Annotated in this window: 106 protein-coding genes and 1 tRNA gene (2 of these 107 only partly in view); 51 read left to right on the top strand and 56 right to left on the bottom strand. The window is 71.7% G+C overall.

Annotation, left to right across the window (positions count from 1 at the left end; genetic code table 11):
• The 9 genes from ABEB12_RS33225 to ABEB12_RS33185 form a co-directional block, all read left to right on the top strand.
• Nucleotides 1-157: the final stretch of a DUF2334 domain-containing protein gene (locus tag ABEB12_RS33225; protein ID WP_185063610.1), read on the top strand. It extends 596 nt beyond the left edge of the window; 157 of the gene's 753 nt are visible here — the last part of the coding sequence; its start codon lies off the left edge, out of view; the stop codon is at nt 155-157.
• 43 nt (nt 158-200) lie between these two features.
• Nucleotides 201-950, top strand: coding sequence for an MBL fold metallo-hydrolase (locus ABEB12_RS33220; protein WP_185063609.1), 750 nt, complete (start codon nt 201-203; stop codon nt 948-950).
• 10 nt (nt 951-960) lie between these two features.
• A complete protein-coding gene (purS, locus tag ABEB12_RS33215) occupies nt 961-1200 on the top strand; it encodes a phosphoribosylformylglycinamidine synthase subunit PurS (protein WP_185063608.1) in 240 nt (79 codons plus the stop codon).
• Complete coding sequence (purQ, locus tag ABEB12_RS33210; protein ID WP_185063607.1) at nt 1197-1874, top strand: phosphoribosylformylglycinamidine synthase subunit PurQ; 678 nt, start codon at nt 1197-1199, stop codon at nt 1872-1874. The genes purS and purQ overlap by 4 nt, the downstream gene beginning before the upstream one ends.
• A gap of 196 nt (nt 1875-2070) precedes the next feature.
• Nucleotides 2071-3228, top strand: a complete 1158-nt coding sequence (locus ABEB12_RS33205) for an ABC transporter permease (RefSeq protein WP_345703349.1) — start codon at nt 2071-2073, stop codon at nt 3226-3228.
• 195 nt (nt 3229-3423) lie between these two features.
• On the top strand, nt 3424-5703 hold the full coding sequence (gene purL / locus ABEB12_RS33200; RefSeq protein ID WP_185063605.1) for a phosphoribosylformylglycinamidine synthase subunit PurL: 2280 nt from the start codon (nt 3424-3426) through the stop codon (nt 5701-5703).
• Between the two features lie 176 nt (nt 5704-5879).
• Nucleotides 5880-6569, top strand: coding sequence for an ABC transporter ATP-binding protein (locus ABEB12_RS33195; protein ID WP_185064613.1), 690 nt, complete (start codon nt 5880-5882; stop codon nt 6567-6569).
• Entirely contained in the window at nt 6570-7787 is a 1218-nt protein-coding gene (locus ABEB12_RS33190; protein WP_185063604.1) for an ABC transporter permease, read from the top strand. It abuts the gene before it with no gap.
• A gap of 277 nt (nt 7788-8064) precedes the next feature.
• Entirely contained in the window at nt 8065-9531 is a 1467-nt protein-coding gene (locus tag ABEB12_RS33185; protein ID WP_185063603.1) for an HlyD family efflux transporter periplasmic adaptor subunit, read from the top strand.
• An 85-nt stretch (nt 9532-9616) separates the two neighbouring features.
• Here ABEB12_RS33185 and ABEB12_RS33180 read toward each other — a convergent pair whose 3' ends face one another.
• Nucleotides 9617-10315, bottom strand: a complete 699-nt coding sequence (locus ABEB12_RS33180; RefSeq protein ID WP_185063602.1) for a GDSL-type esterase/lipase family protein — start codon at nt 10313-10315, stop codon at nt 9617-9619.
• A 71-nt stretch (nt 10316-10386) separates the two neighbouring features.
• Between ABEB12_RS33180 and ABEB12_RS33175 the strand changes: the two genes are divergently transcribed.
• The 4 genes from ABEB12_RS33175 to purM all read left to right on the top strand — a co-directional run bounded on the left by ABEB12_RS33175 (nt 10387) and on the right by purM (nt 16022).
• Complete coding sequence (locus ABEB12_RS33175) at nt 10387-10788, top strand: sterol carrier family protein (protein ID WP_185063601.1); 402 nt, start codon at nt 10387-10389, stop codon at nt 10786-10788.
• 148 nt (nt 10789-10936) lie between these two features.
• Nucleotides 10937-13081, top strand: coding sequence for an EAL domain-containing protein (locus ABEB12_RS33170; RefSeq protein ID WP_185063600.1), 2145 nt, complete (start codon nt 10937-10939; stop codon nt 13079-13081).
• A 252-nt stretch (nt 13082-13333) separates the two neighbouring features.
• Complete coding sequence (purF, locus tag ABEB12_RS33165) at nt 13334-14830, top strand: amidophosphoribosyltransferase (RefSeq protein ID WP_185063599.1); 1497 nt, start codon at nt 13334-13336, stop codon at nt 14828-14830.
• A 61-nt stretch (nt 14831-14891) separates the two neighbouring features.
• Complete coding sequence (gene purM, locus ABEB12_RS33160) at nt 14892-16022, top strand: phosphoribosylformylglycinamidine cyclo-ligase (RefSeq protein WP_185063598.1); 1131 nt, start codon at nt 14892-14894, stop codon at nt 16020-16022.
• 364 nt (nt 16023-16386) lie between these two features.
• Here purM and ABEB12_RS33155 read toward each other — a convergent pair whose 3' ends face one another.
• The 3 genes from ABEB12_RS33155 to ABEB12_RS33145 form a co-directional block, all read right to left on the bottom strand.
• On the bottom strand, nt 16387-16566 hold the full coding sequence (locus tag ABEB12_RS33155) for a DUF3073 family protein (RefSeq protein WP_185063597.1): 180 nt from the start codon (nt 16564-16566) through the stop codon (nt 16387-16389).
• A 146-nt stretch (nt 16567-16712) separates the two neighbouring features.
• Entirely contained in the window at nt 16713-17813 is a 1101-nt protein-coding gene (ygfZ, locus tag ABEB12_RS33150) for a CAF17-like 4Fe-4S cluster assembly/insertion protein YgfZ (protein WP_185063596.1), read from the bottom strand.
• Nucleotides 17810-18268, bottom strand: coding sequence for a Fur family transcriptional regulator (locus tag ABEB12_RS33145; protein ID WP_345703348.1), 459 nt, complete (start codon nt 18266-18268; stop codon nt 17810-17812). The genes ygfZ and ABEB12_RS33145 overlap by 4 nt, the downstream gene beginning before the upstream one ends.
• Nucleotides 18269-18411: 143 nt before the next feature.
• On the opposite strand from ABEB12_RS33145, the gene ABEB12_RS33140 reads away from it, so the two are divergent.
• Together ABEB12_RS33140 and ABEB12_RS33135 are read left to right on the top strand one after the other, a co-directional pair.
• The gene (locus ABEB12_RS33140) at nt 18412-19938 is read left to right on the top strand and encodes a collagen-like domain-containing protein (RefSeq protein WP_345703347.1); all 1527 of its coding nucleotides are present in this window, start codon (nt 18412-18414) and stop codon (nt 19936-19938) included.
• 55 nt (nt 19939-19993) lie between these two features.
• Nucleotides 19994-21718 carry a hypothetical protein gene (locus ABEB12_RS33135; RefSeq protein WP_185063595.1) on the top strand — a complete coding sequence of 575 codons (1725 nt, stop codon included), beginning with the start codon at nt 19994-19996 and terminating at the stop codon, nt 21716-21718.
• Between the two features lie 21 nt (nt 21719-21739).
• Here the strand turns inward: ABEB12_RS33135 and ABEB12_RS33130 are convergent, their stop codons facing one another.
• Complete coding sequence (locus tag ABEB12_RS33130; protein ID WP_345703346.1) at nt 21740-22642, bottom strand: 5-oxoprolinase subunit C family protein; 903 nt, start codon at nt 22640-22642, stop codon at nt 21740-21742.
• Nucleotides 22643-22823: 181 nt separating this feature from the next.
• On the opposite strand from ABEB12_RS33130, the gene ABEB12_RS33125 reads away from it, so the two are divergent.
• Both ABEB12_RS33125 and ABEB12_RS33120 read left to right on the top strand, forming a co-directional pair.
• Nucleotides 22824-23471 carry a heme-binding beta-barrel domain-containing protein gene (locus ABEB12_RS33125; protein WP_185063594.1) on the top strand — a complete coding sequence of 216 codons (648 nt, stop codon included), beginning with the start codon at nt 22824-22826 and terminating at the stop codon, nt 23469-23471.
• 78 nt (nt 23472-23549) lie between these two features.
• The gene (locus ABEB12_RS33120; RefSeq protein ID WP_185063593.1) at nt 23550-24857 is read left to right on the top strand and encodes a cytochrome P450; all 1308 of its coding nucleotides are present in this window, start codon (nt 23550-23552) and stop codon (nt 24855-24857) included.
• Here the strand turns inward: ABEB12_RS33120 and ABEB12_RS33115 are convergent.
• Nucleotides 24826-26181, bottom strand: a complete 1356-nt coding sequence (locus ABEB12_RS33115; RefSeq protein ID WP_185063592.1) for a cytochrome P450 — start codon at nt 26179-26181, stop codon at nt 24826-24828. The genes ABEB12_RS33120 and ABEB12_RS33115 overlap by 32 nt on opposite strands.
• A 59-nt stretch (nt 26182-26240) precedes the next feature.
• On the opposite strand from ABEB12_RS33115, the gene ABEB12_RS33110 reads away from it, so the two are divergent.
• A complete protein-coding gene (locus ABEB12_RS33110) occupies nt 26241-26822 on the top strand; it encodes a TetR family transcriptional regulator (RefSeq protein WP_185063591.1) in 582 nt (193 codons plus the stop codon).
• Here ABEB12_RS33110 and ABEB12_RS33105 read toward each other — a convergent pair.
• A complete protein-coding gene (locus tag ABEB12_RS33105; RefSeq protein WP_185063590.1) occupies nt 26788-27198 on the bottom strand; it encodes a winged helix-turn-helix transcriptional regulator in 411 nt (136 codons plus the stop codon). The two genes, ABEB12_RS33110 and ABEB12_RS33105, sit on opposite strands and share 35 nt — an antisense overlap.
• Nucleotides 27199-27262: 64 nt before the next feature.
• Here ABEB12_RS33105 and ABEB12_RS33100 point away from each other — a divergent pair, with 64 nt between their 5' ends.
• Nucleotides 27263-28165, top strand: coding sequence for an NAD(P)H-binding protein (locus ABEB12_RS33100; RefSeq protein ID WP_185063589.1), 903 nt, complete (start codon nt 27263-27265; stop codon nt 28163-28165).
• 2 nt (nt 28166-28167) lie between these two features.
• Here the strand turns inward: ABEB12_RS33100 and ABEB12_RS33095 are convergent, their stop codons facing one another.
• The 5 genes from ABEB12_RS33095 to ABEB12_RS33080 form a co-directional block, all read right to left on the bottom strand.
• On the bottom strand, nt 28168-29376 hold the full coding sequence (locus ABEB12_RS33095) for an FAD-dependent monooxygenase (protein WP_345703345.1): 1209 nt from the start codon (nt 29374-29376) through the stop codon (nt 28168-28170).
• A 283-nt stretch (nt 29377-29659) separates the two neighbouring features.
• The gene (locus ABEB12_RS33090; protein ID WP_185063587.1) at nt 29660-29959 is read right to left on the bottom strand and encodes a DUF1416 domain-containing protein; all 300 of its coding nucleotides are present in this window, start codon (nt 29957-29959) and stop codon (nt 29660-29662) included.
• Nucleotides 29959-30798: a rhodanese-like domain-containing protein gene (locus ABEB12_RS33085; RefSeq protein WP_185063586.1), complete on the bottom strand. Its 840-nt coding sequence runs from the start codon at nt 30796-30798 to the stop codon at nt 29959-29961. Before ABEB12_RS33085 ends, ABEB12_RS33090 begins: the two co-directional genes overlap by 1 nt.
• Nucleotides 30799-30930: 132 nt before the next feature.
• On the bottom strand, nt 30931-31005 hold the full coding sequence (locus ABEB12_RS42280) for a putative leader peptide (protein WP_425572299.1): 75 nt from the start codon (nt 31003-31005) through the stop codon (nt 30931-30933).
• Nucleotides 31006-31082: 77 nt separating this feature from the next.
• A complete protein-coding gene (locus ABEB12_RS33080; protein ID WP_185063585.1) occupies nt 31083-31889 on the bottom strand; it encodes an LmeA family phospholipid-binding protein in 807 nt (268 codons plus the stop codon).
• Between the two features lie 156 nt (nt 31890-32045).
• Here ABEB12_RS33080 and ABEB12_RS33075 point away from each other — a divergent pair, with 156 nt between their 5' ends.
• The 7 genes from ABEB12_RS33075 to ABEB12_RS33045 all read left to right on the top strand — a co-directional run bounded on the left by ABEB12_RS33075 (nt 32046) and on the right by ABEB12_RS33045 (nt 39796).
• Nucleotides 32046-32789, top strand: coding sequence for a winged helix-turn-helix domain-containing protein (locus tag ABEB12_RS33075; protein ID WP_185063584.1), 744 nt, complete (start codon nt 32046-32048; stop codon nt 32787-32789).
• Nucleotides 32790-33254: 465 nt separating this feature from the next.
• Nucleotides 33255-34166, top strand: a complete 912-nt coding sequence (mshD, locus tag ABEB12_RS33070) for a mycothiol synthase (RefSeq protein ID WP_345703344.1) — start codon at nt 33255-33257, stop codon at nt 34164-34166.
• A gap of 233 nt (nt 34167-34399) precedes the next feature.
• Nucleotides 34400-35524, top strand: a complete 1125-nt coding sequence (gene pstS / locus ABEB12_RS33065; protein ID WP_185063582.1) for a phosphate ABC transporter substrate-binding protein PstS — start codon at nt 34400-34402, stop codon at nt 35522-35524.
• A gap of 136 nt (nt 35525-35660) precedes the next feature.
• Complete coding sequence (pstC, locus tag ABEB12_RS33060) at nt 35661-36593, top strand: phosphate ABC transporter permease subunit PstC (protein WP_425572298.1); 933 nt, start codon at nt 35661-35663, stop codon at nt 36591-36593.
• A complete protein-coding gene (pstA, locus tag ABEB12_RS33055) occupies nt 36590-37516 on the top strand; it encodes a phosphate ABC transporter permease PstA (RefSeq protein WP_185063580.1) in 927 nt (308 codons plus the stop codon). The genes pstC and pstA overlap by 4 nt, the downstream gene beginning before the upstream one ends.
• A 16-nt stretch (nt 37517-37532) precedes the next feature.
• On the top strand, nt 37533-38309 hold the full coding sequence (gene pstB, locus ABEB12_RS33050; protein WP_185063579.1) for a phosphate ABC transporter ATP-binding protein PstB: 777 nt from the start codon (nt 37533-37535) through the stop codon (nt 38307-38309).
• A gap of 320 nt (nt 38310-38629) precedes the next feature.
• Nucleotides 38630-39796 (top strand): ABC transporter permease, encoded by a 1167-nt coding sequence (locus tag ABEB12_RS33045; protein WP_185063578.1) that lies wholly within the window; start codon nt 38630-38632, stop codon nt 39794-39796.
• Nucleotides 39797-39915: 119 nt separating this feature from the next.
• Here ABEB12_RS33045 and phoU read toward each other — a convergent pair whose 3' ends face one another.
• On the bottom strand, nt 39916-40572 hold the full coding sequence (gene phoU, locus ABEB12_RS33040) for a phosphate signaling complex protein PhoU (protein ID WP_185063577.1): 657 nt from the start codon (nt 40570-40572) through the stop codon (nt 39916-39918).
• Nucleotides 40573-40692: 120 nt separating this feature from the next.
• Nucleotides 40693-42363, bottom strand: coding sequence for a DHA2 family efflux MFS transporter permease subunit (locus tag ABEB12_RS33035; protein ID WP_185063576.1), 1671 nt, complete (start codon nt 42361-42363; stop codon nt 40693-40695).
• A gap of 108 nt (nt 42364-42471) precedes the next feature.
• Between ABEB12_RS33035 and ABEB12_RS33030 the strand changes: the two genes are divergently transcribed.
• Nucleotides 42472-43137: a TetR family transcriptional regulator gene (locus ABEB12_RS33030; RefSeq protein ID WP_185063575.1), complete on the top strand. Its 666-nt coding sequence runs from the start codon at nt 42472-42474 to the stop codon at nt 43135-43137.
• Between the two features lie 11 nt (nt 43138-43148).
• Here ABEB12_RS33030 and ABEB12_RS33025 read toward each other — a convergent pair whose 3' ends face one another.
• The 3 genes from ABEB12_RS33025 to dusB all read right to left on the bottom strand — a co-directional run bounded on the left by ABEB12_RS33025 (nt 43149) and on the right by dusB (nt 48739).
• Entirely contained in the window at nt 43149-46475 is a 3327-nt protein-coding gene (locus tag ABEB12_RS33025; RefSeq protein ID WP_185063574.1) for an LCP family glycopolymer transferase, read from the bottom strand.
• A gap of 25 nt (nt 46476-46500) precedes the next feature.
• Complete coding sequence (locus ABEB12_RS33020) at nt 46501-47427, bottom strand: GGDEF domain-containing protein (protein ID WP_345703342.1); 927 nt, start codon at nt 47425-47427, stop codon at nt 46501-46503.
• Nucleotides 47428-47563: 136 nt separating this feature from the next.
• Nucleotides 47564-48739: a tRNA dihydrouridine synthase DusB gene (dusB, locus tag ABEB12_RS33015; protein ID WP_425572296.1), complete on the bottom strand. Its 1176-nt coding sequence runs from the start codon at nt 48737-48739 to the stop codon at nt 47564-47566.
• 299 nt (nt 48740-49038) lie between these two features.
• Between dusB and ABEB12_RS33010 the strand changes: the two genes are divergently transcribed.
• The gene (locus tag ABEB12_RS33010; protein ID WP_185063573.1) at nt 49039-50283 is read left to right on the top strand and encodes a glycosyltransferase family protein; all 1245 of its coding nucleotides are present in this window, start codon (nt 49039-49041) and stop codon (nt 50281-50283) included.
• 256 nt (nt 50284-50539) lie between these two features.
• On the opposite strand, the gene purD is transcribed toward ABEB12_RS33010, so the two are convergent.
• Nucleotides 50540-51805 carry a phosphoribosylamine--glycine ligase gene (gene purD / locus ABEB12_RS33005; RefSeq protein ID WP_185063572.1) on the bottom strand — a complete coding sequence of 422 codons (1266 nt, stop codon included), beginning with the start codon at nt 51803-51805 and terminating at the stop codon, nt 50540-50542.
• Nucleotides 51806-51827: 22 nt separating this feature from the next.
• Nucleotides 51828-52100 carry a UBP-type zinc finger domain-containing protein gene (locus ABEB12_RS33000; protein WP_185063571.1) on the bottom strand — a complete coding sequence of 91 codons (273 nt, stop codon included), beginning with the start codon at nt 52098-52100 and terminating at the stop codon, nt 51828-51830.
• A 19-nt stretch (nt 52101-52119) separates the two neighbouring features.
• Between ABEB12_RS33000 and ABEB12_RS32995 the strand changes: the two genes are divergently transcribed.
• Together ABEB12_RS32995 and ABEB12_RS32990 are read left to right on the top strand one after the other, a co-directional pair.
• Nucleotides 52120-53700 (top strand): Na+/H+ antiporter, encoded by a 1581-nt coding sequence (locus tag ABEB12_RS32995; protein WP_185063570.1) that lies wholly within the window; start codon nt 52120-52122, stop codon nt 53698-53700.
• 49 nt (nt 53701-53749) lie between these two features.
• Nucleotides 53750-54880, top strand: a complete 1131-nt coding sequence (locus ABEB12_RS32990; RefSeq protein WP_185063569.1) for a glycerophosphodiester phosphodiesterase family protein — start codon at nt 53750-53752, stop codon at nt 54878-54880.
• 142 nt (nt 54881-55022) lie between these two features.
• Here the strand turns inward: ABEB12_RS32990 and ABEB12_RS32985 are convergent, their stop codons facing one another.
• Nucleotides 55023-56297, bottom strand: coding sequence for an adenylosuccinate synthase (locus tag ABEB12_RS32985; protein ID WP_185063568.1), 1275 nt, complete (start codon nt 56295-56297; stop codon nt 55023-55025).
• Between the two features lie 107 nt (nt 56298-56404).
• Here ABEB12_RS32985 and ABEB12_RS32980 point away from each other — a divergent pair, with 107 nt between their 5' ends.
• Nucleotides 56405-57079: a hypothetical protein gene (locus ABEB12_RS32980; protein WP_345703341.1), complete on the top strand. Its 675-nt coding sequence runs from the start codon at nt 56405-56407 to the stop codon at nt 57077-57079.
• Here ABEB12_RS32980 and ABEB12_RS32975 read toward each other — a convergent pair.
• The 3 genes from ABEB12_RS32975 to ABEB12_RS32965 form a co-directional block, all read right to left on the bottom strand.
• Entirely contained in the window at nt 57076-57618 is a 543-nt protein-coding gene (locus ABEB12_RS32975) for a carbonic anhydrase (RefSeq protein WP_185063567.1), read from the bottom strand. The genes ABEB12_RS32980 and ABEB12_RS32975 overlap by 4 nt on opposite strands.
• Nucleotides 57619-57714: 96 nt before the next feature.
• Nucleotides 57715-58770, bottom strand: a complete 1056-nt coding sequence (locus ABEB12_RS32970; RefSeq protein ID WP_185063566.1) for an aspartate-semialdehyde dehydrogenase — start codon at nt 58768-58770, stop codon at nt 57715-57717.
• Nucleotides 58767-60032 carry an aspartate kinase gene (locus ABEB12_RS32965; RefSeq protein WP_185063565.1) on the bottom strand — a complete coding sequence of 422 codons (1266 nt, stop codon included), beginning with the start codon at nt 60030-60032 and terminating at the stop codon, nt 58767-58769. The genes ABEB12_RS32970 and ABEB12_RS32965 overlap by 4 nt, the downstream gene beginning before the upstream one ends.
• A 637-nt stretch (nt 60033-60669) precedes the next feature.
• On the opposite strand from ABEB12_RS32965, the gene ABEB12_RS32960 reads away from it, so the two are divergent.
• Nucleotides 60670-62007: a hypothetical protein gene (locus ABEB12_RS32960; protein ID WP_345703340.1), complete on the top strand. Its 1338-nt coding sequence runs from the start codon at nt 60670-60672 to the stop codon at nt 62005-62007.
• A 6-nt stretch (nt 62008-62013) separates the two neighbouring features.
• On the opposite strand, the gene ABEB12_RS32955 is transcribed toward ABEB12_RS32960, so the two are convergent.
• The gene (locus tag ABEB12_RS32955) at nt 62014-62313 is read right to left on the bottom strand and encodes a hypothetical protein (protein ID WP_185063564.1); all 300 of its coding nucleotides are present in this window, start codon (nt 62311-62313) and stop codon (nt 62014-62016) included.
• A 272-nt stretch (nt 62314-62585) separates the two neighbouring features.
• Between ABEB12_RS32955 and leuA the strand changes: the two genes are divergently transcribed.
• Together leuA and ABEB12_RS32945 are read left to right on the top strand one after the other, a co-directional pair.
• Nucleotides 62586-64382 (top strand): 2-isopropylmalate synthase, encoded by a 1797-nt coding sequence (gene leuA, locus ABEB12_RS32950; RefSeq protein ID WP_185063563.1) that lies wholly within the window; start codon nt 62586-62588, stop codon nt 64380-64382.
• A 182-nt stretch (nt 64383-64564) separates the two neighbouring features.
• Nucleotides 64565-65530, top strand: a complete 966-nt coding sequence (locus ABEB12_RS32945) for an EamA family transporter (RefSeq protein ID WP_345703339.1) — start codon at nt 64565-64567, stop codon at nt 65528-65530.
• A 1-nt stretch (nt 65531) separates the two neighbouring features.
• On the opposite strand, the gene ABEB12_RS32940 is transcribed toward ABEB12_RS32945, so the two are convergent.
• The 3 genes from ABEB12_RS32940 to ABEB12_RS32930 all read right to left on the bottom strand — a co-directional run bounded on the left by ABEB12_RS32940 (nt 65532) and on the right by ABEB12_RS32930 (nt 68388).
• Nucleotides 65532-67142, bottom strand: coding sequence for a DUF885 family protein (locus ABEB12_RS32940; RefSeq protein WP_185063562.1), 1611 nt, complete (start codon nt 67140-67142; stop codon nt 65532-65534).
• 317 nt (nt 67143-67459) lie between these two features.
• On the bottom strand, nt 67460-67936 hold the full coding sequence (locus ABEB12_RS32935; protein ID WP_185063561.1) for a DUF3237 family protein: 477 nt from the start codon (nt 67934-67936) through the stop codon (nt 67460-67462).
• Complete coding sequence (locus tag ABEB12_RS32930) at nt 67933-68388, bottom strand: ester cyclase (protein WP_185063560.1); 456 nt, start codon at nt 68386-68388, stop codon at nt 67933-67935. The genes ABEB12_RS32935 and ABEB12_RS32930 overlap by 4 nt, the downstream gene beginning before the upstream one ends.
• Nucleotides 68389-68447: 59 nt before the next feature.
• Here ABEB12_RS32930 and ABEB12_RS32925 point away from each other — a divergent pair, with 59 nt between their 5' ends.
• Nucleotides 68448-69044 (top strand): TetR/AcrR family transcriptional regulator, encoded by a 597-nt coding sequence (locus ABEB12_RS32925; RefSeq protein ID WP_185063559.1) that lies wholly within the window; start codon nt 68448-68450, stop codon nt 69042-69044.
• Between the two features lie 10 nt (nt 69045-69054).
• On the opposite strand, the gene ABEB12_RS32920 is transcribed toward ABEB12_RS32925, so the two are convergent.
• Nucleotides 69055-69129 (bottom strand) — tRNA-Thr (locus ABEB12_RS32920).
• 43 nt (nt 69130-69172) lie between these two features.
• Here ABEB12_RS32920 and ABEB12_RS32915 point away from each other — a divergent pair.
• Genes ABEB12_RS32915 through ABEB12_RS32905 form a run of 3 tightly spaced genes read left to right on the top strand, consistent with a single transcriptional unit; the run spans nt 69173 to nt 72706 of the window.
• Nucleotides 69173-69832, top strand: coding sequence for a GPP34 family phosphoprotein (locus ABEB12_RS32915; RefSeq protein ID WP_185063558.1), 660 nt, complete (start codon nt 69173-69175; stop codon nt 69830-69832).
• Nucleotides 69833-69840: 8 nt separating this feature from the next.
• Entirely contained in the window at nt 69841-71271 is a 1431-nt protein-coding gene (locus ABEB12_RS32910) for a threonine/serine exporter family protein (RefSeq protein ID WP_185063557.1), read from the top strand.
• Nucleotides 71272-71281: 10 nt separating this feature from the next.
• Complete coding sequence (locus tag ABEB12_RS32905; RefSeq protein ID WP_185063556.1) at nt 71282-72706, top strand: trehalose-6-phosphate synthase; 1425 nt, start codon at nt 71282-71284, stop codon at nt 72704-72706.
• A gap of 176 nt (nt 72707-72882) precedes the next feature.
• On the opposite strand, the gene ABEB12_RS32900 is transcribed toward ABEB12_RS32905, so the two are convergent.
• Nucleotides 72883-73986, bottom strand: a complete 1104-nt coding sequence (locus ABEB12_RS32900; RefSeq protein ID WP_185063555.1) for a substrate-binding domain-containing protein — start codon at nt 73984-73986, stop codon at nt 72883-72885.
• A 130-nt stretch (nt 73987-74116) separates the two neighbouring features.
• Between ABEB12_RS32900 and ABEB12_RS32895 the strand changes: the two genes are divergently transcribed.
• The 3 genes from ABEB12_RS32895 (at nt 74117) to ABEB12_RS32885 (ending at nt 76856) form a co-directional block, all read left to right on the top strand.
• Nucleotides 74117-75085: a metal ABC transporter solute-binding protein, Zn/Mn family gene (locus ABEB12_RS32895; RefSeq protein ID WP_185063554.1), complete on the top strand. Its 969-nt coding sequence runs from the start codon at nt 74117-74119 to the stop codon at nt 75083-75085.
• An 83-nt stretch (nt 75086-75168) separates the two neighbouring features.
• Nucleotides 75169-76002 carry a metal ABC transporter ATP-binding protein gene (locus tag ABEB12_RS32890; protein ID WP_221498560.1) on the top strand — a complete coding sequence of 278 codons (834 nt, stop codon included), beginning with the start codon at nt 75169-75171 and terminating at the stop codon, nt 76000-76002.
• Nucleotides 75999-76856 (top strand): metal ABC transporter permease, encoded by an 858-nt coding sequence (locus ABEB12_RS32885; protein WP_185063553.1) that lies wholly within the window; start codon nt 75999-76001, stop codon nt 76854-76856. The genes ABEB12_RS32890 and ABEB12_RS32885 overlap by 4 nt, the downstream gene beginning before the upstream one ends.
• Here ABEB12_RS32885 and ABEB12_RS32880 read toward each other — a convergent pair.
• The 6 genes from ABEB12_RS32880 to ABEB12_RS32855 all read right to left on the bottom strand — a co-directional run bounded on the left by ABEB12_RS32880 (nt 76849) and on the right by ABEB12_RS32855 (nt 82855).
• Entirely contained in the window at nt 76849-78075 is a 1227-nt protein-coding gene (locus tag ABEB12_RS32880; RefSeq protein WP_185063552.1) for a hypothetical protein, read from the bottom strand. The two genes, ABEB12_RS32885 and ABEB12_RS32880, sit on opposite strands and share 8 nt — an antisense overlap.
• A 78-nt stretch (nt 78076-78153) precedes the next feature.
• The gene (gene rlmB / locus ABEB12_RS32875; RefSeq protein WP_185063551.1) at nt 78154-79107 is read right to left on the bottom strand and encodes a 23S rRNA (guanosine(2251)-2'-O)-methyltransferase RlmB; all 954 of its coding nucleotides are present in this window, start codon (nt 79105-79107) and stop codon (nt 78154-78156) included.
• An 8-nt stretch (nt 79108-79115) separates the two neighbouring features.
• On the bottom strand, nt 79116-80534 hold the full coding sequence (cysS, locus tag ABEB12_RS32870; RefSeq protein ID WP_185063550.1) for a cysteine--tRNA ligase: 1419 nt from the start codon (nt 80532-80534) through the stop codon (nt 79116-79118).
• Between the two features lie 462 nt (nt 80535-80996).
• Nucleotides 80997-81461, bottom strand: a complete 465-nt coding sequence (gene ispF, locus ABEB12_RS32865) for a 2-C-methyl-D-erythritol 2,4-cyclodiphosphate synthase (protein ID WP_185063549.1) — start codon at nt 81459-81461, stop codon at nt 80997-80999.
• Entirely contained in the window at nt 81458-82282 is an 825-nt protein-coding gene (locus ABEB12_RS32860; protein WP_345703338.1) for an IspD/TarI family cytidylyltransferase, read from the bottom strand. The genes ispF and ABEB12_RS32860 overlap by 4 nt, the downstream gene beginning before the upstream one ends.
• A gap of 84 nt (nt 82283-82366) precedes the next feature.
• A complete protein-coding gene (locus ABEB12_RS32855) occupies nt 82367-82855 on the bottom strand; it encodes a CarD family transcriptional regulator (protein WP_185063547.1) in 489 nt (162 codons plus the stop codon).
• 292 nt (nt 82856-83147) lie between these two features.
• Between ABEB12_RS32855 and ABEB12_RS32850 the strand changes: the two genes are divergently transcribed.
• On the top strand, nt 83148-83666 hold the full coding sequence (locus ABEB12_RS32850) for a copper chaperone PCu(A)C (RefSeq protein ID WP_185063546.1): 519 nt from the start codon (nt 83148-83150) through the stop codon (nt 83664-83666).
• Between the two features lie 7 nt (nt 83667-83673).
• Nucleotides 83674-85071, top strand: coding sequence for a DNA repair protein RadA (gene radA / locus ABEB12_RS32845; RefSeq protein WP_185064597.1), 1398 nt, complete (start codon nt 83674-83676; stop codon nt 85069-85071).
• Here radA and ABEB12_RS32840 read toward each other — a convergent pair.
• A complete protein-coding gene (locus tag ABEB12_RS32840; RefSeq protein WP_185063545.1) occupies nt 85004-86710 on the bottom strand; it encodes a hypothetical protein in 1707 nt (568 codons plus the stop codon). The two genes, radA and ABEB12_RS32840, sit on opposite strands and share 68 nt — an antisense overlap.
• A gap of 139 nt (nt 86711-86849) precedes the next feature.
• Here ABEB12_RS32840 and ABEB12_RS32835 point away from each other — a divergent pair, with 139 nt between their 5' ends.
• Together ABEB12_RS32835 and ABEB12_RS32830 are read left to right on the top strand one after the other, a co-directional pair.
• The gene (locus ABEB12_RS32835) at nt 86850-87743 is read left to right on the top strand and encodes an A/G-specific adenine glycosylase (protein ID WP_345703337.1); all 894 of its coding nucleotides are present in this window, start codon (nt 86850-86852) and stop codon (nt 87741-87743) included.
• 23 nt (nt 87744-87766) lie between these two features.
• Nucleotides 87767-88270 (top strand): 2'-5' RNA ligase family protein, encoded by a 504-nt coding sequence (locus tag ABEB12_RS32830; protein WP_185063544.1) that lies wholly within the window; start codon nt 87767-87769, stop codon nt 88268-88270.
• Here ABEB12_RS32830 and ABEB12_RS32825 read toward each other — a convergent pair.
• Nucleotides 88254-89057 (bottom strand): alpha/beta fold hydrolase, encoded by an 804-nt coding sequence (locus ABEB12_RS32825; RefSeq protein ID WP_345703336.1) that lies wholly within the window; start codon nt 89055-89057, stop codon nt 88254-88256. The genes ABEB12_RS32830 and ABEB12_RS32825 overlap by 17 nt on opposite strands.
• Before the next feature lie 18 nt (nt 89058-89075).
• On the opposite strand from ABEB12_RS32825, the gene ABEB12_RS32820 reads away from it, so the two are divergent.
• Together ABEB12_RS32820 and ABEB12_RS32815 are read left to right on the top strand one after the other, a co-directional pair.
• Nucleotides 89076-89405, top strand: a complete 330-nt coding sequence (locus ABEB12_RS32820; protein ID WP_185063543.1) for an antibiotic biosynthesis monooxygenase — start codon at nt 89076-89078, stop codon at nt 89403-89405.
• Nucleotides 89398-90312 (top strand): Sir2 family NAD-dependent protein deacetylase, encoded by a 915-nt coding sequence (locus ABEB12_RS32815; RefSeq protein WP_185064591.1) that lies wholly within the window; start codon nt 89398-89400, stop codon nt 90310-90312. Before ABEB12_RS32820 ends, ABEB12_RS32815 begins: the two co-directional genes overlap by 8 nt.
• Here the strand turns inward: ABEB12_RS32815 and ABEB12_RS32810 are convergent.
• The 4 genes from ABEB12_RS32810 to ABEB12_RS32795 all read right to left on the bottom strand — a co-directional run bounded on the left by ABEB12_RS32810 (nt 90309) and on the right by ABEB12_RS32795 (nt 93548).
• The gene (locus tag ABEB12_RS32810) at nt 90309-90461 is read right to left on the bottom strand and encodes a hypothetical protein (protein ID WP_185063542.1); all 153 of its coding nucleotides are present in this window, start codon (nt 90459-90461) and stop codon (nt 90309-90311) included. The genes ABEB12_RS32815 and ABEB12_RS32810 overlap by 4 nt on opposite strands.
• A gap of 130 nt (nt 90462-90591) precedes the next feature.
• Complete coding sequence (locus ABEB12_RS32805; RefSeq protein WP_185063541.1) at nt 90592-91695, bottom strand: aKG-HExxH-type peptide beta-hydroxylase; 1104 nt, start codon at nt 91693-91695, stop codon at nt 90592-90594.
• On the bottom strand, nt 91676-92716 hold the full coding sequence (locus ABEB12_RS32800; protein WP_185063540.1) for a hypothetical protein: 1041 nt from the start codon (nt 92714-92716) through the stop codon (nt 91676-91678). The genes ABEB12_RS32805 and ABEB12_RS32800 overlap by 20 nt, the downstream gene beginning before the upstream one ends.
• Nucleotides 92717-92786: 70 nt before the next feature.
• Complete coding sequence (locus tag ABEB12_RS32795) at nt 92787-93548, bottom strand: FCD domain-containing protein (RefSeq protein ID WP_185063539.1); 762 nt, start codon at nt 93546-93548, stop codon at nt 92787-92789.
• Nucleotides 93549-93767: 219 nt separating this feature from the next.
• Between ABEB12_RS32795 and ABEB12_RS32790 the strand changes: the two genes are divergently transcribed.
• From ABEB12_RS32790 to ABEB12_RS32780, 3 genes are all read left to right on the top strand, one after another.
• Nucleotides 93768-93956 carry a hypothetical protein gene (locus ABEB12_RS32790; RefSeq protein ID WP_185063538.1) on the top strand — a complete coding sequence of 63 codons (189 nt, stop codon included), beginning with the start codon at nt 93768-93770 and terminating at the stop codon, nt 93954-93956.
• Between the two features lie 9 nt (nt 93957-93965).
• Nucleotides 93966-94466: a cupin domain-containing protein gene (locus ABEB12_RS32785; protein WP_185063537.1), complete on the top strand. Its 501-nt coding sequence runs from the start codon at nt 93966-93968 to the stop codon at nt 94464-94466.
• A 72-nt stretch (nt 94467-94538) separates the two neighbouring features.
• On the top strand, nt 94539-96143 hold the full coding sequence (locus ABEB12_RS32780) for a helix-turn-helix domain-containing protein (RefSeq protein ID WP_345703335.1): 1605 nt from the start codon (nt 94539-94541) through the stop codon (nt 96141-96143).
• 48 nt (nt 96144-96191) lie between these two features.
• On the opposite strand, the gene ABEB12_RS32775 is transcribed toward ABEB12_RS32780, so the two are convergent.
• The 4 genes from ABEB12_RS32775 to lysS form a co-directional block, all read right to left on the bottom strand.
• Nucleotides 96192-97682: an aldehyde dehydrogenase family protein gene (locus ABEB12_RS32775; RefSeq protein ID WP_185063536.1), complete on the bottom strand. Its 1491-nt coding sequence runs from the start codon at nt 97680-97682 to the stop codon at nt 96192-96194.
• 557 nt (nt 97683-98239) lie between these two features.
• Nucleotides 98240-100771: an AAA family ATPase gene (locus tag ABEB12_RS32770; RefSeq protein WP_185063535.1), complete on the bottom strand. Its 2532-nt coding sequence runs from the start codon at nt 100769-100771 to the stop codon at nt 98240-98242.
• A gap of 256 nt (nt 100772-101027) precedes the next feature.
• Nucleotides 101028-101378: an Lsr2 dimerization domain-containing protein gene (locus ABEB12_RS32765; protein ID WP_185063534.1), complete on the bottom strand. Its 351-nt coding sequence runs from the start codon at nt 101376-101378 to the stop codon at nt 101028-101030.
• A 144-nt stretch (nt 101379-101522) separates the two neighbouring features.
• Complete coding sequence (gene lysS / locus ABEB12_RS32760) at nt 101523-103031, bottom strand: lysine--tRNA ligase (RefSeq protein WP_185063533.1); 1509 nt, start codon at nt 103029-103031, stop codon at nt 101523-101525.
• Nucleotides 103032-103432: 401 nt separating this feature from the next.
• On the opposite strand from lysS, the gene ABEB12_RS32755 reads away from it, so the two are divergent.
• Nucleotides 103433-104197 (top strand): methyltransferase domain-containing protein, encoded by a 765-nt coding sequence (locus tag ABEB12_RS32755; protein ID WP_185063532.1) that lies wholly within the window; start codon nt 103433-103435, stop codon nt 104195-104197.
• Here the strand turns inward: ABEB12_RS32755 and ABEB12_RS32750 are convergent.
• The 11 genes from ABEB12_RS32750 to ftsH form a co-directional block, all read right to left on the bottom strand.
• Entirely contained in the window at nt 104116-104982 is an 867-nt protein-coding gene (locus tag ABEB12_RS32750) for a type III pantothenate kinase (RefSeq protein ID WP_185063531.1), read from the bottom strand. The two genes, ABEB12_RS32755 and ABEB12_RS32750, sit on opposite strands and share 82 nt — an antisense overlap.
• Complete coding sequence (panD, locus tag ABEB12_RS32745; RefSeq protein WP_185063530.1) at nt 104967-105392, bottom strand: aspartate 1-decarboxylase; 426 nt, start codon at nt 105390-105392, stop codon at nt 104967-104969. Before panD ends, ABEB12_RS32750 begins: the two co-directional genes overlap by 16 nt.
• On the bottom strand, nt 105392-106288 hold the full coding sequence (gene panC / locus ABEB12_RS32740; protein ID WP_185063529.1) for a pantoate--beta-alanine ligase: 897 nt from the start codon (nt 106286-106288) through the stop codon (nt 105392-105394). The genes panD and panC overlap by 1 nt, the downstream gene beginning before the upstream one ends.
• A gap of 4 nt (nt 106289-106292) precedes the next feature.
• A complete protein-coding gene (locus ABEB12_RS32735; protein WP_185063528.1) occupies nt 106293-107189 on the bottom strand; it encodes a DUF2520 domain-containing protein in 897 nt (298 codons plus the stop codon).
• A 286-nt stretch (nt 107190-107475) separates the two neighbouring features.
• Complete coding sequence (locus ABEB12_RS32730; RefSeq protein ID WP_185063527.1) at nt 107476-109074, bottom strand: PrsW family glutamic-type intramembrane protease; 1599 nt, start codon at nt 109072-109074, stop codon at nt 107476-107478.
• Nucleotides 109075-109102: 28 nt separating this feature from the next.
• Complete coding sequence (locus ABEB12_RS32725) at nt 109103-109576, bottom strand: DUF3180 family protein (protein WP_185063526.1); 474 nt, start codon at nt 109574-109576, stop codon at nt 109103-109105.
• A complete protein-coding gene (folK, locus tag ABEB12_RS32720) occupies nt 109573-110073 on the bottom strand; it encodes a 2-amino-4-hydroxy-6-hydroxymethyldihydropteridine diphosphokinase (protein WP_185063525.1) in 501 nt (166 codons plus the stop codon). The genes ABEB12_RS32725 and folK overlap by 4 nt, the downstream gene beginning before the upstream one ends.
• On the bottom strand, nt 110066-110431 hold the full coding sequence (gene folB, locus ABEB12_RS32715) for a dihydroneopterin aldolase (protein ID WP_185063524.1): 366 nt from the start codon (nt 110429-110431) through the stop codon (nt 110066-110068). The genes folK and folB overlap by 8 nt, the downstream gene beginning before the upstream one ends.
• On the bottom strand, nt 110428-111279 hold the full coding sequence (gene folP, locus ABEB12_RS32710) for a dihydropteroate synthase (protein ID WP_185063523.1): 852 nt from the start codon (nt 111277-111279) through the stop codon (nt 110428-110430). The genes folB and folP overlap by 4 nt, the downstream gene beginning before the upstream one ends.
• On the bottom strand, nt 111279-111935 hold the full coding sequence (gene folE, locus ABEB12_RS32705; RefSeq protein ID WP_185063522.1) for a GTP cyclohydrolase I FolE: 657 nt from the start codon (nt 111933-111935) through the stop codon (nt 111279-111281). The genes folP and folE overlap by 1 nt, the downstream gene beginning before the upstream one ends.
• A gap of 10 nt (nt 111936-111945) precedes the next feature.
• Nucleotides 111946-113741 carry the 3' portion of an ATP-dependent zinc metalloprotease FtsH gene (gene ftsH, locus ABEB12_RS32700; RefSeq protein ID WP_185063521.1) on the bottom strand. Its footprint extends 478 nt past the window's final position, so the window shows 1796 of its 2274 coding nt (coding positions 479-2274); its start codon lies beyond the right edge, outside the window; the stop codon is at nt 111946-111948.

Genomic DNA, 113741 nt, shown 5'->3' with positions numbered 1-113741 from the left:
GCGGCGCGGCGGCCTGGTGCGCATCGACGTGGACGCGACGGAGCTGCACCGCGCCAGCACCCGCCAGGTGCTGCTGGACGCGATCGACGCCGCACTGGACGCCGGCGCCACCCCGGCCACCTACCGGCTGCCGCTGCCCACCCCGCTGGCCGCCTGAGAACCGCCGGAATACCGCGCACGGCGGAGCGGTTCGCCGGGAGATGAGCATCACCTACCTGGGCGGCCCGACCGCCGTGCTGGAGCTGGCCGGGTTGCGCCTGCTCACCGATCCGACCTTCGACCCGCCGGGCGAGTACCCGGTGGGCAACCGCAAGCTGGTCAAGCTCACCGACCGGGTGGTCGACCCGGCCGAGCTGGGCCGGGTGGACGCGGTGCTGCTCTCCCACGACCAGCACGTCGACAACCTGGACCGCGCCGGCCGGGAGTACCTCGGCAAGGCGCCACGCGCATACTCCACGCCGGCCGCCGCCGAGCGCCTCGGCGAGCCGGTGCGCGGCCTGCGGCCGTGGGAGTCCACCACGCTGGGCAAGCTGCGGCTCACCGCCGTGCCCGCGCAGCACGGGCCGGACGGCACCGAGCACCTGGTCGGCCCGGTTACCGGGTTCGTGCTGGCCGGCGACGGCCTGCCCACGGTGTACGTGAGCGGGGACAACGCGTCGCTCCGGGTGGTCGAGGAGATCGCCGGGCGGGTGGGCGACGTGGACGTCGCGGTGCTGTTCGCCGGCGGCGCGCATACCCCGCTCATCCCGGACGGCGAGTACCTCACGCTGAACGGCGCGGGCGCCGCCGAGGCCGCCGAGATCCTGCGCGCGGGCCGGGTGGTGCCGCTGCACTTCGAGGGCTGGGCGCACTTCACCGAGGGCGCCGACGCGCTGCGCGAGGCGTTCGAGGCGCGCGGCCTGGCCGACCGGTTGCACCTGCCCAAGCCGGGCGAGACCGTCCGGCTTTAAGGTGTAAAGCATGGCCCGTGTGGTGGTGGACGTGATGCCCAAGCCGGAGATCCTCGACCCCCAGGGGCAGGCCGTCGCCGGGGCGCTGCCCCGGATGGGCTTCGCCGGGGTGCGCGAGGTGCGGCAGGGCAAGCACTTCGAGCTCGACATAGACGACTCGGTCGACGACGAAACCCTGCACCGGATCGCCGGCACCCTGCTGGCCAACCCGGTGATCGAGGACTGGCGCGTCACCCGGGTGTCCGAATGACCGCACGCATCGGGGTGATCACCTTCCCCGGCACGCTGGACGACGTGGACGCCGCGCGCGCGGTGCGCTACGCCGGTGCCGAGCCGGTCGACCTGTGGCACGCGGACGAGGACCTGCGGCACGTCGAAGCGGTGATCGTCCCCGGCGGTTTCTCCTACGGCGACTACCTGCGCGCCGGCGCGATCGCCCGGTTCGCCCCGGTGATGCGCCCGGTGATCGACTCGGCCCGGCGCGGCCTGCCGGTGCTGGGCATCTGCAACGGCTTCCAGATCCTCTGCGAGGCCGGCCTGCTGCCCGGCGCGATGACCCGCAACGAACGGCTGCGCTTCATCTGCCGTGACGTCGAGCTCCGCGTCGAGCAGACGGACACCGCCTGGACCAGCGGATACACCGCCGGACAGGAGATCCTCATCCCGCTCAAGTCGGGCGAGGGCCGGTACGTGGCCGACCCGAAGACGCTGGACGCGCTGGACGGCGAGGGACGGGTGGTGTTCCGCTACGCGCAGCCCGCGCCGAACGGCGCGATGCGCGACATCGCCGGGGTGACCTCGGCCGACCGGCGGGTGGTCGGCCTGATGCCGCACCCCGAGCACGCCATCGACCGGGCGACCGGTCCCTCCGCCGACGGCCTGGGCCTTTTCACCTCGGTGATGAGTGCACTGGTAGCCAACTAGCGTCCTTTATCTCGATCACTGCGGCCCACTCCAGCCAATGTGGTGAAGGACGCACCCCCCTTCGCGAAATAGACGTGCCTTCGCCGACGAAACCCCTGATGCTGGGCTCAGCTAGTTGAGGGATGGGGCGCGGATGTACTTCAAGGAAGCACTCACGATCGCGATGCGCGCACTGCGCGCGAATCGCCTGCGATCGATGCTGACCACCGTCGGCATCGTGATCGGCGTCACCGCCGTGATCGTGCTGGTCGGTCTCGGCGACGGGATGAAGACCGGCTTCAACAAGAGCTTCGGCGCCCTGGCCACCGCGATCACCGTCGACAAGGTGCAGGGCTCGATCCCCGGCGGCGGCCAGCCCAAGGACCTGAAAGAGGGCGACATGCGCGCCCTGCTGGACAAGAGCAAGGCGCCGGACATCGCCTCCGTCACCCCGGGACTTTCCGGCAAGGGCCTGCTCTACTCCGGCCCCGGCCTGCAGTTCTCGGGCCTGATCTTCGGTTCGACCACCGACTTCCTCTCGGTGAACAACCGTGAGGTCACCATGGGCGAGATGTTCACCGAGGCCGACGTCAAGGACCGCGCCCGGGTGGTGCTGATCGGCCCCGAGGTGGTGGAGAACCTCTACGGCGGCGACGCGGCCAAGGCGCTCGGCTCGGAGATCCGGATCACCCGGAACAACTTCAAGGTGATCGGCATCCTCAAGTCGGACGGGCACTTCGACAACATCGCGCTGACCCCGCTGACCACCGCCCGGGCCTACCTGCTCGGCGGCACGGACACGCTGACCAGCATGATCGCCAAGGCCACCAGCGTGGAGAAGGTGCCGGCGGCGCTGGACCAGGTCAACCGGATCCTCGACGAGCGGCACAACATCGCCGACCCGGGCAAACGCGACTACGAGACGCAGGCGCTGCAGTCCCAGCTGGACGAGATCAAGCAGTTCCTCGGCTTCCTGACGCTGTTCATCGTCGCGGTGGCCGGAATCTCGCTGGTGGTGGGCGGCATCGGCGTGGCCAACATCATGCTGGTGTCGGTGACCGAGCGGACCAGGGAGATCGGCATCCGCAAGGCCATCGGCGCCCGGCGCAGCGCGATCATGAAGCAGTTCCTGATCGAGTCGACGGTGTTGGCCGGAATGGGCGGCCTGGCGGGCATCCTGCTCGGCGTGGGCCTGGTGCTGGCCCTCGCGCAGATCATCCCGGCGCTGACCCCGGACTTCGGCGCGCCGGAGGTGTCCGGGCCGGCCATCGCGATCGCGTTCATGGTCAGCCTCCTGATCGGCCTGGTCGCCGGCGGCTACCCGGCCTACCGGGCCGCCCGCCTCCAACCCATCGAAGCCCTCCGCTTCCAGTAGGCCACACCCCCACCTGATTCAGTGCTTCCAGCACCCTGATTCAGTGCCTTGAGCACCCTGATTCAGTGACTTCTGTCGGCCCCCGGGTTCCGCGCCCGGGGGCTGACGCGTACCCCAAGTCCCGACTCGCCGTACCTCAGGTCCCGACTCACCGTGCACGAATCCCCGACTCGCGGGGGCGGTTAGGGTTGGGGGGTGAGCGACTCCGTCGATACCGTCCAGCTCGCCGCCCAGACTCCCGAGCAGGCGCAGCCGTACCGCGAGCTGGGGCTGCGGGACGACGAGTACCAACGGATCCGGGACATTCTCGGGCGCCGGCCGACCGACGCCGAGCTGGCCATGTACAGCGTGATGTGGAGCGAGCACTGCTCCTACAAGTCCTCCAAGGTCCACCTGCGCTACTTCGGCGAGACCACCACCGAGGAGATGCGGGCCAAGATGCTGGCCGGTATCGGGGAGAACGCCGGCGTGGTGGACATCGGCGAAGGCTGGGCGGTCACCTTCAAGGTGGAGAGCCACAACCACCCGTCCTACGTGGAGCCGCACCAGGGCGCGGCCACCGGCGTCGGCGGCATCGTGCGGGACATCATGGCCATGGGCGCGCGGCCGATCGCCGTCGCCGACCCGCTGCGGTTCGGCCCGGCCGACGCGGACGACACCAAGCGGGTGCTCCCCGGTGTGGTCTCCGGGATCAGCTTCTACGGCAACTGCCTGGGCCTGCCGAACATCGGCGGCGAGGTGGTCTTCGACCGGGTATATGCGGGCAACCCGCTGGTCAACGCCCTGTGCGTGGGCGTTCTCCGAACCGAGGACCTGCACCTCGCCCACGCCTCCGGCACCGGCAACAAGATCATCCTTTTTGGCGCGCGGACCGGGCTGGACGGCATCGGCGGCGTCTCGGTGCTGGCGTCGGAGACATTTGACGGGGACGAGACCGGAACCGGACGCAAGAAGCTTCCGTCAGTACAGGTGGGCGATCCGTTCACCGAGAAAGTGCTGATCGAATGTTGTCTGGAACTGTTCCGGGAAGACCTGGTGGTGGGCATCCAGGACCTGGGTGGGGCGGGGCTTTCCTGCGCCACCTCCGAGCTGGCCAGCGCCGGCGACGGCGGCATGCACATCGACCTGGACGCGGTCCCCCTCCGGGCCAGGCACATGACCGCCGCCGAGGTGCTCTCCAGCGAGTCGCAGGAGCGCATGTGCGCGGTGGTCACCCCGGCCAACGTGGACCGGTTCATGGCGGTCTGCGCCAAGTGGGACGTGCTGGCCACGGTGATCGGCGAGGTCACCGACGGCGACCGGCTGGTGATCGACTGGCACGACCAGCGGGTGGTGGACGTGCCGCCGCGCACGGTGGCCCACCAGGGGCCGGTCTACCAGCGGCCGATCGCCCGTCCGGAGAGCCAGGACGCGCTGGTGGCCAACGGCACCAAGGCGCTGCGCCGGCCGGCCACCGAACAAGAGCTGCGCGACACCGTGCTGACCATGGTGGCCAGCCCGAACCTGTGCAGCCGGGCCTGGGTGACCGACCAGTACGACCGCTACGTGCGGGGCAACACGCTGTCCGCGCAGCCGGCCGACGCCGGGATGATCCGGATCGAGGGCACCTCGCGCGCGATCGCGGTGGCGACCGACTGCAACGCGCGGTTCTGCGCGCTGGACCCCTACACCGGCGCGCAGCTGGCGCTGGCCGAGGCGTACCGGAACGTGGCGGTGTCCGGCGCGACGCCGGTCGCGGTGACCGACTGCCTCAACTTCGGCTCGCCCGAGGACCCGGGGGTGATGTGGCAGTTCGAGCAGGCGGTACGCGGCCTGGCGGACGGCTGCGCGCAGCTGGGCATCCCGGTGACCGGCGGCAACGTCAGCTTCTACAACCAGACCGGGGCCACCGCCATCCACCCCACGCCGGTGGTCGGCGTGCTGGGCGTGCTGGACGACGTGGACCGGCGCATCCCCAACGGCTTCACCGCCGAGGGGCACACCGTGCTGCTGCTCGGCGAGACGCTGGAGGAGCTGGACGGCAGCGAGTGGGCGCACGTCGTCCACGACCACCTGGGCGGACGCCCGCCGAGGGTGGACCTGGCCGCCGAGCGGGCGCTGGCCGTCCTGCTGGCCGAAGCCGCGACGGAAGGCCTGCTCGGCGGGGCGCACGACCTGTCCGACGGAGGCCTGGCCCAGGCGCTGGTGGAGGCCTGCCTGATCGGCGAGCTGGGCGCGGAAATCAACCTGCCCGAGAAGCTGGAGCCGTTCGTCACGCTGTTCGCCGAGTCGGCCGGGCGGGCGCTGGTGGCGGCCGAGCCGGCCAATGTGGCCCGGCTCACCGAGCTATGCCGGCGACACGGTGTGATATTCGCCGAGCTGGGCACCACCCGGCCGTCCGAGGCCGGCTTGATGATCACTGGATCGGGTCAATTCGCCCTAACTGACCTGCGAAAAGCCTGGGAAGGCACGCTGCCGGCGCTGTTTGGTCACTGAGCGATTACGGCGAGTACCCTTACCGGTGAAGATTCGTTCGCGCGGATAACTCACACCTACGAAGGTCGTTGTCCCACTCAGTCGTGAGTTGAGAAATACGGTCGGAATTGAGCTGCCAGTCCGACCTTTTTTCTTGGATGCTGGGAGGCGGCACTGGCCCGCACCCCGGGGGGATGATGATCGAGCTCGAGAAAGTCACCAAGATCTACCAGATGGGCGAGGTTGAACTCCGAGCCCTCAACAACGTCAGCCTCAAGATCGATGCTGGCGACATGGTTGCGATCATGGGTCCCTCCGGCTCCGGCAAGAGCACCATGATGAACATGCTGGGGTGCCTGGATATTCCCACCGAGGGCACCTACCGGCTGGACGGCGTGGACGTCGGCACGCTCCGGGACAACGAGCTGGCCGAGATCCGCAACCGCAAGATCGGTTTCGTGTTCCAGGCGTTCAACCTCATCCCCCGCACCAGCGCGGTTCGCAACGTCGAGCTGCCCATGGTCTACGCCGGCATCGGCAACCGCCGGGTGAGGGCCACCGACGCGCTGGAGAAGGTCGGCCTGGGCGACCGGGTCAAGCACCTGCCCAGCGAGCTCTCCGGTGGTCAGCAGCAACGTGTCGCGATCGCCAGGGCGATCGTCACCGACCCGGTGATGATCCTGGCCGACGAGCCGACCGGAAACCTGGACACCGCGTCCACCGTGGAGATCATGAAGTTGCTGGTCGAGCTCAACGACTCCGGCCGCACGGTAATCCTGATCACCCACGAGGACGAGGTGGCCGCATTTGCCAAGCGGGTCGTCATGCTTCGGGATGGCGAGATCGTGCGCGACGAGGTGCAGAAGCACCGGACCGGGGTCTCATAGATGAACCTGCGCGAGGCCTTCACCATCGCATTCCGCAGCATGCGGATCAACCGGCTGCGTAGTGCGTTGACCACGCTGGGCATCGTGATCGGTGTCTCGGCCGTGATCATCCTGGTGGGCCTCGGCAACGGTATGCAGGCCGGGTTCAACGAGAACTTCGGCAAGCTGGGCACGCAGATCGTGATCACCAAGACCGCCGGCAGCGTGCCCGGCGGCGGTGCCGCCAAGGACCTCAAGGACAGCGACGTCAAGGCGCTGGAGAACAAGAACAACGCGCCGGACATCTCCCAGGTTCTCCCGGTGGTCGGCGGCACCGCGCTGATGGCCTACAACCAGCACCAGTTCCGGGCCAACGTCGCCGGCAGCACCGACGACTACATGGAGATGGCCAACCGCGAGCTGGTCGCCGGCCGGATGTTCACCAAGCAGGAGGCGCAGCGCAAGGAGCGCCTGGTCATCCTCGGGCCGAACCCGGTGGCCGAGCTGTTCGCCGGCGACTCGAGCGGCGCGATCGGCAAGAACGTCCGGGTCGGCCGGGTGAACTTCGAGGTCATCGGGGTCGTCAAGAGCAACGGGCAGGACGACGACACGGCCATCATGCCGATCGGCGCGGCCCGTTCCTACCTGCTGGGCGGCCCGGACACGGTGCAGTCGATCATCGTGCGGGCGGGCAGCACCGCGCAGGTGCCGGCGGCGCTGGAGCAGGTTACCAACGTGCTCTCCGAACAGCACCTGATCCGCGACCCGTCCAAGCGCGACTTCGAGGCCAAGGCGTTGCAGAGCCTGCTGGACCAGGCCAACCAGTTCCTCTTCTACCTCCAGCTGTTCACGGTCGCGGTGGCCGGAATCTCGCTGGTGGTGGGCGGTATCGGCGTGGCCAACATCATGCTGGTGTCGGTGACCGAGCGGACCAGGGAGATCGGCATCCGCAAGGCCATCGGCGCCCGGCGCAGCGCGATCATGAAGCAGTTCCTCATCGAATCGACGGTGCTGGCCGGCATCGGCGGCCTGGTGGGCATCTTCATCGGGGTGTCCATCACCGTCGCCGGGGCGATTCTGATTCCCCAGGTGGCGCCCACCTTCGGCGCTCCCCAGATCGACTACACGGCGATCGCCGTTGCCTTCCTGGTCAGTCTGGCCATCGGCCTCATCGCCGGTGGCTACCCGGCCAACCGCGCATCCAAGCTTCGCCCGATCGAGGCACTGAGATATCAGTAACCGAGATACAGCTGTGACCGATAAGTAACCGAAGGTAGTTCTCAACCAGTGACCCCGAACCACCGGTTGAACCCAGGATCTGTGAAAGGCGGAAGACTCGATGTCTCAGACGATCCGCGGCCGCACGGGGGTGCGTATGGCCGCCGCGGCGTCGCTGGCGTTGCTCGTGGGAGCGACGACGGCTGCGTGTGGGGGTTCGACACCCGCGCCACCTACGGCGCAGGTTGAGCGTGGCAGTGTCGCCACCAAGGTTTCGGCATCCGGTGCGTTGGCGGCGGTGACCTCGCAGAACGTGGGGTTCACCAAGGGCGGCAAGCTGGTTGAGGTGCCGGTGAAGGTCGGCGACAAGGTGCAGCCCGGCCAGTTGCTGGCCAAGATCGACGACTTCCCGGCCAAGCAGGCGCTGCGGCAGGCCCAGGGTTCCCTGGACCAGGCGCAGGCCCAGCTGGACAAGATCGTGAACGGTAACCAGGCGGATGCCGCGGGTCGGGTGGAGAACCAGACCAAGGACATCTACGACGCGGTGAAGCGGCAGGCCGACGCGATCAACGACGGCAACGACAAGGCGGTCTTCCACGCCCGCAAGAAGCTGGACGCGGACAAGGCGGCCCTGCAGGCGGCGTACGCGGTGTACAAGCAGGCCTGCCCGATGGCCAAGGCCGGCGGCTCGGCCGAGGACGACGATTCGGCGTCGGATGCGGCCGGTGACCCGCAGAGCGGGCAGCCGGGGCAGAGCGGGCTGTTGTCCGGTCTGACCGGTGGCCAGGGCAGCCTGATGGACCAGCTGCCCAACTGCGACACCGCCCGGGCCAACTACATCACGGCCAAGAACACCTACAACTCCAGCAAGGCCAGCTACGACGCGGCGGTCGCCAAGCGCGATTCGGACAAGGCCACGCAGAAGGTGTCGGTGGAGAACGCCCAGCTGGCGCTGGTGCGGGCCCGCAACGACGATGAGCTGGCCGGTACCGACCGGGACGCCAACATCGACGCCGCCGAGGGTGCGGTCGAGTCCGCCCGCGCGCAGGTGGCCAACGCCCAGCGCGACGTGGAGAACACGGTGCTGTTCGCCCCGGTGGCCGGCACGATCTCGGCCGTGACCGGTGTGGTCGGCGAGTACGTGGGCAACGGTGCGCCGCAGTCGGCGCTGGCGCCGGGCAGCGGCGCGGTGATCCCCGGCGTGGGTGCGGCGGCGACCTCGGACTCCGCCGGTAACGCCGGTGGTGGCCTGTCGGCGACCCGTCCCGGTGGTGGCGCGTTCATCGTGCTGAACGACCTCAACACCTTCCAGGTGGTCGTTCCGTTCGAGGAGTCGGACGCGGCCAAGGTGTCGCCCGGCCAAAAGGTCGACGTGTCGTTCGACGCGGTGCCGGACCTGACCCGCGAGGGCACCGTGTTGTCGATCGCCCCCGGTGGTATCGCCATCTCCGGTGTGACGAACTACTACGCCACGGTCCTGCTCAACGAGTCCGACCCCCGGTTGAAGGCCGGTCAGACCGCCGAGGCGGGCGTGCGGACCAGCTCCAAGGACAACGTGCTGGTGGTGCCCAACGGCGCGGTGATCCGCCAGGGTGGCCGCACGCTGGTCAACGTGCCCGGTCCGGACGGCCAGCCCCAGCAGGTGCCGTTCCAGCCCGGCGTGGTCGGCGACGACAACACCGAGGTGCTGTCCGGCCTGCGCGAGGGCCAGCCGATCCTGCTCCCGCAGGCGCAGGTGGCCCCGGGCGGTCAGGCCCCCCGGTAATCCGGCGAAGCCGAAGTAACTCCGAAGTGGCCCGGGCCCGCATGGCGGGACCCGGGCCGCTTCGCGATCGGGCCGCGCTTGGCGGTCAGCCGGCGGCGGTGTGCCGGGCCTCGAGGTACGCGGCGGCGTAGCGGCGGTGCCCGGGGTCGCCCGGGTGCACCAGGTCGGCGCCCACCTCCCAGAACCGCATGGCCCTGGTGGCCCGCTCCAGCGGTACCGGGATCAACCGGGGAAACCCGGCCAGCACCTCGCGACAGCTGCTCGAGTAACGCCGCGCGGCGATGCGGTGCGGGCCGCGCGGGAAGTTCGGCACGTCGGCGACCAGTGCGCCGGCCGGCAGGCCCGCACACAGCTCGGCAAACCGCTCGCGGAACGCGCGCAGCGGGGTGTGCACCACGTCGTTGGTGCCCACGCACACGGCGACCAGTGTCTCCTGGCCAAGGTCGGTGGAGTCGGTGGTGAGGGGCAGCTGGCCGGCCAGCACGTCCGCCACGGTCGCACCGGTGACCGAGAGGTTCCGCACGCCGACGGTACGGCCCTCGCGGGCGGCCAACTCGTCGGCGAGCAACCCGACGAACCCGCGTTCCGGACGTCGCGCGGTCAGCCCCTGGGCCAGCGAGTCACCGAGCGCGACCAGTACGAGCTCGCCCGGACGCCGCGCCCGCCGGCGCCAGTACGCCGCGTAGTCCTCGGTTATCCCGGCCAGCGCTGTCCGCCGCCGCGCATACCCGGCCGCCCCGGCCATCGCCCCGGCAACCAACCCACCCCAAGCCCGCCAACTCACCCAACCCACCCTAAGCTCCCGCGCCCCGCGCCCCGCCCGCACGCGTCGGGGAGGGGTCGTAGGGTGGCCGGGTGGTGATCGATGCGGACACGCTGCGTGACGCGTTGCGGCCGGTCCGGGACTGGCTGGACGGGCCGGACACGCCGGAGACCAAGCCGGGGCGGACCACGCTCGCGGCGGCGGTGCGGACCTCGTTGCGGGCGTTTGCCCAGGCCTACCCGGGGAAGGCGGTGGAGGTGCGGGTGCCCCCGTTCGCGGCGGTGCAGTGCCTTCCCGGCGCGACGCACACCCGGGGGACGCCGCCGCACGTGGTGGAGACCGACCCCCGAAACTGGTTACTCATGGTGACCGGCCTCCTGGCGTGGGCCGATGCCGTGGCCACCGGGAAGGTGAACGCCTCGGGCCACCGGTCCGGGGAAATCGGTGCCCTGCTGCCGTGGCCGCCGACTTCTCAAGATTGCAACAAAGAGTAATCGCTTCGGACCCCAATCGAGTGATGCACACCCCGAACCGGTAGCGGATGCGCCGAACCGCATCGGAGGATTGTGAGCAACCGGTTGGGGACACCGGCCGAAAGGGGCGGGCCCAGTGCCAGAGGTCGGGGGGAGCCGGTCGTCCCTTGTGTCGAGTGCGCTCGCCGCGGCGCGGTTCACCGAAGAGTGGGTGGGCGTGCTGGGCGGACCGACCGACGCCGAAGGTCCCGCCGAGGGCCCGGACCGGGGCCGGCTGGCCGTGCTGGCCTCCGAGCTCACCGGCCTGATCCGCGCCGACTCGTGGCGGCCGGAGCAGGCGCAGCGCCTGGGCTCCGCGCTGGCCCGCGCCCAGCGGCACCGCCCGCAGGGCCTCGGCGCGCTCCCCCGGCTGGTCCGGTTGCACGCCGACACCCTGCTCGGCGAGTCCGCGCCGCCGGCCCTGCTCGACCAGCTGCTCGGCGCACTCGCCACCGGTTACGCCCGTGAGCTGCACGAACACTCACTCACGGAGCACCGATTACGCCTCCGCGAGGCGCGCCGCACGCACCGCAAGGTGCAGCGTGCGCTGCGCGCCAACGAACAGCGCTTCCGCACGGTGTTCACCGAGCTGGGCGTGGGCATCGCGCTGATCGGGCTGGACGGCACGGTGCTGGACGTGAACCCCACGCTGCGGGGGCTGCTCGGGCTCAACCCGCCAGAGTCCGAGCGGCCCCGGATCCCGCGACAGCGGGAGAACCACCGGCCCCGCCCGCTGACCGAGCATGTGCACCCGGCCGACGTGGACACGGTGCGCGAGGACTTCACCCGGTTGACCCTCGGCCAGCACACCCGGCTGCCGGCGGAGGTCCGGTTCTACCGGACGGACGGCACGCTGGTCTGGACCCACGTCACGGCGACCCTGGTGCGGGACGTCACGGGGCGGCCGGACTACGTGATTGCCGTTATAGAAGATATAACCGAACGGCATCACCTTCGCACCCGCCTGCGCCATCAGGCCTACCACGACCAGCTCACCCGGCTGCCCAACCGCGCGCTGCTGGACGCCCAGCTGCGCTGGGCCTTCTCCGAGCACTCCGACGTGCGCCGGGTCGGGGTGTGCCACCTGGACCTGGACGGCTTCCGCAAGATCAACGACTCGCTCGGCCACGAGGCGGCCGACCAGCTGCTGCTCGCCGTCGCCAGCCGGCTGCAGGCGCTGGCCGGGCAGCACCTGGTGGCCCGGATCGGCGGCGACGAGTTCGCCATCCTGGTCACCGACCCGCCCGGCGTGGACTACCTGTGCGGGCTGGCCAAGGACGTGCTGGCCGGGTTGCGCCCGCCGCTGCGCATCGGCACCCGGCAGCTGGAGGTCACCGCCAGCATGGGCATCGCCGAGGACTCCGTCGGCGAAACCTGGCCCGGCGAGCTGCAGCGCGCCGCCGAGTCCGCCCGGTCCTGGGCCAAGACCGCCGGCGGGGGCCGCTGGGTGGTGTTCGACCCGCACCGCGACGCCGGCGAGACCAGCCAGTTCGCCCTGGCCGCGAGCGTCTCCGGCGCGGTGGACCGGCACGAGTTCCACCTGCTCTACCAGCCGCTGGTGGAGCTGGCGGACGGCGCGCTGACCGGCGTCGAGGCGCTGGTCCGCTGGCGCCACCCCGAGCTCGGCCTGCTCGGGCCGGCACAGTTCATCGACCTGGCCGAGCGGAACGGGGCGATCGTGCCGCTGGGCCGCTGGGTGCTCACCGAGGCCTGCCGACAGGCCCGCCGGTGGGCGGACCAGTTCGGCAGCGGGGCACCGTACGTGAGCGTGAACGTGGCTCCCCGCCAGCTCGCCGAGCCGGGCTGGCTGGCCGAGGTTTCCGACGTCCTGGCCGAGACCGGGCTGCGCCCCGACCGGCTGCAACTGGAGATCACCGAGCGGGCCGTCCTGGTGGACGAGGCCTCCGCCACCGACACCCTGCACGCGCTGCGCGACATGGGCGTGCGCCTGACCATCGACGACTTCGGCACGGGCTACTCCAGCCTGTCCTACCTGCGCCGGCTGCCGGTGCACGGATTGAAGATCGACGGCGAGTTCATCCGCGGGCTGACCTGCGAGGACCACGCCGAGTCGCGGGACGGAAAGATCGTCGAGGCCCTGATCGGCATGGCGCACGCGCTGGGCCTGCAGGTCACCGCCGAGTGGGTGGAGACGGCCGCGCAGGCGCGCTGGCTGACCAACCTGGGCTGCGACATCGGCCAGGGCAACTGGTACGGCCCGCCCATCACCCCCTTCGAGCTAGACGAACTCCTCCGCCGCCCTCTAGCCGGCTAACCCCTCCCCCGCCCGGTTCAGTGAGTTCCGGCGCCCGGTTCAGTCACTTCCGGCGCCCGGTTCAGTCACTTCTGGCGGCTAAATGCACTGAACCACCCTGCTGAACCGACCGAACCACGCTGCTGAACGCACTGAATCAGGGTGGGGGTGGTGAGAGACAGGGCACGGAGGACACCCAGATCGGCTTTACGCCGTTAGACTCCTTGTTACGTGAGCGACGACCCGATTCGGCGATCGTGCGGGGAGCGTGCGTTGGAACCCTCCGTGACCGACGACAAGCCCAGGGAAGAGTGCGGCGTATTCGGTGTGTGGGCGCCGGGCGAAGAGGTTGCCAAGCTGACCTACTTCGGGCTGTTCGCACTTCAGCACCGAGGCCAGGAGGCCGCCGGCATCGCGGTTTCCGACGGCCGCCAGGTCGTGGTCTTCAAGGACCTGGGCCTGGTCAGCCAGGTGTTCGACGAGCAGACCCTCACGTCGCTGCGCGGCCATCTCGCCGTCGGGCACACCCGCTACTCCACCACGGGCGCCACGACCTGGGAAAACGCCCAGCCGACCTTCCGCACCACCGCCACCGGCAGCGGCCTGGCCCTGGGCCACAACGGCAACCTGGTGAACACCGCCGAGCTGCACGACGAGGTCCGCGAGCTCACCGCGCGCCACAACGGCACCGGGTTCACCGCGACCACCGACTCCGATCTGATCACCGAGCTGCTCGCCGCCACCTCCGCCGACATCGGCCTGGAGGAAGCCGCGACCCGGCTGCTGCCCCGGGTGCGCGGAGCGTTCTCGCTCACTTTCTGTGACGAGCAGACGCTGTACGCCGCGCGGGACCCGCACGGCGTGCGCCCGCTGGTGCTCGGCCGGCTGGAGCGCGGCTGGGTGGTGGCCAGCGAGACCGCCGCGCTGGACATCGTGGGCGCTTCGTTCGTGCGCGAGGTGGAGCCGGGCGAGCTGCTGGCCATCGACGAGAACGGGCTCCGCTCTTCCCGGTTCGCCGCGCCGGAGCCGAAGGGCTGCATCTTCGAGTACGTCTACCTGGCCCGGCCCGACACGCATATCGCCGGCCGTTCGGTGCACGCCACGCGGGTGGCCATCGGGCGGCAGCTGGCCGAGGAGTTCCCGGTGGAGGCCGACCTGGTCATCCCGGTGCCCGAGTCCGGCACACCGGCGGCGATCGGCTTCGCGCAGGGCTCCGGCATCCCGTACGGGCAGGGCCTGGTGAAGAACGCCTACGTCGGCCGCACCTTCATCCAGCCCAGCCAGACCATCCGCCAGCTGGGCATCCGGCTGAAGCTGAACCCGCTGCGGGACGTCATCCGGGGCAAGCGCCTGGTCGTCGTGGACGACTCCATCGTGCGCGGCAACACCCAGCGCGCACTGGTCCGGATGCTGCGCGAGGCCGGTGCGCTGGAGGTGCACGTGCGGATCGGCTCGCCGCCGGTGCGCTGGCCGTGCTTCTACGGCATCGACTTCGCCTCCCGCGCCGAACTGGTCGCGGGCGACCTGGACATGGACGGCGTGCGCCGGTCGATCGGGGCCGACTCACTCGGCTACGTCTCGCTCGACGGCCTGGTGCAGGCGTCCGAGCAGCCGGCCAGTCGGCTGTGCGCGGCCTGCTTCGACGGCAACTACCCGATTCCGCTGCCGGACGACGCGCAGCTGGGCAAGCATCTCCTCGAGGAGATCATTGCGAATGACGGGAAGCTGACCGCCGGGTATGGTGCCGCGGGCGCGCTCAACCAACCCTGACCCGCCCCACGGCCCGCTTAACCCGCCCAGCCCGCCCTGAACAAACCGGAGCCCCTCCGTCATGCCCTTAACGCCCCCCGCCAGCCAGAGCGACGACACCGGCAACGGCACCTCGACGCCGCAGCCGGCCAGCTACGCCGCCGCCGGAGTGGACATCGAGGCCGGGGAACGCGCGGTGGAGGCGTTCCGGCCGTGGACCGAGAAGGCCACCCGGCCCGAGGTGATCGGGGGCATCGGCGGGTTCGCCGGCCTGTTCAAGCTGAAGATCGGCAAGTACACCGAACCGGTGCTGGCCGCCTCCACCGACGGCGTGGGCACCAAGGTGGCCATCGCGCAGGCACTGGACCGGCACGACACCATCGGCCTCGACTTGGTCGCGATGGTGGTGGACGACCTGGTGGTGTGCGGCGCCGAGCCGCTGTTCCTGCAGGACTACATCGCCTGCGGCACCCTGGTGCCGCGCCAGGTGGCGGCGATCGTGAAGGGCATCGCGGAGGGTTGCCGGCGCTCCGGCTGCGCGCTGCTCGGCGGCGAGACCGCCGAGCACCCCGGCCTGATGCAGGCCGGCCACTACGACCTCTCCGCGTCCGGGGTGGGCGTGGTCGAGGCGGACGCCATGCTCGGCCCGGACCTGGTCCGGCCGGGCGACGTGGTGGTCGGATTGGGCTCCTCCGGGCTGCACTCCAACGGCTACTCGCTGGCCCGGCACGTGCTGCTGGACCTGGCCCGGCTGCCGCTGGACGGGCAGGTGGAGGAGTTCGGCCGCACCCTCGGCGAGGAGCTGCTCGAGCCCACCCGGATCTACGCACCGGACTGCCTCGCGCTGGCCGCTGAGACCGAGATCCGCACGTTCGCGCACATCACCGGCGGCGGGCTGGCCCGCAACCTGGGCCGGGTGCTGCCCAGGGGCCTGGTCGCGGTGTGCGACCGGGGCAGTTGGACGCCGGCGCCCGTGTTCAACCTGATCGCCGCGCGCGGCCGGGTGGAGCGGGCGGAGATGGAGCAGACGTTCAACATGGGCGTCGGCATGGTCGCCGTGCTGGCCCCGGACGACGTGGAGCGCGCACTGGCCGTACTCACCGCACGGCACGTGCCGGCCTGGGTGCTCGGTGACATCCACCGGGCCCGCGACGTGGCCTCCGACTCGGACGGCCCCCGCGTGCTGCTGCGCGGCGAGCACCCCAGGTTCTGACCTGGGTGGTCAGGTTCACGGGTAGCGCCTCTTTACGTTTCGCTCCCTGGTCATGATCGCGGTCTGTGGCGGATTAGCGTCGAATTTCGACGCTGAACCGCCACGAACAGCGATCACCACCCGCCCCACGCCGAACGCAGGAGGCGCCACCCGAGCGGCAGCGCACCACGCCGCGCCGTCCAAGCCGGTCTTTGAACCAGCACCGCTCGAACAGATACTGGGCCGCCACCCGCACACACGCGAGTGGCGGCCCCATGCCGATGACCACCGGGCTCGACCGAACGCGCGCACGACTGTCACACCGCTGGCGCGAGGTGGTGGAGGCCTGCTGGCCGACCGAAACGAACGGGCCTACCGCAACCGCTCAGCGGCGACGGTAGTCCTCGTACTCGTCCTCTTCTTCGTGGTCGCCGTTCTCCGACTCCGGGAAGGAGGAGTAACCGGCGAGCTCGCGTTGCAAGGCGTCCGCGTCGAGGCCTGGCGAGCTGTACTTGAGCTCTCGGGCCTTCTTCGTCTGCTTGGCCTTTGCACGGCCGCGCCCCATGGCTCGACCCCCCTCACAGCAGGGACGGGGCGGCCGGGGGAAATCGGCGGCCCCGTTCATCTCGTTAAGTGTCCTGCCTCCTACCGTACCCTGAGGGACCCGGTTCGTGCGACGTGGCACTCCCCTGTTGCGGGTGACTTTGGCAATCAGGCCATGCGCAGTGAACGGAGGCGCTGCTGGGCGGCCCGGCCGGCCGGCTCGACGTCCTCGCCGGGTGGCATCGAGTCCGGGTCGATCCGCACCGGCGTGGCGCGTTCCGCGTCCCCGGCGACCAGCTCCGCCTCCACCGGAATACTGCGCTTGACCAGCGCCAACGCCACTCCGCCCAGCTCGTGGTGCAGCACGGCGGTGCCCACCCGGCCGATCTCCTTGCCGTCGAGCAGAACCGGGTCGCCGGGGGCCAGCGGCTCGTCGTCCCCGGAGGAGGTGTGCAGCAGCACCAACCGGCGCGGCGGACGGCCCACGTTGGCCACCCGGGCCACCGTTTCCTGCCCCCGGTAGCAGCCCTTGGTCAGGTGCACGGCGGTGTCGATCCAGCCGACCTCGTGCGGGATCGTCCGCTCGTCGGTGTCCACGCCCAGCCGGGGGCTGCGGGCGGCCACCCGGAGCGCCTCGAAGGCCATCGCGCCGGCCTGGGCGGCGCCGGCGTCGCGCAGCTTCCGCCACCACTCGGCCAGCTCCGGACGGGGCACGAACAGGTCCACCCCGCCCCGGGTAGGCATGTGCCGGACGAAGCCGGTGCCGCCGGGCAGCGCGGCCACCGCGTACGCCCCTTCGGGCACCGGGACCCCGGATGTGGTGAGCACGCGGGCGGCGTCCGGGCCGACAACCGCCAGCTGGGCCAGCTCGCCGGTCGCGTCGCGCACCTCGACCTCGGACCAGAACTGCATCTTCACCAGGTAGTCGCGCAGGGCCTCGGCGGTCCCCGGCTCCACGTCCAGCCAGACCGTGTCGCCGACGTGCGCGAGCACCGCGTGGTGTTCCACCCGGCCGTTCATGTCCAGCACCAGCGCCTCGGTGCCGGCGCCCTCGGCCAGCTCGGTGACGTGCTGGGTGAGCAGCGAGTGCAGCCAGGAAAGCCGCTCGGGGCCGGTGACCGCGAGCAGCTGGCGGTTGGACCGGTCGACCACGGCGGCGGACCGGTCGGCCGCGCGCTGCTCGGCTAGCGGGTCCCCGTAGTGCGCGGCGACCCCCTCGTCGCGGCCCTCGTCGGCGACCGCGCCGGGCACAGTTAGCAATGGGTTCATGAATCTGCTTCCTCCAGGGTCCGACCCTCGGTGCGGCGCGCGGCGGCGCAGGCGGTACAGGCGCCGGAGAGCGCCACGTGCGTGGCGTCCAGCCGGAACCCGAACCGGTCACGCAAGCTGCCGGCCAGGTCGTCCAGCAGCTCGGTGGGCACCTCGGCGACGTCGCCGCAGTCGTGGCAGACCAGGTGTACGTGCTGGTGTTCGCGCACGGAGTAGTTCGGCGCGCCGTGGCCGAGGTGCGTGTGCCGGACCACGCCGAGCCGTTCCAGCAGGTCCAGCGTGCGGTACACCGTGGTGATGTTCACCGCCGGCGCCTGGACCTGCACCCGCGCGCAGATCTGTTCCGGCGTTGCGTGTTCCAGCTCGCGCACCGCGTCCAGCACCAGCTGTCGCTGCGGGGTCATCCGGAGCCCTCGCTCGTGCAGTGCGCGCCGCAGCGTCTCCTGCGTCTTCACCACTGCGATGGTAGTCCTGACCTGCGGGCAAGCGCGGTCACCTTGACGGGGCGAACGGCGGCCTCCGCTCCCCCGAACGTGGGCAAGCCGACTCACGCCGTAGAGTGAACGGTGGCCAGTACGCCACCTATCGGGGGTGACCGATGACCGCGGACCACGCAGACAGCCGGCGGCAGCCGGACGGAGAGGCGGCACCGCCGCATTTCGACGTCGTGGTGCGCGGGTACGACCGACGCCAGGTGGACGAGCACATCGCCGGGCTGGAGCGCACCATCGCCCGGCAGCGCAAGGAACTGGAAACGGCGCGCGGCGGGGCCACCACCAGCTTGTTCGAGCCGGCTTCCGGCGGCAACGAGCAGCCCGAGGAGCGGATCGGCGCCTTCACCGGCCGGCTGCAGTCGATCCTGCAAGTGGCCGAGGAGGAGGCGGAGGAGATCCGCGCCAAGGCGCGCAACTTCGCCCGCGCCGAGGAGGAGGCGGCCCGCGCCCGCCTTTCCGACCTGGTCCGCCGCCGGGAGAACGTGCTGGGCAACCTGACCAGGGTCCGCCACCAGTTGGACGGCCTGCTCATCCAGGCGCGTGACGACGAGGCCAGCGACACCCCGCCGGAGGGCATCCCGATGGGCGCCCGCCGTTCGGAGCAGTCCATCGGGCTGAAGCCGGTGGCCAGGGCGCAGCCCAGGGACGTGCATCCCCGCACCCCGGAGCGTCCCGACAGTCGGGGCGGAATCGGCGGCGGGCTCGGCACCGACCGGGGCGGGGCGAAACCGGCCGAGCGAGGCGGACCCAAGCCGGCCGAGCGGGGCGGACCCAAGCCGGCCGCCGCCCAGGTGCCCCCGCCGGCCCAGCGCGGCACCGACGCACCCACTACCCGCTCCGGCCCCATCCCGACCCCGGAAAGCGGCCGCAAGCCCACGCCGACCCCCAAGCCCCGGCCCGAGCCGCGCGCCGAGCCGGAGTCCACCCCGTCACCCCGCCCCCGGCCCAGCACGGGCACCGGCCCCACTCCGATTTCCCGGCCGACCAGCGGCCCGACGCCGATTGCGCGTTCCACCAGCGGCACCGGCCCCACCCCGGTTGCCCGTTCCGCCAGCAGCACCGGCCCCACCCCGGCGGTCCGGCCCAGCCCGACCCCTCGGCCCACATCGGGTGACGCCCCGGCGTCGGGCACCGAAGGCCGCTCCGGCGCCGACGGACGCTCCGGACCTGACGCACGTTCCGGCACCGATGGTCGTTCCGGCACCGACGGACGCTCCGGTGCCGACGGACGTTCCGGGCCTGACGCACGTTCCGGCACCGATGGTCGTTCCGGGTCGGACGCACGTTCCAGCGCGGACGGTCGGTCGGAGTCGGAGGGACGGTCCGGCACCGAGGGGCGCGCCGGAGGTGACGCGCGACCCAGCTCCGAATCCCGCCCGGCCGGCGAGGCCTCCGGCGGCGGGCAGGGCTCGGCCGGCGGGCAGGGATCCGGCGCGCCGTCGGCCCGGCCGAACGTGCCGAGCCCCAAGCCGCGCCCGACACCCACCCCGCGTCCCCGCCCCGGCGCCTCGGCCGGCGCGCCACCGGTGCAGGGCCCGCAGCCGCGCAACGGCCTCGCCAACCGGGACAACGGCTTCTGGTCGGAGGAGTCGGACGGCGGTCGCGGGTCATACGGTGGTGGCATGGCGTGACCGATCGGGTGTCGAAACCGACTAACGCCAGGTAGGCCACGTACGGTACGTAGCCATGAGGTTGCCGTTCACCCCGATGCAGACGGCCGTCGGCGCCGGGGCCCTCGTTGCGCTACTGCTGTTGATCCTGGTGATGGTGCTCGTCCGGCGCAGTAGGGCCAGAGCGCGCCGCCGCGCGCGCACCCAGGCGGCGCTGCGTGAACGCAATCCGGGTCCGCCGCCCACCGCTCCTCGGCCCCCGGTTCCGGCCAAGACGCCGAGCCCGGTGACCCCGCGACCCCGGTCCCGTGCCCAGCCCATGCACGCACCCACCGAGCCGATCCCGACCAGGTACCTGTCCCCCGCCGAACTGGCCGGGCAGGTGTCCGGTGCTCCTTCCGGCCCTTCCATCGGCCGTGTGGGCGGCGCGCCGGCGGGCAACGGCACCAAGGACCCCGAAAAGTCCTCCTGGGTACCGGCCGAGCAACCGGCCCAGACCGACGGAACCACCCCCTCCGACCTGGACGGCACAACCGTCCCGCAACGCGTCGCCGCGAAGGACCCGCCGCCCGCCGGCGCCCACCGGACCGACTCGGCCGACGACACCGGCGGACCCGCCAAGTACGCGGCAGCCGCCGGGATAGCCGGAGTCGCCGCCGCCGGACTCGCCAGGGCCGGCTCGAGCACAACCGGCGAAGCCGACGCGGCCGATGCAGGCGCAACCGATGAGGCCGACACGAACGCGGCCGGTGAGGCCTACGCGGACGCGGCCGGCGACGCCGAGGCGAACGCAACCGGTGAGGCCGAGGCGACAACGGCCGGCGAAGTCCAAACCAACGCGGCCGGCCAGCCCCAAGCCGCCAACACCGCGGCTACCGATGATGTCGATTCCGCGACCACCGAAGCGGCCGGGGTCGCCGCGCCTTTGGCCGCCGAAGCGGCCGGGGTCGCCGCGCCTTTGGCCGCCGAAGCGGCCGGGGAATCCGATCCGGCGGCTACCGGTTTTTCCGCGCCCACGGGCACTGAGGCCGCCGGGCTCACGTCCGCTGGAGCAACCGGTGACGCCACCACCGAGGCGCTAGACCTCGCCGCCGGTGGGAGCGCCGGTCGTGGGGCCGGCGAAGCCGGCACGCCCGCCGGCACGGACGGCACGGACGGCACGGACGGCACGGACGGCACGGACGGCACGGACGGCACGGACGGAGACACCAGCACATCTGGCGACACCGGGACATCGGGCGACGCCGAGGCGGCCGAGGAGTCCGACGGGAGCGGCCAGCGCCCCTTCTCCGCGCCGGTTGCCGTGGCGGGTGCGGCGGCGCTCGTCGGCGGCGCGGCGGCCGCCGCGCGCTTCGCCGGACGGTCATCCGAAGACGGGCAAGCCGCCCAGGACCCGGACGCGGACCCCGAAAGCCTGGCGCCCGCCCGACCCGGCCCGACCGCCGAAGCTACCGGTGCGGCCCCGGCCGGCGTCTCGGCGCCAGCCCCGGCCACACCGTTCCCGGACGTCGCCGCGATCCACCACCCGGACGCCCGCGACCGCCTGCTGCAGGTCCTGTTAGCCGACCCGGACCGCGCACTGCACGCGGTCGACGACCTGGACCTTGTGCAGCAGGAGCTGGACCGCCTGCACCGCACCGTGGTCGCGCAACGGCGCCAGCTGGCCGACGCGGCCCGCCGGCTGCGCAGCGCCGGCCTCACTCCGGCGCAGGTGGCTCGCCTGGTCGGCTTCGGCGAGGGAGAGCTGGTCAGCCTGCTGGCCGAACACGCCCCGAGCCCGTTCCCGCGTCAACCCCGCTGAGCGCGCCCGCCCTATGGGCGGTCAGAGCCGGGGGATCAGGGTCACCGGGGTGCCGGGCCGGGCCTGGGCCAGCGCGGGCAGGTCGCACGCGGCGAGCACGCCGATCACCGGGTAGCCGCCGGTGGTCGGGCCGTCGGCGAGGAAGATGACCGGCTCGCCGCTCGGCGGGACCTGCACCGAACCGGGCAGCATCGGCTCGCTGGGCAACTCGGCGCCCTCGCGCGCGGCGGTGCGGCGCAGTGGTTCGCCGGTCAGCCGCACGCCCACCCGGTTGCTCGCCGCGTCGACCGTCCAGGTGCGTGCGCGCAGCGCGTCGGCGGGTTCGTCGAACCAGTCGTCCCTCGGACCGAGCAGGATGGGCAGCGCCAGCCGCGCCGGGGGAACCGACACCGGCACCGGTTCGCCACACGCCGGCGTCGGCGAAGGCGTTCCCAGGGCCAACCGCTCGTCCGCCCGCACCGGCGGCGGCCCCAACCCGGACAGCAGGTCGCCGCTGCGGCTGCCCAGCACGGCGGGCAAATCGAGGCCACCCGAGCAGGCCAGGTAGTTGCGCAGGCCGGCGGCCGGCCGGTCGATCTCCAGCTCGTCACCGGGGCCGAGATAGACGGCCCGATGCGCGCCGACCGCGACCCGGTCACCCTCGCGGCGGGTCACGAACACCTCGACCGGCGCACCGGTCACCGCGATCGTGCAGCCCGCCTCGGCGCGCAGCCGCAGTCCGCCGAGCAAGACCTCCAGGCCGGCGTGCCCCTCCGGGTTGCCCACCAACCGGTTGGCCAGGCGCAACGCGGCCTGGTCCAACGCCCCGGACCGGGGGACGCCCAACTCGGCGTAGCCCGGCCGGCCGAGGTCGGTAACCAGGCACAGCGCCCCCGGCCGCAACACGGTCACCGCCCGGGCGCGCAAGAATTTGGGTCGCCGCACACCCGAACCTTATGCGCCGCGCGGCACCGAAGGATGGCGCGCCGGGCGGGGTGCCGGGGATGTGCCGGCCAAGGCGACTACGCTGCGTTGCCGTGACTTGGTTCTTCACCGGCGTGCTGCTGGCCGGCGCCGCCGCGATGCTCTGGGCGTGCTCGGTCGCGCTGTACCGGAGCCTGGGCTCATGAGCACCGAGCAGCCAAGGCTGTCCGACTCGGCCAGGCGCAACATCCCGAGCCTCACCGACCCGGCAATACCGGTCCCGCCGGACACCGCGAACCTGCGCGAGGGGCCGGACCTGCACCCGCTGTGCACGCCGTTGTTGCCGCTGATCGGGGTGTGGCAGGGCGCCGGCGAGGTCGTGTACCCGACGATCGACGGCCCGCTGCACTTCGGCCAGCGGATCATCTTCGCCCATGACGGCCGGCCGTTCCTGAGCTACTCCGCGCAGTCCTGGCTGCTCAGCGGGCCGCCCGGCCCGAACAGCACTGTGGTGCGCCCGGCCGCCCGCGAGACCGGCTGGTGGCGCCCGCAGGAGGACGACTCCATCGAGGTGCTGATCGCGCACCACACCGGGATCGTGGAGATCTACCACGGCAAGCCGCGTTCCCTGGTCTCCTGGGAGCTGGTCACCGACGTGGTGGCCCGCACCACCACGGCCAAGGAGGTGAACGCGGCGCAGCGGCTCTACGGCATCGTTCCCGGCGAGGGCAGCGCCAACGGCACCGACACCGGCGACACCCGCGACCTCGCCTACGTCGACGAACGCGCCATGGAAGGGCAACCCCTGCAGCCGCACCTCTCCGCCCGCCTCACCCGAATCGCCGGCTGACCCCGCCCCCCGTCGCTTATTTCCACGCAGAGCCATAGCGTGGTCGCCGGTTCCCGGGACGGCCCTTAACCTGACTGGATGACGGTCAGCGACGCCGCCGGCGCGACGGCGCGGATACACGATCCGGCCACCTACGTGCAGGGGCCGCCACTGGCCGAGCTGGCCCGGCTGCGCCGCGAGCGCGGGGTGGTCTGGGTGGACGAGCCGGACGGGCCGGGGTACTGGTTGGTGCTGCGGCATGCGGACGTGGAACGGGTGCTGAAGGACCCGGCGACGTTCTCCTCCGCGTTCGGCGGCACCCAGATCCGTGACCCGCTGACCGGTGAGGACCTCGAGTACGTGCGCCGGATGATGCTGAACATGGACCCGCCGGAGCACGCGCGGCTGCGGAGGCTGGTGGCCAAGTCGTTCACGCCGCGCGCGGTGGCCGCGCTGACCAGCCGGATCGAGGAGCACGCCCGGAACCTGGTGGACCGGATGATCAAAGGCGCCAACCCCTGCGACTTCGCCAAGGACGTGGCCGCCGACCTGCCGCTGTACACCCTGGCCGAGGTTCTCGGCGTGCCCGGGCAGGACCGCTGGCTGCTGTTCGACTGGTCGAACCGGGTCATCGGCTGGCAGGACGAGGACTACGCGACCAGCGCGGCCTTCGATCCGACGAAGGGCACCGAGCTCGCCAGGAGCGCCCTCGCGCTGCGCCCGGAACCGGACCCGAACGGAAGGATGCCCGACCCGCGCGGCCGCGCCGGCATGCCCGACCTGTACGCGTACGCGCACCTGCTGGCCGAGCACAAGCGCAGCCGGCCCGGCGGCGACATCATGTCCATCCTGCTGGCCGCCCGCGACGAGACGATCTCCACCGAGGAGTTCGAGAACCTGTTCTGGCTGTTCGCGGTGGCCGGCAACGAGACCCTGCGCAACGGCATCCCGGGCGGCATGATCGCGCTGCTGCGCCATCCCGACCAGCAACGCGCGCTGAGGGCGAACCCGGACGATCTGGTGGACCGCGCGGTGGAGGAGATGCTGCGCTGGTGGACGCCGGTGATGGTGTTCCGCCGCACCGCCACCGCAAGCACCGAGCTGGCCGGGGTGCGGATCGAGGCCGGCGACAAGGTGGTCGTCTCGTTCCTGTCCGCGAACCGGGACGAGACCGTGTTCGCAGACCCGGACCGGTTCGACATCCACCGGGAGCCGGGCCGGCACCTGGTGTTCGGGCACGGCCCGCACTTCTGCCTCGGCGCGATGGCCGCGCGCACCCAGCTGCGCGCTCTGTTCCGCGAGCTGGTCACCCGCACGTCATGGCTGGAGCCGGCCGGCGAGCCCGCGCTGCTGCGGTCCAACTTCCAGCGCGGCGTCAAGCGCCTGCCGGTGCGCTGGTCACGGTAGAGACGCGAATACGCGCGCCCTTGTGCGGGACCAGCGTGACGTGTTTGGTGACCTGCCGTTCGCCCGGCGCGGTGGTGGTGTCCAGGCGCACCCGGCGCAGGATCTCCCGGATCACCACCCGCATCTCGATCAGCGCGAACGTCGCACCCAGGCAACGCCGCCCCCCGCCGCCGAAGGGCAGCCAGGTGGTTGGCCCGGGCGTGCCGCCGAGCATCCGGTCCGGGTCGAACCGCTCCGGGTCGGTGTAGCGGCCCGGGTCCACGTGCGGCAGGCCGATGCTGGGCAGGACCACCGTGCCGGCGGGCAACCGGTATCCGCCCAGCTCCACCGGCTCGGTCAGCGTGCGGCCCACCTCGTAAACCACCGGGCGGACCCGCAGCGACTCCTTCACCACCGCGTCCAGGAACTCGTCCCCGGAGCCGTCGTCGGCCTGGGCGGCCTCCACCGCCCGGCGCAGCAGGTCGGGGTGCCGGATGAGGCGCTCGAAGGTCCAACTCAGGCCGGTGGCCGTGGTCTCGTGCCCGGCGCCGAGCAGGGTGATCAGCTGGTCGCGCAGCTCCCGGTCGGTCATCCCCCGGCCGTTCTCGTCAGCGGCGGCGACCAGCATGGCCAGCACGTCGGTGCGTTCCGCCAGCCGAGGGTCGGCCCGGCGATCGGCGATCTCCTGGTAGAGCAGCCGGTCGGCCTCGGCCCGGTCCCGGCGCACGCCGTGCCACGGCCGGTAGCGCTGCAGCTCCGGGTAGAGCATCGCGGTCACGCCGAGGAGGTTCATGTCCATCACCTTGGGCAGCGCGGCGCGCAGCGCCGCCAACCGCGTCGGGTCGTCGGCGCCGATCACCGTGCGCAGGATGACCTCGAGGGTGATCTCGGACATCAGCGGGGCCACCGGGAAGGGCCGGCCGACCGGCCAGCGCGCCACGTTCTCGGCGGTGATCTCCGCCATCACGTCCATCTGCCGGCGCACCGCGTCCCGGTGGAACGGCGGCATCATCAGCCGGCGCCGGTCGCGGTGGGTTTCCTCGTCCAGCAGCAGCACGGAGCTGTCCCCGAGCACGCCGCGCATGATCGAGTTGGCCTCGCCGGCGTGGTAGACCTTCGGGTCCCCGCCGAACACCTGCTTCAGGTGCTCCCGCTCGGTGATGAACACCATCCAGCCGGACGGCGCCGCGTAGAGCGTGAACATGCTGCCGTACCGGCGGTGAGCCCAGCGCTCGATGCGCTGCGGCGCGGTCCAGACCAGCGCCGAGGACAACAGCTTGGGCAGCTTCGGGCCGGGCGGCAGGCCGTCGACCACGCTCGGGCTGAGGACAGTCGCGCTACTCATGATCAACATCATACATCTGTTTAATACGCGCGTCTAGATTCATTCGGTAAGCTCCCGCCATGGGACACCGCGAAGACCTGCTCGCCGGCGCGCGCCGCTGCCTGGAGGAGCGGGGCTACGCGCGCACCACCGCGCGCGACCTGGTCGCCGCCTCGGGCACCAACCTGGCCTCCATCGGCTACCACTTCGGGTCCAAGGACGCGCTGCTGGTCGCCGCGATGACCGAACTGTTCGACGAATGGGCGGTGCAGGTGCGGGACGCCGCGCTCGACGCCGCGCCGGCCGGCAGCGACCCGCTGACCCTGCTGATCGCCTCCTGGGGCGCGATGGTCGAGGTGTGCACCCGGCACCGGGGCCTGTCCCTGGCCTACAGCGAGGCGGTGGCATTCGCCCGGCACCAGCCGGCACTGCAGGCCCAGCTGGCGACCATCTACCAGCGCAGTCGGGTCAAGGTGGCCGAAATGATCAAGAAGGAGCTGCCCACGCTGAGCGACCCGCACGCCGCCGCGCTGGCCTCGTTCGAGATCGCCGCGTGCGACGGGCTGGTGGTGCAGTGGCTGATGGACCCGGAAGGCATGCCGAGCGGCGACGAGCTGGTGGCAGCGTTCAACGCCGCCCTGCTGGCGCTGTCTCGCGCGTAGCGTCGTACTCCTCACGGGCGGCGAAGACGTCCCCGAGGTGCTCCTCGATCCAGAGCGTGATCTCCGCGATCCGGTGGGCGACCGGCTCACCGAGCGGGGTCAGCGAGTAGTCGACGTGCGGCGGGATCACCGGGTGCGCGACCCGGCGGACGAAGCCGTCCCGCTCCAGGCGCTGCAGAGTCTGCGCGAGCATCTTCTCGCTCACCCCGCCGACCCTGCGGCGCAGCTCGCTGAACCGGTAGGTGCCGCCGTCCCGCAGGATGGCCAGCACCAGCACACCCCACCGGCTGGTGACGTGCTCCAGCACGCCCCGGGACGGGCAGTTGGGTTCGCACACATCCACCACGTGCCCGTTGACCTCTACACTTACCCACATACCATTACCGTACTTCAAAGTGGGTACTTACGCAGAGTTAGTGTCGGCGCCTAACGTCAACCGCATGATCGTGATTGTTGGAGCGACCGGCAACCTCGGCCGGCAGGTAGTCCAGAAGCTGCTCGCGCGCGGCGTGCCCGCCGACCGGGTGGTCGCGGCGGTGCGCCGCCCGGAGGCGGCCCAGGAACTCGGCGTCCCCGTGCGGCGGGCCGACTACGACCACCCGGAAACCCTGCCCGCCGCGCTGGCCGGCGCCCGCCGGGTGCTGCTGATTTCCTCGCCCGGACCGTTCGGGCAGCGGCCGGCGCAGCACCGCGCGGTGCTGGAGGCGGCCGGGGACGTCGAGCTGTTCGCCTACACCAGCATCCTGGGCGGCGAGCGGTCCGGCGCCCGGCTGGCCGAGGACCACCAGGCCACCGAGGCCGCGATCAGGGCCTCGGGCCTGCCGCACGTGTTCCTGCGCAACGGCTGGTACCTGGAGAACTACCGCCCCTCACTGGCCCACGCCGCCACGAGCGGCGGTGTTTCCGTCGGGCGCCAAACTGGGCGCCCGACCCAGCCCGCCGGCTCCGCCGGCGAGATCGTCGGCTCGGCCGGGCCGGACGCCCGGGTGGCTTCGGCGCTGATCGAGGAGTACGCGGAGGCGACCGCCGCCGTCCTCACCGCCGAGGCGCCGAAGCCGGTGTACGAGCTGTCCGGGGACGTGGCGTGGAGCTTCGCCGAGCTGGCCGCCGAGGTGGCCAGGCAGGCCGGCCGCCCGGTCGGGTACCGCCGGCTCACCCCGGCCGAGCACCTGGGCGTGCTCACCGGCGCCGGCATCCCCGAACCGGTGGCCGACCTGCTGGTCGACGTGGACGCCGCCGTGGACCGGGGCGAGCTGGCCACCAAGACCGGTGACCTGGCCGCACTGATCGGCCGGCCCACCGCGCCCCTGGCCGAGGCGGTGAAGCGGGTACTCGCGAGCTGAGATCAGTGCGCCGGCTCGTAGTCCGGCAGCTCGATGCCCTTGACCAGCTCGCCGAGCGCGGCGCCGCCGTCCCCGCCGCCGAGCCGGGCCAGCCGGGGGAAGTGGTGCTCGGTCCACGCGGCCAGGTACTGCCGGAAGATCGCCCACTGGCTGTCCGGCGAGGCGGCGGCCGCGTGCGCCGCGCCCATCTTCTGGGTGGCGGTAACCCAGTCGCCCATCCGCCGCTGGTACTCGGCGAACGCGCCGGCGTGGTCACCCGACCGCTGGGCCAGCTCGCCGGCCAGCACATACGCGCCGACCACGGCCAGGCTGGTGCCCTGGCCGGACATCGGAGACGGGCAGAACGCGGCGTCGCCGAGCAGCGCCACCCGCCCGTTGGACCACTCAGGCAGGTGGATCTGCGCGATGGAGTCGAAGAAGAAGTCCGGCGCCTCGTCCATCCGGTCCAGCAGCCAGGGGGCCTCCCAGCCCAGCCCGGTGATCCGCTCCCGGACCAGCGCGCGCTGCGCGGCGGCGTCCCGGGGGTCGTAGTCCAGCTCCGGGGAACGGAAGGCGAAGTACGCCATGGCGTCCGCGTTGTCGTGGATGCTGCGTACCCCGCAGGACCGGCCGGGCGCGTCGTAGCCGAGCATCCAGCGGTCCAGCCGCGGGCGGTTGGGCACGGTGAAGAAGGCGAAGTACAGCCCGAGGTGACGCAGGTAGTCCGACTCCGGCCCGAAGGCCAGCGCGCGCACCCCGGAGTGCAGCCCGTCCGCCCCGATGACCAGGTCGAACCGCCGCCGGGCGCCGCCGGCGAAATCCACGGTGACGCCGTCCGCGTCCTGCTCCAGGGCCACGATCCGGTCGCCGAACAGGTACTCCACCCCGTCCGAGGTGGCGTCGTAGAGGACCCGCGCCAGGTCGCCGCGCAGAATCTCGATCTCCGCGACGAATCCGTCCCCGCCGTGCTCGTCGACGGTGGTGGAGGCGACCCGCCAGCCCCGCTTGGTCACGTAGGACAGGCCCAGGGTGTCCGTGCACGCCGCGCGCACCTCGGCGTCCAGCCCCATCCGGCGGACCACTTTCTTGGCCACCCCGCGCAGGTCCACCGCCTGCCCGCCCGGCCGCAACTCCGGGGACCGCTCCACCACGGTCACGCCGAAGCCGTACCGGCGCAGCCAGTAGGCCAGCGCCGGACCGGCGATGCTCGCACCGGAAATCAACACGTTCACCAGGAATCCCCTCCGACCGCGCCGGACTCTATGCCGCACCGAAAACCCCGACAACCGAGTTACTCGGGACCGGTCCCCACGGCGGCGGCGGAGAATTCGACGCACGGCGGCAGCGGAGGGGGACTCGGCATGGCGTGCCGTGAATAAGCCCGCCATCCCGCGGCGGACGGCCGGCGGGACGGTTTCGCTCGGTAGGCGAAACCGTCCGTCAGTCGTTACGAGAAGGACGGGGCGGTTCCACTCGGTAGGTGGAACCGCCCCGTCTCTCGTCTCTACGGGTGACTCAGCCGACCGCGACCTCGGCGCGGTGCAGGCCGGGGCCCTCGGCGGTCACGCTGGTCTCGCCGTTGCCCGACCGGGACAGCGCGCGCACGGTCCAGTTGCCCGGGCCGGCGAAGAACCGGAAGTCACCGGTGGCCGAGGACACCACCTCGGCGGTGAACTCACCGGTGCCGTCCAGCAGCCGGACGAACGCGCCGCCGACCGGCTCCGACCCGTTGACCACGCGACCGATCAGCACGGTCTCCTTGGACAGGTCGGTGCCCGGGGGCAGCTGGGCGGTCTGCTCGGGTGCTCCGCACATCAGTTACCACTCCCCAGCTCGATCGGCGCGCCCACCAGCGAGCCGTACTCGGTCCACGAACCGTCGTAGTTCTTCACGTCGCCGTGGCCCAACAGCTCGCGCAGCACGAACCAGGTGTGGCTGGACCGCTCGCCGATCCGGCAGTAGGCGATGGTCGGCTTCGAGCCGTCGAGGCCGGCCTCCGCGTACAGCTCGCGCAGGTCGTCGTCGGACTTGAAGGTGCCGTCCTCGTTGGCCGCCTTGCTCCACGGCACGTTGATCGCCGTGGGGATGTGGCCGGGGCGCTGCGACTGCTCCTGCGGCAGGTGCGCCGGGGCCAGGATCTTGCCGGAGAACTCGTCCGGGGACCGCACGTCGACCAGGTTCTTCACCCCGATCGCGTCGATCGCCTCCTGGCGGAACGCGCGGATGGTCAGGTCCGGCTCCTTGGCCGAGTAGCTGGTCTGCTGGCGGGCCGGCACGTCCTTGGTCAGGGTGCGGCCGTCCAGCTCCCACTTCTTCCGGCCGCCGTCCAGCAGCTGCACCTTGTCGTGCCCGTACAGCTTGAAGTACCAGTAGGCGTAGGCGGCGAACCAGTTGTTGTTGCCGCCGTACAGGACCACCTGGTCGTCGTTGCCGATGCCCTTCTCGGACAGCAGCTTCTCGAAGCCGGCCTTGTCCACGAAGTCCCGGACCACCGGGTCCTGCAGCTCGGTCTTCCAGTCCACCCGGACGGCGCCGGGAATGTGCCCGCCCTCGTAGGCGGAGGTGTCCTCGTCGACCTCGACGAAAACCACGCCGGCGGTTTCGAGGTTCTCTTCGGCCCAGTCCGCGGAGACTAGGACGTCCTGGCGGCTCATACGGTTTGCTCCCTGGTTACGGTCGGTTGCGGGCGTGACGATGGGCAGGATCAGTCCCGGTCGACGCCGGGAATGACGGCCGTAGGCGGAGCGGCGCTGGCTCGGAAACGAGCAGGCGGAAACCGTCCGCGCTCAGTGCGCCGGACACAGGCAGCTGCCCACGCGGCACAGATCAACTGCGCGGCGACGGGTCAGCGGCCAATACACGGCGACCAGGGTAGCTGAAATGCCCGCCTAGCGGCGGGCCCGTGAGTGAGAAGTGTGGCTATAGCAATACTTCTCACTCACGAGTCGCCGGTGCCGCCGCCGGCGGCAACGGTGACATTGTGCGCAACCCCGCTGACCTGAATGGCCGTGTCCACCGCGCGCAGCGTGGTGGGGGTGACGTCGAAGGGCAGCTCACCCGGGTCGATCTGCAACGTGAACATCCGGCGCAGCGAGGCCTGCACCGTGTCCGGGAGCCGGGTGGCGGCCGGCCCGCTGCCCAGCCGGATGTCCCGGGGGCTGATCTGGATCTGCCGGCCGGCCAGCTGCAGCACGGCGATCACCGAGACCTCCGTCTTCTGGCCCAGCACGTCGGTGGTGGCGACCAGGCGGACCGCCTGGTCCGGGGTGATCCCGGTGACCGAGGAACCGGGCATCGCGTCCTTGGAGTTGGCCAGCGCGGCATCCAGTGCGCCCGGGTCCACCGGCTGCACCTTCAGCTTGGTCACCCCGCGCAGCTGGCGGCGCAGGTCCTCGTCGGTGACCTGCACGGTGCCCTGCAGGTCGTCGATGTGGATGCTGCGCAGCGTGCCGGACAGCACCTCACCCAGCGGCAGCCGCACGTGGTAGAGCTGCGCGCGCACGCCGACGTTGTTCATCTGGCCGACGGTGAGCCGGTCGGCGGACACCTCGACCCGCTGGTAGTCGCCGCCCAGCGCCTGGGTCAGGAACGGGAAGCCGTTGATCTTGACGGCCGGGTCGTCCGGCAGCGCCAGCTGCTGGCGCAACCGGCTGGAAACCTGGTACTCGGCGGTCGCCGCCGCCGCGTAGTCCACCGCGACCAGCAGCACGATCGCCGCCACCAAGCCGATCACAAGCCTCTTCACAACCGCGCCTTCCCGCCGCCTTCTTGATCGCATCAGCCTCGACTACCAGCGTGAACTCTGTCGCTCAAGGGTTCCCGACCGCTTCCCGCCAGGTATCCTCCCGGTTAGCAAAATGTGACCGACCACCGGGTCGTCCCCTACGGGAGGAGCCAACCCATGGAGTTGCTGCTGCTCACCGCCGACCCGCGCCCTGACTCGGTGCTGCCGGCGTTGTCCCTGCTGCCGCACGGTGTGCGCACCGGCGCACCCGAGGTGGCCGCGCTGCTGGACGCCGGCCCGCACGACGCGGTGCTGGTGGACGCGCGCACCGACCTGGTCGCCGCGCGCGGGCTCTGCCGGCTGCTCGGCACCACCGGGCTGGACGTGCCGGTGGTCGCCGTGCTCACCGAGGGCGGACTGGTCGCGGTGTCCCCGGAGTGGGCGGTGGACGACATCCTGCTGCCCGGCGCCGGCCCGGCCGAGGTGGACGCCCGGCTGCGGCTGCTGCGCGCCCGGCCCGGCTCCGACGCCGCCGCCGGCGGCGGGGCACTGGTACTCGGCGAGCTGATGATCGACGAGGCGACCTACACCGCCCGCCTGAAGGGCCGCGCGCTGGAGCTCACGTACAAGGAGTTCGAGCTGCTCAAGTACCTCGCGCAGCACGCCGGCCGGGTGTTCACCCGGGCCCAGCTGCTCCAGGAGGTCTGGGGCTACGACTTCTTCGGCGGCACCCGCACGGTGGACGTGCACGTGCGACGCCTGCGCGCCAAACTCGGCCCGGAGCACGAGCAGCTCATCGGCACCGTGCGCAACGTCGGCTACAAGTTCGTCCGCCCCGGCCGCGCGTCCCTGGCCTCCTCCATGGAAGGCACCACCACCACCGGCACCACCACCGACACCCCCGCCGACGCCCTGACCTGACCCGACGCAGCTTCCACTCGGCGTAGCCCGGAGCCGCGCGACATGTGCGTACGCGGCACGGTCTCAAGGACGGCCGGGACGGCGCGGCTGCTGCCTCATGCGCGTCGGGAGCCGCCCGAACGTTTGGGGCGCACGGTGCGTCTTCCGCTGCGCGCGGCCCCGGAGCGGTCCCTCGCTACGCAACGTAAGCGGTCCGCCGCCTCCGGCGGCGACCCCTGCCGCCGAGCGCAAGCTCAGTCCGGTTCGATCACGCATTTCACCGGACTCAGCCAGCACTCGGCGTTTGCACGAACCCCGCTCCCCACCAAAACCTTCCCCCGACGACCACGCAGGGTAACCAAACGGCTGGACGACGGCGCGGCAAACGCAACGGCCGCCGCCCAACCCGACACGAATCCCGACCGCGGCCGTCCAAGCGATCTTGAAACCCCGACCCGGCCCCAAACGTTGGGTAGGGTCGACCCCGTGGCGAAGGTGACGGTGAGCGCACAAGTTGACGCAGAGCAGGTGCAAGAGCTGCTTGCCGCGGCGACCGCCGAGGACGGCACCGCACCGATCGGCGAGGGCGCACTGCTCGCCCCGGATGCCGTCCACCTGTTCACTATCGACGACGACCGTCTCACCGGTTATGCCACGCTGGACCTGGCCAACCCGGACGAAGCGGTCGGCGAGCTGGCTGTCCACCCCGGAGCCCGCCGGCAAGGTATCGGCAGGGTGCTGGTCAACGCCCTGATCGAGCAGGCGAAACCACGGGCGCTGCGGATCTGGGCCCATGGCGAGCACCCGGGCGCGAAGGCGTTGGCCCAGACACTGGGCTTCCAGCAGGTGCGCGAGCTGTGGCAGATGCGGCGGTCGCTGGCCACGCCGGAGCTGCCGGAGGTGCGCCTCACCGAGGGCGTCGCGCTGCGCACGTTCCGCCCCGGGCGGGACGAGTCGGAGTTCCTGCGGGTCAACAACGCCGCCTTCGACTGGCACCCCGAGCAGGGTGGCTGGTCCCTGGACCAGGTCAAACAGCGGGAGAACGAGCCCTGGTTCGACCCGGAGGGTTTCTTCCTCGCCGTCGAGGCCACCGACCCCGACCGGTTGCTCGGCTTCCACTGGACCAAGGTGCACACCGCCCCGGAACGGATCGGTGCCGATACTCGTTCCGCTGACGCTTCTCTCGGCGAGGTCTACGTGGTCGGCGTCGACCCGGCTCAGCAGGGCCGCAAGCTGGGCGCGGCCCTCACCCTCGCCGGGCTGCGCCACCTCCGGGACCGGGGGTTGTCGGACGTAATGCTCTACGTCGAGGCGGACAATGCCCCGGCCGTCCGCGTCTACCGGAACCTGGGCTTCGAGCATTACCACACGGACGCCGCGTTCCGCCACGAGCCGTAAACGGCCGACACCATAGATTTGATGATCCTTTAAGGTTAGTTACCTTATGTCACCTTTCGAGGTCACGGCCGGGTCTCGGGGATATCTCACGGGTGGTGTCGAGCGCCACCCTGGGCCGCCTGTTCACCCTGCGTTTACCCGTACGGGGGGCGACGTCCATCCAGTATCCCTAACGTCCGGGGGTGAGGCGGCCACCCCGAGCCGCACAAAGCACAACCTCGGAGGACTCCGTCGTGAATCTCAAGCGACGCAGTGCGGCGCCAGCCCTGCTCGCGCTCATCGCGGCCGGCTCGCTCGTGGTAGCCGGCTGCGGTAGTGATCCCAACGCGAAGCCGGGCGGCAACGGGGGCGGCAACGCCGCCGGGGGCCCGCCGGCCAACTGCGGCGGCAAAGCGAACCTGACCGCGGAGGGCTCGTCCGCCCAGAAGAACGCCATCGACGTCTTCATCCAGTCCTACCAGGCCCAGTGCTCCGGGCAGAACCTGGCCTACAACCCCACCGGCTCCGGCGCCGGCGTGAAGCAGTTCAACGCCGGCCTGGTCGACTTCGGCGGCTCGGACTCCGCGCTGAAGGACGCCGAGGTCGCCGCCGCGCAGCAGCGCTGCCAGGGCAACCCGGCGTGGAACCTCCCGCTGGTGTTCGGCCCGGTGGCCATCGGCTACAAGCTCGACGGCGTGACCAACCTGGTGCTGAACGGCGAGGTCGCCGCCAAGATCTTCAACGGCCAGATCAAGACCTGGAACGACCCGGCCATCGCCGCGCTGAACTCCGGCGCGCAGCTGCCCAGCACCCCGATCAACGTGGTGTTCCGCTCGGACGAGTCCGGGACCACGGACAACTTCCAGCAGTACCTGACCGCCTCCAGCAAGGGCGCGTGGACCCAGGGCGCCGGCAAGAAGTTCGCCGGCGGCGTCGGCTCCGGCGCGCAGGGTTCGGCCGGCGTCTCCCAGGCGGTCTCCGGCGCGGCCGGCTCGATCACCTACGTCGAGCTGTCCTACGCCCAGGACAACAACATCAGCATGGCGAAGCTCGACTCCGGCTCCGGCCCGGTGGAGCTGACTCCGGAGACCGTGGGCAAGGCCATCGAGTCGGCCAAGGTCAGCGGTTCGGGCAACGACCTCAAGCTGGACCTGAAGTCGGTGTACGGCGGCAACACGGCGGGCGCCTACCCGCTGCTGCTGGCCACCTACGAGATCGTCTGCTCAAAGGGCTACGACGCGCCGACCGCTCAGGCGGTCAAGGCGTTCCTCACCACGGCCGCCACCAATGGGCAGCAGCAGCTGCCGGAGGCCGGCTACGCACCGCTGCCGGAGTCGTTCAAGCAGAAGTTGCTGACCGCGATCCAGGCTATCGGTTAGTCCGGTGAGCGAGCTGGCGAGCGAACCATCAGCGGATTCGGTCACCCGAAGCAGCAGCCGGGAGGCAGGCATTACCAGCGAAGTGGAATCTCAGCCCAACCCCCAGGACCGGCCGCCGTCCGGCGGCGGCCGGACGGTGGTCCAGCGCGGTGACCGCGTGTTCGGCGGGCTGGCCACCGGTTCCGGCTGGTTCGTCGTGCTGCTCATCGGGGCAATTGGCTTATTCCTGCTGATCCAGGCGGTCCCTGCGTTGTTGGCCGACCACGCCAACTTCCTGACCAGCCGAGAGTTCGACGCCGGCGATCCGGCGAACCTGCGGTTCGGAATTCTGGACCTGCTGCTGGTCACCGTCGAGGTGTCCGTGTTCGCCCTCGTTCTGGCCATGCCGGTGGGGCTGGGTATTGCGTTGTTCCTGACGCAGTACGCGCCCCGCCGGCTGGCCAAGCCCTTCGGTTACCTGGTCGACCTGCTCGCGGCGGTGCCGTCGATCATCTTCGGCCTGTGGGGCCTGCTGGTGCTGGCCCCGGTGATCTACCCGGTGGCCGAGGGCCTGAACGGCGCGCTGGGCTGGTTCTTCCTGTTCAAGAGCTACCCGGACAACGTGCCGATCGTGCGGGGGGCCAACCTGTTCACCGCCGGGATCGTGCTGGCGGTGATGATCCTGCCGATCATCACCGCGATCACCCGCGAGGTGTTCGAGCGCACGCCCCGGATGCAGATCGAGGGCGCGCTGGCGCTCGGCGCCACCCGGTGGGAGGTCATCCGGACCACGGTGCTGCCGTTCGGCCGGGCCGGCTACGTGAGCGCGTCCATGCTCGGCCTCGGTCGCGCGCTGGGCGAGACCATCGCGCTGATGATCATCCTGGCGTCGGTCGCGGCGCCGTTCCGGGGCAGCCTGTTCGACGGCGGCGCCACGTTCGCCTCGAAGATCGCGCTGTCCTTCGCCGAGCTGAACAACGCGCTGTCCGCCGGCGCCTACATCGCGGCCGGCCTGGTGCTGTTCCTGCTCACCTTCGCGGTGAACGCGGCCGCGCGGGCGATCGTCAACCGAGGGGTGCCGAAGTCGTGACAACCGCGAGCCCACCGATCGACTCACCGGCCATCAAACCGGCGTTCACCGGGATCAGCACGCGCCGCAAGCTGACCGACAAGCTGGCCACCGGGCTGGTCGCCCTGGCCTTCCTGGTCGCCCTGGTGCCGCTGCTCTGGGTGGTGATCACCGTGCTGAGCAAGGGCCTGCACGTGGTGGTCAACCCCAACTGGTGGTTCCAGTCGCTGAACGGGCTGCTGGCCCGCCAGCAGGGCGGCGGCGTGTACCACGCGATCTACGGCTCGCTGGTGCAGAGCCTGATCGCCGCGCTGATCGCCACCCCGATCGGCATCATGGTCGCCGTCTACCTGGTGGAGTACGGCGGCACCGGCAAGGCGCAGACCAAGCTGTCCAAGGCCGCCACCTTCATGGTGGACATCCTCACCGGCGTGCCGTCCATCGTGGCCGCGCTGTTCGTCTACTCGGTGTGGATCTCCATCTTCGGCCTGGACCGCAGCGCGTTCGCCGTGGCCCTGGCCCTGGTGCTGCTCATGGTGCCGGTGGTGGTGCGGTCCACCGAGGAGATGCTCAAGATCGTGCCGGCCGACCTGCGCGAGGCCTCCTACGCGCTGGGCGTGCCGAAGTGGCGCACCATCCTGAAGGTGGTCATCCCGACCGCCCTGTCCGGCATGCTCACCGGCATCGTGCTGGCGCTGGCCCGGATCATGGGTGAGACCGCGCCGGTGCTGATCCTGGTGGCCTACGCCCCGTACATCAACTTCGACATCTTCGGCGGCAACATGGCGTCACTGCCGCTGGTCATGACCGTCGAGCGGAACAACCCGACCATGGCCGGCGGGGACCGCATCTGGGGCGCCGCGCTCACCCTGATCCTGATCATCACCATCTTCCAGCTGATCGCGGCCGCGTTGTCCAAGTGGACCGCGCCCAAGACGAAGTAGAGGGGCTCACGGAACCATGGCCAAGCGGCTGGATCTCAAGGACGTCGACATCTACTACGGCACGTTCCACGCGGTGGACAGCGTGAGCCTGACCGTGCCGCCGCGCAGCGTGACCGCCTTCATCGGGCCGTCCGGCTGTGGCAAGTCCACGGTGCTGCGCACGCTGAACCGCATGCACGAGGTCATCCCGGGCGCTCGCGTGGAGGGCCAGGTGCTGCTGGACGGCGAGGACATCTACGCCCGCACCGTGGACCCGGTGTCCGTGCGGCGCACCATCGGCATGGTGTTCCAGCGGCCCAACCCGTTCCCCACCATGTCCATCCGGGACAACGTGGTGGCCGGTATGAAGCTGCAGGGAGTGCGGGACCGGGGGCGCCTGGACGAGATCGCCGAGCGCTCGCTGCGCGGGGCGAACCTGTGGAACGAGGTCAAGGACCGGCTGGCCAAGCCCGGTGGCGGCCTGTCCGGCGGTCAGCAGCAACGGCTGTGCATCGCCCGCGCCATCGCGGTGCAGCCGGACGTGCTGCTGATGGACGAGCCGTGCTCCGCCCTGGACCCCATCTCCACGCTGGCCATCGAGGACCTGATCGGCGAGCTGAAGAAGGACTACACGATCGTCATCGTCACGCACAACATGCAGCAGGCCGCGCGGGTGAGTGACCAGACCGCGTTCTTCAACCTGCGGGCGACGGGTGAACCCGGCCGCCTGGTGGAGATCGACGACACCGACAAGATCTTCTCCAACCCGACCGAGCGCGCCACCGAGGACTACATCTCCGGCCGCTTCGGCTGATCCACCGGACGTTTCCGCCGGCCCCCGTACCGCCCGCCGGTACGGGGGCCGGCGTGTGTCCGGGGCCGGCTTTGCCGACATTTGATGTTTGTCGTCGGGCTAGCCCATTGCTTCCCGACCACTTCCGAGCTTCAATAACTGTGACTGGAGGCACACAGAGGGGACCCCGGCGGGGGCGACGGGCGGCGATTTCCGCATGCACTGAATGCGGTTTCGTGCGGGCCGTTGCAAATTGATCTACGAGCGCGGCGGGCCCCCTCGACACCGGAGGGGATGCCACCGTGCGTTTCAGGGAAGCGTTATCGGACGCGATTCAATGCATGAGCGCGGCGCGCTTGCGCACCGGACTGACCCTTCTCGGGATCATCGCCGGCGTGATGGGCGTCATCGTTCTCGCCGGCTTCAGCCACGGCACCTCGAACGCCTTCTACGAGCGTCTCGCGCCGATGAGCGGCGCACTCTCCATCGCCAAGAAGTCCACTCCCGGGCAGCAAGGCGGCGGTCCGGTGATGCCGCTGACCGAAGGCGACGCGGCCGCGCTCGCCGACCCCGAAGCGGCCAAGAACTACCACTCGGTCACCGCCTATCGCACCGGCTCGGCCGTTCTGCGGGACGGCGAGAAAGAATGGACCTTGGGCATCGTCGGGGTCAACGGCCCCTACCTGATGGCCGAGAATCGCACGATGCAGTCCGGACGGATGTTCACCGAACAAGAGGAACGGGACCGGGCAAAGGTCATCGCGGTGAGTACCGATGTCGTTGAATACTTCTTCAACAAAGACGACAACGCCGCGATCAACTCCTACATCCGAATCGGCCGGATCCCGATGAAGATCGTCGGCGTATTCAAGGAGAGCGGCGACGACGTGGTGATGCCACTGAGCACCGCCCGGCCGCTGATGGCCGGCAACGACATGCTCAACACCATCAAGATGATCGCCAGCAGCCCGGAGCAGTGGGACCAGGCGGAGACCGACATCAAGAAGGTGCTCGACGAGCGGCACGGCATCCCGAAGTCCAAGCAGCGCGACTACTCGATCAGCGACATGCCGACGCTGGTCGAACGGGTCAAGCACCTGATGAACGTGCTGGCCATCGCCATCACCGTGCTGGCCGGGATCTGCCTGCTGGTCGGCGCGGTCGGCATCGCCAACATGATGCTGATCACCGTCGCGCACCGCACCAACGAGATCGGGGTGCGGCGCGCGGTCGGCGCCCGCCGGGGCGCGATCCTCAAGCAGTTCATGCTCGAGTCGACGATCATCGCCGGGATCGGGGGAATCTTCGGCGCAATATTCGGGGTGGCCGCCGTGCTGATCTCCCAGCGCCTGCTGCCCCGGTACCTGCCGGACTTCCCCACCCCGGAGCTGTCCATCCCGGCGACGATCGTGGCGTTCGGCGTGAGCCTGCTCATCGGCCTGGTCGCGGGCAGCTACCCCGCCCTGCGCGCCTGCCGCCTAAAACCCATCGACGCCCTCCGCTACTGACGCCCACACCAACCCTGATTCAGTCACTTCGGCACACCGGTTCAGTCACTCCAGCAGTCAAGAGTGACTGAACCACCGTGCTGAAGTGACTGAATCAGGTTGTTTGGGGTGGGGTGGGGTCAGGCGTCGGTGGGGGCGGGCATTTCGCCGGTGACCACGTAGACCATGCGGCGGGCCACGGAGACGGCGTGGTCGCCGTAGCGCTCGTAGAAACGGGCGAGCAGCGTGACGTCCACGGCGGCGGCCACACCGTGCGTCCACTTGGGGCTCATCATCACGGTGAACATGTGCCGGTGCAGGTCGTCCATGGCGTCGTCGTCGGACTCCAGCTCGCGGGCGCGATCCACGTCCGGGTCCCGGATGATGCCGGCCGCCTTCTCGGCGAGCTCGACGGCGACCTTGCCCATCTCGGCGAAGTACGGCTTGATCTCCTCCGGCAGCACGCTCTCCGGGTGGCGCCGGCGTGCCGCCTTCGCCACGTGCAGCGCGAGGTCGCCCATCCGCTCGAGGTCGCCGGCGGCGTGGATGGCGGAGACCACCACGCGCAGGTCGGTGGCCACCGGGGCCTGCAGGGCGAGCAGCGCGAACGCGTCCTCCTCGGCCTGGTTGCGCAGCTGATCGATCCGGTCGTCCCCGGTGATGACCTCCTCGGCCAGCGGGAGATCCACTCCCAGCAGCGCGTCCGAAGCCTTCCGCATGGCCTGGGCCACGATGTCGCACATGTCCGCCAGCTCGCCGGCCAGCCCACCCAGTTTCGACTGATACGCCTCACGCATGCCATGAGCCTAGGCGTCCCCCATCACCCGACCGGCAGCAAAAGGTGAACACAAGATGAACGATCACCACGCCGGCCGCCGGGAAAGCCGTTTCACCTGCCGCGACGGCGGAACCGTTGATCAACGATGGCCGGCGGACACCGGTTCGGGCACCCGCTCCGACGGCACCTCGGGTCCCCCGGCCGAGGGCTCGGCGGGCGACGGCGGTTCGCCGGTCGACTCCTCGGCCGGGGAAGGCTCAGGGGCGGGCCGGGCGGGTTGCCCGGCCGCGTTCGGCGCGCCGTGCGGCAGCATGAACGCCAGCCCGACCGCCGCGCCGGTGAGCAGCGTGGCAATGAAGAAGACGTCCGCGTAGGTCTGGGCCAGCACGTCGACCTGCAGCTTCGCGTAGATGCCGTACAGGCCCTGGACGCCCTGGTCCAGCGCCTCGCGCAGGCCGGGCACCGAACCGGCGTCGGCCGGCGAGATCAGCGCCGACCGGTCGGCGATCATCTGCTGCTGCTGGGCATTCACGAACACGCCGAACCCGGCGAGGCCGAGCGCCGCCGACACCCGTTGGCCGACATTGTTCCAGCCGCTGCCGGCGCCGGTCATCTCCGGCGGCAGCGCGGAGAGGCCCGCCGTCATGATCGGCATCATGGCCATGGCCACCCCGACCGCCCGCAGCGCCGTCCACCACATGTACTGGAACTCGGTGGTGTTCGGGGACAGGTCCATCAGCAGGTAGGTGCCGTAGGTGGCGATGACCAGGCCGATCACCGCCGGGATGCGGGCGCCGAACATGTCGTACAGCCGCCCGGCGATCGGCATCATCACCACCAGCGCCATCGCCTCGGGCAGCAACACCAGGCCGGTGTGCAGCGCGGTGTAGCCCTGGCCCTCCTGCATGAACAGCGGCAGGTAGAAGAGCACCGCGTTCAGCCCGATCATCAGCACCACGACCAGCAGCACCGAGTTGGTGTAGACCCAGCTCTTGAACACCCGCAGGTCCAGGAGCGGGTTCTCGATCTCCAGCTCGATCACCACGAACAGCGCCAGGCTCAGGCCGCCGGTGGCGAACAGGATCAGCGTCGGGTAGGCGTCCCAGCCCCAGTTCTTGCCCTCCGAGCTGGCCAGCAGGATGGCGAACAGCCCGTAGGCCACGGTGACGAAGCCGATCAGGTCGAACTTCGGCCAGGTGGTCGGGCGGATGCGCGGGAACACCGCCAGCGTGGCGACCGCGCCGATCAGGCCGATCGGGCCGTTGATGAAGAAGATGGCCGGCCAGGTGGTGTGCTCCAGCAGCCAGCCGCCCAGCGTCGGGCCGATGGCCGGCGCGAACACCACGCCCAGGCCGTACATGCCCATCGCGGAACCGATCTTCTCCGGCGGCACGATCCGGTAGAGCATGGTCACCGAGATCACCGGGAGGATGCCGCCGGGCACCGCCTGCAGCACCCGGAAGACCACCAGGCTGGGCAGGTCCCAGGCCAGGCCGCAGAGCACCGAGGTGACCGCGAAGGCAACCAGGGAGAGCGCGTACAGGCGGCTCAGCCCGATCCGGTCACCCAGCCAGCCGGCCAGTGGCACCACCATGCCCAGCGCCAGGTTGTACGCGGTGGCGATCCACTCCACGTCCTTGGCGCTGGCGCCGATGTCCCGCTGGATGTGCGGGATCGCCACGTTCACGATCGTGGTGTCCAGCACCACCGCGAACATGCCGACGATCAGCACGATCAGCGGCAGCGCCCACTTCTCGCCCGCCGCCGGCGCGTTCGACGTCTGGGCCGGCCCGGCCGCGACGACCTCCATCGGCAGTCCCCTCAGAATCAAACGGGGATTAATCCCCACTTACCTCTGTGGGCCACACTACGCCTAACTGGGGACTACTCCACACTTATTTTGACTATGATGCTCGTCATGACACTGGGCGTGGACGCCCCATCCCGGCTGCGCAAAGACGCCGCGCGCAACCGGCAGTTACTGCTGGTCGCGGCCAGGCAGGTCTTCTCCGAGCAGGGCCTGGACGCCCCGCTGGACGAGATCGCCCGGCGCGCCGGGGTCGGCAACGCCACCCTCTACCGGCGGTTTCCCACCCGCGAGGATCTCTACGAGGCGGTGTTCGCCGACCTCGGGGAGGACATCGCGGAAGCCGGCCGGCGGGCGGTGCGCACCGAGGACAGCTGGACCGCGCTGACGGTGTACATCGAGGACCTGTGCGCGATGTTCGAGCGCGACCGGGGCCTGTCCGACCTGATCGAGTCGCGGATGACCCAGTCCCCCGCGCTGATCGCCATCGGGGAGGACTGCGACCACGTCCACCGGCTGGTGTTCCAGCGCGCCCAGGCCGACGGCCACGTGCGCCCGGACGTCAGCGAGGAGGACTTCGGCCTGGCGATGTACGCCATGCACCGCACGCTGCCCGACTCGGCGGCGGTGGCGCCCGGCGCCTGGCGCCGCCACCTGGCCATCCTGCTGGAGGCGTTCCGCGCCCGGCCGGACAACGCCGAGCTGCCGGGCCGCTCGCTCACCCGCGAGCAGATGAACGAGATCACCGAGCGGAAGCACCGGGCCCGCGCCGACTAGAGCGAGACCGGTCAGCCGCAGGTGGGGGCGGTGTGGGTGGCCGCGCGGAGGCTGGCCACGGAGGCGCCCGCGCTCGGCTCCGGCGCCGGCGCCACGCGGACCTGGCCGTCGAACCGGTCACCGAGCACCAGCTCGAGGACGCTCGGGCCGACGTACGGGGCGGGGGTGGGGGCCGCGCTCGGCTCGTCGATGCCCGTCGGGTCGAGCGGGTCGGCCGGGTCGGTCGTGCTGGAGCCCGGCGGGGGCGGCGCCGGCTCCACGATGGCCGACGGCACCGCGTCTCCCAGTACGGCGGCCTGCTTGGCCCGGTCCGGGGAGTACCGGATGATCGTCCGTCCGCCCGGCGACGCCGGCGCGTCACCGGTGCCGGCGACCACGAACCCCAGGGTGCGCAGCGAATCGGCGGCCTCGTTGGCCAGGCCGGCCCGCTTGGACGCGTTGCGCACCGTGACCCGGATCGAGCTGGGTATCAGGGTCGGCTCCGGCTTCGCCGTGCCGCTATCCAACTTGTCGGCAACGGTCTCGCCGGGCAGCGCCTTGTCCCCCCGGATGGCCGCGTACAGCGCCCCCGGGTCCACCTCACCCGGCCGGCCGGACGGGACCGAGGGCGGCGCGGTGACCACCAGCACCTTGGCCGGCTCGATCCGGTGCAGCGCCTTGGCCAGCGGGGTCAGCTCCCCGAGGTCGGCATTGTCCTCGTACGAGGCGCCACCGAACGCGCTGACCAGCGCGTCCAGTTCACCGGGCGAGTTCAGCACGCCGTCCGACGTGGCCTTGTTCAGCAGCGCGGCGAGGAACACCTGCTGGTGCCGGATGGCCAGCTGGTCATCCGCGTTCGTCGTCCTGGCGGGGGTGCCCGCGGCGGCGACCCGGTCGTCGGTCTGGTCGCCCGAGCCGCGGACGAAGGCGAGCGCCTTGTCGCCGGTGAGCACGGTGGGCCCGCTCTCCGGGGCGGGCCCCGGCGACGTGGACAGCGCCTGGCACAGCGGCACCCCGTGCACCGCGTCGACCATCGCGGGCAGCGCGGCGAGGTCCAGCCCGGTGTAGTGGTTGACGGATAGGCCGGTCAGCTTCTGCACCGTCTTGGTCAGGCAGCGCGGGCCGCCCTCGGCGTAGGCCTCGAACAGCCGGATGCCCTGTGCGGCCGGGGTCGTCCCGCCCGGATAGCTGTTCTGGGTGTTGTCCCACCGGTCGCAGCTCGGCCGGTCCACCACCAGTTCCTCGGGGAAACCCACGAGCACCAGGCGCTCCCGGGCGGCGTCCAGGTGGGCCAGGGTGACGGTTGCCGGGCGGGCCTCGCGCCCGCCCGGCGGCAACCCGACGAACAGGTAGTTGCGGTCACCCCGCTGGGCCGCCGCGTCCACCACGGTCTCCGCATCGGCGTCCAACGCGGTCACCGGGCGCAGCTTGGTGTTCAGCCAGATCTGCATGCCCCAGCCGGACGCGGCCACGACGAACAGCGCCGCCGCCGCGACCAGCGCGGCGATCCGGGCGACCCGGTTCAGCGTGGGGTGGCGCGGCGGCGGCGGGCCGTCGTCGGTCGGCTCGTCGGCCTCCGGGGCGGCGGGCTCCTCCTCGTCGTCCGCGCGCCGGCTCACCCGCTGGGAGAGCTCGGCGCCGAGGCCGGCGTGGATCGCGGTCAGCCGGGTGAGGCTGGCGTCGATCTGCCGGGTGCGTTGGTCCTGGGTGAGGGCGGGCGGGGCGTTCACCACGGCCGGCTTCTCGGAGTCACCGGCCCCGGCGCCGGGGTCGTACTCCTCGTGGGCGGGCATGGCGGGCTGGTCGACGGGTTCGGGCTGGTCGGCCGCCGGCCGTGCGCGATCCGCGGCGGGGTCGTCGGCGGGTGGCTGGGCAAGGCCCGGCCCGGCGCGGTTGGCGGTCGGCTCGTCGAAGCCGGGCCCGGCCCGGCCGGCGGGAGGTTCGGCGAAGGCCTGGTCCGCGTGGTCGGGAGGCGGCCCGGCGAAGCCCTGCTCGCCGCTCGCGGGCTCGTCGGTGCCGGGGTCGGCCGCGTCCGGGTCGGACACGTCCGGCCGGTAGTGCCGGCCGGGCCGGATCGCCGCGGTCCCGGCGACCGCGCCGAGCGCGACCGTCCCGGCCGCCGCACCGGCCGCACCAGCGCCGCCGAGGGCCGCACCGGCCGCACCACCCGCCGCGCCGGCAAGACCACCAGCCGCGCCAACGGCAGCGGCCGCACCGAGAACCGCACCACCCGCCGCCGCGACACCCCCCGCCGGGCCACCGGAGGCGCCATCAGCCGGGTCACCGGGCGCGCCGCGAGCGGGGCCACCGGGTGCGCGACCGACCGGGCCGCCCGGCACGCCGTTGCCCGGGCCGCCGGGAATGCCGTTGCCCGGGCCGCCGGGGACGCCGTTGCCCAGGCCACCGGGCAGGTCGTTGCCCGGCGCGGCGCCGTCGTCGACCCGGGGCACCACCTCGGTGGGCCGGTCGTCCGGTTCGGCGGAACCGAGCTGCGCGAAAAGGTTCGTCGACGGGTTCGGCGAGGACCACAGGGAGTCGTGGGAGGACGGCCGCGATTCGGTGATCGCTGACCTTCCCCGGTCGGTCGGGCGGAACGGGTGGTCCGCCCGGCCGGCGGCGCGTTCGTCGGGCTCCGCCGGCCAGCCGGCCGGCGCGGCGGGCGCGGGGCCGGACGACCAGATCGCCCCCGTGTCGCCCCTCGGCTCGTCCGGCGGCGGTTCGGCGTCGAACTCCGCGAACGAGGACGGCGGCTCGTCCGGAGGCAGGGGCACCGGGCTCGACGGGCCGCTCGCCGTCGGGCCGTAACCGTGCGGATCGGCGCTCGGTAGCCGGTCGACCAGCGGGTACCGCCCGGTCGGCCCGTCCATGGGATACTGGTCAGCCGATTTGTCCAGGGGATCCCGCTCGCGCTGATCGTTCGGAACGTACCGCTCGGCCGGAGCCTCCGGGGCATAACGCCCGATCGGGGCGTCCGGGACGTACCGCTCCCCCGAGTTGTACGGGATGTACCGCTCGCCCGAGGAATCCGGGGCATACCGACCGGCCGGGGCGTCGGGCTGGTATCCGCCGTAGGGACCGGCCGGGAGGTTCGGCGCGGTGATCGGGCCGATGGAGCCGCGCCGGCCACGCGGCCCGGCGGGGGTGTCGCTGCCGGCTGTGTCGCCGTCGGGCGCCAAACTGGGCGCCCGACCCGGCCCGCCGGAGGGATCCATCTCGTCGCCCGGATGCTGGTGGCGGTGGCCGGGAGTGGTCGCGTCCCGCCCGTGCCGAGCCAGCAGGTCCGCTACGGAGAGACCCTCGGACTCCCGGCGGTGCCGATGCGCGCGCGAGACGGCATCGTCCCCGACCCCGTCTGCCACGTCACCTCCCGAACCCCAAAATGCCTCAGCAGTCTACCGACGCCGGCTGCGGGATATCCCGGCGCGCACCGGCCGGGCCGGCCAGCGCGACGGTGCCGCAGGTCCGGCGGTAGGCCACCGCGTTGCGACCGGCGCCCTTGGCCGCGTAGAGAAGCACGTCGGCGCTCATCAGCAACTGCTCGACGTCCGGCGGCTGGGACACCGAATGCGCCACCCCGACGCTGACCGTCACCCGCAGCTCCGGCTCCAGCTCCGCCCACGGGTGCTGGTCGATGCGCAGGCGGGCGCGCTCGCACACCGCGACCGCCTCGTCCTGGTCACACCCGGGCAGCACCAGCGCGAACTCCTCGCCGCCGTAACGCGCGCAGAAGCAGCCCTCCGGCAGCACCGCATCCAGCTCGGACACCACCCGCTGCAGCACCCGGTCGCCGAACGGGTGGCCGTACCGGTCGTTCACCTTCTTGAAGTGGTCGATGTCGACCATGCCCAGCGCCATCCCGGCCCGAAGCACCGAGGGGTCGTCCAGCAACGTGGACAGCCGGTCGTCCAGGTACCGGCGGTTGTAGCTGGCGGTCAGGAAGTCGCGGCGGGCCTGCTCGTGCACCATGGCGTGCTCGCGGCGCAGGCGGTCCAGCTCGGCCCGCACCGGATGCGGCCGGTCGGGGCCGTGGAGCATCTCGACGGCGCTGCGGAGCCGGCCGTAGGCCTCTTCCCACAACCCCAGCCCGGCCAGCTCCTCGGCGGCGGAGATGTGCGCACCGGCCAGCTCGGAGTCCAACTGGGCATCCAGGTGCGCGTCCAGCGCACCATCTTCCAACGGGCCGGCCTGGCGCGGCGCGGGGCCGACCGAACCGGCCCGCGCGCTGTTCCGCCCCACGTCGGACGTCTTCCCGGCGTGCTCGGCACGCCGAGAAGATCGCTCGGCCGTGCGGCCGGGCCGTGCTGCGCTCACTGAACATCCACCTCCTGCTGCCCCATGGTCCCGTGTAGAACCCGTCCGCCCGGGGTGCGCACACCAGGCGTGCGGGGCATTTCGCCCATGTAGGCGATCAAGACTGTGAATTGGCCGAGGTCGACATGCCCCCCGTTCAACCCCCCGAATCGGGTAGTTCGGCACCACCGGGCACGGTGGCGTCCTCCGGGTCGTCCAGCCACCCCTCGGGCAGGGTGACCCGGGCAGGCGAACCCTGCCGACCGCGCGGGGCGTCCGCGTCGGTGGGCAGCGCCGCCGCGTCCAGCTGGCCGAGCAGCTCTTCGAGCTCGGCCAGCGTGGACACCATGGACAGCCGGCGCCGCTGCGCCGAGCCGACCGGAAAGCCCTTCAAGTACCAGGCCGTGTGTTTACGCAGGTCACGGATGGCTTTCTGCTCGCCGTGGTGCTCCGTGAGCAGCCGCGCGTGCCGAAGCAACGTGGCCGCCACCTGCCCGAGCCGGGGCGTCGGCGGCAACGGCCGGCCGCGGAACGCCGCCTCCAGCTCGCCGAACAGCCACGGCCGGCCGAGACACCCCCGGCCGACCACCACGCCGTCGCAACCGGTGCCGGCCATCATGCGCAGCGCGTCGCCCGCGCTGAAGATGTCGCCGTTGCCCAGCACCGGCAGCTCGGCCGGCATGGCGTCGCGCAGCGCGGCGATGGCCGACCAGTCCGCCTCGCCCGAGTACCGCTGCGCGGCGGTGCGGGCGTGCAGCGCGACCGCCGCCACCCCGGCGTCGGCGGCGATCCGGCCGGCACGCAGGAAGGTGTGGTGCTCCTCGTCGATGCCGACGCGCATCTTCACCGTGACCGGGACCCGGCCGGCGGCGGCGTGCACCGCACTGGACACGATCCGGTCGAACAGCCGGTGCTTGTACGGCAGCGCCGCACCCCCGCCGCGCCGGGTGACCTTGGGCACCGGGCAGCCGAAGTTGAGGTCCACGTGGTCGGCCAGGTCCTCCTCGACGACCATGCGCACGGCGGCCCCGACGGTGGCCGGGTCGACCCCGTAGAGCTGCAGCGAGCGCGGCCGTTCCTCGGGCGCGAACCTGATCATCCGGAAGGTCTCGGGGTGCCGTTCCACCAAGGCCCGCGAGGTGATCATCTCGCACACGTACAGGCCGGCGCCGTGTTCCCGGCAGAGCCGGCGGAACGCCACGTTGGTGATCCCGGCCATCGGGGCGAGCACCACCGGCGGATCCACCCGGAACGGGCCGATCCGCAGCTCCCCCTTGCCGCCGGGCCCCGTCGTGCCGGCCGGGCTCGGCGTGGGTATCGTCGGTGCTGACACCTGTGCGACCACCAGTGCTTTCGCCGTGTTTCGAGGCTCTCGACGGTACCTGCGGCGATCGGCGGGATGCGCACAATCCAGTGGTCACTCCACGGGAGGACAACGCCCTGCGGTGGGCGGCGACCTCGTCCTCGACCGTGTACAGCTCCCCATTCATCGCGGCCAGCCGTGCACTCGCCGCGACCACGGGCCACCCGCTCGGGGCCGTGCGGCTCTGGGGATTCGGCCCACCGGTGGTCCATACTGGGATGCGGCCGGGGGACAGCCGCCGGTCGTCCAGCGACCGGAGAAGCCCAGCGATGCCGCTCCACCCCAGTGCTCGTCCGTCCGACGCCGGGTTGCCCCTGGTGGTGCCCGGTGAAGTAGTCGAACCGAACGGCCCGTCGGTGGCCATCCTGACCCTGCGCGAGGTGCGGCCGATCGCCGACTACGGCGGCCTGCACGAGGCGGAGGACGTGCTCAGGGACACCCTGGCCGCCGGGATGTACCGGGTCATGCTGGCCTCGCCCCGGTTCGCCCGGCCGCCGTTCCACCTGCCGTGGATGCGCCGCGCCCTGGGGGCCACCCGGCTGGCCCACCCGTACCGCATCGAGCACCACCAGCGCTTTGGCGAGCCGGCAGACGTACTGATCGTGCTGGTCAGCGACCTGACCGACGCTTCGGTGCTGGTCGGGCTGCCCGAGTGGCACGAGCTGGGCCGCCAGGTGGTGATGCACATCGGCGTGGTCACCGAGCACGAGATCCGCCACTACCCGGAGCTCATCGCCATGCTGCGCCGCCGGGTGGACGCGCTGTTCGCCGGCAGCGAGTTCCCGCCGCTCGGCTTCATGCACTCGGAACGGCTGCACACCGTCGGGGTGGTCCCGCCGCTGCTGGACGTGCTCGCGTTCCCCACCAAGGACCCGGCCGAACGGTCCATCGACGTGTTCTCCCCGGGCGCCGAGCCACCCGGCCAGCACCAGCTGCTGCGCCAGTGGGCGGCGAACAACGACGGGCAGTACCAACAGGACGTCGGGCAGCTCGGCGCGGTCACCTCGGTGGAGCAGCACCGGCGGATCTTCACCAACATGGCGTCCCGGTCGCGGGTGTTCCTGACCAACTTCGACCAGTTCAACCGGCGCCGGCGGGACCGGCGGCACCGCGAGGTGGGCAGCCGGTTCTACGAGGCGATGGCCGCCGGGTGCGCACTGGCCGGCGATCTGCCGACGTCCTCGCGGCAGTTCGGCGAGTACGTCGCCGACGCGCATCCGTTGCAGTTCCCGCTGCACTCGGAGCGGCTTCCGGCCGAGGTGGCCGCGGCACTGGGCGACCCGGAGGAGAGCCAGCGCCTGGGCAACGCCGCCCGGGCCGCCGCGCTGCGGGGCAACGACGTGGCGCACCGCTGGCAGGCCATGGCCGAGGCCGCCGGGATCCCGGTCTCCGACGGCATAACCCAGCGGATCAGCGCGCTGGACGAGCTGGCCGACCAGCTCGTCGGCCCCAGCTCACCGGCGCCAGAACCCGAGCCGGCACCGAAACCCGAACCCGACTCCGCCGAAGCCTGATCCGCCACCGCCACCGTCACCGGCGGCGCCGGCCCCCGAGCGCCGGTCTCGAGCGCCGGCCCTCCGACCGGAAACCCACGCGTCTCACCAGCACCATATGCCTCGATGGCACCACCCGCACCTGAGAGGAACGGAGTCCGGAAAGCGCGCTTGCCGCTTCCGGCAATAAAACGCCGTTTACACATGCCGGAAGCGGCAACCTGGTTTTCCCAACCGCCGGCCAGAGAGCCCGGAAGGCCCGGCCCGGGCATCCAGCTCAGCCGGTCGGGACGGTGACCTTGCCGTCCGCCGCCCGCAGGCCGATGTCCGACCGGAAGTGGCCCCCGGGCAGCTTGATCTTGGCCATCCGCTCGTAGGCGTCCGCGCGCGCCGCCGCCAGGTCGCCGCCGGTGCCGACCACGGACAGCACCCGGCCGCCCGAGGAGAGCACCGCGCCGTCGTCGCGGCGCCGGGTGCCGGCGTGCAGCACGCCGTCCGCCTCCGCGCCGACGATCACGTCGCCGACCCGGGGGGTGCCCGGGTAGCCCTCGGCAGCCAGCACCACGGTCACCGCCGATCCCGGCGCCCACTCCAGCTCCGGGGCCGAGGCCAGCGCGCCGGTCGCCACCGCGTGCAGCAACCCGGCCAGCGGGCTGCGCAGCAGGGCCAGCACCGCCTGCGTCTCCGGATCGCCGAACCGGCAGTTGAACTCCACCACCGCGGCCCCGGCCGAGGTCAGCGCCAGCCCGGCGTAGAGCAGCCCGGAGAACGGGGTGCCCCGCCGGTCCAGCTCGGCGCACACCGGCGCCACCACGTCCGCCACGATTTGTTCGGCCAGGTCCGGCGCCGCCCAGGGCAGTGGCGCGTACGCGCCCATCCCGCCGGTGTTCGGCCCGGTGTCCTCGTCACCCACCCGCTTGAAGTCCTGCGCGGGCAGCAGCGGCCGCACGGTCTGGCCGTCCACCAGGCAGAACAGCGACACCTCCGGCCCGTCCAGGTACTCCTCCAGGAGCACCGGGTGGCCCGCGTCCAGCAGGGTCATCGCGTGCGCCCGGGCCTCTTCGCAGGACGGGCTCACCACCACGCCCTTGCCGGCGGCCAACCCGTCGTCCTTGACCACGTACATCGGGCCGAACCGGGCCAGCGCGGCATCCAGCCGGCCGGGGTTGTCGACGACCTCGGCGCGCGCGGTGAGCACCCCGGCCGCCGCCATCACGTCCTTGGCGAACGCCTTGGAACCCTCGATCGCCGCCGCCGCCTCGGAAGGGCCGAAGCAGGCGATGCCGGCCGCGCGGACCGCGTCCGCCACCCCGGCGACCAGAGGCACCTCCGGCCCGATCACCACCAGGTCGGCCTGCCAGCGCCGGGCCAGCGCGGCGACCTGCTCGCCGTCGTTGGGGTCGGGCAGGCCGAGCGGCTCGGCCAGGGAGTGGATGCCGGCGTTGCCCGGTGCGCAGGCTAACGCGGTGACCGCCGGATCCTGGCTCATGGCCAGGACCAGCGCATGCTCTCGGGCTCCGCCGCCTATCACCAGGACTCGCACAGTCGCGCAGCCTAATGCCCGTTCAGACGATCGACTCGTCCAGGTAACACCAGCGCCAGGACTCGCCCGGCTCGAAGGAGCGCATGACCGGGTGGCCGGTCTCCTTGGCGTGCAATGTGGCGTGCCGGAACGGGCTGGAGTCGCAGCAGGCGACATGTCCGCAGGTCAGGCACATGCGCAGGTGCGCCCAGACGCTCTCCCCGGCCGCCGCGCAGTCGTAACATTCGTCGGTCGCGTCAGGTCGCGGCTCCCGCCAGTGCTCGGCGTCCAACGCCTCGGTGTGTTGACAGCTCACCTAAGGCATTCTTCCTGACATGAACGTGCTGCCGCTGATCGCGTTGGTGCTCGGATCGCTCGCCGTGGCCTGGGTGTGCCGCCGGCGGGAGGTTGCGCCCACCCTGGTCCTGGTCGTCGTCGGCATCGCGGTGTCGTTCATACCCGGTGTGCCGGACTTCCGCATCGAGCCGGAGGTCGTGCTGCTGCTGGTGCTCACGCCGCTGCTCTACTCGGCCGCTCTGGACTCCAGCTACCTGGGCTTCCGGGCCAACATCCGGGCGATCGGGCTGCTCGCCGTCGGCCTGGTGGTGTTCACCACGGCGGCCGTGGGGCTGGTCGCCTGGTGGCTGGTGCCCGGGCTTCCGCTGCCCGCCGCGCTGGTGCTCGGGGCGGTGGTGGCGCCGCCGGACGCGGTGGCCGCCGTCGCGGTCGGCCGCCGGCTCGGGTTGCCCCGGCGGGTGATGACCATCCTGGCCGGGGAGAGCCTGGTCAACGACGCCACCGCGCTGACCTTGTTCCGGGTGGCGGTGGCGGCGGCGGCCGGGGCCGGGGTGTCCCTGATGAGCGGCGTCGGCATGTTCCTGCTGGCCGGCGTGGGTGGCGCGGCGATCGGGCTGGGCGTGGGCTGGGTGGTGCACCGGGTGCGGGTGCGGCTGGCCGACCCGCCGATCGAGAGTGCGCTCGGCCTGGCCGTGCCGTTCGCGGTGTACATCATCGCCGAGGAGGCGCACACCTCCGGCCTGCTCGCCGTGGTGGCCACCGGCCTCTACCTGGGCCACAAGGCACCGGAAACCGGCTACGCCACCCGGCTGCAGGACGAGGCGGTGTGGCGCGCCTCGGACACCGTGCTCGAGTCGGTGGTGTTCGCGCTGATCGGCCTGCAGCTGACCAGCGTGGTGCGCGAGCTGAGCGGCGGCAGTGGGTACGGCGCGGCCGGGCCGCTGCTGCTGGTCGGGCTGGCCCTGACCGCGGTCGCCGTGCTGGCCAGGGTGGCGTGGGTGTACCCGGCGACCTACCTGCCCCGGCTGGTGTCCAAGAAGCTGCGCCGGCGGGACCCGCTGCCGAACTGGCGCACCCCGGCGGTGATCTCCTGGGCCGGGATGCGCGGCGTGGTGTCGCTGGCGGCGGCGTTCGCCATCACGCCCGGCGTGCCGTACCGGGAGGCACTGATCTTCCTGGCCTTCGTGGTCACCGTGGCCACCCTGATGCTGCACGGCATGACGCTGCCCTGGGTGATCCGCCGGCTGGGCGTGCGGGGCGAGGAGTCCGCCGCCGACGCACTGGCCGAGGCGCAGGCCCAGCACGAGGCCGGCCGGGCGGCGGTGGCCCGGCTGGACGAGCTCGGGCAGGACCCCGGCGTGGCCCAGCGCACCGTCGACAAGCTGCGCTACATGGCCCAGATGCGCACCAACTCGTCCTGGGAACGGCTCGGCCGCAGTGCCGAGGAGGCCGGGGAGAGCCCGGCCGCCGCGCACCGGCGGCTGCGCCGGGAGATGGTCGCCGCCGAGCGGGAGGTGTTCATCCAGCACCGCGACGAGGGCCGTATCGACGACGAGGTGCTCCGCCGAGTCCTGCGCGAGCTGGACCTCGAGGAGGCGATGCTTTCACGGGACGACTAGACGTGTTGTGTTCATCCGTTCGTCGCCGCGTGCGACGTAAGGTTTCGCCATGTCGATCGCCACGCGCCCGCTGGCCTGGTTGTTGCTCGCCACCACGTTCACCATGGTCTCCGCCTGCGGCGGGAACGGGGGTTCCGGCCAGCCGGCGGCGGCCGGCGCGCCCGCCCCGGAGACCGCCGGGCCGCTGATCATCGGTCACCGGGGCGCCTCCGGGTACCGCCCCGAGCACACCCTGGCCTCCTACGAGCTGGCCGCGCGGATGGGCGCCGACTACATCGAGCCGGACCTGGTCTCCACCAAGGACGGCCAGCTGGTCGCCCGGCACGAGCCGGAGATCGGCGGAACGACCGACGTCGCCGCGCACCCCGAGTTCGCCTCCCGCAAGACCACCAAGACCGTCGACGGCACGGCCATGACCGGCTGGTTCACCGAGGACTTCACCTTGGCCGAGCTGCGCACCCTGCGCGCCACCGAGCGGATCCCCGAGGTCCGCGCGCGCAACACCATGTACAACGGCCGGTTCCAGATCCCGACCTTCCAGGAGGTCATCGACCTGCGCAACCGCCTGTCCGCCGAGCTGCACCGGGAGATCGGCATCTACCCGGAGACCAAGCACCCCACGTACTTCCGGTCTGTCGGGCTGCCCGTCGAGCCCGGCCTGGTCGATGCGCTGAACCGCAACGGGCTCAACCGCCCGGACGCGAAGGTGTTCGTGCAGTCCTTCGAGACCGGCAACCTGCGTGAGCTGCACAAGGAGCTGAAGGTTCCGCTGATCCAGCTGATCGACTCATCCGGCGCCCCGGCCGACCTGGTCGCCGCCGGCGACAAGCGCACCTACGCCGACCTGGTCACCCCGGCCGGCCTGGCCGAGATCGCCAAGTACGCCCGAGGCATCGGACCGGCCAAGACCTACATCGTCCCGACCAGCGCGGACGGCGTCGCGGGTGCCCCCACCACGCTGATCGCCGACGCGCACAGGGCCGGCCTGCTGGTGCACCCGTTCACCTTCCGCAACGAGAACCAGTTCCTGCCGGCCGACCTGCGCAGCTCCGCCAACCCCACCGACTACGGCCGCGCCATCGACGAGGACATCCAGTACTTCAAGCTCGGCGTGGACGGCATCTTCACCGACAACACCGACACCGCCGTGGAAGCCCGCCGCGAGTTCCGCACCCCCTAACCCCATATCGCGGGTTACGCCACGCCATGTCGCGGGTTTCCCCACGTCATATCGCGGGTTCGCCCAGCTCACCCACTGCGAAAATCCGCGACATGGACTGGTGAGGGCCGCGATATGGGCCGGCGGAACCCGCGATATGGGTTCAGCGTTCGATGGTTTGGTCGCGGCCGGGGCCTACGCCGATGGCGGAGACCCGGGCACCGATCATGCCTTCCAGGGCCTCCACGTAGGCCTGGGCGTTCGCCGGGAGGTCGTCGAAGGTGCGGGCCTCGGAGATGTCCTCCCACCAACCGGGGAACTCCTCGTAGACCGGCACGGCGTGGTGCACGTCGGTCTGGGTCATGGGCATCTCGTCGCAGCGCCGGCCGTTGACCTCGTAGGCCACGCACACCGGCACCTTCTCCAGGCCGGAGAGCACGTCCAGCTTGGTGAGGAAGTAGTCGGTGATGCCGTTGACCCGGGTGGCGTAGCGGCCGATCACCGCGTCGAACCAGCCGCAGCGCCGGGGCCGCTTGGTGTTCACGCCGACCTCGCCGCCGACCTTGCGCAGCCGCTCGCCCATCGCGTCGTGCAGCTCGGTGGGGAACGGCCCGGAGCCGACCCGGGTGGTGTACGCCTTGAGGATGCCGATCACCCGGGTGATCCGCATCGGGCCGATGCCGGCGCCGACCGCCGCGCCGCCCGCCGTCGGGTTGGACGAGGTCACGAACGGGTAGGTGCCGTGGTCCACGTCCAGCAGGGTGCCCTGGGATCCCTCCAGCAGCACGGTCTCGCCGTTGTCCAGCGCCCGGTTGAGCATCAGGCGGGTGTCCGCGATGCGGTGTTCGATCTGGCGGCCGGCGGCCTGGACGGACTCCATGACCTCGTCCACGTCCAGCGCGCGCCGGTTGTAGAGCTTCACCAGCACCTGGTTCTTGTAGTCCAGCGCGGCTTCCACCTTCTGCCGCAGGATCTTCGCGTCCAGCAGGTCGGCGGCCCGCACGCCCACCCGGGCGATCTTGTCCTGGTAGGCCGGGCCGATGCCTCGGCCGGTGGTGCCGATCTTGGCCTTGCCCAGGTAGCGCTCGCCGACCTTGTCGATCGCGATGTGGTACGGCATGATCAGGTGCGCGTCGGCCGAGAGCAGCAGGCCGGACGTGTCCACGCCCCGCGCGTCCAGGCCGGCCAGCTCGTCGATCAGTGCGCCGGGGTCCACCACCACGCCGTTGCCGATGACGTTGCGCACCCCCGGGGTGAGGATGCCGGACGGGATGAGCTTCAGCGCGTAGTCCTGGCCGTCGGGCAGCACCACCGTGTGGCCGGCGTTGTTGCCGCCCTGGTAGCGCACCACCCACTGCACCTGACCGCCGAGCAGGTCGGTCGCCTTGCCCTTGCCCTCGTCGCCCCACTGGGCGCCGATCAACACAATCGCGGGCATGTCAGCCCTCACTCCTGGCCTTGGGGAATTGTTGCCGGGCCACGCGCACGGGCCCGTCGAAGGGTAACTCAACGGGGCCCGATAAGTGCATGTGGCAAAGTCCGGGCGTGACGATCGTTGCCCTGGTGTGCCCGGCGTGGCGGGACCGGCACGGAGCGTTGCCGGAGGCGCTCGCCGGCACGCCGGCACACGACCTGCCGGCCCGGCCGGGGCGCACCGATCTGGCCCCGTTGCTGGCCGACCCCGCGCCGGACCGGGTGGTCCTGGCCGGCACCGACGCCGACCTGAACGCGCTGGTCCTGCGGTTGCTGCGGACCGAGCGCCTGGCCACGACCGAGGTCGCCTACCTGCCCGCCCACGCGGACTCCCGGGTGGCGGACATCTGGTCGCTGCCCACCGCGCCGGCCACGGCGGCGAAGCTGGCCGCGCACGGCGAGCCCGACCCGGTGCCGTTGGTCCGGGACGACGCCGGCGGGGTGCTTGTCGGCCGGGGGGAGATCCGGCCGATAAGCGGCGTCGTCTACTGCGACGACCAGGTGGTGCTGCGCGGCCAGGCCGGCCGGCTGGAGGTGACCCCGGTCGCGCCGCACGGCGTGCTGGTCGGGGTGCGCAGGTCCGGCCTGTTCGGCCGCCGGGTGAGGCCGGTCCCCGGCCGCGCGGTACAGATCGGCTGCACGCCCGCCACCGTGACCATCGACGGCGAACCGCACCCGCGCCCGGTTACCCGGTGGACCTGGTATCGCCACACCGAGCCGTTGCGCCTGGTCCGGGGCCTGGCCTAGCCGGAGCTGGCCGCTTCGGCGCGCGCGGGTTTGCGGGTGGCCGGCACCGGGGCCTCGTCCCGCACCTCGTCCACCGACCCGGTCTGCAGGTCGAAGACAAACCCCCGCACCACCGTGTCCGCGTGCAGGAACGGGCTGGTGCGCAGCTGCGCGATGCCGTGCCGGACGTGCTGCACCGGGTCGGAGAAGGTGCCCGGCCGCCAGGTCGGCGGCTGCCCGGTGGCGTCGGTCAGCTCGGAGATGAACTCGTCGTCGGTGAACGAGAGCATGCCGCAGCCGGTGTGCGCCATCAGGATCACGTTGCGGGTGCCCAGCTTGCGCTGGCTGATGGCCAGCGAGCGGATCACGTCGCTGGTCACGGCGGCGCCCGCGTTGCGGATGATGTGCGCGTCGCCGAGCCGCAGGCCGAAGACGCCGAACGCGGCGATCCGGGCATCCATGCAGGTCACGATGGCCAGCCGCTCGATCGGCGGGGCGGAGAGGTTACGCACCACTCCGGCGGGGTTGGGGCGGCGGGAGAGCAGTTCGTCCAGGCTCACGGTGTACGGGTCCTTACTCTGTGAAGGGCGGGTACATCGGGGGTCATTTTCATGATCGAACGCCAGCAGAACGGCCTGAAGCGTCCCCGAGTTCCCCTACCCCGAAGTAACAACCGTCTCAGCGATCTCGTACGTGTTGAGGGCGGCGCCCTTGCGCAGGTTGTCGCCGCACACGAACAGTTCCAGGGTGTTGGGGAAGTCCAGCGCCTGGCGGATCCGGCCGACCCAGGTCGGGTCCTCGCCGACCACGTCGGCCGGGGTGGGCCAGCGGCCGGCGGCCGGGTCATCGCGCAGCACGATGGACGGCTGGGCGGCCAGCACCGCGCGCGCCTTGTCCACCGAGACCTCCGAGCCGAAGGTGGCGTGCACGGCCAGCGCATGGGTGGTGACCACCGGCACCCGCACGCAGGTCGCGGACACCTTCAGGTCCGGGATGCCGAGGATCTTGCGCGACTCGTTGCGCACCTTCAGCTCCTCGGACGACCAGCCGTCGTCCTTCACCGAGCCCGCCCAGGGCACCACGTTCAGCGCCAGCGGCGCGGGGAACGGCGAATCGGCGCTCAGGCCGGCCGCGCTCAGCGCGCCCGCCACGTCCCCGGCCCGTACCCCGACCGGCTGCCCGGCCACGGCGGAAAGCTCAGCGTAGAGCCGGTCCACGCCGGCCTGGCCGGCCCCGGACGCGGCCTGGTAGGAGGCCACGACCAGCGCCTTCAGCTCGAAGGCCCGGTGCAGCGCGCCCATCGCGGCCATCATGGACAGCGTGGTGCAGTTGGGGTTGGCGATGATCCCCTTCGGCCGGTTCGCGGTTTCCGCGGCATTCACCTCGGGGACGACCAGCGGCACGTCCGGGTCCATCCGGAAGGCGCCGGAGTTGTCCACCGCGACGGCGCCCCGGGCGGCGGCGATCGGCGCCCACTCGGCGCTGACCTCGTCCGGCACGTCGAACAGCGCGACGTCCACCCCGTCGAACACCTCAGGTTTGAGTTCGAGGACGGTCTGCTCCCGGCCGCGCACGGTGAGCTTCTTGCCCGCCGAGCGGGCCGAGGCGACCAGCCGGATCTCCGACCACGGCACCGACTCGCGCGAGTCAATGATGTCGATCATCGTGGTGCCGACCGCACCGGTGGCCCCCACGATCGCCAGCGTGCTCATCGGCCACTCCCCGCGTGCACCACGGCTTCCTCCTCGCCACCCAGCTCGAACGCCTCGTGCAGCGCCCGCACGGCGGTGTCCAGCTGGTCCTCCCGGCACAGCACGGAGATCCGGATCTCCGAGGTGTTCATGGTCTCGATGTTTATCCCGGCTCTGGACAGGCTTTCGCAGAATGTCGCCGTGACGCCCGGGTGCGACCGCATACCCGCGCCGACCAGCGAGACCTTGCCCACGTTCTCGTCGTAGAAGACCTCTTCGAAGCCGATCTGCGCCTTGGCCTTCTCCAGCGCGGCGACGGCGGTCGGCCCGTCCGAGCGGGGCAGCGTGAAGGTGATGTCGGTGCGCCGGTTGGCGGCGTGCGAGATGTTCTGCAGCACCATGTCGATGTTGATCTCGGCGTCGGCCACCGCCCGGAAGATGCGCGCGGCGTGGCCCGGGGTGTCCGGCACGCCGGTCACCGTCACCTTGCCCTCCGAGCGGTCGTGCGCGACGCCGGTCAGAATCGCCTGTTCCAACGGAATGTCCTCCAGCGAGCCGGTGATCAGGGTGCCCAACTTGTCGTTGTACGAGGACCGCACCCTCAGGGGTACCCCGTACCGGCGGGCGTACTCGACCGCGCGCAGGTGCAGCACCTTCGCGCCGCAGGCGGCCAGCTCGAGCATTTCCTCGTAGCAGACCGTGTCCAGCGGCGCGGCGTCGCGCACGATGCGCGGGTCGGCGGAGAAGACGCCGTCCACGTCGGTGTAGATCTCGCACACGTCGGCGCGCAGCGCGGCGGCCAGCGCCACGGCGGTGGTGTCCGAGCCGCCCCGCCCCAGCGTGGTGATCTCGCGCGAGTCGCCGCTCATCCCCTGGAAGCCGGCGACCAGCACGATCGCCCCCTCGGAGAGCGCCGACTTGAGCCGCCCGGGGTTGACCTCCACGATCCGGGCATCGCCGTGCTTGGACGTGGTGATCATGCCGGCCTGCGAGCCGGTGAACGACCGGGCCTCCACGCCGAGCGCGTGGATCGCCATCGCCAGCAGCGCGTTGGAGATCCGCTCGCCCGAGGTGAGCAGCATGTCCATCTCGCGCGGCGGCGGGGACGGGCTGACCTGTTCGGCCAGTTCGATCAGGTCGTCGGTGGTGTCGCCCATCGCGGAGGCCACCACGACGACGTCGTGTCCCTCCTTGCGGGCGCGAACGATCCGTTCGGCCACCCGCTTGATGCGCTCCGCGTCCTCCAGCGATGATCCGCCGTACTTCTGTACGACCAGGGCCACCGGCCGCCACCTCCACAGTTCACCGATTCGTGATCTGTTTTCCCACCCTACCGGCGTAGCGCGGCAGCACCACCGAGTTGTGCGGGAGTTCATCGGTATGGGCGGGATACGCCGACGCCCCCCGCTCGCCGCACCAACCTGCCTACGCACCGTAACCGCACGCGGTCGCCCCTGGATCGAGTGGCAGCCCAGTCCTTAGTTGATCACGTCATGCGGGGAACTGTGCTGCCGGTCGACGTCGCCACGGCGCCGGACCATCACGCCCCCCCATGTGCAACCAAGGTGACGGATGATGTGGTGTTGGCGGCCAATTCATGATCATCAGGGCATGGTGGCCGTTTTGGCTCGTCCGGGGCGACCCTGGTGTCCTGATGACCATGTAATCGATGATCATCGGGCGATCCGGGCTGGTTTCGGCGGCGGAAACAACCGCGAGCGCCTGAGGGCGGCGGGCCGGTCCCGGCGCGGGCTGCCGCTGACGGGTGTTGCATTTTTCCACGCAGAGCTAAAGCGTGTTCGAGCGACTTCGGGACAGGGAGCCGTGCGGCTGGTCTCCGGGTCAGCATCGGTGCGCGCCGACCAGCCACTAGCCTTGCCAGTCGGCGACCCACCCGAACAGCGAGGGGCGGAACACCCAGTGGCGATCGAGCCGGTGACGGACACCGACGAGCGCGACCCGACCGCCTTGGACGCCACGCCGACCGCGCCCTCCACCTCCGCGCCCTCCACCTCCGCGCCCGCCACCTCCGCGCCCGCCGAGCCCGCACTGACCGAGCCCGCATCCGCCGAGCTTGCACCGACCGAGCCCGTGCCGGCCGAGCCCGAGCCCGCCGTTCCCGTGAGCGAGCGGCTCCGCCGGTTGCTGTACCTCGCCGCGCCGTCGCTGGTCTTCCTGGCCGTACGCCTACTCGGCCTGCTCAGCCTGGCCTGGCTGGCGTCCGCGCACCGGACCCGGGTGCTCACCAAGCTCACCGTCTGGGACGGCCAGTGGCTGCTCGGCATCGCCAGCGGCGGCTACGCCGGAGTGCCGGACGGGCTGACGGACGCGTTCGGCAACCGCACCCCGGTGACCGCGCTGGCCTTCTTCCCCGGCTACCCGGGAGTGGTGGCCGCGGTGCGGTTCCTCGCCGGCACGCCACTGATCATCGCCGGGCTGGCCGTGTCGCTGGTCGCCGGGCTGGTCATGGCGCACGGCCTGGCCCGGCTCGGCGAGATCGTGCCCGGTGGTTCGAGAAACGCCGGGCTCCTGCTCGTGGCCTTGGTGGCGGCCGCGCCGATGGGCATCGTCTGGTCGATGACTTACTCGGAGGGCCTGTTCTGCGCCTGCGCGGTGTGGGCACTGGTACACGTCCTGAGCCGGAACTGGCTGGCCGCCGGCTGCTGCACGGCGCTGGCCGGGCTGGTCCGGCCTACCGGGGCGGCGCTGTTGCTCGCGGTCGGGCTCACCCTGCTCGCGGCGGCCGCCAAGGAGCCCAGGGACTGGCGGGTCTGGGCCGGCGGACTGGTCGCGCCCCTCGGGCTGGTCGGCTACCTGGGCTACGTGGGTTGGCGGACCGGTTCGCCGATGGGCTGGTTCACCCTGCAGCGGGACGGCTGGAACTCCCGGTTCGACCTGGGCGCGGCCACCGTGTCGTTCACCCGGGACACGCTGGCCGGCGGGCGTTCGGTGCTCGAGGTGGTGACCGTCGCCGTGCTGGCCGGGTCGATCGTGCTGTTGCTGGTCTGCATCGCGCGCGGGGTGCCGACGCCGCTGGTGGTCTTCGCCGCCGGGGTCATGGTGATGGACCTGGGCTCGAACGGCCTGATGAACTCCAAGGCCCGGCTGCTGCTGCCGGCGGTGACCCTGTTCGTGCCGGTCGCGATGGCCCTGGCGAAACGGCAACGGAGCACCGCGCTGGCCGTGCTGGCCGGCGTGGCGGTGGCGTCGGCCTGGTTCGGCGGCTACGCCCTCACCGGCTGGTCATACGCGATCTGAGTCGCCCTAGCCGATGCGGCGGACCAGGCCGACCACGATGCTGGTGATGACCAACCAGGCCACCGCGGCGATGCCGTAGTTGACCCCGGTGGCGGCCCGGGGATCGGGCAGCACGAACAGGTCGGTGAGGCCGAGGGAGAACAGGTTCGCCCCGGAGCGGATGAACGTGGCAAATGCATTGCCGGGGTTGGCGCCGAACACCACCAGCAGGATGTGGATCACCAGGATGGCCACGATGATCATGCCGATGACACGCAGCACGGACGCCACCAGGCTGCCCACATGACGGGTGCCGGCTCTAGCCACGGTTCCTCCTCCGGTCGTCGTGCGAAGCGATCATACTCACGCCCCCCGGACGCGCGCCCGACGTTAACGGCGTCACTCTTGTAACGCCTCCGAGTACCCGGGGTTTACGCGATGGAACCCATCCGGTTAGTCTCGGACCCGTGGCGCACCTGCTGCTCCTTCGCCGCCGCGGCGGGGTCTGACCGACCGGCCCCTCGTCGCGGGTCTTGGCGCGCGCCGGTCACGTCCGTCTCGACCACACCGGCGAACCCAATTTCCAGGAGCAGCGCGACATGACCACGTCACCGGACGCCTATACCGCCTCGCCCACCAGCAAGCTGCGCCGGCCGGACGGCCCGATCCCGGACGGCCAGGCCCCGTGGAACCCGCAGCGCGGCAGCCAGATGCCGTACCACCGGTACAAACCGTTCCACGAGTTCGTGGAGCCGGTATCCCTGCCCGACCGCACCTGGCCGGACAAGCGGATCACCAAGGCGCCACTGTGGTGCGCGGTCGACCTGCGGGACGGCAACCAGGCCCTGATCGACCCGATGTCCCCGGCCCGCAAGCGGCGGATGTTCGACCTGCTGGTGCGCATGGGCTACAAGGAGATCGAGGTCGGCTTCCCGGCGGCCAGCCAGACCGACTTCGACTTCATCCGGGACATCATCACCGACGGCGCCATCCCGGACGACGTCACCATCCAGGTGCTGACCCAGGCGCGCACCGAGCTGATCGAGCGCACCTTCGAGGCCTGCGAGGGCGCGCCCCGCGCCGTGGTGCACCTGTACAACTCGACGTCCATCCTGCAGCGGCGGGTGGTGTTCAAGTCCGACCGGGCCGGCATCCGCAAGATCGCCACGGACGGCGCCGAGGACGTCGAGCGGTTCAGCGAGAAGTACCCGGACACCGACTGGAAGTTCCAGTACTCGCCGGAGTCCTACACCGGCACCGAGCTGGAGTACGCGGTCGACGTGTGCAACGCGGTCTCCGCCATCTGGCAGCCCACCCCGGACCGGCCGATGATCGTGAACCTGCCGGCGACCGTGGAGATGGCCACGCCCAACGTGTACGCCGACTCCATCGAGTGGATGCACCGGCACCTGGACCGCCGCGACGGCATCGTGCTGTCCCTGCACCCGCACAACGACCGCGGCACCGCCGTGGCCGCCGCCGAGCTCGGCTACCAGGCCGGCGCGGACCGCATCGAGGGCTGCCTGTTCGGCAACGGCGAGCGCACCGGCAACGTGGACCTGGTCACGCTGGGCATGAACCTGTTCTCGCAGGGCATCGACCCACAGATCGACTTCAGCGACATCGACGAGATCCGCCGCACCGTGGAGTACTGCAACCAGCTGCCGGTGCACGAGCGGCACCCGTGGGGCGGCGACCTGGTGTACACCGCCTTCTCCGGCAGCCACCAGGACGCGATCAACAAGGGCTTCGACTTCATGAAGTCGGACGCCGCCGAGGCCGGCGTGGACATGGACGACTTCCGCTGGGCGGTGCCGTACCTGCCGATCGACCCGAAGGACATCGGCCGCACCTACGAGGCGGTCATCCGGGTCAACTCGCAGTCCGGCAAGGGCGGCGTGGCCTACCTGATGAAGGCCGAGCACGGGCTGGAACTGCCGCGCCGGCTGCAGATGGAGTTCTCCCGCGTGGTGCAGGAGCACACCGACACCGAGGGCGGCGAGGTCACGCCCAAGGAGATGCGGGACATCTTCGACATCGAGTACTTCGGCCCGGCCACCCCGCTGAAGCTGATCCGGCACCGGCTCACCAACGACGGCGAGGGCCGGGACGAGATCGTCGCGGTGGTCCGGGTGGAGGACACCGAGCACGAGATCGTCGGCTCCGGGAACGGCCCGATCGCCGCCTTCGTGGACGCGCTGGCCGGCATCGGCTTCGACGTGCGGGTGCTGGACTACCACGAGCACGCGCTGACCGCGGGTGACGACGCCCGCGCGGCCGCCTACGTGGAGACCGCCATCGGCGACCGCACCCTGTGGGGCGTGGGTGTGGACTCCTCCATCGTCACCGCCTCCCTGCGCGCCGTGGTCTCCGCGGTAAACCGCGCATCCCGGTAGACCTGCCCCTCCCACCAGGGAAGGGGCTAGGCGGCGCGACACGTGGTGCCCGGCGATCCCGGGCGAAGTGGTGGTCGCGTCGCGACAGGTGGATGGGCCGCCGCACGGGTCACACCCGGTGCGGCGGCCCACTCGCGAAAACTCGTTTTGCCCGGGCGGCGCGCTGATCGACGATCGACGGCGTGGCGTTGCTCAGGGGGGCCGGCGGCGGGCTGGCGTTGGCGGTGCTTTCGGCGGTCACGTTCGGGCTGGCCGGTTCGTTCGCCAAGGCGCTGATCGACGCCGGCTGGTCGGCCAACGGCGCGGTGCTGGTCCGGCTCGGCGGCGGGGCGGCGGTTCTGGTGGTGATCCTGCTGGTCACCCGGCCCGGGGTGATCGCCGCGCTGCGGCGGGACACGTCCGGGCTGCTGGTCTACGGCCTGCTGGCCATGGCGCTGGTGCAGCTGGCCTTCTTCAACGCGGTCCGCTACCTGGCGGTCCCGGTGGCCTTGCTGCTCGAGTACGCCGGGCCGGTGATCGTGATCGGCTGGGTGTGGCTGGTGCGGCGGCAGCCGCCCACCCGGCGCACGGTGCTCGGCGGGTTGGTGGCGGTCGCCGGGCTGCTGCTGGTGGTGCGGATCTGGTCGGCGGAGTCGATCAGCTGGCCGGGCGTGGCCTGGGGCCTGCTCGCCGCGTGCTGCCAGGCCTCCTACTTCCTGATCGCCGACCGCGCGCACAGCGGCGGGAACGCCACGCCGCCGCTGGTGCTGGCCGGGGTGGGCATGGTGATCGGCACCTTGGCGGTGGCCGGGTTCGGCTGGACGGGGCTGCTGCCGGTACACGTCGACCCCGCCGCGACCCGGGTGCTGCTGGCCGGGGTGGACGTCGGCTGGCCGGTGGCGGCGGGCCTGCTGGTGCTGGTGGCCACCGTGGTCGCCTACCTCAGCGGGATCCTGGCCATCCGCCGGATCGGCGCCACCCGGGGCGCACTGGTCGGCCTGCTGGAGGTGGTCGCCGCCGCGCTGGCCGCCTGGCTGCTGCTCGACCAAGTGCCCGCCCCGGTACAGATCCTCGGCGGCCTGTTGCTCCTGACCGGCATCGCCCTCACCCAGACCGGCGCGCGCCCGCCCGCCCCCGAACCGGCGGCAGCCGCATCCACCACCGGCTGACTTAGAACAAGTCCTTGGGGGTGCCGGCGGCGGGGCCGAGCATCTGGGCGCGGACCAGTGGGATGGGCGGGCCCCCGTAGGACAGGAAGGTGTCGTGGAACTGCTTCCACGCCTTCTCGCCGCCCCGGGGCGCGGTCCAGTCCGCGCGCAGTTTGCGGATCATCAGCTTGCCCAGGGTGTAGTTCAGGTAGGCCGGGTCGTAGGTGCCGCGGGCCGCCTGTTGGCGGGCGTTGCCCGGGTCCACGTAGCCCTGCTCGCGGAACATGGTCTCGCAGGTCTGCTGGGTCATCCCCTGGGTGTGCAGGCCGATCGCGCACAGGTACCGGACGTTGCGCAGCAGCGCGTTGGCCAGCTGGCCGATGTGTACCTCGGGCGAACCCGCGCCCAGGCCGGCCTCCCACATCAGCTCCTCGGTGTAGTGCGCCCAGCCCTCCGCGTAGGCGTAGCCGACGAACAGCCGGCCGAACTCGAACGGGGACCGGTTGGCGTGCAGGAACTGCAGGAAGTGCCCCGGCCACACCTCGTGCGCCGAGGTGAACAGCAGGTCGGCCTTGCCCGGGATGTACGCCTCCTGCTCCTCCTTGGGCCAGCTCGGGTCGGGCGGTGAGATGTAGTACACCGACGGCATGCCCTTGTCGTAGGGACCGGGGATGTCGATGTAGGCGGAGTTGGACCGCTGGTACGGCGGCGACTCGGCGACCTGCGCCTCCTCGGTGCCGGGGATGCTCACCAGGTCCTTGTCCACCACCAGCTGGCGCAGCCCGGCCAGCTGCTCGCGGGCGCCGGCCACCACCCCGCCGGCCGGCTTGTCGGCGTTCATCGCGGCGATGCAGTCCACGATCGAGGCGCCCGGCCGGTACTGGGCGCAGGCCTGCTTGAGGGCCTCGGTGTTGCGCGCCAGGTCGGCCCGGCCGACCTGCTCCAGCTCGGCCAGCGGCGTGGTCACGCCCTCGGTCATGCGCAGCATGTCGGCGAACCGCCCGGGGCCGAGCGCGAAGTCCTCGGTGGCGGTGGGTTCCTGCTGTTTGAGGTAGTCGGCGAGCCCCTGCATGGCCTGGGCGGCCGGGCCGATCGCGTCGGTGAGCTGCTGCTTCAGGGCCGGGTCGGCGACCTGCTCGAACACCTTCGGCACGTCGTTGCGGTAGAAGTCGGGCAACCCGCCGAAGCCGTCCACACCGTACTTGACGAAGCTGCGCGGCAGCGGCGGCTTCAGGTTGGCGCGGATCTGCTCGGCGGCCTTGGGGATCGCCCCGGCGTACCCGACGAACGCCTTCAGCCGGGTCTCCAGCGGGGCGTACGGCCTGGTCAGGTAGGTCGCCGGGTCCAGGCCGCCGTCCAGGTAGTAGCCCGGGTTGGTGAACGGCTGGCGGGCGTTCTCCATCCAGAACAGCTGGCCGTCGATCACCGAGAGCAGGTACTGCTGTTCGAACCGCTGCCGCTCGTCGAGCTGTTTGAACCCTTCCGCCCGGGTCCGCTGCTCATGCAGCCAGGAGACCGTCCCGTTGATGCCCTCGGGGGACCAGTCGGGCAGCTTGCCGTCGAACTCGTGCCGGCCCTGGCCGACCGCGAACGCCGGCTCGCGCTGGAACAGGCCCTCCTGGAAGTCACTCATCGCGCCCGCCCAATCGGCGGCGGCCTGGCTACTCGGTGGTTCGCTCGCGCACCCCGCGCCGAGCAGCAGAACAACAGACCCCAAGATCAACAGGTACTTCCTCACCAGAGGTACGCTACCGTGATCTTGACCTCGGCGGGTCCAAGTCGTCCGACGATTTTCTGCGGGGTGACCCGCAGGCGGCGACGCCGTAAGCGGTTGCCGGAAGCGGCATGGAAACGTCGTTACCTGTGCCGCTTCCGGCAACCGGCCTTTACGGACCCCCGACCTTTGCGTTACCAATGTTGCACATGTGACTCAAGTGACACAAGAGGCACTTAGTTCACCGCGTGGACGCGGTAGGCGACACCACCCTCCACCAGGGAACCCGAGCCGACGGCGACGACGTCGTTCAGCCAGGCGTAGGCCGGCGCACCGGTCTCGAACAGCGGGGCCGTCCGGAAGTAGTAGCGGGCCGGGTCGACCAGGTGCCGCCGCGCCGGGTCGGCCAGCTCGCCGCGCAGCTCGGCCGGCACGGTCCACCGGCCGCCGTAGCTCACGTACACCAGCGCGCCGTCGTCGGTGCGCAGGGTCAGCCGGACGTCCAGCGCCATCGTGCCGTCCGGGCGGAACAACGCCCAGTCGCCACCGCCGGCCAGTACCTCCCCACGCAGCTTCGGGCCACTGAACGTGCCGCCGGCCGAGCCGAACAGCACCCGCCGGCCGAGCGGCCCGGCGCCGAAATCCAGCGGCGGGTCCAGCCGGACCTCCGCGTCGAACAGGTGCGTGGTGACGATCTCCAGCGTCCCGGTCATGCCGGCACCCGCTCACGGAACACGACGCGGCGCACCGCATCGGTGGAGACGCCGGACTGGGCACACAGCTCGGAGAGGTCGAAGAAGAACCGCTCGTGCACGATCAGCCCGTCCCGGAAGGCGAACTCCAGGAACACCGGCAGCTCGGCCCGCCGTCCGTTCGGCCGCACGCCGAACCGTTCGCCGGTCATGGTCATCCGGGCGGTGCCCCAGCACACCAGCCCGCCGCCGTGCTCGGCGTGGCCGGCCAGGTCCACCCGGTAGTCCGGGAACGACTCGAAGAACCCGGACAGCACCCGCTCGTTCTCCGCCAACCCCCGGGCCACGGTGGCGAACGCGGGCGTCTCCAACACCATCTCCGGATGCATCAGGGCCAGCGCGGCCGGGAGATCCCGCCGGCCCTTCGCCTCGGCCAACGCCACTACCAGGTCAAATCCTCGATGTATCAGCATGCGGTCCAAACTAGACGTACGATCGGTCGTATGTCTAGTTCGAGTGGAAGGATGCCGCAATGGCCGATCAGCGACTGGAGCGCGGCACGCGGTCCCGGCGGGCGATCGCCCGGCACGCCGTGGACCTGGCGTCGCTGGACGGGCTGGGCGGGCTCAGCCTGGGCCGGCTGGCCACCGACCTGGGGCTGAGCAAGAGCGGTGTGCAGACGCTGTTCGGCACCAAGGAACGCCTGCAGCTGGCCGCCGTGGAACTGGCCCGCGAGCTGTTCATCGACGCCGTGGTGACGCCGGCCCTGGCCGCGCCGCGCGGCGCGGCCAGGCTGCGCGCCCTGTTCGACCGGTGGGTCGACTACGCCGCCACACCGTTGTTCCCCGGCGGCTGCTTCCGGGTGGCCAACCTCGCCGAGTTCGACAGCCACCCCGGACCGGTGCGGGAGGCGCTGTTCCGGGACCAGGTGGACTGGCGCGACCTGCTCGCCGGTGAGCTGCGGCATGCGGCGGATGCCGGCGAGATCGCCGAGCTGGACGCCGGACACGCCGCGTTCCTGCTCGACGCCGTGCTCTGCGCCACCAACACCGCGCTGCGCCTCGGCGACGCCGAAGCGGTCCCGCGCGCGCGGCGCGTGCTCGAGGGCTTCCTGGATCCCCCGGTCTGACGGGCCGAACTGGAGCCGGTGGTCGGGGTCGAACCGACGACCTTCCGCTTACAAGGCGGGTGCTCTACCACTGAGCTACACCGGCGGGCGGGCAAAATCATGTCACCCCGGCCCCTACTCTAGGAAGCATGACACAGCTGATCGCCGAGGAGCTGCTGTTGCTCGTCTACCGGCTCGACGGCACCGCCTACGGCAAGACCATGGAGCTGGACAAGGCGCTGGGCGGCGCACTCCTGATCGAGCTGGCGCTGGACGGCCGCGTCGACCTGGTGGACAAGCGGCTGCGCCCGGCCGCGGAGACCGCCCAGCGGCCGGCGCACCCCGAGCTGGACCAGGCGCTGGCCCTGGTCGAGGCGAAACCCCGGCTGCCCAAGCAGCTGGTGGACAAGCTGTCCGTCGGCGTGCGGCGCCGGCTGTCCCTCGGGCTGGTCGAGGCCGGGGTGCTCACCGACGAGTCCAGCCGGGTGCTCGGCATCTTCCCCTGGCGGCGCTACCCGGTGGCCGACCCGGCCCCTCGCGAGGACGCCCTGCGCCGGCTGCGCGCGGTGGTCATCGAGGGCGCGGAACCCGACCCCCGGACCGCCGCCCTGGCCACGCTGATCCTGGCCGCCGGCTTCACCAAGCGGATCTTCCCCGGGGAGGACCAGCGCGCGGTCAAGGCCCGGCTGCGCGAGCTAGCCAAGGGCGACTGGGCCGCCGAAGCGGTGCGCAAGGCGGTCCAGGCCGCGCAGGGCGCGATGATGGCGGCGGCCGCCGGCGCCGCCGCGGCCGGTGCGGCGGGTTCCTAGGGCCTGGCGTGAACAAGTTCGGACAGCGGCTGCGCGGGGTACTGCGCACCGAGCAACAGGGCGGCCGGCACCTCTGGCACGTCTGGCAGGGCAACCACCACGAGGACTCCGGGAAGTTCTCCGCCAACGAGCCGGAGGCCGGCCCCAGCGTGCCGGACGACACCCGGGTGCTGCGGGTGTTGGACCTGGCCATGCGGGTCGGCGAGGTGCTGCTGTCCTCGGGCGAAGGGGTCGCCGAGACCACCCGGATCATGCTCAGGGTGGCCGACGCGGGCGGCCTGCCGACCTGCGAGGTGGACATCACGTTCACCTCGATCACCATGTGCTGCCACCGGGGGATGATGGCGGCGCCGGTGACCACCATGCGGCTGGTCCGGTACCGCTCGCTGGACCTGACGCGGCTGCGCGAGGTCTCCCGGCTGGTGGACCGGATCGAGGAAGGCCGGATCGAGCTGGCCGCCGCCACCACCGAGCTGGACCGGATCACCACCGCCCCGCACCCCTACCCGCGCTGGCTGGCCACGCTGGCCTGGGCCGGGATGGCCGGCTCGGTCGCCGCCCTGCTCGGCGCCGGCTGGGTGGCCGCACTGGTCGCGTTCGCCGCCACCGGCCTGATCGACCGGATCGGCCGGGTGCTCAACCGCTACGGGCTGCCGATCTTCTTCCAGCAGGTCTCCGGCGCGCTGCTGGCCACCGGCGTGACCGCCGCACTGATCTACTTCCGCCTGCTCCCCGCCGGCACCCTGCCCTCGCTGGTGGTGGCCGCCGCGCTGACCGTGCTGCTGTCCGGGCTGTCCGTGGTCGGCTCGGTGCGGGACGCCATCGACGGGTTCTTCCTCACCGCCATGGGGCGCAGCGGCGAGATCGTCATGTACTCGGCCGGGCTGCTGGCCGGCGTGGTGATCGCGCTGAAGGGCGCGCTGGTGTTCGGCGTGGAGCTGGCGGTGGCCGGGCCGCTGCCCAGCACCAGCGCCTCCATGGTCGCGCGCGGGCTGGCGGCCGCCGCGACCGCCGGGCTGTTCGCGCTGGCTGGCTACTCCCCGGTGCGCTACCTGCCGGCGGCGGCCGGCACCGGGCTGATCGGCTGGGTGATCTACACGCTGCTCTACTCGGCCACCGTCGGCCCGGTGGTGGCCACCGGCATCGCCGCCATCGCGCTCGGCCTGGTGTCCGGGCTGCTCCACCGGTGGACCGGCGTGCCGCACCTGGTGATCACGCTGGCCGCGATCTGTCCGCTGCTGCCCGGTCTCACCGCGTACCGGGGTTTCTACCAGCTGGCCGTGACCGGGGTGGCCGACGGCCTGGTCACCGTGCTGGTCGCGCTGGCCGTGGGGCTGGCCCTGGCCGGCGGGGTGGCGCTGGGCGAATGGTTCATCGAGCGCGTCTGGCCGGTGCGTTCGATAGAGATCACGGCCCCGATGGTGCCTTCGGAGCAGTAGGCTCGCAGGTGTGAACGCCGCCGGAGCGTCCGAGTTCATCGTGGTGGCCAACCGTCTGCCGGTCGACCTCGTGGTCGGCGAGGGTGGCGAACGGTCCTGGAAGCGCAGCCCGGGTGGCCTGGTCACGGCGCTCGAGCCGATGCTGGCCGGCCGGGATGCGGCCTGGGTGGGCTGGCCGGGTGTGCCGGACGCGGAAGTGCCGCCGTTCGAGCAGGACGGGGTGTCGCTGCACTCGGTGCGGCTGGCCGCCGACGAGGTCAACCAGTACTACGAGGGGTTCTCCAACGCCACGCTGTGGCCGCTCTACCACGACGTTGTGGCACCGCCGGTCTTCCACCGGCACTGGTGGCACACCTACGTGCGGGTCAACCAGCGGTTCGCCGAGGCGGTGGCCAAGGTGGCCGCGCCGGGCGCCACCGTGTGGGTGCAGGACTACCAGCTCCAGCTGGTGCCGGAGCAGCTGCGCGCGCTGCGCCCGGACCTGCGCATCGGTTTCTTCCTGCACATCCCGTTCCCGCCGACCGAGCTGTTCATGCAGCTGCCGTGGCGGTCGCAGATCGTGCGCGGGCTGCTCGGCGCGGACCTGGTCGGCTTCCACACGCCCGGCGGCGTGCGCAACTTCCGCTGGCTGGCCGGGCGGCTGGCCGGCGACCGGGTGCACGGCAGCACGGCGGGCACCGGCGCGCGCCCCGGGGAGATCTCCTACGACGGCCGTTCGGTGCGGGTGGGCGCGTTCCCGATCTCCATCGACTCCGCCGCGCTGGACAAGCTGGCCCGGTCCGCGCCGGTGCAGAAGCGGGCGGCGGACATCCGGGCCGACCTGGGCAACCCCAAGCGGGTGGTGCTCGGCGTGGACCGGCTGGACTACACCAAGGGCATCAACCTGCGGTTGACCGCCTTCCACGAGCTGCTCATGGACGGCCGGATCGACGCCTCGGACACCGTGTTCGTGCAGCTGGCCACGCCCAGCCGGGAACGCGTCGAGCACTACAAGCAGATGCGCGACGAGATCGAGCTGTCCGTCGGGCGGATCAACGGCGAGTTCTCCCGGGTCGGCCACCCCGCCGTGCACTACCTGCACCAGTCGCTGCCCCGCGACGAGCTGGCCGCGTTCTTCGTCGCCGCCGACGTGATGCTGGTTACCCCGCTGCGGGACGGGATGAACCTGGTGGCCAAGGAGTACGTGGCGTGCAAGTCGGACCTCACCGGCGCGCTGGTGCTGTCCGAGTTCGCCGGCGCGGCCGGGGAGCTGGGCAGTTCCTTCCTGGTCAACCCGCACGACCTCGACGGGCTCAAGAACACCATGTACAGCGCGCTGACCATGCCCGAGGAGGAGGGCCGCCGCCGCATGCGCGCCCTGCGCCGCCAGGTCCTCACCCACGACGTAGACCGCTGGGCCCGCTCCTTCCTAGCCGCCCTAGGCGTCCCCACCTAACCCCCACGCCCGCACTGATTCAGTGACTCTGGCAGCGTGATTCAGTGCATTCAGCAGCGTGATTCAGTGACTTTGGCAGTGTGCTGAAGTGACTGAATCACCGTGCTGAACGCACTGAATCGGCGTGCTGAACGCACTGAATCGGCGTGCTGAAGGCACTGAATCAGGGGTGGGGGTTAGAGGCCGGAGAACCAGCGGGTTGGGGGGGTGGCGGTGCCGCTGGTGCGGCCGATTACCAGTTCGGTGGGCAGGATCACAGACTTGGGCTCGGTGCGGTCGCCCCGGCTGAGCAGGAGCTCACCGGCGATCCGGCCCTTCTCCCGCACCGGCTGGCGGACCGTGGTCAGGCCCGCGCCGATCGCCTCGGGCACCCCGTCGAACCCGGTGATCGTGAGTTTCTCCGGCACCGACCAGCCCCGTTCGCCGGCCAGCCGCAGCGCGCCGAGGGCCAGCACGTCGGAGGTGCACACCAGCGCGGTGAGGTCGCTGTGCGCGTCCAGCAGGTCGGCGGCCGCGCTGGCGCCGGATTCCAGCGTATGGTCGAAGCGCTGCACCACCGGCACCTCGGTCCAGTCCACGCCGGCCGAGGCGAACCCTTCGCGCAACCCGGTCAGGCGTTCCCGCTGCACCGAGTATCCGGCGGTGCGCTGGCGGTCCAGGTCGGCGAGACCGTCCGCCGGGGTGTTGTTCAGCCGCATGCAGATGACGCCGATGCGCCGGTGCCCCAGCTCGACCAGGTGCGCGGCCATGGCGAGCATGCCGCCCCGGTCGTCCACACCGACCCGGTCCACCCCGGGCACGTTCATCGGCTGGTCGGCGACCACGGTGGGCAGCGGGCGCTCCAGCACCGCGCGCAGGTGCGGGTCCTGCTCGGGCACGGAGTAGACCACGAAGCCGTCCACGCTGGCCTGGTGCACGGTGGTGACGTCCGAGTTGCGCCGGCTGGCCGGCATCAGCAGCAGACCCTGGCCGGCGTTCTCGCAGGCCCCGGCCAGCCCCTCCAGGAAGCCCAGCGCGGCAGGGTCACTGAATGCGAAAGAAAGCTCCTCGGTGAGCAGCAGGCCGACCGCGCGCGCCTGCCGGGTGCGCAGCGAGCGGGCGACCGGGTCCGGGCCCGGATACCCCATCCGCCGGGCGGTCTCCAGCACCCGGTTGCGCAGTTGCACAGACAGCTGGTCGGGGCGGTTGTAGGCGTTGGACACGGTGGTCCGTGAGACCCCTAGCTCGGCGGCGAGGGACGCCAGCGTGGCGGGTCGCCGCACACGTGAACCACGGGTCATCTCCTGACCGTAACGGTTCAGAAGACCCGCGGGTAGCCAGTGGGGGCCTGCGTGACGCCTGTGTCATCTACCTCACGCGCTAATGATCATGATAACGACAATGGTTTCCAATTAGCGTATGGTGTCCTATATGGACTTCTCGCGTGCCGCCTTAGTGTCCGGCCTGGCCCTCGCCCTCGCCACCGCTGGTTGCGGCTCGGCCGACCAGGCCACCCCCGCCGCCACGCCCGGCCCGGCCCCCACGGTTTCGGTGGTCGCCAGCACCGACGTCTACGGCGCCGTGGCCAGCGCCGTCGGCGGGTCACACGTGAAGGTCACCTCGGTGATCCACACCCCGGACGCCGACCCGCACGAGTACGAGAACACCCCGGCCGACGTGGTCGCGGTCGGCGAGTCGAAGGTGCTGGTCACCAACGGCGGCGGGTACGACGGGTTCGCCGACAAGCTGGCCGAGGCCGCCGGCCGCAAGCCGGTGGTGATCAACGCGGTGGCGCTCTCCGGACTGGCCCCGGCGGAAGCCACCCACGAGGGCGCGCGGGAAGCCTCGCACGAGGAGCACGCGGAGGGTTTCAACGAGCACGTCTGGTACCACCTGCCCACCGTGGCCAAGGTGGCCGACGCGCTGGCCGGCGAGCTGGCCAAGGTCGACCCGCCGAACGCCGGCGCGTACCAGGCCAACGCGGCCGCGTTCCGCGGCAAACTGGACGGCCTCACCGCCAAGCTGAACGCGATCAAGGCGGCCCACCAGGGCGCCAAGGTCGCGGTGACCGAACCGGTGGCCGGATACCTGATCGACGCGGCCGGGCTGACCAACGTCACCCCGGCCGAGTTCTCCGAGGCCATCGAGGAGGGCAACGACCCGCCGGCCGCCGTGCTCAACCAGGCCCTGGAGGTCTTCCAGGGCGCCGACCCGGCCCGGGCGCTGCTGCTCAACGCGCAGACCGAGAGCGCGGCAACCAAGCAGGTGGAGGACGCGGCCGGCAAGGCCGGGGTGCCGGTCGTCAAGGTGACAGAGACGCTCCCGGCAGGCATCGTGGATTACGTGCAGTGGATGGGTGGGCAGATCGACCAGCTGGCCGGCGCGCTGGATCGCAAGTGACGGCGGTCGAGTCCTCGGCGGCCCCAGCCGTCGACCGGAAGGACACCGGCGGCGGAGCCGGCGGGCTGGGTCGGGCGCCCAGTTTGGCGCCCGACGGGAACACCGGGATTCCGGCGGTCGAGCTGGCCGGCGCCCGCCTGGCGTTCGGCGACCGGGTGCTCTGGGACGGGCTGGACCTGCGGCTGGACCCCGGCGAGTTCGTCGCGGTGCTCGGGCCGAACGGCTCGGGCAAGACCACCCTGCTGAAGGTGCTGCTCGGCCAGCTGCGGCTGACCGCCGGCAGCGTGGCGGTCAACGGCCGGCCGCCGAGGCGCGGCCACCCCGACATCGGCTACATCCCGCAGCAGCAGCCGATGGACGTCGACGTGCCGCTGCGCGGGCGCGACCTGGTCGGGCTGGGCGTGGACGGGCACCGGCTGGGGCCCCGCCTGCTCAGCCCGGCGGTCCGGCGGGCGCGCCGGGAGAAGGTGGACGAGGCGCTGGCCGCCGTGGGCGCCACCGGCTACGCCGACGCCCCGGTCGGCCGGCTCTCCGGCGGGGAGCAGCAGCGGCTGCGGGTGGCGCAGGCGCTGGTCGGCGACCCCTCGGTGCTGCTGTGCGACGAGCCGCTGCTGTCGCTGGACCTGGCCAACCAGCGGGTGGTCTCCGGGCTGATCGACCAGCGCCGGGTGGACGCGGCCACCGCCGTGCTGTTCGTCACGCACGAGATCAACCCCATACTGCCGCTGGTCGACCGGGTGCTGTACCTGGTCAACGGGCGGTTCCGGATCGGCACGACCGACGAGGTGATGACCTCGGAGGCCCTGTCCGAGCTGTACCGCACCCGGGTGGACGTGCTGCGGGTGCGGGACCGGCTGGTCGTGGTCGGCGCCGACGGCTCGGTCGACTCCGCCACCAACTGCGGGCACCATCCATGACCGAACTGCTCGCCCGGGTGTTCACCTTCGACGGCCTCGGCCGGCTGCTGGCCCAGCCGTTCGTGCACAACGCCCTGATCGCGGCGGCGGTGCTCGGCCTGATCGCCGGGCTGCTCGCCCCGCTGATCGTGGCCCGGGGCATGGCGTTCGCCGTGCACGGCACCGCCGAGCTGGCCTTCACCGGCGGCGCGGCCGGCCTGCTGGTGGGCACCGCTTTCGTCCAGTTCGGCGCGGTGGTCGGCGCGGTGCTGGCCGCCCTGGTGTTCGGCCTGCTCGGGCTGCGCCAACGGGAACGGGACTCGGTGATCGGCGTGGTGCTGGCCTTCGGGCTGGGCCTCGGTGTGCTGCTGCTCGCGCTCTATCCCGGCCGGGCGGCGAACAAGTTCGGCCTGCTCACCGGCTCCATCGTCTCCGTGGACACCACCAACCTGTGGCTGCTCGGCGGTTGCGCAGCGGTGGTGATCGGCGCGCTGCTGGTCTGGTACCGGCCGCTGCTGTTCGCCAGCACCGACCCGGCGGTGGCCGCCGCGCGCGGCGTTCCGGTGCACTGGCTGTCCCCGATGTTCGCCGTGCTGATCGGGCTGACCACCGCGCTCGCGGTCCCCGCCGTCGGCGCCATCCTGGTGCTCGCGGTGATGGTCACCCCCGGGGCGGCGGCGGCCCGGGTTTCCTCCAACCCGGTGGTGGTCACGCTGCTCGCGGTGATCTTCGCCGAACTGTCCCTGCTCGGTGGCACGGTGCTCTCCCTGGCCCCGGGCCTGCCGATCTCCGGGTACGTGGCCACGCTGATCTTCCTGTGCTACCTGGCCTGCCGGGTGGTCGCCCGGGTCCGGCCCCGGGCCGCGGCTAGGTGAGGTTCAGGCCTCGCCACCGGTCCTGGATCCCGGCGTAGCGGCGGCCGGCCAGCAGCCGCAGAGCCTGGTCCAGCTGGCCGAATGCGTCAGTTCCCTGGCCGAGTTCCACCGTGTAGACGCCCTCCGCGTCCCGCAGCGTCGACATCTCCGGATGCCGGTCGCCGAAACCGGGGTCGGCGGGCAACAGGGCCAGCAGCCCTTGCGGCGGAACCCGGCCGTACCGGTCACGCACCCGGCGTTGGTGCAGGTAGACGGCCGTCAGCTCGTCCCACCGCACGGTGAACCCGCCGTCGCCCTCCATCCGTACCCCGGCCGGGCCGACCAGCAGCCACCAGTGGTTCTTCCCCCCGAGCGCGGTCAGCGACGCCGCCCCGAGCAGGGCGAACAGCGCACCCACCAGCACACCCGCGATCGGTGGCGCCCCCTCGATCCGGCCGGTCAGCCCGCCCAGGATGCCGGCCCAGCCGAAGGCCAGGCAGAGCAGGCCCCCGATCAGCAGCCTCGAACTGGACTGTCCGGGCAGTTTCACCCGCAGTTCGCCGAGCGCCCGGCCGGGCGGTTCGGACGGATCCGGCGGTTGGGACGGATCCGGCGGTTCGGACGGATCCGGCGGTTCTGCCGGTTCGGGCGCACGGGCCGCCGGGTCGACGAGGCCGGCCGGGCCGGTCGCGTGGGCCAGACCGGCCGGGCCAACCGGGTCGGTCGGCCCGCGATAGCGAGATCCGGCGAACGTGGCGAGCGCGGCATGCACCCGGTGCAGGGTGTCCGGCCCGGCGCCCAGCTCGATGCGGAACGTGTCGTCGGGGGCGAAGTAATGGGCGCGCAACGCCGGGTGGCGGGCACCGAACTCCGGGTCGGGCGGGCTCAGCACCAGATAGCCGACGGGACTGTGCTCCGGGTTGACGGCGACCAGGCCGACCGAGCTCAGCTCCGACCAGCCGATCGTCGTTCCCCGGTAACCCACCCCGGCCCTGTCGATCGTCAACGTCGCCCGCCGCCAACCGCTCAGCAGCCGGCCGAGCCACCACAGGGCCGCGGCCAGCAGCGCCGCGCCGACGCCGCCCGCCCCGACCTTGTCGACCACCGACTCGGCGCCGTCACCGGCCGCCCAGACGATGAAGGCGAGACCGACCACGCCGGCCACCAGCGACCGGCCCAGCTGGTACCTCGGCCGGGTGCTCAGGTCGAGGGACAGCCCTCCGCCGCTCCACGTGGTCACACCGGCGCACAATAATCGGCCGCCGCACTCGCTGAGAGCGGTTTGCCGGAATCCGAGCCGGCCGGCGGAGCGGCGAACTCAGTTCCGGCGGCGGCGGGAGATCTCGGCCAGCAGCACCCCGGCCGCCACCGAGGCGTTCAGCGACTCCGCCGGGCCGTCCATCGGGATCGAGACGGTCACGTCGCAGGTTTCCCTGACCAGCCGGGACAGCCCCTTGCCCTCCGAACCGACCACGATCACCAGCGGGTCGGTGGCCAGGTGGAACTCGTCCAGCGGCACCTTGCCGTCGGCATCCAGGCCGGCCACCATAAGGCCGGCGGTGGCGTACTCGCGCAGCGTGCGGGTGAGGTTCACCGCGCGCGCCACCGGCAGCCGCGCGGCCGTGCCGGCGGAGGTACGCCAGGCCACGGCGGTCACCCCGGCGGAGCGGCGCTGCGGCAGCAGCACCCCGTGCGCGCCGAACGCGGTCGCCGAGCGGACCACCGCGCCCAGGTTGCGCGGGTCGGTCACCCCGTCCAGCGCGACGATCAGCGGCGGACGGTCGGCGTCCTGCGCGGTTTCCAGCAGCTCATCGGGGTGGGCGTACTCGAACGGCGGCACGGTCAGCCCGATGCCCTGGTGCAGGGCGCCGTTGGCCATCCGGTCCAGCTCGGTCCTCGGCACCTCGAGGATGGCGACGCCGGCTTCGGCGGCCAGCCGGACCGCCTCGGCGATCCGCTCGTCCGCGCTGGTGTTCAGGGCCACGTGCAGCGCGGTGGCCGGCACCTTCGCCCGCAGACACTCGACCACGGGGTTGCGCCCGAAGACCGTCTCCGGCCCGTCGGTGTCCCGTTTGCCGAACTTCTTGCGGGTGAGCTTCTTGGCCACCGCGGCGGCGCGCTTCTGTGCCGGGTGGCCGGGGCGTAACTCGGCCGGCGGGGTCGGGCCCTTGCCCTCCAGCGACCGGCGGCGCTGGCCGCCGGAGCCAGCGGTCGGCCCCTTCTTCGTCCCCGGCTTGCGGACCGCGCCCTTGCGGCGTGAGTTGCCCGCCATTTACTTGATCAACCGTCCTTCAGTGTCCAGGTGGCGCCGTCCCGGGTGTCCTCGACCACGACGCCGGCGGCCAGCAGGCGCGCCCGGATGTTGTCGGCCGCCGCGAAGTCGCGGCGCGCCCGGGCGTCCGTTCGTTGCGCGAGCAGGTCCGCAACCAGCGCGGACAACGCGGCCGTGGCGGCGGCGTCCGCCCGCGACCCCGCGCCGCCCGCCCACCGCTCGGAGAGCGGGTCCAGGCCGAGCAGGTCGGTCATCGCGCGCACCTGGCCGGCGGCCGCCGCGGCGGCGTCCCGGTCGCCGGCGTCCAGTGCGGCGTTGCCCTCCCGGACCGCGCCGTGGATCGCGGCCACCGCACCCGGGGTGCCGAGGTCGTCGTCCATCGCGGCGGCGAACTCCGCGCCCAGCCCGGTCTCCGCGACCCGCGCGGCCCGCTCCGGCGCGCCGATACGCTCCCGCACCCGGTGCAGAAACGACTCGATCCGCCGGTACGCGGCCACCGCCTCGGACAGCGCCGCGTCCGAGTACTCGATCATCGACCGGTAGTGCGGCGAGACCAGGTAGTAGCGCAGCTCGGCACCGCGCACCCGGGTCAGCAGCACGTCGATGGACAGCGTGTTGCCCAGCGACTTGGACATCTTGTCCCCGCCGAGGGTGACCCAGGCGTTGTGCGTCCAGTACCGGGCGAACCCGTCGCCGGCCGCCCGGGACTGCGCCCGCTCGTTCTCGTGGTGCGGGAACACCAGGTCCAGCCCGCCGCCGTGGATGTCGAACTCGGAGCCCAGGTAGCGGGTGGCCATGGCCGAGCACTCCAGGTGCCAGCCGGGCCGCCCGTCGCCCCACGGCGTCGGCCAGCACGGCTCGCCGGGCTTGGCCGCCTTCCACAGGGTGAAGTCGTGCGGGTCCCGCTTGGCCCCGCCGGCGCCCTCGCCCTGCTGCATGTCCTCCGGCCGCTGCCCGGAAAGCCGCCCGTAGTCGGCGTACGAGGGCACCGAGAAGTACACGTCGCCACAGTCCACGGCGTAGGCGTGCCCGGAGTCGATCAGCCGCTGCATCAGCTCGATCATCTGCGGCACGTGCCCGGTGGCCCGGGGGCCGATGGACGGGGGGAGGCAACCCAGCGCCTCGTACGCCGCGTCGAACGCCCGCTCGTGCGTGGCCGCCCATTCCCACCACGGCCTTTGGTGCTCCGCGGCCTTGGTCAGAATCTTGTCGTCGATGTCAGTGACATTTCGCACGAGTGTGACGTCCAGCCCCTGGTGGTGCAGCCACCGGCGCATGACGTCATAGTTGAGACCGCTGCGCACGTGCCCGATGTGCGGCATCCCCTGCACGGTTGCGCCACAGACATAGATCGACGCCGCCCCGGACCGCACCGGGATGAACTCCCGCTGCCCTCTGGTGGCCGTGTCGTACAGGCGCAGACTCACCGTTTCAATGATACGGATCGCGCCATCGCCCCGGCTCGCGACCTGCATCTCCCCGGCTGGCGGCCGCCGGTTGGGGTTCGGGGCTGGTTCTAAAGCAGGCTTGGACGGCGCGGCTGGGGTTGGTCTGCCGCGGCTCAGGCTTGGCCCCTTGCGTTTTGCGTGGGGCGCCGCGCGTTTTGTCACGCACCGTAGCCGCTGGTAAGCGGCTTTGCGGGACTTCGCTCGTCGAGAGCTACACCAGTCGGGTTTTCACCAAGATCGAAGGCGACTGGTGTCGCTCTCGATGAACCGGGCCGGCCGCCAGCCCGCGCGGAACCCTCCGAATCGTCACCCTACGTAGTCGGTACCGGCGGGCCGGCCCACAACGCAACGGGCGAAGCCCGAGCCGCGGCAGACCGACCCAAGCCGCGCCGTCCAAGCCTGCTTTAGAACCAGCCCCGAACCCCAACCGACCGCCGAAAACTACCCGGCGAGCAACAATGCGGTGGCCACGGCGGCGATGCCTTCGCCCCGCCCCGTCAGGCCCAGCCCGTCCGTGGTGGTTCCACTCACCGAGACAAACCCATCGACCGCCGCCGAGAGCACTTCCTGCGCCTCCGCCCGGCGCGGGCCGATCCGGGGGGCGTTGCCGATCACCTGGACGGCCGCGTTGGCCACCGTCCAGCCGGCCTGGGCGAGCAGCTCGCGGGTGTGTGCCAGGAACGCGGGGCCGTGCGCGCCGGCCCAGCGGGGGTCGCCGGTGCCGAAGACCGCGCCGAGGTCGCCCAGCCCGGCGGCGGAGAGCAGCGCGTCGCACAGTGCGTGCGCGGCGACGTCACCGTCGGAGTGGCCGGCGCAGCCGTCCACTCCCGGCCAGTGCAGCCCGGCCAGCCAGCACTCCCGGCCAGGTTGAATCGGGTGCACGTCCGTGCCGATGCCGACCCTCACGCGTCCGCCAGCAGGCTGGCGATGCGCAGGTCCCAGGTGCTGCCGATGTGGAAGGCCAGCGGGTCACCGGGGACGGCACGGACCTTCTCGCCCAGCCGCTCCACCAGCCAGACCTCGCCCCGCCGGGGGGAAACCGGCTCGGTGGCCGCCGAGGCGAGCGCCCGCTCCAGGAGCTCCCGGTGGAATGCGGCCGGGGTCTGCGCGGTGCGCAGTGACGACCGGTCCACGGTGCCGATCACCCGGTTCTCCGAGCCGGCGGCCCGTTTGACGGTGTCCGCGACCGGCAGCACCGGAACGACCGCCTTGCAGCCCGTCCCGTCGCCGACCGCCTCCACCATCGCGCGGATCAACGAAGGTGGGGTGAGCGCCCGCGCCGCGTCGTGCACCAGCACGATCCGGGTGTCCGGGTGGCGTTCCAGGCCGCGCCAGAGCGCGGCGGACAACGCCGAAACCCGGTCGGCTACGCCGACCGGGCTGGCCGGACGCCCAGTTTGGCGTTCGGCGGACACACTGTCGGCGTAGCCGACCGGGCTGGCCGGACGCCCAGTTTGGCGTTCGGCGGACACACTGTCGACGGAACCGACCACCCCGGTCGGGCGCCCGGTTTGGCGCCCGACGGAAACACCGTCCGCCGGGCAACCGATCACCTCGACCGCGGCTTTGCGCCCGCCCGGTCGCCCGAGCACCGCACCGAACAACGTGCGCACGGCATCGAGTTCGACCGACGGCACCGCAACCAGCACACCGTCAACCACACCCGAGTCGAGCAGGCCTCGCACCGTGCGCACCAACAGCGGCACTCCACCGAGCGGACGCAGCACGTCCGTCACCCCGGGGCCGGAATCTCCCGCCCGGCCGCCGGAATCGACAGAGCCAGTGGCCGGCACAAGCGCCAGCACGCTCACTTAGGACGCGGTGGCCAGCACCTCGTCGAGCAACAGCTCGGCCTTCTCCTCGTCCGTACCCTCGGCCAGAGCCAACTCACTGACCAGGATCTGGCGGGCCTTGGCCAGCATCCGCTTCTCACCGGCGGAGAGGCCGCGGTCCTTCTCCCGCCGCCACAGGTCGCGCACCACCTCCGCGACCTTGTTCACATCGCCCGAGGCGAGCTTTTCCAGGTTTGCCTTGTAGCGCCGAGACCAGTTGGTCGGCTCCTCCGTATGCGGTGCCCGGAGCACGTCGAAGACCCGGTCCAGGCCCTCCTGACCAACCACGTCGCGGACGCCGACGAACTCGGCGTTATCCGCGGGAACGCGAACGGTCAGGTCTCCCTGGGCGACCTTGAGGACGAGGTACTGTTTCTCCTCGCCCTTGATCGTCCGTGTCTCGATGGCCTCGATGAGCGCGGCACCGTGGTGCGGGTAGACGACGGTCTCTCCGACCTTGAAAACCATATGTCCTCTGCCCCTTTCGCTGCTTCAAGGTTAACACGCCGGCATTGCGGGCGGCGCACCGGCATGCCTCGTCCTCGCAGGTCAAAGGGTTGACATCGGTTCAAGATCGTGCTCGCGAAGGGTGTGTTACCAACATCGCGGGTGCCGAGGTGCGCCCCCCGGAGGCACCGAGGTTAGGCTTCGCCCAGGTCATCCGCCTAGGACTTGATCTATCCAGTAGCCGGGAAAGGACTCGCCAGCCGTGAAGCCACTCCTCGCCACCAGGGCCAGACTCCGCCGTCCCGTCTTGGCCGTGTCGGTCGCGGCCGGGCTCGGGCTGCTGACGGCGGTGAGCGGCTGCGGGGCCGGCGCACTGACCCAGACCGCGCAGCAGGCCTCCGCCGTGAACGGCTACTCCGGCCGGATCGGCGACATCACCGTGCGGGACGCCTCGATCGCGTTCGCCGGCCAGGGCAACAGCGGGCAGGTGTACCTCGCCGGGCAGACCGCCGAGCTGAACCTGGCGTTGGTCAACGTCGGCGACACCGAGGACACGCTGGTCTCGGTGAGCAGCCCGGTGGCCGCCTCCGCCAAGATCGAGGGCGAGGCGGTTATCGCCGGCGGGCGCCTGGTGCAAGTGGGCAACGACGACGCCCAGGCCGACGCGCACTCGCTGGCCGACCGGACCATCAGCGTCCAACTGGTCGGCCTCAACCAGCCGATCAAGCCGGGCCTGAACTACCCGGTCACATTCACCTTCAAGAAGGCCGGCGCGCTGACCGCCAACCTGCCCGTCGGGTACCCCACCGGCGCGCTGGCCGAGCGGAAGTAGCGCCCCGCTGAGCCGCGCCAGCGCGACCCACCGGTGCGCCGACTGCGGCCACCAGGTGGCCAGGTGGGTCGGCCGCTGCCCGAAGTGCCAGAGCTGGGGAACGATCGAGGAAGCCCCGTCGGCCGGCGTCGTGAAGGTCGGCGGGCGGCGGGTGGTGGCGGCCGGGGCTCCGGCCACGCCGGCCCGGCCGATCGCCGCCGTCGAGCTGGATTCCGCGCGCGCCCGGCCCACCGGGGTGGCCGAGCTGGACCGGGTGCTGGGCGGCGGCCTGGTGCCCGGGGCGGTGGTGCTGCTGGCCGGTGAGCCGGGGGCCGGCAAGTCGACGCTGCTGCTCGAGGTGGCCGCGCGGGCCGCCGCCGCGTCGGCCCGCAACGGCACCGACTCCGCACCGGTCCTCTACGCCACCGGCGAGGAGTCGGCCGGACAGGTGCGCCTGCGCGCGGAACGCACCGGCGCGGTGCACGACCAGCTGTACCTGGCCGCCGAGTCGGAGCTCGGCGCGATCGTCGGCCACCTGGACGCGCTTCGCCCCAAGCTGCTCGTGGTCGACTCGGTGCAGACGGTCTCCTCGGCCGAGGTGGACGGCTCGCCCGGCGGGGTCACCCAGGTGCGCGCGGTGACCGTCGCGCTGACCGCGCTGGCCAAGTCGCGCGGGCTGCCGGTGATCCTGGTCGGGCATGTGACCAAGGACGGCTCGGTGGCCGGCCCCCGGGTGCTGGAGCACCTGGTGGACGTGGTGCTGCAGTTCGAGGGCGACCGGCACTCCACGCTGCGCCTGCTGCGCGGCATAAAGAACCGGTTCGGCCCGGCCGACGAGGTGGGCTGCTTCGAGCTGCGCGACGACGGCATCGTCGGCGTGGCCGACCCGTCCGGGCTGTTCCGCGCCTCGCATGACGGTCCGCCGGCCGCCGGGACGGCGATCACGGTGACCGTGGAGGGCAAGCGGCCCCTGCTCACCGAGGTACAGGCGCTGGTGGCCGGCAAGGACATCCCCTCGCCCCGGCGCGCGGTTTCCGGGCTGGACTCCTCGCGGGTGGCCATGGTGCTCGCCGTGCTGGAGCGACTGGCCAACGTGAAGCTGTACGACGCCGAGGTCTACACCGCGACCGTGGGTGGCATGAAGATCACCGAACCGGCGGCCGACCTGGCCATCGCGCTCGCCGTCGCCTCCGCCAAGCGGGAGAAACCGCTGCCGGGCGGGTTGGTCGTGGTCGGCGAGATCGGGCTGACCGGCGAGGTCCGGCGCACCACCGGAGTGGTACGCCGGCTCGCCGAGGCCGCGCGCCTGGGGTTCACCCGGGCCGTCGTGCCCGCCGGGTCCGAACTGGACGCGGCGACTAAGGCTGCGATCCAGGTGCTTGAGGTCGACCGTCTACAACCGGCGATGCGGGCGTTAGGGATGTAGGCGAGCCCTGCTGGCGGGGCTGGGCCTGCGGTTGCGACTGACCGGTCTGGCTCTGACCGGTCTGACTCTGACCCGGCAGGTTCTGCCGGGGCTGGGCCTGCGCCGGGGCCTGCTGCGGCTGGGTCTGCTGCCGCTGCTGGGTCTGCTGGGACGGCGCGGGCAACGGCTGCACCTGGCCCGGCTGGCGCTGGGTCTGTTGCTGGGTCTGCTGGGACGGCGCCGGCAGCGGTTGCACCTGGGTGTGCGGGCGGTGCTGCTGGGGCAGCTGCCGGGTCTGGTTCGACTGACCCGTCTGGCCGGTCTGATTGGTCTGGCCCGGCAGGGTCTGGCCCGTCTGGCTGGTCTGGCCCGTTTGACTGGTCTGGCCGGTCTGGCCTGTCGGGCTGGTCTGGCCCGGCTGACCCGTCTGACTGGTCTGGCCCGTCGGGCTGGTCTGGCCCGTCGGGCTGGTCTGGCCCGTCGGGCTGGTCTGGCCCGGCTGCGTCTGACCGGCGGGGTTGGTCTGGCCGGGACGCTGCTGCGCGCCGTCCGCGATGGTGAACCGGGCCGGGGAACTGGTCAGCGCGCCCAGCTTGCCGATCACCTGGTAGCTGCCCGCCGGCACCTCGGACCGGTTGGCCGCGCAGCCCGGCGCCGAACCGCGGGCCGACCAGCTGACCGGGAACTGCACGGTCTTGCCCGGCATCAGCGCGCGCAGGTCGGACTTCCGCTCCGGGAAGCAGTCGTTGCTGCTCCACACCCGGCTGCCGCCGGTGCTGCTGACCACCAGCTCCTGCAGGCCGGGGTCCAGATCACGGGCACACGCGGTCTTTCCGAGGTTGGCGATCACCAGGCGGAACACCGGCCGCTGGCCCGTCCGGTAGCTGGCCTCGTCGACCTGCGCGACCAGGCCCATGTCCTTGTCGGCGCACCGGGGCAGGCTGGCCGGGTCGGCCAGGTTGGCGCTGTCCGGGTTGACCTCGCTGTTGGTGCCGCCGGGGGCGTTCGGCTTGGCCGGCTTCTCCGGCTTCACCCGGCCCTGCTCCGGGATCCACTCGTTCTCGGAGGGCGACAGCGCGCCCGGCATCGCCTGCGCCCGCGGCTGGGTCGCCCCAGGCTGGGTCGTTCCCGGCTGGGTCGCCCCAGGCTGGGTCGCCCCAGGCTGAGTCGCGCCCGGCTGGGTCGTTCCCGGCTGAGTCGCTCCAGGCTGGGTCGCGCCGGGCATCGCCTGGGTGCCCGGCTGGGTCGTACCCGCGTTGCCCGGAACCACGCCCGGCTGGGCGCCGGGGAGCGCGTTGGCCGCGCCCGGCTGGGTGCCCGTACCCGGGTTGGGCAGCGCGCGCGGCGCCGCCTGGCTGGAGGTGGTCTGCGCCGAGTTGGCGGTCAGCGCCGAGTTGGAGGGCGGCAGCGGCAACAGCGACGGCGAGGAGACCGGTTCACCGGCCGCCGGTGCGGCGTCGGTGGCCGCGTCCGGTGGGCTCGGCGCCTCGGACAGTTCGGTCGAGCTGGCCGTGTGCTTCTCGCGCGCGGCCTGCCCGAACTCCTGTGGTTGTTGACTAGGCCCGGACACCGCCCAAACCACGAGCAGGACGAGCCCGACGACGACGCCGACCGCAACGGCCCGCCGACGCCAGTACACAGCGGCTTCTGGCTCGATCATGGGCTGAACGTTAACCTCACATCGAGGGTTTTTCGGGGAACCCGGCACGGCGCGTCACGAACTCGCCGAGATTTCTTCAGCCAAGTGAGGCATCCACCACCATTCGTGATCACACCCCGTGAGTCGGCACACTACGCAGGTGGTCGACCCGGATGTGCTGATCCCCTGGTTCGACGCCCATGCGCGTGATCTGCCGTGGCGTCGCCCGGACACCACGCCGTGGGGCGTGCTGGTGAGCGAGTTCATGCTGCAACAGACGCCGGTCGGCCGGGTCGCCCCGGTGTGGGCCGAGTGGCTGGCCCGGTGGCCGACCCCGTCCGCGATGGCCGCCGCGCCCCAGGCCGACGTGCTGCGCGCCTGGGGCAAGCTGGGCTATCCGCGCCGGGCGCTGCGCCTGCACGCGGCGGCCACCGAGATCGCCACCGCGCACGGCGACCGCGTGCCCAGCGAGCTGGACGAGCTGCTCGCGCTGCCCGGGGTCGGCGCGTACACCGCCCGCGCGGTGCTCGCGTTCGGCTACCACCGGCGGGCGGCGGTGGTGGACACCAACGTGCGGCGGGTCATCGCGCGCGCGGTCCACGGGGCGGGCGACGCCGGCCCGGCCCGTACCTCGGCCGACCTGGCCGACGCGGAACGGCTGCTGCCCGACGGGCCACAGAGCAGGGCCGCGCGCTACTCGGCGGCGCTGATGGAGCTGGGCGCGGTGCTGTGCACGGCCAGCCGCCCGCGCTGCGCGGGCTGCCCGGTGCACGCCGACTGCGCCTGGGTGGGCGCCGGCCGGCCCGAGTACACCGGGCCGGCCCGCCCGACGCAGCGCTACGCCGGCACCGACCGCCAGGTCCGGGGCCGGCTGCTGGACGTGTTGCGCGGGGCACCCGGCCCGGTCCCCCGGTCCGCGCTGGACGCCGCGTGGTCGGACGCCGCGCAGCGCGACCGCTGCCTGCTCTCCCTGCTCGACGACGGCCTGGTCGAGCAGCTGGACGGCACGAGCTTCGCGCTGCCCGGGGAGCGGGGCACCGAGGCGCGGACCTGACCCACCGCCCTATGCTCACCGGTGTGGCGGAGGCGCTGGACTTCTTCCTGGATGACGCCGCATCGGCGCGCGTGATGGAAATGCGCGCCAGGTTGGCGCTGGCCGGCGTTCCGGTACCGGCGCACGCACCTTCGGTGCGGTTCGCCCGGGGCGCTTCGATCCCGAAGAAGGCGCGCGGCGACCTGGCCACCGAGTTGCGCCTGCTCGTGCTCCCCGAGCTGTGGTTCGCCGTGTTCGGCACGATCCTCACCGCCGAGCCGAGGCTGGTGCTGGCCGTGGTCACGGACACCGAACTGCTCGCCGCCCACGTCAGCGTGCACGACGCGCTGGCCGGCCGGGTGCGCGAGCCGTCCAGCCGCTACCTGCCCGGTTCCTGGCTGCCGCACTGCGCGCTGAGCCGGGAGATCCCCGAGGAGACGCTGCCGGACGCGCTGCGCGAGCTGCACCCGGTAACCCCCATCCGGGCCAAGGTGGCCGGCATCGGCATCACCGACACCCGCACCGGCGAGGTCACCCGACTGCGCTGAGGAAACCGGAAACCAGCTCCCGGTAGCGCCGGGGGTCGTCGTCGTGCAGCAGGTGGCCGGTGCCGGCGACCCGCACGTGCCGCGCGGCCGGCATCGCGTGAGCCATCTCCGCCATCTGCTCGGAGGCGATCGGCGACTCCTCGGCCTCCAGCAGCAGCGCCGGACAGCGCACCCCGCGCACCGAGTCCCAGAAGTCCCGCTCGCCCCACTCGCCGGCGATCGTCGCGGCCAGCGCGTGCCCGGTGAGCAGGCGATACCCGTCCGGCCCCTCGCGGACGCACTCGGCGAGGTACTCGCCGACGCTGGGCCGGGGCCAGCCGAACGCGTCGCGCACGGCGGCGATCGAGTCGAAGGACTCCGGCATCGCCTCGAACCAGGACACCCAGGGCAGCGCGGTCAGCCCCCGGTGGTCCGGGGCCATGTCCTCGACCACCAGCGCGTGCGCGAGGTCGGGCCGCCGCGCGGCCGCCGACCAGGCGTGCAGCCCGCCCATCGAGTGGCCGACCAGCACCGATGGACCCAGCTCCAGCGCGTCCGCCACCTCGATGACGTCGGCGGTGAACCGTTCGGTGCGCCAGTCACCGGTGCCGGTCGAGTCGCCGTGGCCCCGTGCATCCAGCGCCACCACCCGGCCGTGGTCGGCCAGCCAGCGCGCGGTGCGCCACCAGGTGCTGGCCCGGCCCATCAGCCCGTGCAACAGCAGGATCGGCCGGCCCCGCCCGCCGTACTCGCGCACCGCGATGCGCGCGCCGTCGGACACCGTGACCTCGCTCCGCCTGTCCAGCACGCCCGGTAGCCTAGGCGCATGGCGGTCGTCAAGATCAATGCAATCGAGGTACCCGAGGGCTCCGGCCCCGAGCTGGAGAAGCGGTTCGCGAACCGCAAGCACGCGGTGGACAACCAGCCCGGCTTCATCTCGTTCCAGCTGCTGCGCCCCACCGGGGAGAACGAGAAGCGCTACTTCGTGGTCACCCTGTGGGAGGACGAGGCGTCCTTCGAGGCCTGGCGCACCGGCCCGGCGATCGAGGCCCACGCCGGCGAGCGCGGCCGCCCGCTGGGTTCCGGTCACGGTCACGGCAACGGCCCGGTGGCCCCCAAGGCCACACTGCTCGAGTTCGAGGTCGTGGATCTCTAGCCCGGACGAGGCCGAGCTGGTCCGCGCGGCCGAGCTGATCGCCGGCGCGGACGCGCTCCTGTTCTGCGCCGGCGCCGGAATCGGAGTGGACTCCGGGCTGCCGGACTTCCGGGGGGCCGAGGGGTTCTGGCGGGCCTACCCGCCGTACCGCCGGCTCGGCCTGGCCTTCGAGGAACTGGCCGACCCGGCGCACTTCGCCGCCGACCCGGATCTGGCCTGGGGCTTCTACGGGCACCGCATGGCGCTCTACCGGGCCACCACGCCGCACGCCGGCTTCGGCGTGCTCCGGCGCTGGGCGGCGAGCCGGCCGGCGCGCGTGTTCACCTCGAACGTGGACGGCCAGTTCCAGCGCGCCGGGTTCGCCGAGGACACCGTGCTGGAGTGCCACGGGTCGATCCACCACCTGCAGTGCCTGGCCGGCCACGGCGAACGGATCTGGCCGGCCGACGGCGTCACCGTGGACATCGACGAGGCGAGCATGCGAGCCCGCCCGCCGTTGCCCGGCTGCCCCGACTGCGGCGCGCTCGCCCGGCCCAACATCCTGATGTTCGGCGACCTGGACTGGCTGCCCGCGCGCACCGAGGAACAGGCGCGGCGGCACACCCGCTGGCTGCGCGGGTTGCGCGCGGACGGCGCCCGCCTGGTAGTGCTGGAGATCGGCGCCGGCACCGCCGTGCCGACGGTCCGCCGGCACGCCGAACTCGCCGCCGCCAGCTCCGGCGCGCTGATCCGGATCAACACCCGGGAACCCGCGGTCCGCCACGGCCGGGGCGTGGCGCTGGCCCTGCCCGCCGCCGAGGCGCTGCGCCGGCTGTCCGAGCTGGTCGAACCCGCCGGTGTTCCCGCCGGGCGCCGAACTGGGCACCCGACCCCGCCCGCCGGCTCCGCCGGCGGGGAAGTGGTTTAGTCGGTCCCGTCGGCCGGCTCGCCGGCGTCCGCCGGCGGCTCGGGCCGTACGTACACCGTGCCGTTCTCCACCGGGCGCTCCGGGGCAAACCAGGTGATGCGGTGGGCCGGCGCGCTCTGCGCCCGCTCCTTACCGGCGTCCACAGACATGTGACGCGGACCTCTCTGAACTGAGATCGACTTGAGGCTGGGAGTAAGGGCAGTATTCCGAGCCCTTGCCCCGAAAACGAGAGCGCAACGCCGGAAGGTTCGCCCAATATCCGGCTCCGCCGAGTGATCTTCAGGGACCCTCGGCCGGGCGCGGACCGGCCGGGGCCAGGTCCTCCCTCCAGAAGAACTCCAGGGCGTCGGCGTGGCGGGCGATCAGCGTTCGTCCGGCGAACCGGAGCGTCCGCATTCCCGGGTCGGACGTCGACGGCGCGGCCGGCGCGGCCGAAGGCGGGGCGTCCGGGGCGCGGCCGTCCACGGCGTCGAGCAACCGGTGGCCGTCTGGCCCGAGGTGCTCGCCGTGCGCGCGTAACCAGTCGCCCAGCTCCTCGGCCCGTTCGGCCGCGACGGGCAGCAACGACGCCCCCGGTGGTGAGTCGGACACCTCGGCGAACGCGGTCAGACAGCGGTACGCGTGCCAGGCGGCGAAGGTCTGCTCCAGCGGCCACTCGGCACCGCCGGCCCAGCTCGGAGGCATCGGCGGCGCGTCGAACTGGTTGGCCCCGAACACCGCGCGCGTGATCGCCAGGTCGAAGAACGTCTGATGGGCGCCCTCGTGCAGGAACGCCTCGGCGGCCTCCGCCGCGACCGACGGCGCCGGCAACACCACCAGGCCGGGAAACTCCCGCGCGGAGGCCGACCCGAGCCGCCCCGTGTCGTCCCGGACCATGGCGAACGCCGCGACGTGCGGCAACAGGTCGGCGGCCAGCTCCGGCACCGCCTTCAGCGCCACCTCGACGCCGTCCAGGAGCACCCGCCTGGCCTGGGCAAACCCCGCCGCACCGGCGGTGAGCAGGACCGGCGGGCCTCCCCCGGCCCGGTGCCGGCGCAGCTCGGTGCTCACCCGGGCCAGCGCCGGCGCGAGGGCCTCCTCGCCACGCTGGACCACCCGCACCGGGCCCGCCACCGGACCGGTCAGCTCGGTGAGCGGGCGCAGTTCGTCCGGCGAGAAGGCGGCGCGGCCGCTGAGCACCTCGCCCAGATGGCCGCGTGAGATCGGGTTGTCCAGCCGGTCCGTGTCGATCTCGGCGTCGACCTCCCGGTCGGCCGGGTCGGCCTCCCGGTCGAGCAGCTCGACGGCCAGCCGGTAGACGGCCCGGCGCTGCGCGACGACCTCCCCGGCCGACCCGAACCGGCCGTGCGCCCGGGCGATGAGGTCAGCGCTCGCGCAACCCACGCTTCCGCTCCACTCCGTCGAGGGAGCGCCAGACTAGCGTCACGCCGTGGCCGGTCAGCATCCAGGAGTTGAGCTCGAAACGCAGCGTGCCGACCCCCACCACCCACTCCCGCTCCACGTCCAGCCGGTACCACCCGGCCGCCGACGGCACCACCCGGTAGGCCAGCGTCTCGCCCTCCCGGGCCAGGTCGGTCAGGTCGAAGACCACGCTGCGCACGAAGCACGGGTAGGGCGCGGTCCAGGCAAAAAAGCCCCGGTTCTCGGCGTTGTTGGACGCGCGCACGGTGACGCTCTGCACGGTGTCCACCACGTGGTCGTCGTCGGCCAGCTCGTGCAGGTAGTACCGCACGATGCGCAGGTCGTGCCCGTTCTGCTCGGTGGGCAGGCGGATCACCTCGGGGAAGTCGCGGAGCCTGACCTCCTCGCCCGGGTGCGCCCGCGGCGGCACCGTGTGCAGCATCCCGTCGGTGTCCCGGTAGCTGACGCCGATCTCCATGGCCGCGCGCAGTTCGCCGACGAAGTCCTCCAGCTCGTCCTCGGTATTCAGCAGCCACAGCTCATAGAGCGGGTACAGCCGTTCCCGCATGACCGAGGCGGCGATCTCCCGGTCGTGCGTACCGAAGATCACCAACAGGTGGCTGTCCTGCACCGGGGTGAACTCGTAGGTCCAGGTGGCCTCGCTGCGGCAGGTGGTCTCGTCCAGCGAGCGCAGCAGGAAGTGCGCGTCGACCACCCGGCTGGCCATGGTGTCCCGGCCGTCCCACTCCCGCCCGGCACCGCCGAGCACGGCGAGCAGCACATCGTCGTGGACCGCCTTGTCGCCGTACAGCGGGGCCAGCACCGCCTGCAACGCGGTCCGCGGCGGCAGCGAGCGGACCACGGCCGGGCCGGAGATCTCGGCCAGCTGCGACTGCGCCCAGGCGCGCAGTCGCGCGCGGAACAGATACCCCACCAGCACCAGCAGCCCGAACAGCACCAGGATCGTGAGCAGGGCAGCGGCCACCCCCAGCCAAAGCCCCATCGCGACACCCCCCGGCGATTCGGCTGAATCTACTAGTGCCGAATTGCCAGCGCGCGTCGGAAGCGCGTCGCTAGTCGCGCCACTCCGGGTCGAGGTCGACCACGCTCTCCGTGGTGTCCAGCGGCTCCGCGCCGATCTCCGGGAGCTCGTCGTAAAGCCGCTGCAGGTGGCCGTTCATCGCCACCCGGGCGCCACCGGGGTCGTGGTTGCGCAGGTACCGCAGCACCTTGCTGTGCTCGCGTGCGGACCGCCGGCCGACCCCGGGCGCGGCGAAACTCTGGAACCGCCAGTCGGCGAGCTCGCCGATGATGCCCTGGTAGGTCCGCTCCAACGCGGTGTTGCGGGCCGCCCGGACGATCGCCTCGTGGAACGCGACGTCGGTGCGCAGCATCTCCTCCCGGTCGTCCGCCTCCTGGTGCTGTTTGTTGATCTTCGCCAGGTCCTCCAGCTCACCCTCGGTGATGCGCACCGCCGCCAGGCTGGCCGCCAGCCCCTCGAGGCCGATGCGCAACTCGAACAGGTCACTGACCTGGTAGTCGCGCGCGTCCAGCGGACCGCTCGACTCGGCCGGCGCCCGGCGCACGTACCAGCCGCGCCCGCGCCGCACCTCGAGGATCCGCATCGCCTCCAGCCGTTGCAGCGCGGTGCGCACGGAGCTGCGCGCGACTTTCAGCTTGCGGGCCAGCTCGGCCTCGTTGGGCAGCCGGCCACCGGGCTTGTACTCGCCTTCTTCCACGAGTTGTCGCAGCTTGTCGGCGATTGCCTCCGGCAGCGCCCGCCCCGGATCGATCTTCAGCTCGAAGCGCGGATCGACATCCGCCTGCTCCTGCATCGTCCTTGAACCTCTCCCGCTGTCCCGATGCGGATGGGATGCCCGCGACACTCGTCCGGCCGGCCGTGGGGCAGTGAGGTCGGCAACGCTACGAGCATTGCGGAAGTCCGTCAACCACCGTTCGGACGACTGTAGTCTGACGACCGCTCTGTGTTGACAGACTTCTGACTGCGACCGCACTATATACCTGTACGTCGGGAGCTATCGGGGAGGTCCCAGATGTCAACGTCATTCCTGGTCTGCGTGGTCGTAGCACTCGCCGCCGTGGTGTTCTGGCGAGCCACGCTGCTGATCGCCGCGGCCACGCTCATCGCCATCCTGATCACCGGCATAGACACCATCGCCGACCACATGCCGACGGCGCAGGTGTCTACCGTCGCTCACTGGTCAGACCACAGCGGAGGATAACGTCGACGGGTGACAATTCCGGAACCGAACGCGGTGTGGCGGCCGGTGGCGGAGACCGAGCGGCTGGGCCCGGTGACCGGGAACTCCACCCGGTTCGTCGCGCCCGGCGACTCGGTGCGCCGCGAGTTCGGCCTGTTCGAGATCACCATCGAACCCGGCCGGCCCGGCGCCGTACCGCACTACCACCAGGGGTTCTCCGAGTCGTTCTACGTGATCTCCGGGCGGCTGGCCGTGATGAGCGGGCGGGACTGGCGGGTCGCCGGCTCCGGCGACTTCCTGCACGTGCCGCCGCACGGCATGCACGCCTTCCGGGGCCACGGCGACGAGCCGACCCGCTTTCTCATCCTGTTCGTGCCGGGCGCCCCCAGGGAACGGTACTTCCGGGGCCTGGCCGAGCTCGGCCGGCGCCCGGAGCCGCCCACACCGGAGGAGGTGGACGCGTTCGCCCGCGAGTGCGATCAGGTCAACGTGCGTGACTGGGCCAGCAATCCGCTCGTTCACGGCGATTAGCCGGTCAAATATACGCGGATGCGAATTCAATTGAGGGTTGCCTAAGGCGCACTGACCACGCAGAATGGGTCGGTGGGCCTCCCCGGCGCTGCCCGGCCGCGACCGGCGGACCCGGTTGCGCGGGCCAGGCTGCTCGCCCGGATACGGGAGGCCATGCTCACCGGTTCGCCCGCTCCCGCGCTGGCCAGGCCGGTGGTTTCCGAGTCCTGGCGGCGGTCACTGGCCGCGCGGGTGGACCCCGAGCTGGCCGGGCCGCCGACCGTCTTCGAACGGCCCGAGCTGACCGAGTTCCGCTCCGCGCACCCGCTGGCGCAGGCCCTCCCGGTGTTGCGCGAGACCCTGGTCTCAGTGGCCGACGAGGCCAACCACATGATGATCATCACCGATGCGCGCGGGCACATCCTGTGGCGGGAGGGCCAGCACGGCGTGCTGCACCGCGCGGAGAAGATCGGCCTGGTGGAGGGCACGCGCTGGTCCGAGGACGTGATCGGCACCAACGCGATGGGCACCGCGCTGGCCGAGGGCGTCGCCGTGGCCATCCACTCGGCCGAACACCTGGTCCGCACCTATCACGCCTGGACCTGCGCGGCCTCCCCGGTGCACGACCCGGACACCGGCCGGATCATCGGCGTGGTGGACGTGACCGGGCCGATGCGCGGCTTCCACCCGTCGACCATGGCGCTGGTCAACGCGGCCGCCAAGCTGGCCGAGGGACAGCTGCGGGAGCGGATGCGGATCGGCGACGAGCGCCTGCGCGAGCGCTGGCTGCCCCGCCTGGCCGGCCCCACCCCCGCCGCACTGATCACCCCAACCGGCCGGGTCCTCGCCACCAACCCCCCGGGCTGGCTCCCCCGGCCCATATCGCGCCTCTCACCACCCCATGTCGCGGATCCTCCCGGCGCCGGAGCACAACGCTCGCCCGGGGACGAGGTGCGCATCGCGCTCCCGGACGGCCGGGACGCGATCCTGGAGCCGCTTCCCGGTGCCTACCTGTTGCGTATCCCCACGCAGAGCAAGGCGGCTGCGTTGCATTTTTCCACGCAGAGCAAAGGGGTGGCGGCGGTGCGCCGGCCGCAGGTGCTGGAGCTGCGCTTCCTGGGCGCCCAACGGCCCGTCGCGGTGCTGAACGGGCGCGATCTGGCCCTCACTCGCCGGCACGCGGACATGCTCACCCTGCTCGCCCTGCGCCCGTCCGGGGTGACGGCGGAGACGCTGGCCACCGAGGTGTACGGCGAGCGGGGCAACCCGGTGACCGCGCGCGCCGAGGTGCACCGGCTGCGCGCGAGGTTGGGCGCCGACGTGCTGCGCTCCAACCCCTACCGGCTGCACGCCGAACTGGATGCGGACTTCCTGCGCGTGCGGGAGGAGCTGCGCGGCGGCCGCCCCCGCGCGGCGGCGGCCGCTTACCCCGGTCCGCTGCGCCCCGACTCGGAGGCGCCCGCCGTGCGCGAGGAACGCGAGCTGCTCGCCGCCACGCTGCGCCGAGCCGTGCTGGACGCGGACGACCCGGAGGCGATGTGGCTGCTCGCCCAGCCCGGCACCGGCGGCGCGGGCGGCGACGGCGACGCCACCGGGGACGATGCCGAACTGATCGGCCGGCTGGCCGAACTGCTCGCCCGCACCGACCCCCGGCACGCCCCGGTGGCCGCCCGCGCCGCGCGGCTGCGCCGCCCGTGAGTGGCGAGTGACGCTATAGCGCTACTCGCCACTCACGAGACCTGAGCGTCAGCTCAGGTCGGTGATCACCGTCTTCGTCTCCAGGTAGTTGGTGAACACCGCGTGCCCCATCTCGCGGCCCCAACCGGACTCCTTGTAGCCGCCGAACGGCAGCGAGGCGTCGAACACGTTCCAGGTGTTCACCCACACCGTGCCGGCGCGCAGCCGCCGCGCGGTGCGGTACGCCTTGGACACGTCCCGGGTGAACACCCCGGCACCGAGCCCGAAGTTGCTGTTGTTCGCGGTGGGCAGGATGTCCCGCTCGGCGTTGAACGGCGCGGCCGCCACCACCGGCCCGAAGATCTCCTCGCGGACCGCCTTCATGTCCTCCCGGGTGCCGGTGAGCACGGTGGGCGCCACGAAGTACCCGCGATCCCCGACCCGGTCGCCGCCGATGATGTTGGCGCCCTCATCCCGGCCGGAGTTGATGTACCCGGTGACCCGCTCGAACTGCTCGGCGGACACCAGCGGGCCCATGTTGGTGTCCGGGTCGAGGCCGTTGCCCACCTTGATCTGGCTGGCCTGCTCGGCGACGCCCTCCACCACCTGGTCGTACACCGACTCCTCCACGTACAGCCGGGAGCCGGCCACGCAGCACTCACCCTGGTTGAAGAAGATCGCGTGCGCCGAGCCGGCGATCGCCTTGTCGATGTCCGCGTCCGCGTACACCACGTTCGGCGACTTGCCCCCCAGCTCCAGGGTCACCTTCTTCAGGTTGCCGGCCGCCGCCTTGACGATCTCACGGCCCACCTCGGTGGACCCGGTGAACGCCACCTTGTCCACGTCCCGGTGGGCGGCCAGCGCGGCTCCGGCCTCGCCGAAGCCGGTGACGATGTTCAGCACGCCCGGCGGCAGGCCGGCCTGCATGGCCAACTCACCCAGCAGCAACGCGGACAGCGGGGTCTGCTCGGCCGGCTTGAGGATCGTGGTGCACCCGGCGGCCAGTACCGGCCCGATCTTCCACGCGGCCATGAGCAGCGGGAAGTTCCACGGAATGATCTGCGCGCACACCCCGACCGGCTCCCGCAGCGTGAACGCCAGGTACTGGTCCGGGTCCCAGGCGGACACCGGCACGGTGTTGCCCTCGATCTTGGTCGCCCAGCCGGACATGTAGTGGAACAGGTCGGCGGCCAGCGGGACGTCGGCCGCCTTGGCCACCGAGTAGGGCTTCCCGTTGTCCAGCGACTCGAGCAGGGCGAAGTCGTCCAGGTGCTCCAGGATCAGGTCACCCAGCTTGTGGATGATCTTGCCGCGCTGGCCGTGCGGCATCTTCCGCCACGGCGAGCCGTCCTCGAACGCGGCCCGCGCGGCCCGTACGGCGGCGTCCACGTCGGCGGCCTCGCCGTGGGCGACGGAGGCCAGTACGTCCTCGGTCGCCGGGTTCACGGTGTCGAAGGTCCGCCCGGACGCGGAGTCCACCCACTCACCGTTGATCAGCATCTTGCGGCTGAGCGAACCGACCACCTCTTGGATGCGCGGTTCGTCGAATGCCAGGGTCATCCTCGACCTCCCGTGGGCTCTGGTGTTTCGGGCGCCACGCTATGAGGACGGGGGTTGCAACCCCGTTGCACGCACAAACCCACGTCGGGTGGGCGGTGTCGGTTTGGGTGCGGTGCCGGTCTACGACGGCTCGGACGGCGCGGCGTGGGTCGTCTGCTGTGGCTTGGGTGCGGCCCGTTGCGTTTACATTGGGCCTGGGCACAGACCGTGACCGGTTCAGCGATAGGTTGATCGCCGTCTCTGGTGGTTTAGCGTCGATTTTCGAGGCTGAACCACCACAGTCGACGATCATGCCCTCGGCGCGACGGATGGAAGCCGGCCTGGGGCCGGCCAACCGTTACTTCGTGTAGCCAAACGCGACGGGGCCGCTGCCAAGCCACGGCAGACCACCCACGCCGCGCCGTCCAAGCGCCCTCAGCCCGACCACGCACCGGACCGCCGCCACCCAGCCGGCCCCCGAACAAAACGGCCGGCCCCGGACCTTGGTGTGGTCCGGGGCCGGCCGTGTGCTGAAGTGACTGAATCAGCGTGCTGAAGTCACTGAATCAGCTGTGGGGTTACTCCTCGCCCAGCCCGGCCGGAACCGCGTCGGGCACGGACACCGCCGGCTTGGGCTCGCCCCGGAAGACGAAGCGGGCCTTGTCCTGCGCGGTGCGGGTCTTGTCCTCGGGGTCGAAGCCCTCCACGTCGATGATGACGATCTGGCCGGCCTCCACCTCGCCGAACAGGATCTTCTCGGACAGCTGGTCCTCGATCTCGCGCTGAATCGTGCGGCGGAGCGGCCGGGCGCCCAGGACCGGGTCGAAGCCCCGGCGGGCCAGCAGCTTGCGCGCGTCCGGCGTGAGCTCGATCGCCATGTCCTTGTTCTTCAGCTGGGCCTCGACCCGGCCGATCATCAGGTCCACCATGGAGACGATCTGCTCCTCGGTGAGCTGGTGGAACACGATGATGTCGTCGATCCGGTTCAGGAACTCCGGGCGGAAGTGCTTCTTCAGCTCGTCGTTGACCTTGGTCTTCATGCGCTCGTAGTTGGACGCCTCGTCGTTGCCCTGCGCGAAGCCCAGGCCCACCGCCTTGGAGATGTCCTGCGTGCCCAAGTTCGAGGTGAAGATGATCACGGTGTTCTTGAAGTCCACCGTGCGGCCCTGACCGTCGGTCAGGCGGCCGTCCTCGAGCACCTGCAGCAGCGTGTTGTACACCTCCTGGTGCGCCTTCTCGATCTCGTCGAAGAGCACCACGGAGAACGGCTTGCGGCGCACCTTCTCGGTGAGCTGGCCGCCCTCCTCGTAGCCCACGTAGCCCGGAGGAGCACCGAACAGCCGCGACGCGGTGTACCGGTCGTGGAACTCACCCATGTCGATCTGGATGAGCGCGTCGTCCTCGCCGAACAGGAAGTTGGCCAGCGCCTTGGACAGCTCGGTCTTACCCACACCGGACGGGCCGGCGAAGATGAACGAGCCGGACGGGCGCTTCGGGTCCTTCAGCCCGGCGCGGGTGCGGCGGATCGCCTGGGAGACGGCCTTGACCGCATCCTCCTGGCCGATGATCCGCTTGTGCAGCTCCTCCTCCATGCGGAGCAGACGCGTGGTCTCCTCCTCGGTGAGCTTGAACACCGGGATACCGGTCCAGTTGGCCAGCACCTCGGCGATCTGCTCGTCGTCCACCTCGGCGACGACGTCCAGGTCACCGGACTTCCACTGCTTCTCCCGCTCGGCCTTCTGGGTCAGCAGCTGCTTCTCGCTGTCCCGCAGGTGGGCGGCGCGCTCGAAGTCCTGCGCGTCGATCGCGGACTCCTTGTCCCGGCGCACGTTGGCGATCTTCTCGTCGAACTCGCGCAGGTCCGGCGGTGCGGTCATCCGGCGGATGCGCATCCGCGCGCCGGCCTCGTCGATCAGGTCGATCGCCTTGTCCGGCAGGAACCGGTCGTTGATGTACCGGTCGGCCAGGGTGGCCGCGGCGACCAGCGCCGGGTCGGTGATGGTGACCCGGTGGTGCGCCTCGTAGCGGTCCCGCAGGCCCTTGAGGATCTCGATGGTGTGCGTGACCGACGGCTCGCCCACCTGGATCGGCTGGAACCGGCGCTCGAGGGCCGGGTCCTTCTCCACGTACTTGCGGTACTCGTCCAGCGTGGTGGCGCCGATGGTCTGCAGCTCGCCCCGGGCCAGCATCGGCTTCAGGATGCTCGCCGCGTCGATCGCGCCCTCGGCGGCGCCCGCGCCGACCAGGGTGTGGATCTCGTCGATGAACAGGATGATGTCGCCCCGGGTGCGGATCTCCTTGAGCACCTTCTTCAGGCGCTCTTCGAAGTCACCCCGGTAGCGGCTGCCAGCGACCAGCGAGCCGAGGTCCAGCGTGTAGAGCTGCTTGTCCTTGAGCGTCTCCGGGACCTCGCCCTTGACCACCATCTGGGCCAGGCCCTCGACGACGGCCGTCTTGCCGACGCCGGGCTCGCCGATCAGCACCGGGTTGTTCTTGGTGCGCCGGGACAGCACCTGCATGACCCGCTCGATTTCCTTCTCCCGGCCGATCACCGGGTCGAGCTTGCCCTCCCGGGCCGACTGGGTCAGGTTGCGGCCGAACTGGTCCAGCACCAGCGAGCTGGACGGGGTGCCCTCACCCCGGCCACCGCTGGCCTCGGCCGGCTCCTTGCCCTGGTAGCCGGAGAGCAGCTGGAGCACCTGCTGGCGCACCCGGTTCAGGTCGGCGCCCAGCTTCACCAGCACCTGGGCCGCGACGCCTTCGCCCTCGCGGATCAGGCCGAGCAGGATGTGCTCGGTGCCGATGTAGTTGTGCCCGAGCTGCAGCGCCTCGCGCAGCGACAGCTCCAGGACCTTCTTCGCTCTCGGCGTGAAGGGGATGTGCCCGCTCGGTGCCTGCTGACCCTGGCCGATGATTTCCTCGACCTGCTGGCGCACGCCCTCCAGGGCGATACCCAGCGACTCCAGCGCCTTGGCGGCGACGCCTTCACCCTCGTGGATCAGGCCCAGCAGGATGTGCTCGGTGCCGATGTAGTTGTGGTTGAGCATCCTGGCCTCTTCCTGGGCCAGGACGACCACCCGCCTCGCGCGGTCGGTAAACCTCTCGAACATTCGCACTCCCCTGACTGACACTGCTGTGCAGCTGTACCCGGCGCGGGCCCATCGTGCTGGCCACACCGTAAGAACACTGTATCGGCCAAACCGCACCTACCGCTGCGTGCGCATGGTTTAAGCATGTCTCGCGGTGGCCTCGCCCCGTTCAACGCCCGGTCACCAGCATGCATTCCAGACGCCGAACGGGTGTGTCCGCTGTGCGCGAACACACCCGTTCGAGTACGTGCGTGGCTGGCTGAGCGGCGGAGGGCCGTCAGTTCTCCTGGTGGTACGCCTCCAGGACGTCGGCCGGGATGCGGCCCCGGTCGGAAACCTTCATGCCGCGCTTGCGCGCCCAGTCCCGGATGGCCTGGTTCTGCTCGCGGTCGACGGACGGCCGGCGCGCGGCCGCGGCACCCGCGGCGGCGGCGCCACCGCCGCGGCGCCGGCCACCCGGCTTGCGGGCGGCGGCGACGTAGGAGGCGAGGGCTTCACGCAGCTTGTCCGCATTGCCGGTGGACAGATCAATCTCGTAGTTCTTGCCGTCCAACCCGAACTCGACGGTCTCGTCCGCCCGGTCGCCGTCGAGGTCGTCAATGAGCGAAACTGTGACCTTCTGTGCCACTTTGGCAGCCCTCCAGTAACTTTTCCAACGATTATCCGCACTCGCCCGCCGCTGGTCTCTCTGCCTGACCTGGTCGTGGAGTCCTGGTCGCGAGAATAGCCCTAATTTCCACGCTATGTCGAGTCGGGTCGCTCTCTCGGTGCGTCATTCCGGACGGAGCAGCGGAAAAAGGATCGTCTCCCGGATACCGAGACCGGTCAGGGTCATCAGGAGCCGGTCGATCCCCATTCCCATCCCGCCGCTCGGCGGCATTCCGTATTCCAGAGCTCTAAGGAAGTCCTCATCGACCGGCATCGGTTGGTCGTCCCCCCGATGCGCCAACCGAGACTGCGCCTCCAGACGTTCCCGTTGTACCACCGGATCAACCAGCTCGGAATAGGCCGTGGCCAGCTCGACGCCGAAGACATACAGGTCCCAGGCTTCCGCGAGCCGGGGATTATCCCTATGTGCCCTGGTCAGCGGCCGAACGTCGATAGGGTAGTCCCGGACGAATGTTGGCTCGATCAAGTTATGCTCGACCAGCTTCTCAAACAGCTCCAAGGCAATCTGCCCCGCCGTGTCGCTATCGGAAATCTCCACCTCGTGCCGGGCGGCGATCCGGCGCAGCTCGCTCTCCGGGGTGTCCGGGGTTACCTCTTCACCCACCGCCTCGGAGACCGCGCCGAACAGCGTGATCTCGCGCCATTTGCCGCCGAGATCGTGTTCGCTGCCGTCCGCGTGCGTCACCACGGTGGAGCCGTACACCTCGCGCGCGCAGTCCATCACCAGGGTCTGGGTGAGCTCGGCCATCGTGTCGTAGCTGCCGTAGGCCTCGTAGGCCTCCAGCATGGCGAACTCCGGCGAGTGCGTGGAGTCGATGCCCTCGTTCCGGAAGTTCCGGTTGATCTCGAAGACCCGTTCGATGCCACCGACCACGGCGCGCTTGAGGTACAACTCGGGTGCGATCCTCAAGAACAGATCGGTGTCCAGAGCGTTCGAGTGTGTAACAAAGGGACGCGCGGTGGCGCCACCTTGCAACAACTGCAGCATCGGGGTCTCTACTTCGAGGAATCCCCGGTTATGCAGTGTGTGACGCAGCGCACGGACGGCCGTCGCCCTGTTCCGTACAGTATCCCGGGCTTGCGAACGCATCACCAGGTCGACGTATCGCTGACGCACCCGCGTCTCTTCGGACAGGTCCTTGTGGCCGACCGGCAACGGCCGAACGGACTTCGCCGCCATCGCCCATTCGTCGGCCAGCACGGACAGTTCTCCGCGCCGCGAAGTGATGACCTCACCGTGTACAAAAACGTGATCCCCGAGGTCGACCCGCGCCTTCCAGCGGGCCAACTCCTCGACCCCTACACTGGCCACGCTGAGCATTGCCTGAAGGGAAGTCCCATCGCCGGAACGGAGTTCCGCGAAGCACAGCTTCCCGGTATTGCGCAGGTTCATCACCCGGCCGGCAACACCGACCAGTTCACCGGTGGAGGTATCCGGCTCGAGCCCCTGATGCGCATCCCGGACTTCGCTCAGGGTGTGCGTGCGCGGCAACACCACGGGATAAGGGTCGATGCCATCGTCGAGCATGGCCGCGCGCTTGGCCCTGCGCACCCTGATCTGCTCGGGAAGATCCGCATCGGGAGAAGCGTCGGGCGGTACGTCATTCGTCACGCCGCACAACGGTACTGACTACTCACCAGCGCTTTTCCGCCGGCATGCCACTCGGCCCGCGATTACCCCAACGAGTCGCCCGATTTTAGGATCGGCCTGGACGGCGCGGCGTGGGCTGTCTGCCGCGGCCCGGGTGCGGCCGGGTCGCGGTCTGGTGGGCGCCCAGGTCCGCCATGATCGTGATCGTGAGCCGTGCCACTCGAGCCGTGATGTACCGACCTTGATCGCTGTCTGTGGCGGTACAGCATCGAAAATCGACGCTCTAACGCCACAGTTGACGATCACGCCCGGGAGCCGGCACCGCCACCACCCCTCGCTCGGCACCAACCCGCACCGGCGACGAGCCGCGGACCCGCGAAACCCACGCGCCCGCTCAGCGGCCCCGGCGTAGGGTCGGCTCCGTGCCGGATGATCAGTTGCAGCTGCGCCGCCGTTCCTTCGGATCCGCCGCACGGGAGTACGACGCCCACCGGCCCAGCTACCCGGACACCGCCATCGACTGGGCACTTGCGCCGCTGGGGTCGCCCGGAGGCCGGGTGCTGGACCTGGCGGCCGGCACCGGGAAGCTGACCGCCTCGCTGGTCCGCCGCCCGGGGGCCGAGGTGGTCGCGGTGGAGCCGGACGAGCAGATGCTGGCCGTGCTGCGCGAGCGGCTGCCCGAGGTGCGGGCGTTGGCCGGCAGTGCCGAGAGCATCCCGCTGCCGGACGCCTCGGTGGACGCGGTGCTGGTCGGCCAGGCGTTCCACTGGTTCGACCCGGCCCGGGCGGGCGATGAGCTGGCGCGCGTGTTGCGGCCGGGCGGTGTGCTGGCCGGGCTGTGGAACTACGAGGACGACTCGGAGGCCTGGGTGGCCGGGCTGGTCCAGGTCACCTCGCTGGACCGGCGGGTGCCCGGCGTATCGCAAGGCGGGCGGCGGCCCCGGGCGATGCTGGAGCACGAGTCGTTCGACGAGGGCGGGCGGCAGGAGTTCACGCACTCCCGGCGGCTCACGGCGGAATCCCTGGTCGCCACGCTGGGCACCCACTCCTGGGCACTGATCAGCAGCCCGGAGGAACGCGAAGAGGTGTTCGCGCGGGTGCGCGGCTACCTGGCCGGGCGGCCGGAGCTGGGCGAGGAGTTCGACATGCCGCTGCGCACCGTGACCGTGCGCATGTTGCGCAGGTAGACCAGGCGCAGCCCGAGCAGGGTGAGGTCGTCCACGTGCTCGGTGATGGTCTCCGACTCGGCGACGACCAGGGAGGCCAGCCCGCCGGTGGCGATCACGGTGACCGTGGCCGGGTCGACCTTGTACTCGGTCTCCAGCTCGACCTTGATCCGGCGGACCAGGCCGTCCACCTGGCCGGTGAAGCCGAAAAGGATCCCGGCCTGCAGGCATTCCACGGTGTTCTTGCCGATCGCCGCGCGCGGGCGGACCAGTTCCACGTTGGTCAGCGCGGCGGCCCGGGCGGCCAGCGCGTCGGCGGAGATCTCGATGCCGGGGGCGATCGCCGCGCCGAGCAGCTCGCCCTTCGGGGAGACCACGTCGATGTTGGTCGAGGTGCCGAAGTCGACCACGATCGCCGGGGTGCCGAACAGCCGGTGCGCGGCCAGCGTGTTCACCACCCGGTCCGCGCCGACCTCCTTGGGGTTGTCCACCAGGATCGGCACGCCGGTGCGCACCCGGGGACCGACGATCACCGAGTGCACCCGTTCGCGCATGCCGTCGGCGAGCTGGCGCAGCTCGCGCAGCAGCGGCGGCACGGTGGAGAGGGCGGCCACCCCGGTGATCTCGTCGGCGTGCGAGCCGACCATGCCGGTGATGGCCACCTGTAGCTCGTCGGCGGTCATCCGGGGGTCGGTGCGCATCCGCCACTGGCGCAACAGCGGCGGCCTCGGGGTCTCCTCGCTATCGCTGTCCTCATAGAGGCCCAGGGAGACCTGGGTGTTGCCTATGTCTACGCAGAGCAGCACTGCGTAGATCCGTGCAACAGGCCGGAGCCCTCGGGCGCGTGGCCGGGGTCGGTGCCCAGCTCCACCTGGCGGTTGTCCGCGTCCACGAACACCACGCGGGGCCGGTAGGTGCGCGCGGTGGCGTCGTCCATGGCGGCGTAGGAGATCAGGATGACCAGGTCACCGGGGTGCACCAGGTGCGCTGCCGCGCCGTTGATCCCGATCACCCCGGTGCCCCGCTCGCCCGGGATCACGTAGGTCTCCAGCCGCGCGCCGTTGGTGATGTCCACGATGTGCACGTGTTCGCCGGCGAGCAGGTCGGCGGCGTCCATCAGGTCCTGGTCCACGGTGACCGAGCCGACGTAGTGCAGGTCGGCCTGGGTGACCGTGGCCCGGTGGATCTTGGACTTGAGCATGTTGCGGGTGAACATCACTGGTAACTCCTGACGGGTTGTCCCAGGTTGACGCCGATGTTGTCGATCAGTCGGGTGGTGCCCAGGCGAGCGGCGACGAGCATCCGCGCCGGGCCTTGGTCCGGCGCGGGGCCCAGCTCGGGGTCGCGCAGGGCCAGGTAGTCCACGTCCAGCCCGGGTTCGGCGGAGAGCACCTCACGCGCGGCCTCCAGGGCCGCTTCCGCGCCGGCCGTGGCCGCGTGCCGGCCGGCGGTGAGTGCGGCGGACAGCGCCACCGCCCGGCGCCGCTGCTCCGCGTCCAGGTAGACGTTGCGCGAGGAAAGGGCCAGCCCGTCCCGCTCGCGCACGGTGGGCACGCCGATCACGTCCACACCCAGGTTCAGCTCGCGGGCCATCCGGCGCACCAGCACCAACTGCTGGTAGTCCTTCTCGCCGAAGTAGGCCAGCCGCGGCGCGACGATGCCGAACAGCTTGGTCACCACGGTCAGCACGCCGTCGAAGTGGCCGGCCCGGTGCGCGCCCTCCAGCTGCCCGCCCAACGGGCCGGGGTGCACGCTGATCTGCTGGTTCTCGCCGTACATGGCGTCCACGGTGGGCGCGAAGACCAGTTCAACGCCCTCCCGGCGGCAGATCTCCAGGTCCGCCTCCATGGTGCGCGGGTAGCGCGCCAGATCCTCGTTCGGGCCGAACTGCAGCGGGTTCACGAAGATCGACACTGCGGTCACGGTGGCCCCCGGCGCGCGCCGGGCGTGTCTGATCAGCTCCACGTGGCCGGCGTGCAGCGCGCCCATGGTGGGTACCAGCGCGACGCCGCGCCCGGCGGCCCGCAGCGTGCCGGTGACCTTGCTCAGCCGCGCCGGGTCGTCGTGCACGGTGAGCTGGCCGGCGGTGAAATCCCTGGTCGCGGTCGGCATCGCTCTAGTGCTCCTTCAGCGCGGCAAGAACGTCGGCGGCGGCGTGCTCGTCCAGCAGCCCGGCACCGGCGGCCCGGTGGGCGGTGCGCTCGGCCAGGGTGCGGTAGCTGTCGATCAGCTCGGGGGCGTGCCGGGACAGCTCGCCGAGGTGTTTGCGCACCGTACCGACGTCGCCCCGGGCCACCGGCCCGGTGAGCGCGCGGTCGCCGTGCCGCAGCACGTTGTCCAGCGCGGCGGACAGCAGCGGCGCGACCAGCCGCTCGGCCGGCTCCACGCCGGCCTGGCGCAGCGTCTGCACCGCGTCGGCGACCAGCGTGGCCAGGTGGTTCGCCCCGTGCGCGATCGCCGCGTGGTAGAGCGGCCGGACGCGCTCGGCCACTCGGACCGGCTCCGCGCCCATCTCCACGACCAGCGCCTCGCCCACGCTCCAGGCCGCCTCGTCCGCCTCCTCGGCGGTGACCCCGACCGAGCAGGAGGCCAGCCGCTGCACGTCCTCGGCGCGGCCGGTGAAGGTCATCACCGGATGTAGCGCCAGCGGCAGTACGCGGTGCCGGGCCGCCGGTTCCAGCACGCCGACGCCGTACGCGCCCGAGGTGTGCACCACGATCTGCCCCGGCCGGAAGCAGTCGGCCGAGGCCAGCCCGGTGACCAGCCCGGGCAGCACGTCGTCCGGCACCGCGAGCACGACCAGGTCGGCCTGGCGGGCCACCTCGTCCGGCGGCCGCAGCGGCACGTCGGGCAGCAGCGCCTCGGCCCGCTTGACCGAAGCCCGGGAGACACCCGAGGTGGCGATGATCTGGTGGCCGGCGGCGGCCAGCGCGGCGCCGAGGACCGAACCCACCCGGCCGGCGGAAACCACTCCCACGCCAAGGCGCGCTGCGCGCTCGGAAGCGTGCGTCATTGCGTACTCCCTGCTCGTTCCAGTCCCACTCGCTCGGTGGGTACCAGACGGTGGCCGACCGTGCCCGGCCGGCGACCGAAACGGTAGAGCGGCCGCTCACCCGCCCGCCACAGCAGGTGACCGGCTTCACCCGCCCTCGTCACACACGTCACAAGAGAGCTTGGGGCTACGGAAACCGCGGTTGCCGCTTCCGGCATGGGTAACGCCGTTTTGATGCCGGAAGCGGCAACCGTGCTTTGAGGGGCGACCACCTTGCTGGTGCGAAAGTTTTCGCTAGTGACTGAAGTTACTGATTTGACGAGGGTGGGCTGGCCGGCCGATGGCCAGGGCCGCTCCCGGAGAACGGTGGCGTCCCCGGACCTGGCGGCGGCTGGGCCGCGCCCGGCGGCTGGGCCGCATCCGACGGCTGGGTCGAACCCGGAGCGGGCCGGTGACCCGGCCCTCCGCCTGGCTGGGCCGCGCCCGGACCGGGTGAGCGGTCCTGACCTGGCGGCCGTCCGGCCGGGAACGACGGTCCGGGTGGATGCGGCGGGCCGGTCCGCGGACCGGGCGGATACGGCGAGCCGGCCAGCGGGCCAGGTGTGCGCGGCGCGCCGGCCCTCGGAACGCCCGGATACGGCGGGCCGGTCGGGCGGGGTGGGACGTAACCCGGCGGGGGCGGGGGTGGTGGCGCCCAGCCGGGCGGCGGCAGGCGACGCCCCCAGGCGGCGTGCAGGGCGTCCGGCTGGCCGACCGCCTTGGCCCGGCTGGCCAGCACGTCGGCCAACACCTCGTCGTGCCACTCCCGGGCGTCCGGGCCGAGCGAACCGCGGGCCATCCGGTGCCGCAGGATGGCCAGTTCGGTGACCGCCGCCTGATACTCGCGCACGGCCCCCGCCACGGTTTCCCCGGACCGCCGGCGAACCGCGCGCAACCAGCCGCGCCGCCCGGCCAGACTCTGCAGCAGCCGCACCTCGCTCTGGGCGATCCAGCCGGCGGCGGCGAACCCGGGCAGCTCGGCGGCGATGATCCGCTGCTCGCGTCGCCGCAGGTAGAGCACCAGTCCCACGACGAACACGAACACCGGGAACATGATCAGCGCGTACACCACGACCAGCGCCTCGCCGTCGGCGAACGACGCCGACGCGTTCCAGCAGGCGTGCAGGAACACCGCCGCCAGGTAGCCGACCACCGGCAGCGCGATCCGGCCGAATACCGACCGCAGGTTCGTCGCCACGCCCAGCGCGATGCCCAGCATCGAGGTGAACAGCGGGTGCGCGAACGGTGAGATCACCCCGCGCATCACCAGGGTGGCCAGCAGCAGCCCGCTCTGCCCGGCGTCCACCCCGGACCCGAAGGCCTGGCCCAGGTAGAGCACGTTCTCGGTGAACGCGAATCCAGCGCCGACCACGCCGGCGTACACCACGCCGTCCAGCACGCCGTCGAACTCCCGGCGGCGGAACATCAACAGGCCGATCAGGAACGCGCCCTTGAAGAACTCCTCCACCCAGGGCGCGATGAATACCGCTCCGATGCCCGCGCTGGCGTCGCCGAGCAGCACCATGGTCGCCCACTCGGCGCTGCTGTTCAGGATCAGCGCCGCCAGCGTGGCGAAACACGCCCCCCACAGGAACGCCACCAGCAGCAACCGGGGTGGCTCCGGCTCCCACCGGTCCATCCACAGGAACGCCCAGACCACCGGCCCGACCGGCAGCAGCGCCCCCAGGGTGCCGACCACGACCCCGGCCGGCCCCATCTCGCGCACCATGAAGCCGAACACCATGAGCCCGCAGATGCCCAGCACGACGATGCCCAGCACGGTGGCCAACACGCCGCGCCGCTCGCGGCGCACGCGATGCCGGTACTGCAGCGTGGCGCCGCCCGGGTCGTTAGATGGATACGACATTGCCGAGCAGCGTAGCGAGCCGCGATTCTCAGCGCCGGTCGCCGTGCTCCTGATCGCGGTCGTTCCGCCCGGTCGGGGCACGGCAGCAGTGCTGCAGCCACAGCGCGGCGACCACCAGCGAGATTGCGCAGACCAGGCCGACCACCGCGCCCGGGGTGTCCGCCACCGCCGCCTCCAGCTCGGCCTGCTTGGGCAACAGGTAGACCAGTAGCCCCAGCCACACCCCGGCCATGATCGCCCCGGCCAGCGCGGACGCCTTGGCCAGCGCCACCGCGCGGGCGGCGGACAGCGGCCGCACCGGGCGGGTACCCGGCTTGCCCTCGATCCGCGCCTTGATGATGTGGCCGAGCACCGCCTCGATCGCGGCCAGCCCGAGCAGGGTCACCCCGGCCAGCGGCGGGATGGCCGGCAGCGAGGCGTAAACCAGCCGCACGCCCAGGTAGGCCACCACGGTGACGGCGGCCGCGACGGCCAGCAGCTCGGGCAACCGGGTCGGTTTCACGGCGCCAGCCTCAGGTCGTCCCGCCGGCGCAGGCCGTCCTCGCCGAGCCCTGCGAGGAGCGAGGCCACCGAACCGTACCCGGGCAACGAAGCGTCCGGCTCGATGTCCAGCCACGGGCGCAGCACGGTGTTCCGGGTGGCCGCTCCCGGATGCGGCAGCAGCAGTTTCGGGTCCCGGGAGCAGACCGGCCCGTCGGGTCCCCGCACGGCGACCACGTCCACGTCCAGCGTGCGCGGCCCCCAGCGCACCTCACGCACGCGTTCCGCGCGGGCCTCCAGCTCCTGCCCGAGGCGCAGCCAACCCCACTCGTCGCGGCCGTCCGCGCTGGCGACCAGCACCGCGTTCAGGAAGTCCGGCTGCTCGACACCACCCCAGGGGGCGGTCTCGTACACGGGGGACACCGCCACCAGCTCACCGGCGAACCCGGCGACGGCCAGGCGCAGGTACGCCAGCCGGTCCCCCAGGTTCGAACCCAGCGACAAAACCGCTTCAGTCACGGCCCCGCCGCACCACCACGGCCACGTCGGCGAAGTCCAGCGGGATCGGTGCGCCCGGCTTGTGCACGGTGACCTCGACCGACTCGATCCGCTTGTCCCAGGCCAGCACCTCGCCGGCGATCTTCCCAGCCACCGCCTCGATCAGCCGGTAGGGCGGCCCGGCCACGATGTCGGCGGCCAGCTGGGCCAGCGCGCCGTAGTCCAGGGTGTCTTCCAGTGTGTCCGACGCGCCGGCCGGCGCCAGGTCGGCCCACACGGCCAGGTCGACCACGAAGTCCTGGCCGTCCCGCCGCTCGTGCTCGAAGACCCCGTGGTGCCCGCGAACCCGCAACCCGGTCAGCACGATCCGATCGGTCATGCGGGCTGCCCGCCAGCGCGCCAGGCCTCGCCGACGGCGATCGCGTCGGCGGTGGCCGCCACGTCGTGCACCCGCACGCCCCACACCCCGGCCACCGCCGCCAGTGCGGAGATCGACGCGGTGGCCACCTCCCGGCCGGCCGGCGGGCGGGGCTTCTCCGGCGGACCGTTCACCCCGGCCAGCAGCCGGCCCAGGAAGCTCTTGCGGGACACCCCGACCAGCACCGGGAAGGGCAGCTCGACCAGCGCGTCCAGCCGCTTGAGCAGCGCCCAGTCGTGCGGCGGGCGCTTGGCGAAGCCGATGCCCGGGTCGATCACCAGCCGGGACGGGTCGACCCCGGCCGCCACCGCCGCATCCACCCGGGCCAGCAGTTCGTCCCGCACCTCGGCGACCACGTCCCGGTACACCGCGAGGTCGGCCATCCGGTCGCTGTGCCCCCGCCAGTGCATCAGGATCCACGGCACCCCGGCGGCGGCGACCACCTTCGCCATCGCCGGGTCGGCCATCCCGCCGGAAACGTCGTTCACCACCTGGGCCCCCGCGTCCAGCGCCGCCTCGGCCACCCGCGCGCGCATGGTGTCCACGCTGCACGGCACACCCTCGGCGGACAGCGCGCGGATCACCGGCAGCACCCGGTCGGCCTCCTCCGGCGCGGCCACCCGGTGCGCACCGGGCCGCGTGGACTCGCCGCCGACGTCCACCAGGTCCGCGCCCAGCTCGTGCAGGCGCAGCCCGTGCGCCACCGCGTCGTCCAGGCCGGAGAACCGCCCGCCGTCGGAGAACGAGTCGGGCGTGACGTTGAGGATGCCCAGCACCGCGCACCGCCCCGGCCGGGGCAGCCCGCCCATCAGCGTCCCCTGATCAGTGCCAGCGCCTCCGCCCGGGAGGCCGCGTTGCCCTTGAACTGCCCCCGGACCGCCGACGTGGTGGTGCGCGAACCGGGCTTGCGGATGCCCCGCATGGCCATGCACAGGTGCTCGGCCTCGATCACCACGATCACCCCGCGCGGGGCCAGCCGGCGCACCAGGGCGTCGGCCACCTGGGCGGTCAGCCGTTCCTGCACCTGCGGGCGCTTGGCGTAGAGGTCGACCAGCCGGGCGATCTTGGACAGCCCGGTCACCCGGCCGTCCACCGAGGGGATGTACCCCACGTGGGCCATGCCGTGGAACGGCGCGAGGTGGTGCTCGCACACGCTGTAGATCGGGATGTCCCGGACCAGGATCAGCTCCTCGTGGTCCTCGGCGAACGTCTTGGCCAGCACGTCGTCCGGGTCCTCGTACAGCCCGCCGAACATCTCCTCGTAGGCCTTGGCCACCCGGCGAGGGGTCTCCACCAGGCCCTCGCGGTCCGGGTCCTCACCGATCGCGTAGAGCAGTTCGCGAACGGCGGCCTCGGCCCGCTCCCGGTCGAACGCGCCGCGTCCCGGCACGGAGGGGCCACGCGCCTGGGCACCGTTGGTGGCCGGGTCGGGCGGGGCTGCGCTGTTGGCTAACGGGCCGGTCATGGTGCCGGCCTCAGCGCTTGTCCCGCTCGGCCGCGCCGTCCGAGCCATCCGAGTCCGACCACTTGTTGCTGGGCGGCGGCCACTCCTGGCCCCTCGGCACGGTCGCCGGCCGCCAGTTGGGCGGGGCGCCGTAGTTGGGCGGCACCGGGCCTTCCGGCTTCGCGCCGCCGTAGGGGCGGGACGAGCCGCCCGTCTGGCCGTTCGGACCGGCGTGCGGACCACCGTTCGCGCTGGTTTCCGGCGTGCCCTCGGCGGGCGTCGGAGCACCGCCCACCGGGGCGGGCTCGCGGTCCGGCTCCGGCTGCTCCTCCGGCTCGGCCGTCTCGTCCACCGGCGGCCACGGCTCGCCGCGCTCCTTGGCCAGCTCGGCCGGCGTCTGGATGGGCGGCTTGTCCGACGGGGTGCGGCCGCCGAAGTCGTTGAACGCGGTGATGCGGGGGCGCTTGGTCACCCCGGCGAAGATCCGCTCCAGGTCCTTGCGGACCAGCGTCTCCTTCTCCAGCAGCTCGAAGACCAGGCTGTCCAGCACGTCCCGGTAGGTGTTCAGGATCTCCCAGGCCTCGGTGTGCGCCGCCTCGATCAGCGCGCGCACCTCCTCGTCGATGCCCTGGGCCACCTGGATCGAGTAGTCCGGCTGGGTTCCCATTGTGCGGCCGAGGAACGGGTCGCCGTGCTCGGTGCCGTAGCGCACCGCGCCCAGCCGCGCGCTCATGCCGTACTCGGTGACCATCGCGCGGGCGATCTTCGTCGCCTGGTCGATGTCGCTGGACGCGCCCGTGGTGGGCTCGTGGAAGACCAGCTCCTCGGCGCTGCGCCCGCCCATCGCGAAGACCAGCCGGGCGATCATCTCCGAGCGGGTCATCAAGCCCTTGTCGTCCTCGGGGACGACCAACGCGTGCCCGCCGGTGCGGCCCCGGGGCAGGATGGTCAGCTTGTACACCGGCTCCAGGTCCGGCATCGCCCACGCGGCCAGGGCGTGCCCGCCCTCGTGGTAGGCGGTGAGCTTGCGCTCGGTCTCGGAGATGATCCGGCTCTTGCGGCGCGGCCCACCGATGACCCGGTCGACCGCCTCCTCCAGCGACTCCGCGTTGATCAGCTGGCCGTTCTCCCGCGCGGTGAGCAGGGCGGCCTCGTTGATCACGTTGGCCAGGTCGGCGCCGGACATGCCCACGGTCCGCTTGGCCAGCGAGTCCAGGTCGGCGTCGGTGGCCAACGGCTTGCCCTTGGCGTGCACCTTCAGGATGGCCCGGCGACCGGCCAAGTCGGGCGCGCCGACCGGGATCTGCCGGTCGAACCGGCCCGGGCGCAGCAGCGCCGGGTCCAGGATGTCCGGCCGGTTGGTCGCCGCGATCAGGATGATGCCGCCGCGCGCGTCGAAGCCGTCCATCTCGACCAGCAGCTGGTTCAGCGTCTGCTCGCGCTCGTCGTGGCCGCCGCCCAGGCCGGCGCCGCGCTGGCGGCCGACCGCGTCGATCTCGTCCACGAAGATGATGCACGGCGCGTTCGGCTTGGCCTGCTCGAACAGGTCACGCACCCGGCTGGCGCCGACACCGACGAACATCTCCACGAAGTCCGAGCCGGAGATCGAGTAGAACGGCACCCCGGCCTCGCCGGCGACCGCCCTGGCCAGCAGGGTCTTGCCGGTGCCCGGCGGGCCGTACAGCAGCACGCCCTTGGGGATCTTCGCGCCCAGCGCCTGGTAGCGGCCCGGGTTCTGCAGGAAGTCCTTGATCTCGTGCAGTTCCTCGACGGCCTCGTCCGCCCCGGCCACGTCGGCGAAGGTGGTCTTAGGCATGTCCTTGGACA

This window comes from Actinospineispora eucalypti, from assembly GCF_039543365.1.
GTDB classification, from domain to species: Bacteria; Actinomycetota; Actinomycetes; order Mycobacteriales; family Pseudonocardiaceae; genus Pseudonocardia; species Pseudonocardia eucalypti.
The sequence above is the reverse complement of the archived record's forward strand: the minus strand, read 5'-3'. Positions and strand labels throughout refer to the sequence as shown.

Bases quoted from the DNA above. Each gene is read 5' to 3' on its own strand.
- ABEB12_RS33220 (WP_185063609.1), top strand. From the start codon at position 201: ATGAGCATCACCTACCTGGGCGGCCCGACCGCCGTGCTGGAGCTGGCC.
- purS (WP_185063608.1), top strand. From the start codon at position 961: ATGGCCCGTGTGGTGGTGGACGTGATGCCCAAGCCGGAGATCCTCGAC.
- purQ (WP_185063607.1), top strand. From the start codon at position 1,197: ATGACCGCACGCATCGGGGTGATCACCTTCCCCGGCACGCTGGACGAC.
- ABEB12_RS33205 (WP_345703349.1), top strand. From the start codon at position 2,071: ATGCTGACCACCGTCGGCATCGTGATCGGCGTCACCGCCGTGATCGTG.
- ABEB12_RS33195 (WP_185064613.1), top strand. From the start codon at position 5,880: ATGATCGAGCTCGAGAAAGTCACCAAGATCTACCAGATGGGCGAGGTT.
- ABEB12_RS33190 (WP_185063604.1), top strand. From the start codon at position 6,570: ATGAACCTGCGCGAGGCCTTCACCATCGCATTCCGCAGCATGCGGATC.
- purM (WP_185063598.1), top strand. From the start codon at position 14,892: ATGCCCTTAACGCCCCCCGCCAGCCAGAGCGACGACACCGGCAACGGC.
- ABEB12_RS33155 (WP_185063597.1), bottom strand. From the start codon at position 16,566: ATGGGGCGCGGCCGTGCAAAGGCCAAGCAGACGAAGAAGGCCCGAGAG.
- ygfZ (WP_185063596.1), bottom strand. From the start codon at position 17,813: ATGAACCCATTGCTAACTGTGCCCGGCGCGGTCGCCGACGAGGGCCGC.
- ABEB12_RS33140 (WP_345703347.1), top strand. From the start codon at position 18,412: ATGACCGCGGACCACGCAGACAGCCGGCGGCAGCCGGACGGAGAGGCG.
- ABEB12_RS33135 (WP_185063595.1), top strand. From the start codon at position 19,994: ATGAGGTTGCCGTTCACCCCGATGCAGACGGCCGTCGGCGCCGGGGCC.
- ABEB12_RS33125 (WP_185063594.1), top strand. From the start codon at position 22,824: ATGAGCACCGAGCAGCCAAGGCTGTCCGACTCGGCCAGGCGCAACATC.
- ABEB12_RS33120 (WP_185063593.1), top strand. From the start codon at position 23,550: ATGACGGTCAGCGACGCCGCCGGCGCGACGGCGCGGATACACGATCCG.
- ABEB12_RS33115 (WP_185063592.1), bottom strand. From the start codon at position 26,181: ATGAGTAGCGCGACTGTCCTCAGCCCGAGCGTGGTCGACGGCCTGCCG.
- ABEB12_RS33110 (WP_185063591.1), top strand. From the start codon at position 26,241: ATGGGACACCGCGAAGACCTGCTCGCCGGCGCGCGCCGCTGCCTGGAG.
- ABEB12_RS33105 (WP_185063590.1), bottom strand. From the start codon at position 27,198: ATGTGGGTAAGTGTAGAGGTCAACGGGCACGTGGTGGATGTGTGCGAA.
- ABEB12_RS33100 (WP_185063589.1), top strand. From the start codon at position 27,263: ATGATCGTGATTGTTGGAGCGACCGGCAACCTCGGCCGGCAGGTAGTC.
- ABEB12_RS33090 (WP_185063587.1), bottom strand. From the start codon at position 29,959: ATGTGCGGAGCACCCGAGCAGACCGCCCAGCTGCCCCCGGGCACCGAC.
- ABEB12_RS33085 (WP_185063586.1), bottom strand. From the start codon at position 30,798: ATGAGCCGCCAGGACGTCCTAGTCTCCGCGGACTGGGCCGAAGAGAAC.
- ABEB12_RS33075 (WP_185063584.1), top strand. From the start codon at position 32,046: ATGGAGTTGCTGCTGCTCACCGCCGACCCGCGCCCTGACTCGGTGCTG.
- pstB (WP_185063579.1), top strand. From the start codon at position 37,533: ATGGCCAAGCGGCTGGATCTCAAGGACGTCGACATCTACTACGGCACG.
- ABEB12_RS33045 (WP_185063578.1), top strand. From the start codon at position 38,630: ATGAGCGCGGCGCGCTTGCGCACCGGACTGACCCTTCTCGGGATCATC.
- phoU (WP_185063577.1), bottom strand. From the start codon at position 40,572: ATGCGTGAGGCGTATCAGTCGAAACTGGGTGGGCTGGCCGGCGAGCTG.
- ABEB12_RS33035 (WP_185063576.1), bottom strand. From the start codon at position 42,363: ATGGAGGTCGTCGCGGCCGGGCCGGCCCAGACGTCGAACGCGCCGGCG.
- ABEB12_RS33030 (WP_185063575.1), top strand. From the start codon at position 42,472: ATGACACTGGGCGTGGACGCCCCATCCCGGCTGCGCAAAGACGCCGCG.
- ABEB12_RS33010 (WP_185063573.1), top strand. From the start codon at position 49,039: ATGCCGCTCCACCCCAGTGCTCGTCCGTCCGACGCCGGGTTGCCCCTG.
- ABEB12_RS32995 (WP_185063570.1), top strand. From the start codon at position 52,120: ATGAACGTGCTGCCGCTGATCGCGTTGGTGCTCGGATCGCTCGCCGTG.
- ABEB12_RS32990 (WP_185063569.1), top strand. From the start codon at position 53,750: ATGTCGATCGCCACGCGCCCGCTGGCCTGGTTGTTGCTCGCCACCACG.
- ABEB12_RS32985 (WP_185063568.1), bottom strand. From the start codon at position 56,297: ATGCCCGCGATTGTGTTGATCGGCGCCCAGTGGGGCGACGAGGGCAAG.
- ABEB12_RS32970 (WP_185063566.1), bottom strand. From the start codon at position 58,770: ATGAGCACGCTGGCGATCGTGGGGGCCACCGGTGCGGTCGGCACCACG.
- leuA (WP_185063563.1), top strand. From the start codon at position 62,586: ATGACCACGTCACCGGACGCCTATACCGCCTCGCCCACCAGCAAGCTG.
- ABEB12_RS32940 (WP_185063562.1), bottom strand. From the start codon at position 67,142: ATGAGTGACTTCCAGGAGGGCCTGTTCCAGCGCGAGCCGGCGTTCGCG.
- ABEB12_RS32935 (WP_185063561.1), bottom strand. From the start codon at position 67,936: ATGACCGGGACGCTGGAGATCGTCACCACGCACCTGTTCGACGCGGAG.
- ABEB12_RS32930 (WP_185063560.1), bottom strand. From the start codon at position 68,388: ATGCTGATACATCGAGGATTTGACCTGGTAGTGGCGTTGGCCGAGGCG.
- ABEB12_RS32925 (WP_185063559.1), top strand. From the start codon at position 68,448: ATGGCCGATCAGCGACTGGAGCGCGGCACGCGGTCCCGGCGGGCGATC.
- ABEB12_RS32915 (WP_185063558.1), top strand. From the start codon at position 69,173: ATGACACAGCTGATCGCCGAGGAGCTGCTGTTGCTCGTCTACCGGCTC.
- ABEB12_RS32900 (WP_185063555.1), bottom strand. From the start codon at position 73,986: ATGACCCGTGGTTCACGTGTGCGGCGACCCGCCACGCTGGCGTCCCTC.
- ABEB12_RS32895 (WP_185063554.1), top strand. From the start codon at position 74,117: ATGGACTTCTCGCGTGCCGCCTTAGTGTCCGGCCTGGCCCTCGCCCTC.
- ABEB12_RS32885 (WP_185063553.1), top strand. From the start codon at position 75,999: ATGACCGAACTGCTCGCCCGGGTGTTCACCTTCGACGGCCTCGGCCGG.
- rlmB (WP_185063551.1), bottom strand. From the start codon at position 79,107: ATGGCGGGCAACTCACGCCGCAAGGGCGCGGTCCGCAAGCCGGGGACG.
- ABEB12_RS32855 (WP_185063547.1), bottom strand. From the start codon at position 82,855: ATGGTTTTCAAGGTCGGAGAGACCGTCGTCTACCCGCACCACGGTGCC.
- ABEB12_RS32840 (WP_185063545.1), bottom strand. From the start codon at position 86,710: ATGATCGAGCCAGAAGCCGCTGTGTACTGGCGTCGGCGGGCCGTTGCG.
- ABEB12_RS32820 (WP_185063543.1), top strand. From the start codon at position 89,076: ATGGCGGTCGTCAAGATCAATGCAATCGAGGTACCCGAGGGCTCCGGC.
- ABEB12_RS32810 (WP_185063542.1), bottom strand. From the start codon at position 90,461: ATGTCTGTGGACGCCGGTAAGGAGCGGGCGCAGAGCGCGCCGGCCCAC.
- ABEB12_RS32800 (WP_185063540.1), bottom strand. From the start codon at position 92,716: ATGGGGCTTTGGCTGGGGGTGGCCGCTGCCCTGCTCACGATCCTGGTG.
- ABEB12_RS32795 (WP_185063539.1), bottom strand. From the start codon at position 93,548: ATGCAGGAGCAGGCGGATGTCGATCCGCGCTTCGAGCTGAAGATCGAT.
- ABEB12_RS32790 (WP_185063538.1), top strand. From the start codon at position 93,768: ATGTCAACGTCATTCCTGGTCTGCGTGGTCGTAGCACTCGCCGCCGTG.
- ABEB12_RS32775 (WP_185063536.1), bottom strand. From the start codon at position 97,682: ATGACCCTGGCATTCGACGAACCGCGCATCCAAGAGGTGGTCGGTTCG.
- ABEB12_RS32770 (WP_185063535.1), bottom strand. From the start codon at position 100,771: ATGTTCGAGAGGTTTACCGACCGCGCGAGGCGGGTGGTCGTCCTGGCC.
- panD (WP_185063530.1), bottom strand. From the start codon at position 105,392: ATGTTCACCCGCAACATGCTCAAGTCCAAGATCCACCGGGCCACGGTC.
- panC (WP_185063529.1), bottom strand. From the start codon at position 106,288: ATGCCGACCGCGACCAGGGATTTCACCGCCGGCCAGCTCACCGTGCAC.
- ABEB12_RS32735 (WP_185063528.1), bottom strand. From the start codon at position 107,189: ATGACGCACGCTTCCGAGCGCGCAGCGCGCCTTGGCGTGGGAGTGGTT.
- ABEB12_RS32730 (WP_185063527.1), bottom strand. From the start codon at position 109,074: ATGTCGTATCCATCTAACGACCCGGGCGGCGCCACGCTGCAGTACCGG.
- folB (WP_185063524.1), bottom strand. From the start codon at position 110,431: ATGACCGATCGGATCGTGCTGACCGGGTTGCGGGTTCGCGGGCACCAC.
- folP (WP_185063523.1), bottom strand. From the start codon at position 111,279: ATGGGCGGGCTGCCCCGGCCGGGGCGGTGCGCGGTGCTGGGCATCCTC.
- folE (WP_185063522.1), bottom strand. From the start codon at position 111,935: ATGACCGGCCCGTTAGCCAACAGCGCAGCCCCGCCCGACCCGGCCACC.